The organism is Rhizobium sp. 01L410 (genome assembly GCF_056400165.1).
In genome coordinates this window covers 167,034-277,520 of sequence record NZ_JBFTST010000008.1, presented here as the reverse complement: position 1 = coordinate 277,520, position 110,487 = coordinate 167,034, and the positions used below count along the sequence as shown (strand labels likewise).

Below are 110,487 nucleotides of genomic sequence, written 5' to 3'. Positions count from 1 at the left end.
TCAAGAAGCGCCTGTGGTTCACACTGGCAGCTCTCCTCGTCTATCGCCTGGGTACGCACATTCCGCTTCCGGGTCTGAACCCTGAAGCCTATGCTCAGGCCTTCCGCGGCCAGGCAGGCGGCATTCTCGGCCTCTTCAACATGTTCTCGGGCGGCGCCGTACAGCGTATGGCGATCTTTGCGCTCGGCATCATGCCTTACATTTCCGCTTCGATCATCGTGCAGCTCATGACCTCGGTCGTGCCGGCGCTCGAGAATCTGAAGAAGGAAGGCGAGCAGGGCCGCAAGATCATCAACCAGTACACCCGTTACGGCACGGTGCTGCTCGGCACGCTGCAGGCCTACGGCATTGCGGTCGGCCTCCAGAGCGGCAACGGTCTCGTTGTCGATCCGGGCTGGTTCTTCAAGATCTCGACCGTCATCACGCTGCTCGGCGGCACGATGTTCCTGATGTGGCTCGGTGAGCAGATCACCTCGCGCGGCATCGGCAACGGTATTTCGCTGATCATCTTCGCCGGTATCGCCGCAGGTCTGCCGACCGCACTGGCCGGTACCCTCGAGCTCGGCCGCACCGGCGCTCTGTCGACGACGCTGATTCTCGCCGTCATCCTGATCGCCATTGGCGTCATCGCCGTCATCGTATTCGTGGAACGCGCCCAGCGCCGCCTTCTGATCCAGTATCCGAAGCGCCAGGTGGGCAACCGCATGTTCCAGGGCGACACGTCGCACCTGCCGCTGAAGCTCAACACCTCGGGCGTCATTCCGGCGATCTTCTCGTCGTCGCTGCTGTTGCTGCCGGCAACGCTTGCTGGCTTTGCCAACACCACGGCTCTGCCGTCCTGGGCGACGTCGATCGTAGCCGCGCTCGGCCACGGCCAGCCGCTCTACATGCTGCTCTACGGCGCGCTGATTGCCTTCTTCGCCTTCTTCTATACGGCCATCGTCTTCAATCCGAAGGACACGGCCGACAATCTCAAGAAGCATGGCGGCTTCATCCCCGGCATCCGTCCGGGTGAGCGTACCGCCGAATATATCGATTACGTCCTGACCCGAATCACGGTGATCGGCGCAATCTACCTCGTGTTCGTCTGCATCCTGCCCGAGATCCTGGTGTCGCAAACCGGCATCCCATTATCCCTTGGTGGGACTTCGCTTTTGATCGTGGTTAGCGTAACTCTTGATACGGTTGCGCAGATTCAGGGTCACCTGATTGCACAGCAGTACGAAGGCCTGATCAAGAAATCGAAGTTGCGTGGAGGAAAGAGGGGGCGATGAGACTCATACTTTTGGGGCCGCCGGGCGCGGGTAAGGGGACCCAGGCCCAGCGGATCGTGGAGAAGCAAGGCATTCCGCAGCTCTCCACCGGTGACATGCTCCGTGCAGCCGTTCAGGCCGGCACGGAGGTAGGCAAGCGGGCTAAGGCTGTCATGGACGCCGGCAAGCTTGTTTCCGACGAGATCGTCAATGCCATCGTCTCCGAGCGTCTCGATGCTCCCGATTGTGCCAACGGCTTCATCCTCGATGGCTTCCCGCGCACGCTCGTGCAGGCGGATGCCACCGAGGTGATGCTGAAGGGCAAGGGGATCGAGCTCTCGGCCGTCATTGAGATTGAAGTCGACGACAAGATCCTCGCTGATCGCGTCTCCGGCCGTTACACCTGCGCCAACTGCGGCGCCGGCTATCACGACACCAACGTGAAGCCGAAGGTGGAGGGGGTCTGCGACCGCTGCGGTTCGACTCACTTCAAGCGCCGCCCGGACGATAACCGCGAGACCGTGGTGACCCGCCTGGCAGCCTACTACAAGGAAACGTCGCCGCTGATCGGCTATTACCATGCAAAGGGTAAGCTGAAGGTGGTGGATGGAATGGCGGATATCGATCACGTGACTGCGGAGATCGACGCCATTCTTTCGAAGCTCTAGGTCTTCGAAAATAAACTTGGCGGGAGCGGTTGCCTTTCAGCACTGATTCCGTTAAACACCGCGCCAACTCGCGACATTTGATGCGATCGGCGCGGATTTCCCAAGGAAGTCCGGGTTCGGTCGTTTTGACATGTACGAACCCCAAATATGAACGAGCGGCCCTACGGAGGGCGGCATAACGAAGCCCTCTTGCCGGATGGCAACAGGAATGCAAGGAGAACAGGCGTGGCACGTATCGCTGGCGTCAACATCCCGACTGCGAAGCGCGTGATTATCGCGTTGACCTACATTCACGGGATTGGTCCGAAGTTTGCTAAGGAAATCATGGAGAAGGTCGGTCTTCCGGCCGACAAGCGCGTCCATCAGCTGACGGACTCCGAAGTGCTCCAGATCCGCGAAACCATCGACCGCGATTATCAGGTAGAAGGTGATCTTCGTCGCGACACCGCGATGAACATCAAGCGCCTGATGGACCTCGGCTGCTACCGCGGCCTTCGTCATCGTCGCGGCCTTCCGGTCCGCGGTCAGCGCACGCACACCAATGCTCGCACCCGCAAGGGTCCGGCAAAGGCGATCGCTGGTAAGAAGAAGTAATTTCCGGGAAACCGGGAAGGGGAGGCTGGCGGTCCGCCGGCCTCTTTTGAGTTTGGAGCGGTGCCTGTCGGGTGTCGCTCCGGTGGAGCCGCTGGCATTACGGCGGTGACGATATCCAAGAAAGGGATAAGAATGGCCAAGGAAGCCGTACGCGTTCGCCGTCGCGAACGTAAAAACATCTCGTCGGGCGTGGCGCACGTCAACTCGACCTTCAACAACACGATGATCACCATCACCGACGCACAGGGCAACGCGATTGCCTGGTCGTCTGCTGGTGCCAAGGGCTTCAAGGGTTCGCGCAAGTCGACTCCGTTCGCTGCCCAGATCGCTGCTGAAGACTGCGCCAAGAAGGCTCAGGAACATGGCATGAAGTCGCTGGAAGTCGAAGTTTGCGGCCCGGGTTCCGGCCGTGAATCCGCTCTGCGCGCGCTCCAGGCTGCCGGTTTCATGATCACGTCCATCCGCGACGTGACCCCGATCCCGCACAATGGCTGCCGTCCGCGCAAGAAGCGCCGCGTCTGATCATCGCCACTCACAACGCCGGTGAGCGCAATCGCGCTCCCGGCGCTTCTCAAGCTCGGTTGCCACGATTGGATGGTGGCAACGAACGGAAGGCAAAGATATGATTCAGAAGAACTGGCAGGAATTGATCAAGCCGAACAAGGTCGAGTTCTCTTCGAGCTCGCGCACCAAGGCGACGCTCGTAGCAGAGCCGCTGGAGCGCGGTTTCGGCCTCACCCTCGGCAACGCGCTTCGCCGCGTTCTGCTCTCCTCGCTGCGCGGTGCTGCAGTGACGGCAGTGCAGATCGATGGCGTGCTGCATGAATTCTCCTCGATCCCGGGCGTCCGCGAAGACGTTACGGACATCGTGCTCAACATCAAGGAAATCGCCATCAAGATGGATGGCGACGACGCAAAGCGTATGGTCGTGCGCAAGCAGGGCCCGGGCGTTGTAACGGCTGGGGACATCCAGACGGTCGGCGATATCGAAATCCTCAACCCCGAGCATGTGATCTGCACGCTCGACGAGGGCGCCGAAATCCGTATGGAATTCACCGTCAACAACGGCAAGGGCTACGTTCCGGCCGAACGCAATCGTGCGGAAGATGCTCCGATCGGTCTCATCCCGGTCGATAGCCTGTATTCGCCGGTCAAGAAGGTGTCCTACAAGGTTGAAAATACCCGCGAAGGACAGGTTCTCGACTACGACAAGCTGAACATGACCATCGAAACCGATGGCTCGATCTCCGGTGAAGACGCAGTCGCTTTCGCGGCTCGCATCCTCCAGGATCAGCTTGGCGTGTTCGTCAACTTCGACGAGCCGCAGAAGGAAACCGAGGAAGAAGCCGTCACCGAACTGGCTTTCAACCCGGCGCTCCTGAAGAAGGTAGACGAACTCGAACTGTCCGTTCGCTCGGCAAACTGCCTGAAGAACGACAACATCGTCTACATCGGCGACCTCATTCAGAAGACCGAAGCAGAAATGCTCCGCACCCCGAACTTTGGTCGCAAGTCGCTGAACGAAATCAAGGAAGTTCTCGCTTCCATGGGCCTGCACCTCGGCATGGAAGTGCCGGCATGGCCGCCCGAGAACATCGAAGATCTCGCAAAGCGTTACGAAGACCAGTATTAAGAACCAAAAAGGCAGGCTCTGAGGCTGCCTTTCCCAGTCAAACAGCAGGCAGATCGCCTGTATGTGCCAGGAAACGGCAGGCCCGCTAGAAGCGAAGAGCCCTGCATCAAAGGAGAATAGCAATGCGCCACGCAAAAGCCGGCCGCAAGCTGAATAGAACTGCCAGCCACCGCAAGGCAATGTTTGCCAACATGGCGGCTTCGCTCATCCTGCATGAGCAGATCGTGACCACCCTGCCGAAGGCAAAGGAAATCCGTCCGATCGTTGAGAAGCTCGTCACCCTCGGCAAGCGCGGCGACCTGCACGCTCGCCGTCAGGCGATCTCGCAGATCCGCGACACCGCTGTCGTTTCGAAGCTGTTCGACGCGATTGCTACGCGCTACGCCACCCGCAACGGCGGCTACCTGCGTATCATGAAGGCCGGCTTCCGCCAGGGCGACAATGCCGCTCTCGCCGTCGTCGAATTCGTCGATCGCGACACCTCTGCCAAGGGCGCAGCCGACAAGGCCCGCGTCGAAGCAGAAGCTGCTGCTGCAGAAGCCGCATAAGTCATTCCGGTTTTCCGGAAACAAAACAGCCGGGCTGCAAAGCCCGGCTGTTTTCGTTTGTGGTTGCGGGTTGCATTCAGTCCTGCAGATATTGGTGCAGGAAGGTTTTCACACGCGCAAAGGACTGTTCGGCGGCGGAGGCGTCATATTCCTCCCTATGGCCGAGCATCATCTTCGGCGTTGCAACGTCCGGCGCATCGAATGCGTGATAGGCACCAGGATAGACATCGAGTTCGATGGGAGGGCCTTTGCCGCTGAGATGCGAAATCCTCTGCCGGCAGCGTTCGACCGGGCTCCAATCGTCGACATCGCCGTTCAGGATCAAGGTCGGTACCGTCGCATCGCCGGCATGAGGCGCGCAGTCCGGGTAGTAGCCGACCGCCGCCTTGAATTTCCGGTCCATAAGCTGTTCGTTGCCCTCGGCTTTCGTGGCTTCCAGCGCCGCGATCCCACCAGCGGAAAACCCCAGCAGCGCGACATGCCCGGCATCGACGAACGGCAAAGTGGCCAGATAATCGAGCGCGCCATAGGCATCGAACACGCGATCCGGCAGATAGCGTTGACAGGTGTTGTCGATATTGCGGGTCGTGAAGCTGTCGACGACAAGCACGGCGTAGCCCCATGAGGTCAAGCGCTGCGGCCAATAGGTCCTGGTGTTCGGATGGATGCCGCCGCAGCCATGCATGACGACGACGGCCGGAAATGGACCGTCTCCCGGCGGCAGGCTTAGATAGCCCAGCAAGTGCGTCGCCTGGGATTGCGGGAGGCTGACGCCTTCGTCTTTTATCTTGCGGGCGAGGAACGGGCTTAGCTTAACAATGGCGCTGTCAAATCGCACCAACTCGTCTGCCTGAGTCGTCAGACCAGGCGGTACGGCGGCCAGGAGCAAAAATCCGAAAGCAAGCGCTGCAGTTTTCATGGGTCGGTCCCGCGCGCGATAGCGGCCATTCAAACAATATCCTTCACGGATATTGATTTAGGCGCTGAACTATCGGCGTCCATAGGCTTCGGACCTGCCGAATTGCCACAGCTTTCCATGCAGATTCGGGGCTTGCTTCGCCGCTAGCTCACAGTCGCTGCAGTCCGCCCTCTCTGGCGCCCTTGTGTCGCCCGTTTCCGGCTCCTGGCGATCGGCCGCCAGGAGCGGTAGAGGATCAGCAGGATGATCAGGCCGACATAGATATATTGCTCGAGGTCGAGGATCTTGGTTGACAGCGCGAAGTGCAGGGCACCCGCGGCGGCGATGATGTAGATCAGCTTGTGCAGCCAGATCCACTTCATGCCCATCTTGCGGATCGAAAAATTGTTGGATGTGACGGCGAGGGGAACGAGAAGGGCAAGCCCTGCCATGCCGAACATGATGAAGGGCCGCTTCAAGACGTCGTCCAGGACCGCGGACAGATCCAGCGCCTGGTCGAGCACCATGTAGACGGTGAAATGCATCAGCGCGTAATAGAAGGTCAGCAGCCCCAGTGCCCGGCGGTATCGCAGGTAGTTCCAGCCGAGAAGATCGCGCGCCGGCGAGACGGCCAGCGTCAGGATCAGGAAGCGGATCGTCCAGAGGCCGAGGAAGAGCTCGAATGTCTTGACCGGGTCGGCGCCGAGCTGGTCGCTGGCGCCGAGATAGAAAGTCCAGACGGCAGGCAGCAGCCCGATGGCGTAGAGCGCCCAGACGGAGGCCGGCTGCCAGCGCTTCGGCAGACTGAACGAAAGACCCGCCATCAGAAGTTCGCTCTCAGATCCATGCCGGAATAGAGGCTCGCCACCTCGTCGGCATAGCCGTTGAAGGGCAGCGTCGGGTGACGGCTGGCGCCGAAGAAGCCGCTCTCGCCGATCCGCCGTTCGGTGGCCTGGCTCCAGCGCGGATGATCGACGGCCGGGTTCACATTGGCATAGAAGCCGTATTCCTGCGGATTGGTTACCTGCCAGGTATTTTTCGGCTCCTTGTCGGTCAGCGAGATGCGGACGATCGACTTGATGCCCTTGAATCCATATTTCCAGGGAACGACGAGGCGGATCGGCGCGCCGTTCTGGTTCGGCAGTGTTTCGCCATAGAGGCCGACGGCGAGCAGCGTCAGCGGGTTCATCGCCTCATCGAGGCGAAGGCCCTCGACATAGGGCCATTCGAGTGACTGGAAAATGCCCTTCTGTCCCGGCATCTCTTCAGGACGAACCACGGTTTCGAAGGCCACGTATTTGGCGCTTCCCTGCGGCTCGACCTTGTTCAGCAGAGCAGCTAGCGGAAAACCGTCCCAGGGGATGACCATCGACCATGCCTCGACGCAGCGCATCCTGTAGGTGCGGCTTTCGATCGGGAATTCCTTCATCAGCGCATCGAGATCGAAGGTGCCGGGCTTGTTCACCATGCCATCGACCTTGACGGTCCAGGGCAGGGGCTTGAAGTCGCCTGAAAGGGCAGCCGGATCGCCCTTGTCGAGGCCGAATTCATAGAAATTGTTGTAGGTCGTGACGTCCTTCAGCGGCGTCGTCTTTTCATCGACCGTATATTTGCTGTCGACGGCGTTTAGCGCTGCAGCGCTCGCCTTTCCAGCGCCGTAGAGCGCCATGGCACCAAGCGTTGCAGCACCGAGAAACTCGCGGCGGCGTAGATAGACCTGATGCGGCGTGATCTCCGACGAGCGGATTTTCGGGGGGCGGTAGGTCGGCATTTCAAACCTCCTGGGCTGGGGGCGGCCCAAATATCTCTTTAAACGCATGATGGGCGTTTTCAGATTAGTGTCTAGGCCTTGAACTCACCTGACGGAAAGCCAATTTTTTGTGTTCGGATGTGAAGGAATAGCTTGTAACAAAAGGCTCCTCCGCTCCGTATATGCCCGATGGACGCCACGGTGCGCCGTACCGGATTTGCCCTTGCCGGTAGTGACAGCCCCTGCCGATTGGATTAGGACAATTCCAAAATACGGCGATCGTCGGCCAGCAAATAGCTTTGCCGCCCTATATCGCAGATAAATCCGGCACTTTGAGGAACACACCGATGCCAGCCTATCGTTCGAGAACCACGACCCACGGCCGCAACATGGCGGGCGCGCGCGGCCTTTGGCGCGCCACGGGCATGAAGGACAGCGATTTCGGCAAGCCGATCATTGCGGTGGTGAACTCCTTCACCCAGTTCGTTCCAGGCCACGTTCACCTGAAGGACCTCGGCCAGCTGGTTGCCCGCGAAATCGAGGCGGCCGGTGGCGTCGCCAAGGAATTCAACACCATCGCCGTCGATGACGGCATCGCCATGGGCCATGACGGCATGCTCTATTCGCTGCCGTCGCGCGAACTGATCGCCGACAGCGTCGAATACATGGTCAATGCCCACTGCGCCGACGCCATGGTCTGCATCTCCAATTGCGACAAGATCACCCCCGGCATGCTGATGGCGTCGCTGCGTCTCAACATCCCGACGATCTTCGTCTCCGGCGGTCCGATGGAAGCCGGCAAGGTGGTTCTGAACGGCAAGACTCACGCGCTCGACCTCGTCGATGCCATGGTCGCGGCTGCCGACGACAAGGTTTCCGACGAAGACGTCAAGGTCATCGAGCGCTCGGCCTGTCCGACCTGCGGTTCGTGCTCCGGCATGTTTACCGCCAATTCGATGAACTGCCTGACCGAGGCGCTCGGCCTGTCGCTCCCCGGCAATGGCTCGACGCTCGCCACCCATTCTGACCGCAAGGAACTCTTCCTCGAAGCCGGCCGCCGCGTCGTGGCTCTCGCCAAGCGCTACTACGAGCAGGACGATGCCACGGCACTGCCGCGCACCATCGCCAGCAAGGGCGCGTTCGAAAACGCCATGGCGCTGGATATCGCCATGGGTGGATCGACCAATACCGTTCTGCACATTCTGGCGGCCGCCCATGAGGGCGAAATCGACTTCACCATGGAAGACATCGACCGTTTGTCGCGGCGCGTGCCCTGCCTGTCGAAGGTGGCGCCTGCGAAATCCGACGTCCACATGGAAGATGTCCACCGCGCAGGCGGCATCATGGCGATCCTCGGCGAGCTGAACCGCGCCGGCCTCATCAACGCCGGCCTGCCGACGGTTCATGCGCCGACACTTGGCGATGCGCTGGCCGAGTGGGACATCTCGGTCACCGACAATCCGGCCGCCCTGAAGCTCTTCAGCGCAGCCCCCGGCGGCGTGCCGACGCAGGTTGCCTTCAGCCAGAGCGCCCGCTGGGACGAACTCGATCTCGACCGTGAGAAGGGCGTCATCCGCGACGCCCAGCACCCGTTCTCGAAGGATGGCGGCCTTGCCGTTCTGAAGGGCAATCTGGCGCTCGACGGCTGCATCGTGAAAACCGCAGGCGTCGATGAATCGATCCTGAAATTCTCCGGCCCGGCCAAGGTCTATGAAAGCCAGGATGCCGCGGTAAAGGCCATTCTCGGCAACGAAGTCGTCGCCGGAGATGTCGTCGTCATCCGCTACGAAGGACCGAAGGGCGGACCGGGCATGCAGGAAATGCTCTATCCGACCAGCTATCTGAAGTCGAAGGGCCTCGGCAAGGCCTGCGCGCTGATCACCGACGGCCGCTTCTCGGGCGGTACCTCGGGTCTGTCGATCGGCCACGCCTCGCCGGAAGCCGCCAATGGCGGTACCATCGGCCTCGTACAGCCGGGCGACATGATCGACATCGACATCCCGAACCGCACGATCAGCCTGCGCGTCAGCGACGCGGAGCTGGCAACGCGCCGCGCCGGACAGGAAGCCAAGGGCTGGCGCCCGGCTGAAGTGCGCAAACGCAATGTCACGACAGCGTTGAAGGCCTATGCGGCATTTGCAACCAGCGCCGATCGTGGCGCAGTGCGTATCCTGCCGGAATAACGCGATCCGGTTTTAGTTGAACCTGAGAGCAGCTGATTAAGAGTCAGCTGCTCTTTTCTTTTTCAGAGATGCCGTATTTCGGCAGGCGTGTTCCACCAGCTGTTATTGCGGCCGTCAAAATGCTGCAGCGGCGCCTCGGCAAGTTCCGACGGATCGAGGTCATCGAGGCAGGCGAGATTGATCGAGACGTAGTCGCCGCCGACCTCTGCGACATAGCCGTGGCCATAGGGTGCCACGCCGCAGGTGGTGCAGAAGCGGTGATGACCGGACATGCTGCCGAACTGATAGTCGCCGATGCCTGCCTCCTCACAGGTCAGCCGGAAATCCTCCGGCTTTATGTTGATGCCCCAGTAGCGGCGTTTCCAGCAGATCGTGCAGTTGCATTTGCCGGTACCGGCCTGCAGGTCGATATCGGCTTCGTAGCGGATCCGGCCGCAATGGCAGCTTCCGTGGTACGTCTTCTTCATCGCCTCTCTCCCTTGCTATTCCAAATCCAATATGACAACATATTGTCATTATGGAAAATGGACAACATGTTGTCAATATGAAATCGAGACGAACAACCGAAGGCGATGCATTCGCAGCATTCTCAATCGCGGTATTGCGGCTTGCGGGACATCTGCAGGCAGAAGGCGACACGCTCGCCAAGCCCGCGGGCCAGACCAGCGCCCGCTGGCAAGTCTTGGCCGCAGCTGACCATGCGCCGATGTCGGTGGCCGATGCAGCCCGCGCCTTGGGTCTGGCGAGGCAGGGCGTGCAGCGGGTGGCCGATCTTCTCGAAGGAGAGGGCCTGATCGCCTATCGCGACAACCCGGCGCACCAGCGGGCGAAACTCATGGCGCTGACCGAGGCGGGCAGAGTAGCCCTCAGCGACATACAAGGACGCCAGGCGAAATGGGCGGATCTGCATGGCGGGGAGTTCGGCGAGCAGCGGCTGCGCGAGGCGACTGCGGTAATTGCTGAGGTGCTTGCATCTCTGGGCGGCAAGCAGCAAGCATAGGCTGTTTCGGAAGGCTGCGCATTGCTATCGGTAAGGAACTTCCTTACATTCATCGAGAGGTGAGCAATGATCACAAGCAAGATAACGAGCAAAGCACAGACAACCATTCCGCAGGCTGTGCGTTCTGCACTGCGCCTTCGGGAAGGCGATTCCATTGTCTATACGCTCGAGGATGAAAACCGTGTCGTGATATCGCGCGCAGCTGAGCCGCTTGCCGACGATCCGTTCGCGACCTTCTCCGAGTGGGACAGCGAAGCTGACCGGAAGGCCTATGCCGATCTTTGAGCAGGGCGACATCGTAAGGGTGCCTTTCCCTTACACCGACCGCGACACGCGCCAGCGCCGCCCGGCGCTGGTCGTTTCGGCTGGCGCCCTCGGAGAGAACGAGGCGTTGGTGTGGGCCGTGATGATCACCTCAGCAGAAAACCGCCCGTGGGTTGGAGACGTCGCGATCGACGATCATCATGCCGCCGGCCTGCCAGCGCCGTCTGTCATCCGTCCGGCCAAGATTGCGACTGTCGAGACGGGACAGATCGACAGGATCGGCCGGTTGCCCGATGCGACGCTCTCGGCTGTCATGTCTACAATCCGAGCCCATATTGGCAGCTGATGACTAAAGCGGCCTGTTGATATTCTTGTACGTCTCGCCAAGCTGCTTCAGCCGCTCGTCATAGACCGCCTTGATGCAGGCCGCGTCCGCCTGGCATTCCTGGCGTTTCTTCAGCCAGGCGGTCTGCTCGTCCTGCAGCGTGCCACGCGAGCCCATGGCGAGCAGGCCGGAGAGCAGGTCGAAGGTGGTGGCCATCTTCACGTCGGCATCGTTGAGCGCCCTGTTGTCGCAGATCGCCTTCTCGTCGGGCTTCAGTTCCTTGGCATCGCAGTCGAAGCTTGCGGCATGGGCGAGCGGTGCGAAGATCGGGAGGAAGGTGAAGGCGAGGGCGATAGCGGTGGCTTTCATGCAGTGGATTCCTGTTTGCGGGTACGGCGCTCAGAGGAACGCCCGGATCAGGAAGATGATGCAGCAAGCCCAGACGGCAAGGATGAAGATCAATCCTGTGCGGCTGACTGGGCGTTCCGCACGCTCTGCCGCTTGCGCCCGGAGTTCTGCCATCAGCGGCGGTGGGATGAGCCGGACCGCAAGCAGAATGCCGAGCGGCACGATGATGATGTCGTCGAGATAGCCAAGAACAGGAATGAAATCCGGGATGAGGTCGACCGGCGACAGCGCATAGGCGGCGACCGCGCCGGCAACGGCTTTGGCATGCCAGGGGACGCGCGGATCGCGTGCTGCGAGCCACAGGGCGACAATGTCACGCTTGAGTGACTTGGCCCATATTTTCGCTTGGCTTATCAGGCTCATATGCGCATTTCCTGAATCAATGTGGCAGGCTCCTCAATTGCTTTTTCGCGTGCTCGCTTCTTCCATGCTTCCGCCCTCTTTCCTTTCTAGCGTCCGGCGCTACAACACTGATCCTTGTAGCATTTCAGAAGGAAATACGATGCTAGGCCTGTCGAAACGTTCGTTTGTCCCGCTCTTTGCGCTCGCCGTGCTCCTGCCGCTCGGCGCGCAGGCCGAGGATGCGAAAACCGTGCCGCAGAGCCAGATGCAAATGCAACTGTCCTTCGCGCCGCTGGTGAAGCAGACATCCGGCGCGGTCGTAAACGTCTATGCCGAGAAGACCGTTCAGCGGCAGTCGCCTTTTGCCGGCGATCCCTTCTTCGAGCAGTTCTTCGGCCAGCAGATGCCGAACCGCTCCGAGAAGCAGTCGTCGCTCGGCTCCGGCGTCATCGTCGAGGCGAACGGCACCGTTGTTACCAACAACCACGTCATCGAGGGCGCCGACGATATCAAGGTGGCGCTGTCGGACGGGCGCGAGTTCCCCTGCAAGGTGGTGCTGCGCGATGACCGCCTCGATCTCGCCGTCCTGAAGATCGAGACCAAGGCCAATTTCCCGACGCTGCCGATCGGCAACTCCGATGCGGTCGAAGTCGGCGATCTCGTTCTGGCGATCGGCAACCCGTTCGGCGTCGGCCAGACGGTGACGTCGGGGATCGTGTCGGCGCTCGCCCGCAACCAGGTGGTCAAGAACGAGTTCGGCTTCTTCATCCAGACCGATGCCTCGATCAACCCCGGCAATTCCGGCGGTGCGCTGATGAACATGAAGGGCGAGCTGATCGGCATCAACACTGCGATCTTCTCGCGCGGCGGCGGTTCCAACGGCATCGGCTTTGCTATCCCGGCCAATCTCGTCAAGGTCTTCCTGACCTCGGCCGATGCCGGCGTGAAGTCTTTCGAGCGGCCCTATGTCGGCGCCACCTTCGATGCCGTGACGTCAGAGGTCGCCGAGGCGCTCGGCCTCGACAAGGCCCGTGGCGCGCTGATCGTCAAGGTGACCGATGGCAGCCCGGCGCAGAAGGCCGGCCTCAAAGCCGGTGAGATCGTCACTGCCGTCAACGGTATTCCCGTCGAGCATCCCGATGCGCTTCTCTACCGCCTGACAACGGCCGGCCTCGGCAACACCGTCAAGCTTGGCGTCGTCGAAAACGGCGGCGAGCAGGAAGTGGCTCTGAAGCTCGATCGCGCCCCTGAAACCTCGCCGCGCGACCAGCGCACCATTGGCGGCCGCACGCCCTTTACCGGCACCGTCGTCGAAAACCTGTCGCCGCGCGTCGCCGACGAGCTGCGTATGCCGACGGAATCATCAGGCGTCGTCGTTTCCGAGGTCAAGGAAGACTCTCCAGCCGCCCGTCTCGGTTTCGAGCCGAAGGATATCATCGTTGCCATCAACGGCACGCCGGTGCAGACGACCGAGCAATTGTCGCAGATCGCCGCTGATGATGCCGGTCTCTGGCGTGTCGAGATCGAACGCGACGGCCAGCGGATCAGGCAGTTCTTCCGATGAGCAATGATCTGTTCGCCCCACGCGTTCCAGACGAGGTCGCCAACCGGCGGCCTCTTGCCGATCGTCTGCGGCCGCAGACACTGTCGGAGGTCGCCGGTCAGGAGCATCTGACCGGTGAGGACGGCGTTCTCAGGCGTATGATCGAAAGCGGATCGCTGGGGTCGATGATCTTCTGGGGGCCGCCCGGTACTGGCAAGACGACGGTGGCCCGGCTTCTCTCGGGCGAGGCTGGCCTTGCCTTCGAACAGATTTCGGCGATCTTCTCCGGTGTCGCCGATCTGAAGAAGGTATTCGAAACCGCGCGGCTGCGGCGGATGGATGGACGCCAGACGCTGCTCTTCGTCGACGAGATCCATCGCTTCAACCGGGCGCAGCAGGATAGCTTCCTGCCGGTGATGGAAGACGGCACCGTCATTCTCGTCGGTGCGACCACCGAAAACCCCTCCTTCGAACTCAACGCCGCTCTCCTGTCGCGTGCCCGCGTCCTGACCTTCAAATCGCATGGCGAGGAGAGCCTCAGCGAATTGCTGACGCGCGCCGAAGCCGTCGAGCAGAAGCCGCTTCCGCTGACCGATGACGCGCGGGCAAGTCTGCTGCGCATGGCAGACGGCGATGGCCGGGCGATCCTGACGCTGGCCGAGGAAGTCTGGCGTGCGGCAAGGCTGGGCGAGGTCTTCGATACCGAGGGATTGACGCGCATCGTCCAGCGCCGGGCGCCTGTTTACGACAAGGCGCAGGACGGCCACTACAATCTGATTTCGGCGCTTCACAAATCGGTTCGCGGCTCCGATCCCGATGCCGCTCTTTACTATCTGGCGCGCATGTTCGATGCCGGCGAGGATCCGCTCTATCTCGGCCGCCGCCTTGTGCGGATGGCTGTCGAGGATATCGGCCTCGCCGACCCGCAGGCGCTGGTCATCTGCAATGCCGCAAAGGACGCCTACGATTATCTCGGCTCGCCAGAGGGCGAACTGGCGCTGGCGCAGGCTTGTGTCTATCTGGCCACGGCACCGAAATCCAACGCCGTCTATACCGCCTTCAAGGCCGCGACCATGGCTGCCAAGCAGAACGGCTCGCTGCTGCCGCCGAAGCACATCCTGAATGCGCCAACCAAGCTGATGAAGGACGAAGGCTATAACGACGGCTATCGCTACGACCACGATGAGCCGGACGCCTTTTCAGGTCAGGACTACTTTCCGGAAAAGATGGGCCGCAAGACCTTCTACGATCCGCCTGAGCGCGGCTTCGAACGGGAGATCCGCAAACGGCTGGAATGGTGGTCCAAGCTCCGCAAAGAGCGCAATCCGCGCTGAGCCGATTGGCGGCTTTACGAAGCCTTCTTCTGAGCGCCAGGCGCCGCGATCACCTTGACGGCGGACTCCGCCAACCCGTGATGGCCTTCCATATCGACGATCAGGTGCCAGTGGCCGCTGTCGGGGATCACCATTTTCACCGGCGATTTCTTGGCGACGCCGCCGATATATTTGAAATCGAGAACTTCCGTGAAACGCTGGAATTGCGGCGCCGTCATCAGGCGGACATTGTTGACCGCATTCAGCGCCACCTCGACGATCGTTCCGGCGCGCTGTTCGTGAAGGTCGTAGTGCTTGAAGCGGAAATTCGGCTTGGTCATCGGTCTCAAAAACTGGCTGCTGTCCGACGGCAATCTTAGTCTGTGCCAGTTAAAGAAAAGTTTGGCAGCCTGTGCGGGAAGGCTCCCGTCTTGGCACAACGGGAGCCTGCGCCCTCAATGCAGCCGGGGCTCGATCGCCTCGAAGACGCTGAGTTCCGTCACGATCCCATCTGCAGCGCGGCAGATCTCGGCGGGGTTGTGATTGCACTCAGCGGCAGCGAAGTGAAGGGCGGCGGCCTCGTTGATGAAGAGGCCGCCGACCAGCCCGTCGCGGTCGGCAACGATCCACTGTCCGCGCCCGTTCCTGCCGATGGTGAAGCGGGCCGGCGCGGTGTTGCGTTGAAGCGGATCGGCGGACGCGCCGGAAGAAAGACGTGACATCGATATGTCCTTTCGAGATGTCTGGCTTACCGTCCAAATCTATGGGGAGACGGATTGCCTTTCCATTGGGCGCCGTGGCCGAATGTATAAGATTGTCATAGGGATAGTGCGCGTTTCGGCGTGGTGGCGAAGGGCATCAGCGCCGATGCAACGGCTTCTTTTGCTGCGTCATCGGCGGCAACGAGCGGCAGGCGGACCTCCGCGCCAATGCCTGGATAGGCACTCAGCGCATATTTGATGCAGGCAGGGTCGCCGCCGATGGCATCGATCAGCGCCGTCATGCGATCGGCAAGCGTGAGCGCCGCAGGCAGGTTGCCGCAGGCCGCGGCATGCTGCAGCGAGGTCACGAGTTTCGGAAGCACATTGCCGACAGGCGCAATCACGCCGTCGCCACCACAGGCAAGAAAGGCCGGGGCGCCGAGCGCATTGCCGGTAAAGAGATGAAGGCGATCCCTGTATGAGGCGAGCGTTGCCATATCGCCCTCGATGTCGAGCAGGCCGAAGATCGTGCCATCGGCAGAAAGCATGTCGAGCGTCGATGGCAGAAGCGGCGCGGCCGTCCGCGCGGGATCGTTGACGATGATCAGCGGCAGGTTGGTGGCTGCTGCCAGTTCGCGAAAATGATGCAGGATGCCTTTCTGCCCCGGCTTCGAATAGTAGGGGACGGTGACCAGCGCGGCGCTGGCGCCGAGCGCTTCGGCCCGTCGCGTCGCCTCGATGGTCTGCGCCGTGCAGTTGGTGCCGGTCGCGGCAAGAACGGGAATGCGGTCACCGGCAACGCGCAGCATTGCCGAGAGAACCTTGTCGCGCTCGGCCTGCGAAAGCGCCGGGCCTTCGCCGGTGACGGTTCCAACCGCAAGCGCGCCTATGCCGCTGGCGATCTGCCATTCGGCCAGCATTTCGAGTGCCTTGATATCGAGCGCGCCGTGGCGGAAAGGGGTGACAAGCGGGGTGATGGCGCCGGAAAGGCGCAGCGAAAGATTGCGTCGCATCGAAGGGCTCAGATCCAGCTGACGATCACATAGAGTTCGACGCAGGCAAGAATGACGCCGAACAGCATCAGCACCTGGGCGGTTCGCCGTTCACGCATGGCGCGGGCCTTGACGGCTCGGCGAGGCCGGTCACGAAGCGGATTGGCGGGCACGACGTTGCGCATGGGGATTACCTCTGCATTCTCCACAGAGGTTAAGGCCGCCAGGCGTAGGAAATCCATTCCGGGCAGCCGCGTGTCATATATGAAAAGAATAAATGGCACAGGCCAGAAGCCATGCGGCTAAATCGGAGGTGCGGCTAGCTTGTTCGCCTGTTCTCGATATCCAGCTGCGAGGTCAGCGCAAGCACCACTTCGGACACCGGCGTCGGAACTGCCGCAAGGCGGCCCAGAGCCACGACCATGCCGCTCAGCGGCACGATCTCCAGCGCCTTGCCGGCGAGCAAATCCTGCAGCATCGAGGTTCTGACGGCGCCGATATGGCGCGATTGCTCAAGGCGCTCCTCGATGGTGATCGAGAATGTGGCGCCCAGCGCGGTGCCGACGGCACGAACCTCGTTCATGATCTTGCCGACCATGTCGTAGAGCGCCGGGTCCGCCATGATATCGGTCATCAGGGCGCGCGTCAGCGCGCTCAGCGGATTGAAGGCGGCGTTGCCGGTCAGCTTGTTCCAGATGTCGTCGCGGATGCGTGGGGTGGTGGAGACATTCAGCCCGGCGCCCGTCAGCAGGCTCTTGATACCCTCAAGATCGGCGCTCATTTCGCCGGAGGGTTCGCCGAGGATGTAGCGGCCATTGTTCGACAGCTGGATCTCGCCCGGCCTGACCACCTCGGCGCCCTGCATCGCCACGCAGCCGATGACGCGCTCCGGGCCGATCAGCCGCCACAGCCGCCCGGCCGGGTCGAGTTCCTCGAACTGCAGCTCGGAATGTTGGCTCTGGCTGTCGCGGTGGAAATACCACCAGGGAATGCCGTTGAGGATCATCATCACCCGCGTTCCCTGCTTGAGGAGCGTGGCGATGCCTTCGGCGGCATCGCCGAGCTGATGCCCCTTGAGGCCGGTAATGATCAGGTCCTGCGGGGGCAGGGTGGAGGGATCGTCCGTTGCTGTGATCTGCACCGTGATTGGTGTTTCGCTGCCGGCCTCGAACAGCCGCAGGCCGTTTTCGCGGATGCTTTTGAGATGTGCGCCACGCGCCACCGCAGAAACGGTGACGCCGCTATCTGCAGACGCCAGCTTGGCCGCGATGGCGCCGCCAAGCGCACCGGCGCCGTAAACGCAGATCGATTTGAAGGACATTGGGGAAGGTCTCCGCGAAGATGTAATCGTCGCGTTAGACTTAGGTCATTCGCAGGCGATGGCGAATGACAATTTTTCACGAGCGCCCAAATTAGTGCGCAGTTGCGCCGTCGACGAGTTCGGTGCGGCGCAGCTCATCGATTGCTGCGACCGCATCCTCGGCCGACCAGCCGGCGCGCAACGCAGCAGCGACCATCTTGATCTCGACTTCCTGTTCCAGCGCCAGGAACAGCGGCTCCAGCGCTTCCTGAACAGTCAGCGTATGCTCGTGGGGTGGGGCGACGGTCTGGCGTGCGGCAATGCTAGGCATCTCAGCGGTACTCCTCTCCGTTGGCAATGATGATGATAAAGATGACATGAATCCGTCATAATGCGCAGCGGTGGAAAAGGTTCCGAATTTTCTTTCGGAGAGGCTGCATCTTGTTCTTTCGCCCCGCCTCTGCCTTCTTGCGCCTTTAGCCTTACACTCGATTCGCTGCTCCGCAACGAGGGCGGGGCATGAGTGAGGCATCAAAGGAGAATACGATGAGCGACGCCAAGAGCGGCATTTCGGGACTGCGGCCGCGTATCACTGTCATCGGCGTCGGCGGCGGTGGCGGCAATGCGATCAACAACATGATCGCAGAAAATCTTGAGGGTGTCGATTTCATCGCCGCCAATACCGATGCCCAGGTGCTCGCCACCTCCAAGGCCTCGCGCCGCATCCAGCTCGGCGCCCATGTCACCGAAGGCCTTGGCGCGGGCTCGCTGCCTGAGGTCGGCCATGCGGCTGCCGAGGAATCGATCGACGAGATCATGGATCATCTGGCCGGTTCCCACATGTGCTTCGTCACCGCCGGCATGGGCGGCGGCACCGGTACGGGTGCCGCACCGGTCATCGCCCACGCGGCACGCCAGGCAGGCATCCTGACCGTCGGCGTCGTTACCAAGCCCTTCACCTTCGAAGGCAACCGTCGCATGCGCACGGCCGATGTCGGCATTGAGGCGCTGCGTCAGGCGGCCGATACCGTCATCGTCATCCCGAACCAGAACCTGTTCCGCATTGCCGATGCCAAGACGACTTTTGCCGATGCCTTCATGACCGCCGACCGCGTTCTCTACGCCGGCGTCGGCTGCATCACCGATCTGATTGTCAAGGAAGGCCTGATCAATCTCGACTTCGCTGACGTCAAGTCGGTCATGCGCGGCATGGGCCGGGCGATGATGGGCACCGGCGAAGCGGCAGGCGAAGGCCGTGCCATGAAGGCTGCAGAAGCGGCCATCGCCAACCCGCTGCTTGACGACATCTCGATGAAGGGCGCCAAGGGCGTGCTGATCTCGATCTCCGGCGGTTCCGACATGACGCTGTTCGAAGTCGACGAAGCGGCAAGCCGCATCCGCGACGAAGTGCAGGACGATGCCGACATCGTCGTCGGCGCGATCTTCGACCGCAATCTCGACGGCAAGTTCCGTGTCGCAGTTGTCGCAACCGGCCTCGATGGCAATGGCGCGCCAGCAGCTCCGGGCCACGCCGCGCAGCAGGCTCCGATCCGTACGCTGCAGTAAGTCACCGCTCAGTGATCAGCCGGTTGTCGCCAACCGGCTGATCACCACATCCATGAAGGCCCTCAGCCTCGGCAGTCGCTTCAGATCGCGATGATAGCCGAGGAATGTATCGCGCCCCGGCGGCGCCTCCGGAACGTCGACGCGTTCCAAGCCTTCAAAACAGTCGCCGAGCGGCCGCGGCAGAACGGCCATTCCAGCGCCGCGGGCGCAGAGCGCTGCCTGCACATCGCGATTGTTGCTCCGCATGGTGATCGTCGCCTTCGGGAACATGCGGGTCACCCAATGCACATCGGGCATCTCGGCAAAGGCCTCGTCCATGGTGACAATGGCAAAGCCGCTGCCGTCGCCTGCCGTGGGGTGAGGGGTGCCTTTCGCAACGTAAAGTCCATAGCCGATATGCATCAGCTTGCGTGAGATCACCTCCGGCTCGGTGAATGGCCGGATGCGAAACACCAGATCGGCCTCGCGCCGGGACAGGTTGAGGAGCCGCGCATCCGTGAGCAATTCGACCGAGACCTTCGGATGCGCCAGCGAGAATTCCGCCAAGACAGGCGTCAGCATGTGAAGGCCGAACCAGTCCGAGCATGAAATCCGCAGCATTCCCTCAAGTGATCGCGCGCTGCCCTGCAGTTGCCGCTCCAGCGCAACGGCTTCCTCTTCCATCCGCAACGCATGCTGCAGAACGATGCTGCCCTCGTCTGTCAGCACGAATCCGTCGGCCGTTCGCTGGAACAGCATGTGACCGGTCGCAGCCTCCAGCGCCTTGAGCCGCCGCCCCATGGTCGGCTGTGTCTGGCTGAGCCTGCGGGCGGCCGCACCCAGTGTCCCTTCGCGGGCAATCGCGAGAAAGATCCTGACGTCGCTCCATTCCATGATCGCCTCATTCAATAATGAATGGAGATCATGCGATATCTTTGATTTTCATGCAATCGTGTTGGGAGGATCATCCGCTCATCGAAAACGGAGTGACCGACATGAACACGATGAAAGCCCTGATCCTCGAAAACCACAATGCACCGTTCCGCCTGGCCGAGATCGCTCGCCCGAAACCGGGTGCCGGCGAAGTGCTGGTGCGCATCAAGGCGAGCGGCGTCAATCCGCTCGACACCAAGATCCGCGCAGGTGCCGCAGAGCATGCCCGCCAGCCGTTGCCCGCCATTCTCGGCATCGATCTCGCCGGTATCGTCGAGGAGATCGGCGAGGGCGTTTCCGGCTTCCGCCCCGGCGACGAAGTCTATGGCATGACCGGCGGTGTCGGCGGCGTGCAAGGCTCGCTGGCGGAATTCGCCGCCGTCGATGCCCGCCTGCTGGCGATCAAGCCCGCAAACCTGACGATGCGCGAAGCCGCCGCTTTGCCGCTGATCTTCATCACCGCCTGGGAAGGCCTGGTCGACCGCGCTGCCGTGAAGTCCGACCAGACGGTACTGGTTCTCGGCGGTGCAGGCGGCGTCGGCCATGTCGCGGTGCAGATCGCCAACGCATTCGGCGCTGACGTCTACGCTGCCGATGGTGCTGCCAAGGCGGACTATATCCGCAGCCTCGGTGCGACCCCGATCGATCACACCGCCGAAAGCGTCGAGGACTATATGGCGAGATATACCGGCGGCAAGGGCTTCGATATCGTCTATGACACCGTTGGCGGGGCAGGGCTTGATGCCGCCTTCAAGGCCGTCAAGCGTTTCGGCCATGTGGTGACCAGCCTTGGCTGGGGCACGCATGCGCTGGCTCCGCTTTCCTTCAAGGCGGCCACCTATTCCGGCGTCTTCACGCTGCTGCCGCTCCTGACCGGTGAAGGCCGCGAGCACCACGGCGAGATCATGCAGGAGGCAACCAGGCTGGCCGAAGCCGGACAGCTGGCCCCGCGTCTCGACGCCCGCCACTTCACGCTGGGGGAAACCGCCGAGGCTCACCGCCTGATCGAGGAGCGCGGGGCCAAGGGCAAGCTGGTAATCGATATCGGCTGAGACGAGAAACGCCGCCCGTCATAAACGGGGCGGCGTTTTCGGTTAGGCGATCTGTTTCAGGCGGCGAAGTCGGTGGAGACGGCCAGCGCCCGCCAGGTGGAAAGCTCCTGTTCGACGAAGGCATTCTTCTCGCCGAGCTTGGCCACCGTATCGCTGCCGAAGGGCATGCGCAGCGGCGGGTTTTCGGCATTCACCAGCGTCACGATACCGGCCGCGAATTTCGCGGGATCGCCCGGCTGGGCGTGATTGGCGCTGGCGGCGAAGTCCCGCATGTTGCCGGCAGGTGTTCCCACATAATCCGGGATCGATGCCGGGCTGATCGACAGCGAATTGTCGGCCAGGAAATCGGTGCGGAAGAAGCCGGGCTCGATGATGGTGACCTTGATGCCGAACGGCTCGATCTCCATCGCCAGCGATTCCGAAAGACCTTCGACCGCGAATTTCGTCGAGCCATAGACGCCCCAGCCGGGATAGCCGGCATAGCCGCCGATCGACGAGAAGTTCAGGACATGGCCCGAGCGCTGACGGCGCATATGGGGCAGCACCGCACGGGTGACCTTCAACAGGCCGAAGACATTGGTCGCATAGATCTTCTCGATCTCTTCAGTGGTGGCTTCCTCGACGGCGCCGAGCAATCCGTATCCTGCATTGTTGACCAGAACGTCGATGCGGCCGAAGCGCTGGACGGCCGTTGCCGCCGCCTCCTGCGCCTGTCGCTCATCGGTGACATCGAGTGCGGTCGCCAGCAGATTGGGGTGGTCGCCGATGGCATCGATGACGGTCTTCGGATTGCGGGCAGTGGCGACGACGGCGTCGCCTGCAGCAAGGGCTTCCTTGGTCATCAGCGCGCCAAAACCGCGGGATGCACCAGTGATGAACCAGACTTTCATGACACGTTCCTTTCAGATCTCTCTTCGTTGTGAGTGCCGGTTTCTCTGTGCCGGTGAGGAGAATTTGACCTGAAAGCCGCTCATGCATAAGATTTGTTATTTTCCGAATTATACTGAGTGAAATTCATCAATGCGCGCGACCGACCTCTCCGAAATGGCGGCCTTTGCGGCCGTTGCCCGGCATCTCAGCTTTCGTAAGGCAGGCGAGGAAAGGGGCGTGACGGCTTCGGCGATCAGCCATGCGGTGCTCAATCTCGAAGAGCGGATCGGCATCCGGCTGCTCAACCGCACCACCCGCAGCGTGTCGCTGACCCAGGCGGGCGAACTCCTCAAATCGCATCTCGATCCCGCCTTCGGTGAGATCAGCTCTGCGCTCGACGCGCTGAACCAGTTTCGCGACACGCCCTTCGGCAAGGTGCGCCTCAATGTCGCCAATTCGATCGCCCCATTCGTCATCGGCCATATCATCGGACCGCTCCTGTCCAAGAACCCCAATCTGCAGCTGGAAATCAGCGCCACCGACCGGCTGGTCGATATCGTCGAGGAAGGCTTCGATGCCGGGATCCGCTTCGGCGAGCGCGTCACCGAGGGGATGATCGCGCTCCGCATCCGCCCGCGCCTGCGCCTCGTCGTCGTCGGCTCGCCCGCCTATTTCGAGCATCGGCCGAAGCCGCTGACGCCGCATGATCTCAAGCGCCATCTCTGTATCCAGAACATGTATCCCTCCGGCGTGCGCTATCCCTGGGATTTCGAGCGCGACGGGCAGGCGATCACCTTCCATCCGAACGGACCGCTGTCGCTGGACGATCACGAGCTGATGACGCAAGCGGCCCTCGGCGGCGTTGCTCTCGCCTATGTCTGGGAAAACCGCGTCGCCGAGCATGTCGCCGCCGGTCGCCTGATCAAGGTGCTCGACGACTGGTGCCAGCCGGAGGAGCCGCTCTACCTCTACTATCCCAGCCGCCGCCACATGTCGGCTGGCTTCCGGGCGCTGATCGAGGCGATGAAGGCGGAGTAATCTGGAAATTTAGCCGTTTTGCCCTACATCAATCCTGTTACCTCCAGCCTCCCAGAGGCACTTCCCAAAGATCAGGAATAGACCATGTCCCAAGACAACGCCCCCGTCTGGTTCATCACCGGCTGCTCGACAGGCTTTGGCCGCGAGCTGGCCAAACTCACCATCGCCCGCGGCTGGCCGACCATCGTCACCGCCCGCGAAAAGGCCCGCGTCGCGGATCTCGCCGAAGGCCATGACAATGCGCTCGCCGTCGCGCTCGACGTCACCGACCAGGGACAGATTGCTTCTGCCGTAAAGGCTGCCGAAGAGCGCTTCGGCCGTGTCGACGTTCTCGTCAACAATGCCGGCTACGGCTACCAGTCCTCGATCGAGGAAGGCGACGACCAGGAAATCCGCGATCAGTTCGAGGCCAATGTTTTCGGTCTCTTCGCCATGACCCGCGCCGTGCTTCCCGGCATGCGCGCCCGCCGCCGCGGCCACATCATCAACATCACCTCGGTTGCCGGCTTCATCGGCTTCCCGGCATCGGGCTATTATTCGGCAAGCAAGCATGCCGTCGAAGGCTTCTCGGATTCGCTCGCTGCCGAGACGGCCGCACTCGGCATCCAGGTCACCTGCGTCGAGCCCGGACCGTTCCGCACGGATTGGGCCGGCCGTTCGCTGCGCCAGACCGAGAGCAAGATTGGCGACTATGCCGAGACCGCTGCCGGCCGGATGAAGCAGACGGCGGGCTATAGCGGCCAGCAGCCGGGCGATCCGGTGCGCGCTGCAGAAGCGATGATCAAGATCACGCAAGTCGAGAAGGCGCCGCGCCACCTCGTGCTCGGCGCCTTCGGCTATGAGGCGGTCACCAAGAAGCTTGCCGAGCGTCTGGCGCTCGTCGAAGCCTGGAAGGAAACCAGCATCGGCGCTGATTTTCCGAAAGACTGACCGGAAGACGCAGCAAGCCTTTGACTTCTGCGGCCGTCCTGTCCGATGATCGGGCAGGGCGGCCGTTTGGTTTCGGAGGGATGAATGCGTGACCGGTTATTGTCTGCAGCAGCTGGCGTGAGGGCGGCCGGGTTTGCATTGGCACTGCTGCCGGGCTTGTTGGTTGCGGCGGATGCCGGTGCCGCCGACATCCCGCCGCAGAGCGCGCAATCGAAACAGCAGGTCGAGGAATTGGCCGGGCACTGGAAAGAGCATTTCGCCGATGCTGCCACCCCGGAAAAACGCGCCGCGGCCTTCCGTAGTTTCATGGCTGGTAATCCGGAGCCCGCGCGCGTGCAGATCCGTCACATGGATGCCGATGGCGTCGAGGCTGACCTCATCTGGCCTGCCCGTCTTCACCACCCGCTCGGCCGCCGCGGCATCCTCTATGTGCATGGCGGCGGCTTCCACGGCGGCTCGCCGCGCACCCACCGGCTGCTGGCCGGTTCTCTCGCCAAGGCTGCCTCCTCGGATGTGCTGGTGATCGACTACCGGCTGGTCCCCGAGGGCCGCTATCCCGCGCAGATCGACGATATCAGGACCGCTTATCGCTGGATGCTGGAAAACGGCTACGAGAGCGGCAACATCATCCTCGCCGGTGATGGCACCGGCGCCAATCTGGCGATCGAGGCCGTTTTGCGCCAGAAGAGGGCCGGCCGCCAGCTGCCCGCCGCCGTCATTGCGCTCAGCCCGGTGACCGATCTTTCCGCCAGCGGCGTCTCGATGACGTCGAATGCCGCCACCGATCCCGTCATCACCAAGACTGGGATCGAGGCGCTGGCCAAGCCCTATCTCGGCGCGACGGCGCCTGACAACCCAGATGTTTCACCGCTCTTTGCCGATCTTTCCGGCCTGCCGCCGCTCTTCCTGCAGGTCTCGGACAGCGAAGCGCTGCTCGACGACACCCTGCGGCTTGCCGACAAGGCGAAGGCGGTAGGTGTCGAGGTGACGCTTGAGGTCTGGCCGGGCCTGATCCATGGCTGGCAGCTTTTTCCACATCTGCTTGCCGATGCCGACAGCTCCAACCAGCGCGTCGCCGAATTCGCCATGCGCCACTTCGCCGACACCCCGCAGCAATGATTTTCAAGGAGACCGATGATGGTTAAGGCAGCCTATGTGCTTGGCACGCTCCTGGTGCTGGTCGGCCTCGTTTGGATCGGGCAGGGCAGCGGCTATTTCCCCTATCCCGCCGAGAGCTTCATGATCGACCAGACGCCCTGGATCTATTGGGGCGCGCTGGCGGCCGTCCTAGGCGCCGTAGTGATTGTGCTGGCGAGGCGGCGCGACCGATAAGGCCGGCCAGCCAATGTGACGTCGGGGTTTAGCGTTTCGAACTGCTATCCTGTCCTCGGGCCGAAAACGGCTAGCCATTCACCGCGTGTCCGCGCAGTGAATGGCTTTGGTCCGCCAAGTGTAAGTTCTGCTTCGGCCGCATTTTATCGGGGCGACAAGTGCAGAGTGAATAAGCGTGCCGCTTACACAGGATTGCAGGTCATCCCGCTGCGGCGTGCATTGTCGATGCAATCGCTGCGGTTCGAATAGCCCTGAGATGACGCGGCGACAATCCGGCCATTTGATGCCGTCCGCCGCCAACGCCACCCGTCAGCGCCGTTATAAATCTCCCAGGTATCGCCGTTTGGGTCCTTGCAGCTCGCCATCTGTTCCTCCCGTCAGTGTTGCTTGATCGGGAAAACCTAAGCGAGAAGAGCCGCTCGCTCCACGAATTGGCTACAGCCGCTGGATGGTGAAAAAGAAGGTGGCGATTGCAGCCTCAGACCAGCCCGTCGATCGGCCGTCCGATGGCAAGCGATTTGCGCAGATTGGGATCGAGCCGTTCGGCGTAAACGTGGTCTGGCGCGGCGCCGAGCGCGTCGAGCATCTTTGAGAAGAAGCAGCGCACAGCCGCAGCGGCGGTGATGTCGAAGATCTCCGCGTCCGAAAGCCCGTGCTTCTTCAGGGCATCTACATCCTGCTGGGTGACGGTCGTGGCATCGCGCACCACCTTGACGGCAAACTCCATGATCGCCCGTTCTGCCGCATCGACCGGCGCCTTCTCAGCCCCACCCGCCGTCGCCGCCAGCCCATCATTGGTAAAACCCTCGCGCAGTAGCACGGAACCATGGGCCAGCATGCAATAGGACGATTTGAGCTCCCGCGCGGCAGCCAGCGTCACCAGCTCATAGCGCCTCAGCGTCATATGGCTGCGAATGCTGGACAACAGCCCCCCCCAATGCTCCATCACCTCCGGCCGGTGCCCGAAGGCGCGGTACATGTTCGGCAGATAACCGTAGCTGGCCTCTGCCGAGGCGTACATCGACGCTGTCTTGTCGTTCTCGGATGCATGGGGCGTATGAATGAAGGCCATGGCGCGATCCTCCTTCGCTGAGACAAAGAGGATAGTCCAAAATGCCGGTGCGGCAAGCGGGTCGGAGTTGTCAGTGGTGCGGCGGCGGCCAACCTCGTCCTTCGAGGCTGCGCTCTAGCGAGCTTCGCACCTCAGGATGAGGTTGGAGTGGGTGGTGCGGCAGGTCGTCAGGATCGTCGCGATACAGACGCTGCAGCTCCTCGCGAAAACAGGCTGGCACAAACGATCAGCCGCGCAGGCGAAGCCGGAGCCTCGAAGGACGAGGGCGGGTTGCAACCGAAACGCCCGCTATGGTAGATTTAAGCCGCGGTTGGGGCGCGCGCGATGGAAGTGACTGTCTACATTCTGAGATGCCGCGACGGCGCCTATTATACCGGGCTGACCAAGCAGAATATCGAGGCCCGCTTATGGGAGCACAATGCTGGTGTCTACGACGGCTACACCGCCAAGCGCCTGCCCGTCGAGCTCGTCTTCACCGAGACCTATGACCGCATTATCGATGCCATCGCCCGCGAGCGCCAGATCAAGGGCTGGTCGCGGCGCAAGAAGGAAGCGCTTATAGCACTGGACTATGAGGGGTTGCCGGGATTGTCAAAGCGTGGACCGGTTGCGGTTAAGTCGTGAGGTGGCCAGCCTCGTCCTTCGAGGCTGCGCCCTATCGGGCTTCGCACCTCAGGATGAGGCTGGAGTGGACGCTTGACGATGGAGTCTTCACGCCGAAATTTGGGCGACCTGTCTCGCTGTCGTCAGGTATTATCGGGACGATTGCACGACGATCAGCCCTCATCCTGAGGCGCGCAGGCAAAGCCGGAGCCTCGAAGGACGGGGGCGGGTGTCAATCTGTTTCGGGTTCCTAAGGCCTTGCCCTCTTAAGGCTATCCCGTGGATTCTGCGCACGAGCTACGTTGGGGTGCTGTTCATCCCATTGCGTCTCGCGTTCTCTATACATTGATATCGATCGCTGTAAGCTTGAGGCGAGGCGCCAACAAGTCGTCCATTCGTCGCTGTTCGACGCCATCGCCAGCCATCGGTTCCCGAGTAAATTTCCCATCGGTCACCGTTCAAGTCCCTGCAACTAAGTATCATCTTTGCGCCCCCCAGAAGGTGCAAAGAATAGAGCAAAAAAATCGAAAATTGCAAGCAGTTGCAAATGCTTGCAAAAGTTGCGGCGGGTTGTACTGGTATCAAGAAAACAATAGGGGCGCCGAGGCGCCCCTATCCAAATTCATCTTTCTCGGCTCAGAAATCAGCTGCAACCACTCGTCGCGCCGCAGGTATCGCATTTCTCGCACGTCCCATTCCGCACCATCGTGAAGTTCTGGCACTCGGAGCACATGTTGCCCGTGTAGCCCTGCATGATGGAGCGGGCGCGGCGTTCGGCTTCGACCTTCTTGGCTTCCGTCTTGGCGGTCGCAGCGTCGGCGGCGGCCTTGTCGGAGAAGAGGGCGGTTGCCTGCTGCTGGCTTTCGGTGGCGATCTCCTCGATCACTTCCTCGGCGATCTCTTCGGCCAGTTCCTTGGCGCGCTCCTCGTAATCGCGCTTGAAGGCGACGATTTCGGAGGTGGAGATGGCAACCGTTGGTTCCAGCTTGCGGGCGGCAGCGCCGGCAAAGGAGGTAACGGTCGCGGTCGAGGAGGCACGGGCCGGAGCAGCGGTCGCCGAACCCTTCGGTTCGCCGGCAGCCTGGCGTTCGCCGTTCGAAACCAGCGTCGGCTTGTAGCCGCGGGTCCAGCCGGTCGAGACGAGGTTCGTCTTGCCTTCCTGGATACCCTTGCCGAGAGCCGTGTTCGAGAAGTCGGACGTATCGACATGCGCGAGGTCATGGCGGCCGAGATAGGAGACAGCCAGTTCGCGGAACACGTAGTCGAGGATCGACGTGGCGTTCTTGATCGCATCGTTGCCGATGACCATGCCGGCCGGTTCGAACTTGGTGAAGGTGAAGGCCTCCACATATTCTTCGAGCGGCACGCCATACTGGAGACCCAGCGAGATGGCGATGGCGAAGTTGTTCATCATCGCACGGAAGGCAGCGCCCTCCTTGTGCATGTCGATGAAGATTTCGCCGATGCGCCCGTCGCCGAATTCGCCGGTGCGGAGATACACCTTGTGTCCGCCGACGGCAGCCTTCTGGGTGTAGCCCTGGCGGCGGTTCGGCAGCTTTTCACGTTCGCGGGTGACGCGTTCGACCACACGCTCGATGATCTTTTCAGTGATCGTTACGGCCTGGGCCGCGACCGGCTGCTGCAGCAGATCCTCGAGCGCATCCTCGTCGCTTTCGTCCTCGATCAGCGAGGCGTTCAGCGGCTGCGACAGCTTGGAGCCGTCGCGGTAGAGGGCGTTCGCCTTGAGGCCGAGCTTCCAGGAGAGCATGTAGGCGCTCTTGCAATCGTCGACCGTAGCATCGTTCGGCATGTTGATCGTCTTGGAGATCGCGCCGGAGATGAACGGCTGGGCAGCCGCCATCATGCGGATGTGGCTGTCGACCGAGAGGTAACGCTTGCCGATCTTGCCGCATGGGTTGGCGCAATCGAAGACGGCGAGGTGCTCGTTCTTCAGGAACGGTGCGCCCTCAAGCGTCATCGCACCGCAGACGTGAACGTTTGCCGCCTCGATGTCCTTCTTCGAGAAGCCGAGGTGGTCGAGCAGGTTGAAGCTCATGTCGCCAAGCTGCTCGTCGGAAACCTTCAGGGTGCCCTTGAGGAAATCGGTGCCGAGCGTCCACTGATTGAAGACGAACTTGATGTCGAATGCCTGCTTGAGCGCGCCGTTGACTGCTTCGATCTTCTCGTCGGTGAAGCCCTTGGCCTTCAGCGAGCCAGGGTTGATGGCCGGTGCCTGGTTCAGGTTGCCGTGGCCGACGGCGTAAGCTTCGATCTCGGCGATCTGACTCTCGGAATAGCCGAGCGTGCGCAGCGCTTCCGGAACGGCGCGGTTGATGATCTTGAAGTAGCCGCCACCGGCGAGCTTCTTGAACTTCACCAGTGCGAAATCAGGCTCGATACCGGTCGTGTCGCAATCCATGACCAGGCCGATCGTGCCTGTCGGCGCGATGACGGTTGCCTGAGCGTTGCGGTAGCCATGCTTTTCGCCGAGCTCGAGTGCCTTGTCCCAGGCGCTCTTGGCGTGTGCGGCCAGATCCTGATCCGGGTTTTCGGAGTGGATCAGGGCGACCGGGTTGATCGACAGGCCCTCGTAGCCGGACGTCTCGCCATGGGCGGCGCGGCGATGGTTGCGGATGACGCGCAGCATGGCTTCGCGGTTCGGCTTGAACATCGGGAACGGACCGAGTTCAGCAGAGATTTCGGCCGAAGTGGCATAGGAAATGCCGGTCATGATCGCCGTCAGCGAGCCAGCGATGGCGCGGGCTTCGTCGGAGTCGTAGGGAATGCCCGACGACATCAGCAGGCCGCCGATATTGGCGTAGCCGAGGCCGATCGTGCGGTATTCGTAGGAGCGCTCGGCAATCTGCTTCGACGGGAACTGCGCCATCATCACCGAGACTTCGAGAACGACGGTCCAAAGGCGGACGGCATGCTCGTAGTCGGCAATATCGATGCGCTTGGTTGCCGCGTCCTTGAACTGCAGCAGGTTGAGCGAAGCAAGGTTGCAGGCCGTGTCGTCGAGGAACATGTATTCCGAGCACGGGTTGGAAGCACGGATCGGGCCGGCCGCCGGGCTGGTGTGCCAGTCGTTCATCGTCGTGTTGAAATGCAGGCCCGGATCGGCCGATGCCCATGCGGCGTAGGAGATCGACTCCCAGAGGTCGCGGGCCTTCAGCGTCTTCATGACCTTGCCGTCCTTGCGGGCGGTCAGGTTCCAGTCACCGTCGTTCTCGACAGCGCGCAGGAAGTCGTCCTTGATCGAGACCGAGTTGTTGGAGTTCTGGCCCGAAACCGTCAGATAGGCTTCCGAATCCCAGTCGGTGTCATAGGTCTTGAACTCGAGGTCCTTGTAGCCCTGGCGGGCGAACTGGATGACGCGGCCGATATAGTTTTCCGGAACCTGATCCTTCTTGGCAGCGCGGATTTCGCGCTTCAGGGCGGGGTTCTTGTTGGCGTCGAAGCAATCGCCGTCATCGCCGCCGTCGCAATTGACGCAGGCCTTCATGATCGCCTTCAGATGCTTGGCGACGACCTTGGAACCGGTAACGAGGGCAGCAACTTTCTGCTCTTCCTTGACCTTCCAGTTGATGTATTCCTCGATATCCGGATGGTCGATATCGACGACCACCATCTTGGCCGCACGGCGGGTCGTGCCGCCGGACTTGATGGCGCCGGCAGCGCGGTCGCCGATCTTCAGGAAGCTCATCAGGCCGGAGGAGCGGCCGCCGCCGGAAAGGCGTTCGCCTTCGCCGCGCAGGTAGGAGAAGTTGGAACCGGTGCCGGAACCGTACTTGAAGAGACGGGCTTCGCGGACCCAGAGGTCCATGATGCCGCCTTCGTTGACGAGATCGTCTTCAACCGACTGGATGAAGCAGGCATGCGGCTGCGGATGTTCGTAGGCCGACTTGGACTTGGTCAGCTTGCCGGTGAACGGGTCGACATAATAGTGGCCCTGGCCGGGGCCATCGATGCCATAGGCCCAATGCATGCCGGTGTTGAACCACTGCGGCGAGTTCGGGGCAACGCGCTGTGTGGCAAGCATGTAGGCAAGTTCGTCGCGGAAAGCAGAGGCATCTTCCTCGGACGAGAAATAGCCGCCTTTCCAGCCCCAGTAGGTCCAGGTGCCGGCGAGGCGGTCGAAGACCTGACGGGCGTCGGTCTCGGAGCCGTATTGCTGATCCTTCGGCAGATCTTTCAGCGCCGCTTCATCGGCAACCGAGCGCCACAGGAAGGAAGGAACGTCGTTTTCCTCGACCTTCTTCAGCTTGGCGGGTACGCCGGCCTTGCGAAAATACTTCTGCGCCAGAATGTCGGCGGCAACCTGCGAAAACTGCGCGGGAACATCGATGTTCTCGAGGCGGAAGACGATCGAACCGTCAGGGTTCTTGATCTCGCTGGTCGCCTTGCGGAATTCGATCTCCGTATAGGCGCCCTGATCTGCCTTCGTAAAACGCCGTTCGATGCGCATGTTGCCTAACCTCTAGATTGCGCGCCCCGTCCCCGATGACCAAGGCGCAAGTTTCCTCATCTGGCAGCGCCGTAAGGAGCGCAGCCAGTTCTCGTATCCGTATCGTGACAGGGGTGCCATCCGGAGATGTCATTCCTGTATCTTGTGGTGATGATGGCTGCCAGCACTAAATATAGTATTAACAGCTTATTTTCGCCAGCCCCGGATGTTGTTTTTTGGAGCCAAAAAATCGCGCGAAAAAGCCGTCGAGGTGCACACCCGCAATGGATACAACACCCTGATTCTACGCTCGTTTTTTTGAAGAGAACCGGCCTCGTTACTTCCGGTCCAGCTGCCGCCGCAACATCGAAGCCTATTAAGTTTGAAACAGGCGATTCCGTCAAGGGGTGGTTTTTAACGAAGCGTTCACCACAAGATATTGTGGATGGGGCTGTGGACAGTGGGGAAAAGCCCGGAGGCCTTGTTTTTCAAGGGCTTGCAGCGGCTTGAGCCGCCAATGATACCGGTGTCATCAAAAAAACACGAATTTCCAAATCTTGCGATGGCTATTGCGCCCCAAATCGGCATTGCGATTCGGAATGCGAAGAACGCTCAGATCGCGTCCAGCGCGATCGTTACGGTGGCGATGCCGATCGCCGCACCATTCTCGTCGCGGATCGTGAAACTTGCCTGTGTTTCAAGGATTTGCGTGACATCGTCGCGTTCGGCGCGGTCGATGAAGATCTCATCCGAATCGCTGGCGAAGGTTCTCAGATATTTATTTTCGTCGCCCTGCCAGTAATCCACGGTCGGACGGCTCTCGCCGACATTCAGTCCGTTTTTATCGGTCACAAAGAATTCAATGATGATGCCCTGCGAATTGTCCTGTTCGGCCTTGAGATATCGCGAGACCGGTTTCGCCGAGAGATTGGTCAGCATCTGGTACTGACCGGTCTCGATCTCGGCACGGTAGGTGGAATCGAGCACCTGGATGTCGGTTTTGCTGACATCTCCGAATTTGATGTTCTGATCCTTGATCGCCTTCATGACAACAGGATCCTTGACCATCGGCCGCACGACCTTATCGACATATTCCCGGACCACCGAGATATAGGCAGGTTCTGCAAGGGCAGGGGAAAAGACAGCAGTTGGCAGGATCGAAAGCCCTGAAGCCACGACCGCAATAACCCAACCCCGGTACCGCATTACCCTTCCTTGCTGCGCGCCCAGAGGCACGCCGTTGCCGGTATATATCTGTGGCAGGGGGCAGATTTGCCGGCGCGCCCTTGTGCCGGTAATCTGTGGATGCCCTTGCCGAGCACCCACTATACGTTCGCAATATTACTAAGATAACAATCAATACCCGCGCCAGCTGCGCCGGTCGGAAATATCATCTTTAGGTTTATTTGGGGCCTTTTGCAATCGGTTCCTGATAGGTGAAGCCCATATCCCACGGGAAATAGATCCAGGTATCCTGGCTGACCTCGGTGACGAACGTATCGATCGTCGGCACGCCCTGCGGCTTGGCGTAGACGCAAGCAAAATGCGCCTTCGGCAGCATCCGGCGCACCTGGGCTGCGGTCTTGCCGGTGTCGGTCAGGTCATCGACGACGAGAATGCCTTCGCCGCCATTCTGCTGCAGTTCCGGTGCGATCCCCTTCAACACGACCATTTCGCCCTGGTTGACGTAATCGTGGTAGGAGGCGACGCAGACCGTTTCGATCAGCCGGATGTTCAGCTCGCGGCAGATGATCGCTGCCGGAACCAGCCCGCCGCGGGTGATGCAGACGATGCCGGTGAATTCCTTCTTCAGCCCGGCGATGCGCCAGGCCAGTGCACGGGCGTCGCGGTGGAACTGATCCCAGGAAACGGGAAAGGCTTTATCGGGAAGGGACATGGGGCTGCTCCACGGCATGAAAGAAAGACCGCCGGCGACCTGGGACTGACACAAACGCAAATCGCGCAGCCGGGGCTGCGCGAAAAGTGCCGGAACCCGTCACCGGTCGCCTGAAATAGCGGGATTTGCGGTCAAAACGCAAGTCCCGCCCCGATGTCATCAACGGGAGAGCAGCGTTAGCGCCGTCATCGACTGCAGCAGCGACTTGGTGGTGCCGCCGAAAATCAGCTGCCACAGCCGCGAATGGGTATAGGCGCCCATGACCAGCAGATCGACGCTGTTGTCGGAAAGCCGGTTCTCGATGACCGAGGATGCGCTCTTGTTGGCGCTCTCGGCAGTGGCGAGGCTGACCTTGACGCCATGGCGGGCCAGATTTGCGGCAATGTCGGCTCCCGCCATGCCGGCACTCTGCGTCGCCGTATCGACCGGATCGACCGAGAACACCTCGACTTCGTCTGCGGCTTTGAGGATCGGCAGGGCATCCAGCGTGGCGCGCGCCGCTTCCTTCGAGCCGTTCCAGGCAACGAGCACCCGCTTGATCGGCTTCGGCGTGCGCAGGATATAGGGAATCATCAGCACCGGACGCCCGCTCTCGAACAGGAAGCTGTCGACATCGACATGGCTGTCGGAAGGCTTGGCGGGGTCGGCCTGCGAGGCAATCAGCAGGTCGGCACTGCGGGCGGTTTCGATCAGCGGCGCCGAGCCGTAGCCGGTCGCAGTCGCAAAGCTGCGCCATTCGAAGGGCACGCCGCTCGCCTCCGCCTTCTGCCGGAAGATGCGCTCGACCTCGAGCGTTTCGGAATGCGCCATGTCCTGCAGCGCTTGAACGGCAACCGGATCCGGGATCTCCATCGGCGCAACCAGCGGAACCGCAGACAGCGTCTCGGCATGCAGCCCGATCACATGAGCATTGTTTGCCGCTGCAATCGAAAACGCGAAATCTGCCACGGTTGCGCTGTTATCGGCAGTATCGAGAATGGCCAGTATGGTTTTGTAGGACATATCAATTCTCCTTGGGCGGCTGAAATGAACTTCCGCGTCTAAAGAATGCTTTCGATGGTGCTCCGGTTCCTTGACTGAGATCAAAGGCTTGGCGGCAAAAAGCCGCGTGCCTCAAGCTTCGGCGGAATGGTTTTCGCCAATCGCCTTGGCCTTGCGGATATCCTCGATCATCGCGTCCACCTCCTTGCCGGCGGCGTCGATGACGTCCTGCGAGCGGCCGCGCACGACGATCTCGGTCGAGAATTTCTGGCCGACATAGCGCGGGTAGGAACCGATGCTGGTGTCCGGATGCGCCTTCTGGATCGCTGCCAGCGGCGTACCGATATCACCCTCGCCATAGGGGCAGGCGATCGCCAGCGACAACACCTTGGCGCCTGTTCTCAACGTCGGCAGAACATTGCCGATCATCGCCTGGAAGACCTGCGGCACGCCGGCCATCACATGGACATTACCGATGACGAAGCCCGGTGCCGTCGAGACCGGATTGTCGATATGGGCAGCACCCCGCGGCATCCGCGCCATCCGCTGGCGGGCTTCGGTGAACTCCATCTCGCGGCGCTTGTACATGTCTGCGAGCAGTGACATCGCCTTCGCATCGTGTTCGCAGGGCACGCCGAACGCCTTGGAAATCGCATCCGCCGTGATGTCGTCGTGGGTCGGGCCGATTCCGCCGGAGGTGAAGACGTAGTCGTAGCGGCCGCGCAGCGCATTCAGCGCCTCGACGATCGCGTCCTCCTCGTCGGCGACGATGCGGACCTCCTTGAGATCGATGCCCGACAGCGTCAGCAGATCGGCGAGATAGCCGATATTCTTGTCCTTGGTACGGCCCGAAAGCAGTTCGTCGCCGATGGCGAGCATGGCGGCAGTCACGATGGTCTGATTGGTCATGGAAACAGTCCGGAATGAAAATCGTCCGCTATAGGTAGCGCCGATTGCGCCGCTTGCAAATGCGGCGGAAAAACTGTTCGAAAAATCACAAAAATAAGACAGCAAGCACTTTTGCGTCTTCATACAGTGAACACTGAGTTCTGTTTAGGCGGGCTGTGCCATGGACGCGCGGCTGATAGAACCGCCACCGGTTACAAACCCAATCAACCCAGACGGAGCTTGAAATGGCAAAAGTCCTCGTTCTCTACTACTCGGCTTACGGCCACATCGAAACCATGGCCTATGCCGTAGCTGAAGGTGCGAAGTCGGCTGGCGCCGACGTCACCGTCAAGCGCGTACCGGAACTGGTGTCCGAAGAAGTCGCCAAGGCTTCCTATTACAAGCTCGACCAGAAGGCCGAGATCGCAACCGTCGACGAACTCGTCGAATATGATGCTATCATCGTTGGCGCCGGTACCCGCTTCGGCACCGTTGCTTCGCAGATGCGCAATTTCTGGGACCAGACCGGCGGTCTGTGGTTCGGCGGCAAGCTCGTCGGCAAGGTCGGCTCGATGTTCACCTCGTCGGCTACCCAGCACGGTGGTCAGGAATCGACGATCCTCGGCTTCGTCCCGACCTTCCTGCACCACGGCATGGCTTATGCCGGCCTTCCCTATGCCTTCCCGGGCCAGATGGGCACTGAGGAAGTCAAGGGCGGCTCGCCCTACGGCGCTTCGACGATCACCAACGGCGACGGCTCGCGCCAGCCTTCCGAGATCGAACTCGAAGGTGCACGCTTCCAGGGCGCTCACGTTGCAAAGCTTGCAGCCAAGCTCGCCTAACACCTATTGACGCTGATCAATGAGAACGGTGCGGCCTCGGCTGCGCCGTTTTTGCTGGGCGTATCAACCCAGATTATGAAGCTGTGAAGTCAGGGCAAGAAAAGACACTGCCGCGATCGCCGTTGCGAAAATACAGGCCGCAGTCGCTTTGTAGAATCTCAGACGCTTCGTTCTGACGCCATCCCAATCGTATACCACCGTCTTACTCCCACAAGACAATCTCTACACATACGCCGCATCTTCATTCTTGCATCTTGCGCCAGCCGATCAATCGCCAGCGCCCCGTTCTGCACAATATACAAGCACATTCGAACGCGATGATAAAGCCTTCGGCATTCTGGCGGACTGCGCAAAAATGGTGCAATCGCCGGTGACGCCCTGTCATCGCGTCCTAAATGACGGATTTCAAAGGAGATTCGCCGATGCGCGCCGCTGTTTTTCTGATGCTTCTGCTGCCGCTGGCGGCCTGCAACACCACGATGCCGCCGCCCGAGCCAATGCGCGGCAGCCTGACCTATGGCAACAGGGTGGTCTATTATGGAGCAGCGCCGGGCCACGTGGTCGATCACGAATTCCCCGACAAGTTCGGCTATCGCGTCTTCGAGAAATATGTGGTGCAGCCCGACGGCACGCTGAAATTGATCTCGCGCCGGACCGGTTCCGACTATTGGAAGATCCATCGCTGAGTATAGCCGTCGTTTGACTTCGCCTTGATCCGCGCCAGCTTTTCGCGCTGAGCCTGTTACCGGGAGTTTCGCGCATGGCGACGAGAATTGCCAAATGCACCTGCGGCCAGCTGCAGATCGCGGTCGACGGCGAACCGCTCGGCGTCGGTGTCTGCCACTGCTTCGCCTGCCAAAGCCGGACCGGCAGCGTCTTCGCCGCGCTCGCAGCCTTCGGTCCCGACTATAAGGTGAACGGCCGGGCCACCGACTACATTCGCACCGGCGACAGGGCGCCAGATTTCGCTTCCGCTTCTGCCCGGTCTGCGGCAGCAATCTCTATCACACGGAGGAGGGCGAGGAGCATCGCTCGGTGGCGGTCGCCGTCGGCGCCTTCGCCGATCCGGATTTCCCGCCGCCACAGGATTCGGTCTACGATTGCCGCAGGCACAGCTGGGTAAAGCTGCCCGATGGCGTCACCGTCTATGAAAAGGACCCGGAGTAGAGGCTTGGTGCGGGCGGCGGGGATCGAACCCGCATAGCCTAAGGCCGAGGGATTTTAAGTCCCTTGCGTCTACCAGTTTCGCCACGCCCGCAGCGCGCGCTTCTCAATCAACGACTGGCGCGATTCAGTCAAGGGCGGCGCTGGAGGGAGCGGGGTCCGCTGGCTCTTTGGGAGCCGACTTGCGGGCACGAATTTTCAGAAGGCCGTGGGCGGCCATCGCGCCTATCGCGGCGCCGATGCCCTTGATGATGCCGTCGTGCAGGCGAGCGTGGCGGCTGGGCGAGAAATATTGCAGCGCCTCGATAGCGACGGCGCCGAAGGCGAGCAGCAGGACGATCAGCTTCCATTGCTTGGGATAGCCGAGCACGAAGATGAAGCCGGTAACGGCGTAGGCGAGCGCCCGGTCGGAATCGACCGTGGTCATCGTGTGCGGGCGCAGATTGATCGGCGATATCGTCACGAAGACGATCGCGGCCAGCACCAGCCAGGCCAGCGGTCTCATGATTTTCGGTGTTATCATTCCGTCACATTAGCAGCGCGGCCTCCTGGGTGCACTGCAAAAAACTGTGTCCGCGCCGTGTTGTGGAAAGCGGGCTTAAGAAATGCTTGCCGCAACCGAACCGCCGCGGCTGCTTTCAGGCTTTCTTTCGGCCCGCGCTCTATGTCATAGCGGACCCTCGAAATAAGGAATGGACCGATGACCGTCAATCGTCAGGATGTTGAAAATGCCGGGGAGGCGCTGCGCAGCCTGTTTCCGGCAACGCCGCTGCAGCTCAATGATCATCTTTCGGCGCGCTATGGCGCGGAGATCTGGCTGAAGCGCGAAGACCTTTCGCCGGTTCGCTCCTACAAGATTCGCGGTGCGTTCAACTTCTTCCGCAAAGCTATTGCCGAAGGCGGCGAAGGACGCACCTTCGTTTGCGCTTCGGCCGGCAATCACGCCCAAGGCTTTGCCTTCGTCTGCCGCCATTTCGGCGTGCCTGGCGTCGTCTTCATGCCGGTGACCACGCCGCAGCAGAAGATTGACAAGACGCGCATGTTCGGTGCCGAGTTCATCACCATCAAGCTCTATGGCGACTTCTTCGACCAGTGCTACAAGGCGGCCCGCGATCACGTGGAAGCCATCGGCGGCGTCATGGTGCCGCCCTTCGATCATGAGGACATCATCGAGGGGCAGGCGACGGTGGCCGCCGAAATCATGCAGCAGCTGCCGGATGGCAAGGTCCCTGACATGATCGTCATGCCGGTCGGCGGCGGCGGTCTGGCGGCCGGGATCACCGGTTATCTGGATGGCGTGGTGCCAAAGTCCGGTTTCGTCTTCACCGAGCCGGCGGGCGCTGCGAGCCTCAAGCGCAGTATCGAGGCGGGTGAGGCGGTGACGCTCGCCAAGGTCGACAACTTCGTCGATGGCGCCGCCGTGGCCCGCATCGGCGATCTCAATTTCGCAGCGTTGAAGGATTTTCCGGCCGATCAGGTGATGCTGATGCCCGAGAATGCGATCTGCGTGACGATCTCGGAAATGCTGAATGTCGAAGGCGTGGTGCTCGAGCCCGCCGGCGCTCTGTCGCTAACGGCGATTGCGGCGATGGATCCGGAGCGCATACGCGGCAAGACCATCGTTGCCGTCGTCTCCGGCGGCAATTTCGACTTCGAGCGCCTGCCCGATGTCAAGGAGCGCGCCATGCGCTACGCGGGCCTCAAGAAGTACTACATTCTGCGGCTGGCGCAGCGCCCCGGCGCGCTACGCGATTTCCTCAATATGCTCGGCCCTGACGACGATATCGCCCGCTTCGAATATCTGAAGAAGACGGCGCGCAATTTCGGCTCGATCCTGATCGGCATCGAAACCAAGGCGCCTGAGAATTTCGCGACACTGATCGAGAACTTCGACAAATCGGGCATGGGCTTCGAGGACATCACCGAAAACGAGATCCTGGCAAACCTGATCATTTGACTTTGCGGCATCAAGTCCCTCGTGTTAAAGGCGAAACATGGCTTCGATATTCTCCAGCATTTTTTCGATGTTCTCAGGCGGCGGCGACAAGGCTGCTGCGAGCAGCGGCAGCAGCAAATCCGTTGAGCCGCAGCTCTACGGCGACTGCGCCATCTATGCCGAACCGCAGAAGGAAGGCGGCCAGTACCGCTTGGCAGGCCGGATCGAGAAGGGAGCAGGCGAGGATGTGCTCGTTCGCACCTTCATCCGCGCCGATATGTTCTCCTCGCTCGACGATGCCAACGAGTGCACCGTGCGCAAGGCACAGCAGATTATCGACCAGCACGGCGTGTCGCTTTTCGGCGACGGCGTCAAGCAGCGCCAGGTCTAGGTTCGCCTAGCGCCGGATACGGGCTTCTGTCACTTAATTTTAAGTGATTTCCGCCAAAGGTGCTGCGAAGGGAATCGCAGGATCATTTCGTGGTTGCTCCAACCCGCTCTCCATCCGGACTGGCTCATCGCCCGCATGCGCGCCCTGCGCAGGCGGTGAATGATGCGCGGAATTCGCCTGGGAGCGCGCCGCGATGATCGAAGCCACCAATCTCGGCCTCTTCGTCCTCGAAGCCATCGGCTATTTCGGGCTGATGGTGACGCTGCTGCATTTCAGAAACCGCCTGGGCCTTGGCGTCTTCGTCGCCACGCTCGGCGTCATGCATTTCATGGAAACCTATCTGGCGGCGGTCTTTTACGTCTCGCTGCCCTTCGGCGTGGCATCGCCAGGCTCTTCGGTGTTCTTTGCCGGCAAGCTGATGATGATCCTGATGCTTTACCTGCAGGAGGATGCCGCAACCGTCCGCCAGCCAATCTATGGTCTGTTCATCGGCAATCTGCTGACGGTGGCGATCGCCTGGATCCTGCAGCTGCATCACACCATCCAGCTTTCGCCCGGCAACGAAGCCGATTTCGGTTTCCTCAAGGAAATGGGCTGGCTGATGATCTGGGGCACGGCACTGCTTTACCTGGATTCGATCGGCATCATCCTGCTCTATGAGCGGCTCGGCCGCTACATCAGGCGCAAGGTCATCCTGCGCTTCATGATCTGCGGTTTCGTGCTCCTGACCTTCGACCAGATCGGCTTCTTCGGCGCGCTGCATTATTTCATGGACGTGCCGCTGGCGGCTTTCTGGGATGGCTGGAAGGCGAAGATGTTCGCCGTCCTGATCTACACGGTGCTGTTTGCAGTCTACGAAATCTATGTCAGGCGCGACCGCCTGCCGTCCTCGGCGCGTTCGATCAGCGACGTCTTCGGCGATCTGACCTTCCGCGAGCGCTACAACGATCTGCTCGACCGCAGCGGACGCGATATCCTGACCGGCGTCTATGACCGCGGCCGCATGGAATTGGAAGCGCCGGTGATGATCCGCGAGGCGCTGCGCTAGGGACTGCCGGGAACGGTGATCATCATCGATGCCGACCACTTCAAGGACGTGAACGACAATTTCGGTCACCTGCAGGGAGATGAAGTGCTGAAGGCGATTGCCGCGCGCCTCGGCACAATCCTGCGCTCGGCCGACCGCGTCTTCCGCTTCGGCGGCGAGGAATTCGTCGCCATCTGCCCGGGAACCGATCAGGAGGAAGGCCTGCTGGTCGCCGAACGTCTCCGCTGGACGATCGCCACCAGCGTCAAGACGCCCGACGGCAAGCCGGTGACCGTCAGCATCGGCGTCGCGACGGCCGACGAAGACGGCGTCAGCTTCACGACGGTTCTCTCTGCCGCCGACGACCGGCTCTACCAGGCAAAGAAGAGCGGCCGCAACTGCGTCGTCGGCCGCTCCGGTCTCGTCAAGGTCAGCTGAATTTCCGAAGGCCATAGCCGGACAATGAAAAACGGCCGGTGGTGAACCGGCCGTTTTCTTTGGGGATGCGTCGAGCCGTTAAGCGGCGAGGGCGATTTCTTCTGCGCGGGCCTTGGCGGCGCCGATTGCCTTTTCGGCCGCTTCCGGACCGAAGGCCAGGCCTTCGACATAGATGGTCTCGACGTCAGTGATCCCGAGGAAGCCGAGAACCGACTTCAGGTACGGAACGGCATGGTTCATGCTGACGGCTGGGCCCTGCGAATAGACGCCGCCCGAAGCGAGCACCACATAGACCTTCTTGCCGGTGGCAAGGCCAACAGGGCCGTTTTCGGTGTAGCTGAAAGTGCGGCCGGCACGCGCAACGTTGTCGATCCAGGTCTTCAGCGACGAGTAGATGTTGAAGTTGATGAGGCCGGTGCCGATGACGATGGTGTCGGCGGCCAGCAGCTCGTCAACTAGCGCGTCGGAGGTCTTGACGGCTTCGGCTTCCTGCGCGGTGCGCTGGTCGGCAGGCTTGCGGATGGCGGCAGTGAAGAGGTCATCGATATGCGGCAGCGGGTTGGCGGCGAGGTCGCGGCGAACAACGACGCTGCCGGCATTCTGAGCGGCGATCTTGTTGGCGAGATCGGCAGCGATCGTCGTCGACAGCGATTCAGCGCGCGGGCTGGAGGTCAGAAGAAGGATGGAAGACATGGCAGGCTCCTCATTTCGAATTGGGTTCGCCGCGGCTGTCAGGGAGGTTTGCCGTGGCTTCGAGATGAGAAATAGGTCTGGCCAGCTATCTAAAAAACTGGGATAATATAGATCGAAACTATCGATGGATTAGATATGCTCCCGAACCCCACCCTCGACCAGCTGCAGGTGTTTCTGACCGTTGCCGATACCGGCAGCTTCTCTGCCGCCTCGCGCGTGCTGAACCGTGCGCAATCGGTGATCAGCTACACGATCGCCAATCTTGAGGCGCAGCTGGAGGTCGAGCTTTTCGAGCGCTCCGGCGCCCGCCAGCCGAAGCTGACCAAGGCCGGCCACGCGATGCTCGCCGATGCCCGCCGCCTTGTGGCCGATCTCGAAGTGATGCGCGCCCGCGTGAAGAACCTCAAAGAGGGACTCGAAGCTGAACTGTCGATCGCCATCAGCGTCATGGTGCCGTCGCAGGCCGTGGTGATGGTCCTGCGCGAATTCCGTGTCAAATTCCCGTCGGTCACGGTCAACCTGATGGTCGGCGAGCTCGGTGAAGTCATGAACATGGTGGCAGCCGGCGATGCGACCGTTGGCATCGGCGGTGCGCTGATGAAGCAGGACGATACGCTGGTTGCCGAGCGGATCGGTCATTCCTTCATGATCCCGGTCGCCGCGCCCTTCCATCCGCTTGCCAAGCTTCGCAGGCCGCTGACGCTTTCGGACGTGCGCGAAGAGGTTCAGATGGTGGTGCGCGATACGTCTGGTATCACCAACGGCCGCGATTTCAACGTGCTGTCCTACCGGACGTGGCGCGTCAGCGACATCGCCATCAAGCACCAGCTGATTGCAGGCGGCCTTGGCTGGGGTGGTCTCCCAGCTTCGGTGTCACGCGATGATTTGAATTCCGGCAAGCTCGTGCAGCTCGATCTTCCTGCCTATGAGCAGGGCGAGTACCCGATCTACAGTCTTCACAAGATCGCCAATCCCCCGGGCCCGGCAACCGCCTGGCTGATCGATCGCTTTCGCAATCTCCTATCGATGTGCCCGAGCCACAGCGAATTCCAGGAGCAGCTTGCGGCGCTGACCTCGGTGCAGGAAGCGGCAGAATAGGCCGGCGCTGCCGCCGGCCTCCTTCCTCAGATTGTCAGCGCCTTAGAGAACCAGCCGGAACTTGGCGAAGCCCTCGGTGGCATCGCCAGCTTCCTCGATTTTCGCGCCCTGGACCGCAGCCATATACTGCTTGGCCTTCGGACCGCTCTCGAACGTGGCGGTCGTGCCGGGCAGGGACTTGAAGGTCCAGTTGCCGTCAGCCGACGGATTGATCGTGCCTTGATCGTGGATGAAGCGGACGATCACGTCGCGGTTCGTATCCGGTGCCTGGAACACCACCTTGTCGGAGGCGATCTCGGGGAACTTGCCGCCGCCGCCAGCGCGATAGTTGTTGGTCACCACGACGAACTTCTGCTTCGGATCGATCGGCTTGCCGTCGAATTGCAGGTTCTGGATGCGGTTCGAAGCCGCATTCACGGCCTTGCCGTCGTTGTCGTACTTGCGCGGCTGAGACAGGTCGATCTGATAGGTGACACCGTCGATCACATCGAAATTGTAGGACGGGAAGTCGTTGTTCAGCAGCGGCGCATCCTTGGACCCCACCTTCACCTCGTTGAACATCCCGGCCGACATTTCCAGCCAGTTCTTCACCTGCTCGCCGGTGATGACGACCGCCTGCACGGTGTTCGGATAGAGATAGAGGTCGGCGACATTCTTGATCGCCACGTCGCCCGCCGGAACGTCGGTGTAGTAATCGGCGCCGCCGCGGCCACCGGCCTTGAAGGGCGCTGCTGCCGAGAGAACAGGCAGATCCTTGAACTCGGTATCGGCAAGCATCTGCTTGATGTACCAGGTCTGCGCCTGGCTGACGATCTGCACCGAGGGATCGTCGGCGACCAGCGCGAAATAGGAGTAGAGAGGCGCTGAAGTCTTGCCGACAGGTGTCCGCACATAGGCGAGCGTTGCCTCATGTTCGGCCTTGGCGGCTTCCACCACTTCCTTCTTATCGGCGACGTCGGCCACCACCTTCTTGCTCTCGTCGCGATGATAGATTGGCCGCGCCTCGGCGGTGAAATCGACGATCTTCCAGCTCTTGCCGTCTTTCTCCAGCAGCAGGTCGATCAGCCCGAGATGCGAGCCCCAGAAGCCGGCCATGACCGTTGGCTTGCCATGCAGCGTGCCCTTGACCGGATCGGCATTGGCAATGCCTTCCCAGGTCTTCGGGCCGGGGAAGACCAGATGCTGGTGGCCGGTGAAGATCGCATCGATGCCATCGACGGCAGCCAGATAGAGCGAGGCGTTTTCCATCTTCTCTGAGGGTGCAGTGCCGTCGATACCGGAGTGGGACAACGCGATGACGATATCCGCACCCTCTTCCTTCATGATGGGCACCCAGGCCTTGGCTGCCTCGACGATATCGCGGGTCTGCGCCTTGCCTTCGAGATTCTTGATATCCCAGAGCATGATCTGCGGCGGCACGAAGCCGATAAAGCCGATCTTGACCGGGCTTTCCTTACCGGCGCCGTCCTTGATCTGCTTTTCGACGATCATGTAGGGCTTGAAGAACAGGTCGTCTTTCTTGGGGTCGGAGGCCAGCTGGCCCTTGGTGAGATTGGCGCAGACGAACGGGAAGTTGGCACCGCCGAGCACCTTGAACATGAAGTCCAGGCCATAGTTGAACTCGTGATTCCCGAGCGTGCCGACTGTATAGCCGAGCGTGTTCATCGCCTTGATCACAGGGTGGACATCGCCATCCTTCATGCCGTGCTGATAGGCCATGTAATCGCCCATCGGATTGCCCTGCAGCACGTCGCCATTGTCGATCAACAGCGAGTTGGCGGCCTCCGCACGGATCGAATCGATGATTGTCGCGGTGCGCGAAAGCCCCATCGTGTCGTTCGGCTTGTCGGCGTAGTAATCGTAGGGAAAGACGTTGACGTGAATGTCCGTCGTTTCCATCAATCTCAGATGCGCCTGGTTGGCGGCGGCGCGGGCGGTGAATGGATGGAGCAGGACGAGGGCCGAAGTCGCGGCGATTCCGCTCAGCAGAGACCTGCGGCTGATCGGGTGTAAATCGAGAATGGAAGACATCAAACACTCCTTCAAAAAATCACGCAACGCCCAGCCCGGGGTCGAACGTAGAATGATTTGCACGGGAGTGCATCCGTAAAATGACAGTGGATCGGCACGCGCTCGAAAGCGGGCCGATCCACGGTGATGGCTTCAGGATTGCGTCAGCGCGCCAATACCGGCTTCACGTCGCGGTGGAAGAAGCGGAAGTAGGATGCGACCTTGGCGCGGGCGTTCGAGTTCGGATCGAAGTGGATGCCAAGGCGGCCGTTGTGGCTCCAGCGGATGATTCCGTCCAGCGTTCCGAGGTCTTCGGCTTCGATATAGACGCGGCTGCCCGACGAGGCCGCGACCGGCGTTCGAAGATCGACGGCTATGCCTGTCGTCGACAGATCGACGATGCGGGCGTCGATGATCTGGTTCAGATAGCGCAGCTTGCCGAAGATGCGGCAGCGCTTGCGCTCCGACTTACGGGTGATGATGTTCAGATTGCGTGTCATACAGCTCCCCAAAACGATTTGAGGGAACTGTAGCAACGGAAAATTGAAATCTTTTTAGACAGTTCGATAAAATTGCACGAAATCTAATGCGCTTTGGCGGCCTGCCGCGACACCACATGTTCGCGCCAGATGGTGAAGATGCCGGCGGCGACCACGATCACCGAGCCGATGACGGTGGTCAGGCTGATGCTTTCGCCAAAAATGGTGACGCCGAGGATCGAGGCGTAGACGAGCTGCAGATAGGTGAGCGGCTGCACGGCTGCCGCATCCAGCATGTCATAGGCGCGGATCAGGAAATAATGGCTGGAAATGCTGGTCATGCAGACCAGCGCCATCCAGCCCCAATCGCCCGGCAGCATCCAGGTCCAGTAGAAGGGACCGATCAGCGTCATGGTGATGCCGCCGACGACGCCCGTATAGAAGAAGCTGGTCATCGAGCTGTCGTCGCGCGACACCAGACGCGTGGCGATGACATAGAAGGCGAAGATGAAGCAGGAGACGATGGCGAGCATCAGCTTGACGTCGAAGAACTCGCCCTCCGGCTTCAGGATCAGCAGGACGCCGAAAAGCCCTGCGCCGATAGCCGTCCAGCGCCGCCAGCCGACGCGCTCGCCGAGGATCGGCATGGAGAGCAGGGCGATGATGATCGGCGTCGCCGCAAAGATCGCCTGCGAATGCGCCAGCCCAATGACGGCAAAGCAGGTGATTGCAAGCACGACCTGAACGGCAAGCAGAACGCCGCGCGTCACCTGCAGCAGCGGCCGCTTGGTGCGGGCCGTCTGCCGGATGCCGCCGCGCATCTTGGAGGCCAGCAGGATGGTGAAAAGCGCAAAGGCCCAATAGCGGATCATCGTCACAAAGATCGGCGGGTAGAGGCCGCCGAGATGCTTGGAGATCGCATCCTGTGCCGAGAAGATCGTCAGCGCCAGAAGGACGAAGATGTAGCCTTGCGTCTTGGATTTCATGTCTTGCAGTCAGGCAGTGGGAGTGTCCGCTTGCCACAAGCTTGGTCAGGATTCCCGGCGCTTTGCAAGGTCTCAGAAGCCGACATTCGGCCGGTCGAAGATTTCGCGCAGCGCAAAGCTGGAATTGATCTTCACGACATGGGGAAGCGCCGAGAGCCAATCGCGGTGGATGCGCTCGTAATCTTCGAGATCGCGGGCGGCGACCCGCAGAATGTAGTCGTACTCGCCCGACATCAGGTAGCAGACCAGCACGTTCGGGCAGCGTTTCACCGCCGCCTCGAATTCCGACAGTGTCTTGGCGAATTGGCCCGACAGCGAGATATGGACGATCGCGATCATCTTGTATTCGAGCACCTTGTTGGAAAGGCGCGCGTGATAGCCGGCGATCGCTCCGTTCTTTTCCAGGATGTCGAGACGTCGAGAACAGGCCGAAGCCGAGAGGCCCACCTTGTTGGCAAGTTCGGCGTTGGTAATCCGGGCGTTTGCTTGAAGCGCTCTCAGAATCGCAAGATCGATACTGTCGAGTTCAGACATTCGAAGAACCTTCGGTTTGGGTCGGTGAAACCGCACAATCTTCGAAAAATAGCTTTCAGGCAATGCCTCTTTGCAAGGACATTTCGCAACGGCAGTGGTTGGATTCACCCATTGAAAACGTCCCGCGCCAAGCGGGCATATATGAGAGGAACGCTCCATGCGTGTCGGTTGCCCGAAGGAAATCAAGAACCATGAATATCGTGTCGGTCTGACACCCGCTTCGGTTCGTGAATATGTCGCCCATGGCCATGAAGTCTGGGTCGAGACCAAGGCAGGCGCCGGCATTGGTGCCGACGACGCCGCCTACGCAGCCGCCGGCGCGAAGATCGCTGCCACGGCCAAGGACATCTTCGAAAAGTGCGATATGATCGTCAAGGTCAAGGAGCCGCAGCCCTCCGAATGGGCGCAGCTTCGCGACGGTCAGCTTCTCTATACCTATCTCCATCTCGCGCCGGATCCGGAACAGACCAAGGGTCTGCTCGCCTCCGGCGTGACCGCGATCGCCTATGAGACCGTCACCGACGAGCGCGGCGGCCTGCCGCTCTTGGCACCGATGTCGGAAGTTGCCGGCCGCCTGTCGATCCAGGCTGGCGCGACCGCGCTGCAGAAGGCCAATGGCGGCCTCGGCATTCTCCTTGGTGGTGTCCCCGGCGTTCTGCCTGCCAAGGTCACCGTCATCGGCGGCGGCGTCGTCGGCCTGCATGCCGCCAAGATGGCGGCCGGTCTGGGTGCCGATGTCAGCATTCTCGACCGTTCGCTGCCGCGTCTGCGCCAGCTCGACGATATCTTCAACGGCCGCGTCCACACGCGTTATTCCAGCATCCAGGCGCTCGAGGAAGAAGTGTTTTCGGCCGACCTCGTCATCGGCGCCGTGCTGATCCCGGGTGCTGCCGCACCCAAGCTCGTCACCCGCGAAATGCTCTCGGGCATGAAGAAGGGCTCCGTCATCGTCGACGTCGCCATCGACCAGGGCGGCTGCTTCGAAACCTCACATGCAACGACCCATTCCGAGCCGACCTATGAGGTCGATGGCGTGGTGCATTACTGCGTCGCCAACATGCCTGGCGCCGTGCCCGTCACCTCGGCGCATGCACTGAACAACGCAACGCTGGTCCACGGCCTGGCGCTCGCCGACCGCGGCCTGCGCGCCATTGCTGAGGACAAGCACCTGCGCAACGGCCTGAACGTCCACAAGGGCCGCGTCACCTACAAGCCGGTTGCTGAAGCACTGGGCTACGAAGCCTACGCGCCTGAAAGCGTCCTCAACGTAGCGTAATTCCCATCACGTTACGTTAGATGAAGGCGCCGGCTTCGCGAGAGTCCGGCGCCTTTTCTATGCGGCACTGGAAGCAGTTGTTGCGTGCCGAGCGGACATGCACATAGGCAATATCGGGTCGTTCGAGCAGGCCTCCGGCATAGGCCGGGATATCACGTGTCGGCGTTGCCGCGCCGGTGCCGTAGACGATGCGGTTGTTTTCGGAGTAGCCGCGAACGATGTAGTCGGTACTGCTGAGAACGGGCGGGACGATCTCTTCGGCCTGGTAACGCTCGCAACGGCGCTTGTGCAGGAAGATCGGCCCGGTTTCCGCATAGGGCTGCATCTCGGGAAACGGCCGGTAGGCGAAAACCAGCAATTCTTCTCCGGCATCGATATTGCCAAGGCAGTGACGGCAGGGATGGCCGGGCCCATCGGACACCATCGTTTCCGGCAGGAAGCCATAGGAATCGGTGCCGCCATTCCAGAGCTGTTCGGCGTCGGCAGTCGGCATTGCGGAAAAACGGATATCGGTCATGGCGGTCTCCTCAGGGGTCCGCCATGAAATGCGCCTTTATCAGGAAGCGAACCACCCGATTCCTGTGAGGTTTCGCTAAGCGAGTTTGTCAGCGTCGAGAATTTTCGTGCCGTTGTCGAAGACCGATTTCAGGCCTGCAAACCCCAGGATCTGTGGCAGGGGCGCGAAACTCACTTCTCCGAACCGCAGTGTTGGGAATGTCTCGCTGCTGTGAGCAGCATCCACAGCGACTTCTGACGGCCCGATATCCGTAACCTTCAGCCCCGGTATCTTGCCGACATCCGCGACCGTCACGAAAAGATCGCCGAATATGCTCTTCACATCCGCTGCGAGAGGACTACGGTTTACGTTCATCGTCACGTCCTTGACTGACGGCGCGTCGTTGTCGATGAACTTGACGATCTCATAGTGCATCGGATCGTTGAAAGCTTTGCCCCAGCGAAAGCCGTGGTGCTGGAAAACCGGCGCAAGCGGTGCGGTCGTGCAGCCGAGACATTTGTCGTCCGAGTTGAGGTCGATAGCGATCCCAAATGAGTGGTTGGATGGCTCCTTGCTTAGCGCCCCAGATACCGGCTTCTTCAGCCGCTGATAAAAAGCGCCTGCACAGCTGTCGATATGCTTCAGCAATCCGAGCCGCTCGATGTCCTCAAATGCTGCCAGCAGCTGGTTCTGGCCGCGCTTGTGGAATTTGATGACGCCACCGTTGGTATGCGGGATTCGCCTTAGCTGCGGTACGGTAACGTTGACGACATCGGATGAGCTGAAGCCATCGATGAAGGTGATCGGGTCGCCACGCCGCCAATCGTTATGCTGCGTCTTGAATTTCACGACCCCGAAAAGCGGGTGGTTGTAGATCCCTATCGGCATTGTTTTCCCTCCCTCTGATGAGGAAGAGAATAGCGCTTAGCAGATCGTTAATCCATCTTGAGTTGCACTCCTTTCGGCAACCCAGGGTGTATTCCGGTTGCGGTCAGCCGCGTTTCGCCAGCTCCAGCAATTCCTTGTCGCTCAGCGGCCGGACGATGCCGGTGCCGGTCGAGACGGGCGAGAAGCCGAACATCTGGTAGAGCTGCAGGGCGCGCGGGTGGTCGAGATTGTTGGTGGTGGTCAGCACCCGCTTCGGGTTCAGCGTCCAGATCGCATAGAGTGCCTGCAGCAGGAACCATTTGCCGATGCCGAGGCCGAGCGCGTGTTCGATCAGGCCGAAATGCGACAGCTCGATCGTGTCCTCGTCCTGACAGAAATACTCATAGAAGCCGCCCGGTGCACCGTTGACATAGAGCACGCTGATATTGTTGCGCTTGTCGTGCAGCGTTTCGGTCAGCTGTTCATCGGTCAACCGGAGACGGTCGACCCACTGCCAGCGGGCCCCGACCTGCCGGTAGAGGTGGCGGTAGAAGGGCAGCGGGATCTCGGTCGTCCGCATGATGGCCGTCTGGATATTGACAGGCATCGGCAGGCTCGCCTTCGGCGGCGAGGTCATTTCAAGGCGGGTCATATGGGCGGAGAGCGACGAAGGAGATTTTGCCATGCGCTCAAGCCTTGATCGGATCGGGCGGGCCGGTGACGACAGGCGTGTCGTCGCGGCTGCCCCATTCGCTCCATGAGCCGTCATAGAGCTTGTTGTCGGTGTGGCCGAGTGATTCCAGCGCCAGCGTGATGATTGCCGCGGTGATACCGGAGCCGCAGGACGTGACGACCGGCTTCGACAAGTCGATACCGGCGTCTTCGATTGTCTGCTTCAGTTCGGGCAGCGACTTGAAGCGGCCCTGTGTGGCGAAGACGCCGGAGGGAAGGCTGCGGGCGCCGGGCATATGGCCGGAGCGCATGCCTGCGCGCGGCTCGGGCTCGGCGGCGGCGAAACGGCCGGCGCTGCGGGCATCAGCAATCTGCAGCGCGCCGCTCGAAACGATGTCGCGCATGCGATCGAGCGTGACCACGCGGGCCTCGTCATAGTTGGGTTTGAAGGTCGCAGCCGCATAATCGGGCTTTGCCGTTTCCAGCGGACGTCCCTCGGCCTTCCAGCCATCGAGACCGCCGTCGAGGACGAAGACGTTCTTTGCGCCCATCACCCGGAACAGCCACCAGACACGCGGCGAGGCAAACATGCCGATGCCGTCATAGACGACGATCCGGTCGTTCTCGCTGATGCCGAGCTTGCCCGCCTCAGTGGCAAAATAGCCGGGCGAGGGGATCGTATGGGGCAGGTTGGTGGAGTGGTCGGCGATCTTGTCTTGGTCGAAGCGGATCGCACCCGGGATATGGCCCGCTGCATATTCGGCATCGGCATCGCGCTTCTGCGCCGGCAGATAGAAGGAGGCGTCGAGGACGCGCAGATCCGGCTTTCCAAGCTCGCCCTGCAGCCAATCGGCCGAAACGACGAAGCGGCTCTTGTCTTCACTCATTCTGCTCTCCCTGATCTCCTGATGCAGCCTTTAAACGGCTGCCTTACGCCTCGTCGCCGGGAGCGCCGAAGCGAATGCGGAAGCGGCGGTTTTCCTTGCCCTTCTTTTCGATCTTGGCGATGTGAATCTGCCCGACTTCCTGCGTTTCCGACACATGTGTCCCGCCGCATGGCTGGCTGTCAATCGCGGAATTCTCGCCGATACAGACCAGGCTGACACGCCCGAGGCCCATCGGCGGGCGCACGTTCTTCGACTTGACGATACCAGGGTTGGCGGCGAGCTCTTCGTCGGTGATCCACTGCAGATATACGGGATGGTTCTGGTTCACCAGTTCCATCATCTTCGCCGTCACCTCGTCCTTGTCGATCGTCTCGCTCATATCGAAATCGACACGGCTTTCGTCTTCACCAACGGCCGCACCGGTGATCGGGAAGGAACAGACGACGGAGAGCAGATGGCAGGCGGTGTGCATCCGCATCAGCTTGTAGCGGCGCGGCCAATCGACATGCAGCACCAGCTTTTCGCCGACTGCAGGAACCGGCTGCCCGTCGAGCGGCACATGGATGATGATATCCTTGGCAGCGCCGTGCTTCGTCTGGCCGAGTTCTATCTTCGAGCCGTCGGCGCGTTCTAGAAAGCCGGTGTCACCGGGCTGTCCGCCCGATGTCGCGTAGAAGCAGGTCTGGTCCAGTTCGATGCCCCCATCGTCGTGAATGGCGGTGACGACCGCCTCCGATGTCGAAAGGTAGAAGTCGTCACGATAGAGGGCATTGACTGGCATCGGGTCTCACGCTGCTGGTTCGTAGGGTATGTTGATATCTGCCGCGGACTTGATGAAGCCCGGAACCGGCAGGCCCTTGGACTTGAGGAAGTCGGCGTTGAAAAGCTTTGACTGGTAACGGTTGCCGTAGTCGCAGAGGATTGTCACCACCGTGTGACCCGGGCCCAGATCTCGTGCGAGATGAACGGCACCGGCAATGTTGATCGCAGTCGATCCGCCGAGGCAAAGCCCCTCATGCTCGACAAGATCGAAGACATAGGGAAGCGCTTCTGCATCGGTGATCTGATAGGCAAAATCAGGCGTGAAATCTTCGAGATTGGCGGTGATGCGCCCTTGGCCGATGCCTTCGGTGATCGAGGAGCCCGAGGATTTCAGTTCGCCGTTCTTGTAGAATTCGTAGAGCGCGGCGCCTTCCGGGTCGGCGATACCAATCTTGATGTCCTTGTTGAAGCCCTTCAGACCGGCCGCGACGCCAGCCAGCGTGCCACCGGAGCCGACGGCGCAGATGAAGCCATCCACCTTGCCATCGGTATCCTGCCAGATTTCCCTGGCGGTCGTCTCGATATGTGCCTGGCGATTGGCGACATTGTCGAATTGGTTGGCCCAGATGGCGCCGTTCGGTTCGCTCTTTGCCAGCTGTTCGGCAAGACGTCCCGAAACCTTCACATAGTTGTTCGGGTTCTTGTAGGCGACGGCAGGCACTTCAACGAGTTCAGCGCCGAGCAGCCTGAGCGCATCCTTCTTTTCCTGGCTCTGCGTCTCGGGAATGACGATGACGGTGCGATAGCCGAGCGCCTTGGCGACGACGGTCAGGCCGATGCCGGTATTGCCGGCCGTGCCCTCGACGATCACGCCGCCGGGCTTCAGCAGGCCCTTCTTCTCCGCATCCCGGATGATGTAGAGCGCGGCGCGGTCCTTCACCGACTGGCCCGGATTGAGGAATTCAGCCTTGCCGAGAATAGTGCAGCCGGTCGCTTCTGAAGCGCCCTTCAGCTTGATGAGCGGGGTGTTGCCGATCGCTTCGATCACGGAGGGGTAGAAGGTCATGGAATCTGCCTCTTTGGAGCTCTTACTGTAAGAACGGTCTTTTCCCTTCACAAGGCAGGGTTGGCAAGAAATGCTATTCCTCGCCATTGCCCGCGCCGGTAAAATTAGTCTTCAGTTTCGGGAAGTCTCGAAGTCGGCCCAAAAGTGGCGGGTGATCCGAAGATTGACTTTCCGCGTATGGACGACGACAAGCAATTGCGGAGCGCAGGAACAGGGCGTGACCGAAACCGATATGGTTCATGAGCATATAGACAGTGTCGATGCATTGATGGCGCATTATGTCGCCGGTTCATTGCCAGAACCGGCGCGCGTGCTTGTGGCGTCCCACCTGGAACTGAAGCCGGATAACCGTGGCCTGGTGACGGATCTGGAGCTGCTCGCCGGCGAAGCCCTCGAGCTGACGGACGGCACGCCGATCGCCGATCGCGACCAGCGCCTGCAGGCGATCTTTGCTTCAAAAGACATGCCATCGGCTGCCCGCATGCCGAACTCTGCCAAGCCTGTCTTCCCGCGCCCCATCCGCGAGCTTGTCGGTTTCGATGCCGATACCGTGCCGTGGAAGACCAGACTTCCCGGGTTCAAGGAATATTCGACGGATATAGATGGCTGCGAGGTCAGCCTGATGTGGATCCGTCCCGGCCGTGCGCTTCCCGCCCATACCCATAAGGGCATGGAGCTGATCCTCATCCTCGACGGCGCCTTCATCGATGAACGCGGCCGGTTCGGGCCGGGCGATATTTCCGTTGCCGACGAGACCCTCAACCACCGGCCGGTGGCTGAAAAGGAGCGTCCGTGCATTGCTTTTTCCGTGCTCGACGCACCGATCAAGCTCACAGGGTCGTTCCGTCAGCTGATTGGCGATCTGATCGGCTGAAAGCAGCCACAATAGCGTGATATGAGCTTGAATCCGGGAGCACTCGGGGAACTTCCGGACGCGGTTTGGTGTTGAATCCGGCAGTCCTGGAGGTATTTCATATGCGCGATTTCATTGCCCGCCCCGAACACGGCATCGTCTGGATTTCAGGCGCCAGTTCCGGCATCGGCCGAGCCTTGGCGCTGAAGCTCGCAGGCGAGGGCTACAAGGTTGCCGTCACCGCCCGGGATCACGAAAAGCTCGCCGAACTGCAGTCCGAAGCCAACGGCCTTCCGGGCGGCATCATCGTTCTCGATGGTGACGTGACCGATGCCGAGGACATGGAACATGTGCTCGCCTCAATCGAATACGAACACGGCGCGCTCGCCATGGCGATCTTCAATGCAGGTGTCTATCTGCCCGTTCATGCAGAAGAGCTGAATATTGCCGACTTCGAGAAGACCTTTGCGGTAAACCTTTCAGGTGTGGTCAACTGTCTGGTGCCTGCCGTCAGGCACATGAAGGGCAAGGGGCAGGGACAGATCGCCATCGTCTCGTCGGTGACGGGTTATGGCGGGCTGCCAACGAGCGCTGCCTACGGCGCCAGCAAGGCCGCACTCATCAATATGGCCGAGAGCCTGAAATTCGATCTCGACAAGATGGGAATCCGCATCCAGATCATCTGCCCTGGCTTTGTCGATACGCCGGCAACGCAGAAAAACGAGTTCCCGATGCCGTCGCTGATATCCGTCGAGGAAGCGGCGTCGGAAATTGCCGCCGGCCTCAAATCGCAATCCTTCGAGATCAGCTTCCCGAAGCGCTTCACCTATCAATTGAAGTTGCTGCGCATGCTGCCCTATAGCCTGTATTTCTGGCTGCTCAACCGCTCCACCGGCTGGAGCGAACGGCCGGCCGGAAAGCACAGCCATCACCCCGTCACCCCACATCCGGCCGAGTGATCAGCGGCTTTCGATACGATGGCGCAGCTCGCGATGCTTCGCCTCGTCGAGCGGAAAATTCCACATCAATGCGACGGCGCCGAGCTTCAGCGCGATCGGCACCCATGCGTAGATGGCGCCGAGCGCCGTCAGCGCAGCAGGCGTGTTGTCTGCTCCCTTGGTGGCATCGAAACCGAACAACGCCAGGGCGGGAAACACCAGCCCTGCAGCCACGGCCAGCGAGGCCTTTGTTGCCAGTCCCCAGGCTGCGAAATAGAGGCCGCTGCGCTGTTCGCCCGAATTCGCCGTATCCTCGTCGATCACGTCGGCCTGCATCGCAGGCGGCAGCGACAGATCGAAGCCTAGCATCAGCCCGGCCAGGACACAGATAAGGCCGAACGAATAGACGGCACCCGGCGGCAGCAGAGGTGCCACGGCAAACACCAGACAAGCGGCGATCATCGCCAGACACCAAGCGCGGTGCTTACCTGCTCGTTTGGCGGCAAACGCCGCCAGGGGCACTCCGGCTATTCCGGCAAGGAAATAGATGAAAAGCAGCGGACCGCGTGCCTCGGGCATGCCGAGCCTCGCAGAGACGAAATAAAGAAACAGCGTGGCGGGTATTCCGTTGGCAAGCCCGTTCATGAAATAGGCGGAGAGCAGCCGGACAAACGGACGATTGGCGGCGAGATAGCCGAGCCCCTTGCGCCAGCCGACGATCGCAGCCGTATGCTCCGAAGGTTCCGGGACTTTCGATAGGGTAAACGCGCCGATCACTGGCAGCGAGATGGCGACGGCAATGCCAAGTACGGCCAGTCCCGAAATGCCGCCCGCCGGATCAAGGCCGATTGCAAAGGGCAGGACGATGGCGATCAGGGTTCCCACCAGCGTCGTCGCTTCGCGCTGTGCGGCAAGCGAAGTGCGCCCCGCATAATCGCTGACCAGTTCGGCGCCCCAAGCCGAATAGGGCACCAGCGCCAGCGTAAAGCCGAGGGAAAGCAGGCAGCCCCAGAATCCGAGCCAGACCACTGTCGCACCGGCAGGCGGCGCATAGAGCGCCAGTGCCGCGATCGCCGCCACCGGTAACGACAGCGCGAAGAAGAACCGCCGTCGCCCGAATCTCGGCCGGTAGCGGTCGGCAAGCAAGCCGATAATGGGATCGCAGACCGCATCGAAGACCCGGACCAGCAACAGCGTCAGCCCGACGGCCGCAAGCGGCAGACCGAGCGTCTCGGTATAATAGGTCGGAACGACGGCATAGAGCGGCAGGCCGAGCGCTGCGAGCGGGGCGGCGGGCAGCGCATAGGCGAGGCGGGTCGCGGCTGTCACATTTGCTCCATGCCGCTCGCCGCTCATCCGCTGCCGTCAGCTGCGCGAAAAGACGACCTGGCGGACGTCGATATTCTTGGCGCGGAATCCTGCCTCGCAATAGAAGAGGTAGAATTCCCAGAGGCGCTTGAAACGCTCGTCGAAGCCCATCGGCCGGACGCGCTCCCAGACATTCCAGAAGCGTTCGCGCCATTCGGCCAATGTCCGGGCATAATCGAGACCGAAGCCGAAATCCTTCACCAGCGACAGATCGACCCTGCGGCCGAGTTCCGCCAGATGGTCCTGCGTCGGCAGCATGCCGCCCGGGAAGACGTATTTCTGGATGAAGTCAGGATTGCTGCGATACTGATCGAAAGCCTCTGGCTTGATGGTGATGATCTGCAGCCCCGCCTTGCCGCCCGGCTTCAGGCATTCGCGCAGTTTGGAGAAATAGGCAGGCCAGTATTTTTCGCCGACGGCCTCGAACATCTCGATCGAGACGATCCGGTCGTAGAGCCCTTTCTCGTCGCGGTAATCCTGGAAGCGCAGCTCGACCCGGTCGGCAAGCCCCGCCTTGCGGATGCGCTCTTCGGCAAAGGCCAGCTGCTCGCGGCTGATCGTCAATCCCGTCACCTTGCAGTTCATTTCGCTGGCGGCGAATTCGGCAAAACCACCCCAGCCGCAGCCGATCTCCAGCACATGATCGCCCGGCCTGATGCCTGTCGCTTCGGCAAGCGCCCGGTACTTGGCGTTCTGTGCCGACTGCAGATCGTTGGCGCCGGTGGAATAGAGCGCCGACGAATAGGTCATCGTCGGATCGAGCCACTGTTTGTAGAAGTCGTTGCCGAGATCGTAATGCGCCGAAATGTTGCGCTTCGAGCCCGTCTTGGTGTTGGTGTTCATCCAGTGGCGGATGCGCTCGAACACCCGCATGATGCCTTTCCTGCCGTTCGAATATTTTTCGGCCGCCTCGCCGTTGATCAGGAACAGTTCGAGGAAGGCGGTAATGTCGGGGCTCTGCCAGTCGCCGTCCATATAGGTCTCGGCAACGCCGATCGTGCCGCTGGTCATCGCCCGGCTGGCAAGGTTCCAGTTGTTCAGCTTAACGGCGGCGCGAGGACCTTCGATCCGGCCTTCGATCAGCGCCTTGCGTCCGTCCGGAAGTTCGAGCGCCAGCGCGCCGTGCTGCATCTGCAGGAGGCCGCGCAGCGCGAACTTCGCCTTCAATGGCAGGCCCTTCGAAAAGCGGCCAAGATTATCGGCCGTCAGCGCCAGTGCGCCGCGGGCAAAGGAATTCCAGTCTTCTGCAGTGGTCATGATCGGTTCCTCCAGCCGTTAGCCGGTTAAGGACGGAGATTGCATGAGCCAGCCCCCCGGCATTTCTGCGAACGCTAATGTCATTCAGCAGCTTCTGCAATATGGGATGGGTGGCGCACACTTACCGGTGGCGGCGGGGCAGGGCGCGAAATGTATTTCGCCCCCTTGATCCAGAGCTTGAGCGCCTCCCAATGAATCCCTCCCACGATCTTGAAGGTCAGGAAGGGGATGCGCGCCGTCAACCCGACAAGGGTGGCGCTGGTCAGTGGCTTCATCGCGCCGGAGAAGGTCGCCGCGAGCAGCGGTCCCTGCCGATCTGTCTCCAGGATCCGCCAGCGGATCTCGTCGCCCGGCGGAAGCATGCGGAAGTGATAGTCCATATCCATGCCGATGAAGGGAGAAACATGGAAAAGCTTGCTGCAGCTCTGCCGCAGCCCGCTGTCCGAAAGCTCGCCAAGACCGACGGGGCAAACATAGGTGTGCCGCTCGCCAAAAGTGTTCCTGACCTCGTAGATCATGGCGATGAGGTCGCCGGACGCACCATAGGCATAATAAACGGAAATCGGATTGAAGACGTAGCCAAGGATACGCGGATAGCAGACGAGCAGAACGCGCGCCGCCCGCTCACCAAGCCCGGCGTTGTCGAGCAGCCTGTCGGCGTAGGTGCGCAACGGCATCCCGGCATCACCCGTATGATCTGCCTCGTGAAAAGCGACGAGGTTGCTGCTGTTGACGGAAAAGACCGGCGAAAGGCGATCGGCTTCCGCAAGCCGGTCGAGATCGATGAGCAGCGAGAAGACCTTGTACTGGAAGCGATGTCCGAAAGGCTTCATGCGCTGATGCATGACGCTGCCGCAATAGAGCGCGGCGGCGGCATCCGGCGACGGACCGTTCCGCGCCATGCTCGCGCCATGTCTTTGCGGGCGGGCAGTCACGCCGCCGCGTCCAGAAGAGGTTCGCGGGAAGAAGCCTGGGTGGCCCGCCAGGGGATCACCCCGCCCAGGGCTTCCGCCGCCGCCAGGCCGGATACGAGTCCATCCTCATGGAACCCGTAGCCCGTCCAGGCGCCCGCGAAATAGCAATTGTTGTTTCCCTGGATCGACGCGATCTCCCGCTGGGCCGCCATGCCTTCCGCCGAGAATTGCGGATGCTCGTAGCTGAACTCGGCAAAGACCTTTGCCGGATCCGGCTCGCGCCCGGGATTGAGCGTCACGAACAGCGGCAGGGCGGGATCGATTCCCTGCAGCCGGTTCATCCAGTAGCTGACGGCAACCTCGGCGCGGCCATCGTCCTCGCTGGAGCGCAGGTAGTTCCACGATGCCCATACCTTCTGCCGCTTGGGCATCAGCGACAGGTCGCGGTGCAGCACGACGCGGTTCGGCTGGTAGGGCACGGCCCCGAGCAACCGCTTCTCGCGATCGGTGGCATCGACGAGAATTCTCGCCGTCTGGTCGCTGTGGGAGGCGAAGATCACCTTGTCGAAATGCTGCTCGTTGCCGCTGTCGTCGATCACGGTCACACCATCGGCGTTACGCATCACGCCGCGCACGCCGCAGGAAAGCTTCAACCGGCTGCCGAGCGGCGCCAGGAGCTTATCCAGGTAGTTGCGGCTGCCGCCCGTCACCGTCCGCCACTGATGCTGCTTGGTATAGATCAGCCGGTGATTGTCGAAGAAGTTGACGAAGTGCTCGGCAGGAAACTGCATCATCCGCTGCGACGGCGTCGACCAGATGGCGGCCGCCATCGGCACCAAATAATTGTTGGTGAACCCCGGGGAAAAGCCGCGCCAATCCAGGTAATCGCCGATCGAGCGTGATGCCAGATGGCCGGCGGCGCGGTCTTCCAGGCAGGTCTTGTTGAAGCGCAGGATCTCGCGGATCATCAGCAGGAAGGACGGGCGCAGCAGGTTGCGCTTCTGGGCAAACAGCGAGGAGAGGCCGCAGCCGCTCCACTCAAGACGGCCCTCGTCCAGCGACAGCGAGAAGCTCATGTCGCTGGCATGCGTTGCGACGTCGAGCTCCGCAAACAGCGCGGTCAGATTGGGGTAATTGCATTCGTTATAGACGATGAAGCCGGTATCGACGGAAATGTGCTTCCCGTCATAATCGACGTCGACGGTCGCCGTGTGCCCGCCGGGGCGGCTGTTCTTTTCGAACAGCGTGACGTCGTGCACCGGATTGAGCGCCCAGGCAGCCGAAGCACCCGAAATGCCGGAGCCGATCACGGCGATCCTCAAGCGTTCCTGCTGTGGCCGGGCGATATGAAAATGCGCGTTCATGCAGCGTCCTTTATGGCGTTGTAAGCTTTCAGCGCGCGGTCGCGGGCGGCGGCGTGATCGACGATCGGTTTGGGATAGGTGTCACCAAGAATGATGCCAGCTTTCTCAAGCACCGCAGCCGGTGCATCGAAGGGGCGGTGGATGTATTTGGTGTCGAGCTTTGCGAGCTCGGGGACGAATTCGCGCACATAAGTGCCGTCGGGATCGAACTTTTCGCCCTGCAGCACCGGATTGAAGATGCGGAAGAATGGCGAGGCATCGGCGCCGGAGCCCGCGACCCACTGCCAGTTGGCCGCGTTGCTCGCCGGATCGGCATCGACAAGCGTGTCGCGGAACCACTTTTCACCGCGCCGCCAGTCGATCATCAGGTCCTTGATCAGGAACGAGCCGGTGATCATCCTGACGCGATTGTGCATGATCCCATGCCGCCAGAGCTGACGCATGCCGGCGTCGACGATCGGATATCCCGTCAGGCCGCGCGTCCAAGCGTCGAAATGCGCCTTGTTGTTATGCCATTCGAAGCCGTCGAAACGATCGTTCCAGTTGGCGTAGGGCAGCTTCGGGAAGTGGAAGAGCAGATGATAGCAGAATTCCCGCCAGGCAAGCTCCTTGCGGAAATGCACGAGATCATCCGGCGAAACACGTTTCGACAATCCCCGCGTCGCGTCCCATATGCGGGCAGGCGATATTTCGCCGAGTGCCAGATGCGGGGACAGCATGGAGGTGGCTGTAACCGAGGGGAAGTCGCGATCCTTCTTGTAGCCGCTCAGGCGATCGTCGACGAAATCGGCAAGCTTCTCCAGCGCCGCATCCTCGCCAGGCGTCCAGACCTCGTCGAAGGCCGACGCCCAGTTCGGCTTCACCGGCAATAGCTTCCAGGAGGCGAGGCTGTCGGATTGCGGCCAATGGCTGGGGAAGGCGATCTTCTTCGGCGCTTCCAGCGGATGCGGCGGCTCTCCGGAGCCCTCCAGCGCCCGCCAGAACGGCGTGTAGACCCGGTAGGGCGTGCCGCCGCCGGTTTTCAGCTTCGAAGGCTCGTGTAGCAGCTGCCCGGCAAAGCTCTGCGCCTGTACAGCCTGCCGTTCCAGCTCGTGCTTGATGCGCGTGTCGATGGCGATCCCGGGCGGATCGTAGCGGCGGTTCCAGAGCACCGTTTCGGCACCCGTCGATTTGATCAGCGCGTGCAGCACATCGAGCGCGTTGCCGCTCAAAAGCACGAGCTTGCTGTGATGCTTTTGAAGCGAGCGGTCGAGTGCCTCGAGTGAGTGGTGAAGCCACCAGGCCTGGGCAGCGCCAAGCGGGCCATTGCCCGACGATTCGGGCTCGCGGATATAGATAGGAATGACCGGCTTTCCCAAGGCGCAAGCCTCGTGCAGCGCGTGATTGTCGTCCAGACGCAAATCCTTGCGAAACCAGACAATAACCGGTTTTTCCACTGCCTTCGCCAACGCCGTCATTCCCTGTTCTGTTCTTTTGGTCTGCTACGCACTTACGGCGCCTCTGGATCAAAAGTTTCAGACGGAGAGACAGTTTTATTCACACGTCAGGCGGACATGAAAAAGGCCGGTCGAAACCGGCCCTTTCCGGGGAATGATGTCGGTCAGTTGTCATACTCGCGGCAGCGATCGCTGATCGATGCGCCGCCCTGACCGGCACGGCTATCGACGACGCCCTGCTGCGGCATATTCGGGCAATCGAGCACGCCACGCGGCTCGCCGATGCTCTCGGTCGTCACCGGATCGACCGGCTCGACACGAACAGGATGCGTGCCGTTGTTATCAACGCTCATATCGGACGAATAGCGCGGTGCATCCGGTGCCGTTGTATCGTAGGCCGGTGCCGATTGCGCGAAGGCGGGTGCGGCGAGGCCGATCGCGAGCAGCGATGCTGCGGCAAATGTCTTACGCATGGAGAAACTCCTCCTTATTCTGCTTTTTCACTTTGGGTGACCAAGGCAAAACCCGCGCGGCGAGCCATTGTTCCGAAATTTCCCGCTAGAGTTTCGGCCCGTGATGTCAGGCGTGGTTACGCGTAAACCTTAACAGGCGAAGCCGCTGGCCACGGCTTCTTTCGCGTGATTAGGAAGCGCCATGCCGCATGATGCGGCGCGTGGGGTTCAGGTGGTCATTTCCTTTATCGAAGCAGCGGATATGTCGTTCAAAGCCGCCCTGTCGGTTGCCCTGACGATCGGCGGTATGATGGCCGCCACCGCCATCCTGAAGAGCGAATCCGCCGAGAGCCAGCGTCTTGACCTGTCGAGGCCCGTCCTGTGGACGGCCGAACCGGTCCGCGTACCGCCGCCGCTGAATTTCGCGTCGGGTGATGGCGAAGCTAGCGGGCACTTCTGCGTCAGCGAGATCGGCCTGCGCATCGATTGCGATCTGATCAACACGGCATCGTCGTCGCTCTGATCAGAGCGTGCCGCCATCCTTGTAATAGCTTGGATATTGCACGAATTCCGGATCGCGTCCGCTATCGCCTTCGGTGCGTTCGGCTTTGCCTTCGCGCGTTTCGGCATAACCGTGGCTGATCAGCCAATCCTGCACGATATGGCGCATCGCTTTGTCGCGCTCGGTTATGCCGAACTCCGCCATGAACCGCTGAAGGGCCTGCTCGCACCGTTCTGAAAAATCCTCTGCCATCAGATGGTAAGCGGCGAGGGCGGGGTTTGTTCCACACATCGAAGTGCAGAAAAAAGAAGAGCCGGTTCGCTGACGAACCGGCTCATTCAATCTATCAGCTAGGCTGATGAATCTGGCTCCCCGGGCCGGATTCGAACCGGCGACCTGTCGATTAACAGTCGAATGCTCTACCGCTGAGCTACCAGGGATCACCGCTTGCCGCGGTGTGAGTGGGCTAATACAAATGCTTGTTCGATTTGCCAAGCGGTTTTTTCAAAAAAATGACATCTGCTTGCAATTGCTGCACTTATCCCCATCTCCTGTGGATGACTGACGGGAAAAACAACACTGGAAATTCGCGCGCCAAGCGCTTTGGCATCGATCATGCGACCGGCGAGCTCGTTCTTGGCTCCTGGCGCATCCCGCTGCCGCGCTCGCGCATGGCGCGGATCGGCATCGGACTGCTGCTGATTGTCTGTGGCTTCCTGGGGTTTCTGCCCATCCTCGGCTTCTGGATGCTGCCGCTGGGCTTCATCGTGCTGTCGCACGATCTGCCTTTGGCGCGCCGCTGGCGTCGCAGGCTGTCAGTCTGGTGGCACCGGCGGGGCAGGCCCGCCGGCAGCTAAAGTCTGGAATCAGGCGAAGAAGCCCGCGGCCCAGTAGAACAGCGCCGAGATCAATGCCGCCGCCGGCAGCGTCACCACCCAGGCGATGACGATATTGCCGGCAAGCCCCCACCGCACCGCTGAGACGCGCTTTGCCGCGCCGACGCCGATGATGGCGCCGGTGATCGTATGCGTCGTCGAAACCGGAATGCCGAGCCATGTCGCGCCGAACAGCGTCAGCGCTCCGCCGGTCTCCGCGCAGAAACCCTGCATAGGATTGAGCTTGGTGATCTTCGATCCCATCGTGTGGACGATTCGCCAGCCGCCGAAGAGCGTACCGAGCGCCATCGCCGTCTGGCAGGAAAGCACGACCCACAGCGGAACGTGGAAGCTGCCGCCGAGATAGCCCTGCGAATAGAGAAGCACGGCAATGATGCCCATGGTCTTCTGCGCATCATTGCCGCCATGGCCAAGCGAATAGAGCGAGGCGGAGACGAACTGCAGGATGCGGAAGGTGCTGTCGACGGCAAACGGCGTCTGCCGCACGAAGATCCACGAGACGGCGAGCACCAGGAACAGCGCCAGCAGAAAGCCGATCATCGGCGACAGCACGATGGCTCCTGCCGTTTTCAGCAGGCCGCCCCAGACGATCGAGCTGAAGCCGACCTTGGCGAGGCCGGCGCCGACGAGACCGCCGACCAGTGCATGCGACGAACTCGACGGTATCCCGAAGACCCAGGTGACGATGTTCCAGATGATCGCGCCCATCAAGGCCGCAAAAATCACCAGCGGGCTGACGATCTCGGGATTGATGATACCGGTGCCCAGCGTTTCCGCCACATGCAGACCGAAGAACAGGAAGGCGATGAAATTGAAGAACGCCGCCCACATCACGGCATATTGGGGCTTCAACACACGAGTCGAGACGATTGTCGCGATCGAGTTCGCCGCATCGTGCAGTCCGTTCAGGAAATCGAAGAACAGCGCGACCGCGATCAGTCCGATCAGCAGCGGAAAGGCGAGGGTGGCATCCATCAGACGTTCTCGATCACGATGCCGCTGATTTCGTTGGCAACGTCCTCGAACCGGTCGACCACCTTTTCGAGCTCGGCATAGATCTCGCTGCCGATGATATAGGCCATCGGGTTGGAGGCGCCGTGACGGCGGAACAGGTCTTTCAGACCGAGATCGTAAAGCTCGTCCGACTTGCCTTCGACCCGAGTGACTTCCTCAGCGATCGATGTCAGCCGCTGCGCATTGGCGCCCATCCGGTCGAGAAGCGGAATGGCCTCGGCAATCAGATGTGCCGCCTTGACGATTTCCTTGCCCATCTCCTGCATACCGGGATCGAAGCTCTTCTGTTCGAACAGGCGGATGGTCTTGACCGTCTTGTGCATCATGTCGATCGCGTCATCGAGCGACTGGATCAGATCCTTGATGTCGCCGCGGTCGAATGGCGTGATGAAGCTGCGGCGCACGGCCAGCAAAACTTCGCGGGTAATATCGTCGGCCTCGTTTTCCAGCGTGACGATGCGGTTGCAATGCCGCTCGGTATCGTTTCCGGCCAGCAATTCGTTCAGCGATTCCGCCGCGCCGACGACGGTGCGCGAGTGCTGAGCAAAAAGATCGAAGAATCGATCTTCGCGCGGAAGAAGTTTGCGAAACCAGCTTAACATGGCGACCCCGTGAGTGCTTGAGTTGTCACGCAACTGTCACAAATGGGGTCCTGTTGCAATAAAAGCCGGGCCGAACATACCGCGCCAGCAGGCTTTTCCACGCGTTTGAGGCAGGTTTCACACAGCCTCGGGAATACGATTCTCTTAATGAAGGTCGAGTGTCAGCTGCCGGTTCTTGATCTGAGGCAGGGGCAGGCCGATATCGATCTTGCCGAACACGCGCCGTCTGCGCTCCTCGTCCTTTTCCCGCTCGGCGCGGCTGGCAGCCACGGTCGCAAGCGCATTCGCAATCACCTGTTCGGCATGGGTCATAGGAACCTCCGTCTGATGTTCCTATTTTGTTCTCATTTAAGCGAATAGTCAAGTCTGCTCATTCACCGAAGTAGAACAGCGGCTCGCGGGTCAGTTCGCCGTTGCCGATATGGCCATACAAGTCCTGGCCGAGGATCCAGTAGGTAATTTTTTGCGTCGTCAGGGAGAAAACATAGTCTCCGTCGATCCAGTGCTCGGCCTTGCTGCCGCCGATTGGGAACAAAAACTTGCCTGCTTGAAACAGGACCGCTTTCTCAGACTTATGATCGAAAATGTATCTCGTTTTCGCCATGTGTCATCCCGCTTCTATACGCAGGATGCAACGTCACATGGGATTTTGATCATGTCTATATTATCAGAAGTAGAGTCTGATTATATTCACAGATAAGCTTTAGCTTAAACAGCATTATCCCAAAAATGGATAATACATCACCGGCCGCAGGGGCGGGGATGTATTCCGACAATACAAGCTTGGATTGTTGAATTTGGAGGCCTCGCCCGGAATTGAACCGGGGTACAAGGATTTGCAGTCCTCTGCGTCACCACTCCGCCACGAGGCCATCCGTGAACGACTTGTTCAGTGGTGGCGCGGATTTAGAATGATCCAAAGGAAACCGCAAGAGGTGTTTTTCGAAAAATCTTGACCGGCAACAACTCGTCCACCGTCAATCGGCATCCGGCGCCCTTGATCATTCGGCGAATCCGCTCATTATCCGTATATGAGAAATATCTCAAAACCCTTTGTCACCAAGGACGATCCCGACCGCCACGTCCGGTGCCAGGACGCGCTGCAATTCGCGTTCCGCGATTTGATCGAGGCGGCCGTGGCCGCCGGATGGAGTGAGCAGGAAGCGCTGGATGCCGTCGGCTATCTTGCCGAAGGGCATATGCGGGAGCGGGTGGCGAGGGCGGATGCCGCGGCATTGGCGGCGCTTTTGAAGACAATGCGCTGATCCGCGCGGCTATCCAACGCCTCAATTCGATCTTTGAAGCGCGGCAATCGGCGAGACGCCACCTGTGGTGACGCTGGGTGCGGCAGAGCCGATCAGTGGAATACAGAGAATGATTGCGACGAAACCGCCGATAAAGCAGGCGCCGAGTATCAGGGATCTGTTCATGCCTATTCCGCGTTCGCTTCGATTGCGGCCTTTATCGCAAGCGAAGCTGACAGGTTCCTGAAACGCTGTTCAGGGTTTTGGTGCGGATTTCAGATAAAGATAGGCGCCGATGGCAAAAAAGCTAAGCGTCAAGCCCGGCCAGGCGATGAATACGGTCGTGTAGCCGCATGCGCCAGTGAAGCAATCTCCGAGCGTTCCCGCTAGGGATAGCCGCATGGACAAGACGCCCGCAAGAATGACGCTTGCGGCGGCGATCAGCAGCAGAATGAAAATCGTAAAACCCGTGCTTCGCATTCGAACCTAAAGAGCGGGCCTACTGATTCCTGCCTGCTGCGCTGTGATTGTCCTCAACTCGTCCGGCTGTTGACCAGTCCGCAGCAAAGAATGCCGACGAGCGCCGCACCGATGAACAAGTCGAAGAGTGTGAAATGCACGAACATGGCAGACATGGCCTGCTCCTCCTCATTTCCTCCGGTTGCAAGAATACCACAGGGCCACGCTTTATGCCACTTCGGAGTTTGGAATGCGCTCCGGCGCACGCGACAGCGCCGCGTCCACTCAAGTATTCTTGCCGCAGCCGCGCGCGGAGCCTTGAAAGCATCCGAACCCGGGATTAAGAGACGCATGTAGCCGCCGAAAACGGGCAAGAGGATAAGATGGATTTCGAAGCAGCACGCGTGAAGATGGTCGACAACCAGATCCGTACGACGGACGTGACGTCCCATTCCGTGTTGAGCGCGTTCCTGACGGTCGAGCGCGAAACTTTCGTGCCTGAAAAGTCGAAGGCGCTGGCCTATATCGATAATGACGTCGAGATCTGTCCCGGCCGCTTCCTGATGGAAGCCTCGCCGCTGGCAAAGCTGCTGCAGCTTGCCGCGATCACCAAGGACGACACGGTTCTCGAAGTCGGCTGCGGTACCGGCTATACCTCGGCGCTGCTGTCGCTGATCGCCGGTTCGGTTACCGCTCTCGAATCCGATGAAGCGCTTGCCGCAACGGCAAAGGCCAATCTCGCAGCCTATCCGAATGTCGCCGTTGTCACCGGCGGTCTCGAGAAGGGCCATACGGCCGGTGCGCCTTATGATCTGATCTTCGTCAACGGTTCCGTCGAGCAAGTTCCGGCAGCTCTTCTCGGCCAGCTCGCCGAGGGCGGCCGTCTGGTCACAGTCGAAGGTTACGGCAACGCCGCCCGCGCCAAGGTCTTCGTTTCCGAGCGCGGCGCCGTTTCCGAAAATGTCTTCTTCAACGCGTCGGTCAAGCCGCTGCCGGGCTTCGCAAAGCTGCGCGAATTCGTGTTCTGAGCAGGATTGCATTGCTCCTTGACGATGCGGGCGCCTCGGGCGCCCGTTTGCGTTTGCGGCGCTGAAACCGGGCCGGGCAGACGGTCCGCAGTTCATCCAACAAAACTGTGCATGGACGCATTCATTTGATTCGCGATGATTTTTTTCGCGTCTTGGGTATTCTAGTGTCTAGGTGATTCGGATGCCCACACCACGCAATCCGATCGTTGCTTTTAGCATAACGGGGATAGATATGGCTCAGCCAAGCGTAGCGCGTGAACCGTCCATGGAAGAGATCCTGGCGTCGATCCGCCAGATCATCGAGAGCAATGATCCGGGTGCCGGCAAGGCCATTTCCCAATCTTTGCCGCCGGTTTACGGCGATGACGGCGAAGACGAAGGCAGCGACTCCAACATCCGTCTGACCGTCGACGACGCCTATGCCAATGTCGAGTTTCCCGAGCCGGTGATGCAGGCCGATCCGCGCTTCGTCGCCGCCAATTCGGCAGGTACGCGCGATATCGAGGAGCCCGCGCGCTCCATGTCGCTTGCCGATGTCGCCGCCCGGGTTCGTGCCGCCTCCGAGCGTCTGCCGGCCCAGCCGCCGCGCGAGCTTCCGCCGGTCTTCCGCCAGCCGGAACCCGTGGCCGAGCCCGTCGCTGAACAGGTCCGTGCACCGGTCGAGCATGTATCCGCTCCCGTCGTCGCTCCGCTGCCGGCTCCGAAGCCGGCGCCGCTTGTTGCCGAAGCCGCACCGGTGGACGCTGCCCCTCAGCCGGTAGCAGCCGCTGCCACAGAAGTGTTCCCGGAGCCTCAGGCAACGATCGCTCCGCAGGCCGAAATCGCGCCGGAGGGACCCGTCGCCGAAGCCCCGGCTGCCATGCCCCAGTTTCTGCCGCAGATCATGGAAGAAGCCCAGGCGCTGATCTCGCAGGATGCCAGCCTTCAGGTCGCACGTTCCTTCGAAGAGCTGGCGCTTGCCATCGATGGCGCCGAGCGCCGCTCGCTGGATGAGATCGCCGAAGACATGCTGCGTCCGATGCTGCGTGAATGGCTGGACGACAATCTGCCGACGCTGGTCGAACGCCTCGTGCGTGAAGAAATCGAGCGCGTGGCGCGCGGTCCGCGCCGCTAACCGGAAACGCTTTTTACCGAACAAGCCGCTCCGGTCTCCGGGGCGGCTTTTTTATTGACTTGCCCGCAGCCATCCTATTTACAAACCCCATCCTAAAACCCCGAAGTTTGGTCATAAAATGCTCGACAAGACCTACGATTCCGCCGCAGTCGAACCGAAAATCGCTGCGAAATGGGACGAAGCCGATGCTTTCCGCGCTGGCGCCAACAAGAAGCCCGGTGCCGAAACGTTCACGATCGTCATCCCGCCGCCGAACGTGACGGGCTCCCTGCATATGGGCCACGCGCTCAACAATACGCTGCAGGACATCATGATCCGTTTCGAGCGCATGCGCGGCAAGGATGTGCTGTGGCAGCCGGGCATGGACCATGCGGGTATCGCCACGCAAATGGTCGTCGAGCGCAAGCTGATGGAGCAGCAGCTTCCGGGCCGCCGCGACATGGGCCGCGACGCCTTCATCGACAAGGTCTGGGAATGGAAGGCTGAATCGGGCGGCCTGATCTTCAACCAGCTGAAGCGCCTCGGCGCCTCCTGCGATTGGTCGCGCGAACGCTTCACCATGGACGAGGGCCTGTCGCAGGCCGTTCTCGAAGTGTTTGTAACGCTTTACAAGCAGGGGCTCATCTACAAGGACAAGCGTCTGGTCAATTGGGATCCGAAGCTGCTGACGGCAATTTCCGACATGGAGGTCGAGCAGCTGGAGGTCAAGGGTAACCTCTGGCATCTGCGCTATCCACTGGAAGAGGGCGTCACCTACCAGCATCCGGTTGCCTTCGACGAAGATGGTAAGCCGACCGAATTCGAAACCCGCGACTATCTCGTCGTTGCCACGACCCGCCCGGAAACCATGCTTGGCGACACCGGTGTTGCCGTCAACCCGGACGACGATCGCTATACGTCGATCGTCGGCAAGCACGTCATCCTGCCGATCGTCGGCCGCAAGATCCCTGTTGTCGCCGACAGCTATGCCGATCCGACCGCCGGTACCGGCGCCGTCAAGCTGACGCCGGCGCATGATTTTAACGACTTCGACGTCGCCCGGCGCACCGGTCTGCGCGCCATCAACGTGCTGGACGTCGACGGCTCTGTCATCATCAAGGAGAACGAGGACTTTCTGGAAGGTCTCGACAATCCGGCTGCCCTGCATGGCGCCTGGGATCGTCTCGAGGGCCAGGATCGCTTCGCGGCGCGCAAGATCATCGTCGAGATTTTCGAAGAAGCCGGTCTGCTCGACAAGATCGAGCCGCACAAGCACATGGTTCCGCATGGCGACCGCGGCGGCGTGCCGATCGAGCCGCGCCTGACGGAACAGTGGTGGGTCGACAACAAGACGCTCGCCAAGCCGGCGATCGCCTCGGTTCGCGAAGGCCGCACCAAGTTCGTGCCGAAGAACTGGGAAAACACCTATTTCCAATGGATGGAAAACATCCAGCCCTGGTGCATCTCCCGCCAGCTCTGGTGGGGACACCAGATCCCGGCCTGGTACGGTCCGGATGGCCAAGTCTTCGTCGAGAAGACCGAAGAGGAAGCGCTGCAGGCTGCGATCCAGCACTATCTGTCGCATGAAGGCCCGATGAAGGCCTATGTCGAGGACCTGCTGGAGAACTTCAAGCCGGGCGAAATTCTGACCCGTGACGAAGACGTTCTGGATACGTGGTTCTCATCGGCGCTCTGGCCGTTCTCGACGCTCGGCTGGCCGGAGAAGACCCCGGAACTGGCGCGCTATTACCCGACCAACGTTCTGGTCACCGGCTTCGACATCATCCCGTTCTGGGTGGTTCGCATGATGCAGATGGGTCTGCACTTCATGAAGGACGAGGATGGCAATCCGGTCGAGCCGTTCCATACCGTCTATATCCACGCGCTGGTCCGCGACAAGAACGGCCAGAAGATGTCGAAGTCGAAGGGCAACGTCATCGACCCCCTGGAACTGATCGACGAATACGGCGCCGACGCGCTGCGTTTCACGCTGGCCATCATGGCGGCGCAGGGCCGCGACGTGAAGCTCGACCCGGCGCGTATCGCCGGCTACCGCAACTTCGGCACCAAGCTCTGGAATGCCACGCGCTTTGCCGAGATGAACGGCGCCAAGAGCGACCCGAACTTCGCGCCTGATAGCGTCAAGCTGACCATCAACCGCTGGATCCTGACGGAACTTGCCCGTGCGGAACGTGACGTAACGGAAGCCATCGAGGCCTACCGTTTCAACGATGCGGCCGGCGCGCTTTACCGTTTCGTCTGGAACCAGGTCTGCGACTGGTATCTCGAACTGCTGAAGCCTGTCTTCAGCGGCGAGGACGAGGCTGCCAAGGCGGAAGCGCAGGCCTGCAGCGCCTATATTCTCGAAGAGATCTACAAGCTGCTGCATCCCTTCATGCCGTTCATGACGGAAGAGCTGTGGGCGCATACCGCAGGCGAAGGCATCGAGCGCGATACGCTCGTCTGCCACGCCGACTGGCCGGCGCCGTCCTTCTCGGACGATGCCGCTGCCGACGAGATCAACTGGCTGATCGATCTGGTCTCCGGCATCCGCTCGGTTCGCGCCGAGATGAACGTCCCGCCGTCGGCGACCGCGCCGCTCGTCTTCGTCAACGCCAATGCGCTGACCCAGGAGCGCCTGTCGCGCCACGATGCGGCGATCAAGCGTCTGGCGCGTGTGGAGGCTATCTCGCTGGCTGACGCTGCGCCGAAGGGCGCGGCACAGATCGTCGTCGGCGAAGCCACGGCCTGCCTGCCGCTCGGCAGCCTGATCGACCTTTCGGCCGAGAAGTCGCGTCTCGAAAAGGCGATTGGCAAGACCGAAGGCGAGATGGCCCGCATCAACGGCAAGCTGTCGAACGAGAAGTTCGTCGCCAACGCCAATCCCGAAGTGGTCGAAGCCGAGCGCGAGCGCCTGGCCGAACTGCAGGGGCAAATGGAAAGCCTGACGGTTGCGCTGGCGAGGGTGAACGAAGCTTAATCCACTCTTGGTAGTAAACTATTCCAAAGCGGCGTCCGGCCTTGCACGGGCGCCGTTTTGCGTTCGCAGCAATCCGAATCGGAAGAACTTGCTCATATGCGCCGCCGATCACGCTGAATCGGGCGGTTTTGCAAATTATTCAGTGGGTGGGGCCGAAAAAACTGACTGTTGTCAGATTGATACAGGGGCAGATCGGCTTGGAAGGATAATCCAAAACTAACCCGGAATGATTAGTTTATTGGGATAAAATTTTACCATACGCAAAAATTTGACGTGCTCGTCAATTTCTTACGTCAATTTAACTTCTTGCATGCATTGTGGCGTCATGAAGGCGCGCATTGTCATCCGCGCTATTCCTTTGCAAGGTGCAGCATCTGCATTGCTTGAGTGGGGGAGACACAATGGCATCTCGTATGTTTTCCAAGGGCGTAGCATCGCTCATTATCCTTTCGTCCGTCGCGACGCCGTCCTTTGCGGGCGGTCTGGAACGCGGCGGCTACAATATCGATCAGCTGTTCGATACCGGTCCGTTTTCGTTCAATTCGGGCGTTACCTATGTAATGCCGCAGCGCAAGCTGAAAAATGTGAAGGACGAAGACACATCGATGACCATCAACGGTGGTGGTGACCTGAGCGGACGTCCGAACTACGCTGACGAGACCGAGAATTATGCGGTTCCCTACGCCGGCTTCAGGGGTAACGTCGGAGACATCGACTGCTTGGTCGATTATTCGGAGCCCTTCGGTGCGCATACCAATCCTGGCGTGAACTGGGCAGGGGCGAACGACAACATCGAGACCAAGGTCACGAGCCACAATTACGCCGGAACCTGTTCATACAAGTTCGATGTCGGCCAGGGCCAGTTTCGCCTGATCGGCGGCGCCTTCTACCAGGAGATCGACGCGTTCAAGGAACGCCAGGTTATCACCATCCCGCCGGTATTGGGAACGGGTATCGGCCGGCTTGATTTGACGGGTGAAGGCTGGGGCTGGCGCGCTGGTGTCGCCTACGAAATTCCCGAATATGCTTTGCGGGCAAGCCTCGTTTACAACAGCCGGGTGAAATACGACAATCTCGACGGTACGGTTGACCTCACGCAGGTTCCGGCATTCCTCGACCCGACCAATCCGGCGCTGGGCAAGCGGACGGACGTTTTCGGTTCTGCCGATGCACCAGACTCGCTTGAGCTCAAGCTGCAAAGCGGTATCGCGCCTGATTGGCTCGCTTTCGGCTCGGTAAAGTGGACAAACTGGAGCGTATTGCAGTCGATCGCCTTCTGCCCGACAGCAACCAAGGGCGTTAAATGCACCTCGGGCGGGGCGACCGAGCTCACATCGCTTGACCTTCTTTACCGCGACGGCTGGACGATCACCGGAGGTGTCGGACACAAGTTCAACGATCAGTGGGCTGGCGCAATTAGCCTCACTTGGGATCGCGGGACCAGTCAGGGATACGGCGCGCAGACTGACTCGTGGACCATCGGCGCGGGCGCGTCGTACACTCCGACGGAGAATGTCGAACTGCGGTTGGCCGGAGCAATTGGATTGCTGACCAGCGGTTCTTCACACGCCGTAACCTATGACGGCATCACATACGGCGAGGGAGTTTCATACGATTTCGGCAACGATCTTGTAACGGCACTCTCCGCCAGCCTCAAAGTCAAGTTCTAATCAAGACCCGCCAAACACAAAGCCCGGCCCAGCGCCGGGCTTTTCTTTGCTTGCTGCCATATTAATCATGCCTTTTGGCCATCCCATTTTGTGACGAATCCGCAACAGTTTTTTACGACAGTTGGCGTAAGCTCTCTCCAGGGACAATTTGTCCATTTCCCGCCACAAACAGAGCGCAGCGGTATCTTCGGGCAAGGGAATGGCAGGCGTAGGGTGCGTTTGAAAAGTAAGATGGGTCGAGTTTTTTCAGGGACAGGCAAGGGCCGATCGGGGGCTGGATTTCATTCCGCTCCATTGGCGATTCAGCTTTCCCCGCAAGGCGATTCCGACGAAAAACTTCGCTCTCAGGTCGTGTCTTCCATCTGTCCATTCTCCGATGTTTCCGCGTCCATGATGGGCGCCGAAGAACGCCGCGATCACGCCGATACCGGTTTGGTCACATTTGGTGTTTACGACTATTGGCGAGGCGGAGAGAGAGACATTTCCTCCGCAAAAATGACGCCGCAGGCATTGCAGGCGGGCCGGGCCGGAAACCGGGCGGTCTATCGCGATGCGCAGGAAATTCACGCCCTCGAAGAAGGGCGAAAGGCTGGATGCGACGCGGGCAAAGGAGCCAGAGAGCTCGCCGCGGGATCGCTCGCCTGGAGGGAATACGCCGGGCCGCGTGGCAGCGGAGTTTTTGCTGCCGGGCTGGTCTGCGATGGAAGCGAAAGAAACCGAGTGAAATGCTGACATCCGAGTTCAGACTTTTCAGATCATCTATCATGGGGCTGTCCATCGCTCTTTCAGCGGCGATTGCATCCCCAGCCGGCGCGTTTGATATCAATGCCGGCGTGACCAAGGAATCCGGTCCTTTCGATCTCTTCAAGTTCGGTTTCAAGGCTTACAAGAGCGGCCAGAAGGAAGAGGCTGTCGAGGCCTATAAATACGCCGCCGAGAAGGGGCACACCGGCTCGCGCTGGGCGCTGGCAAATATGTATGCCGATGGCGATGGCGTTACCCAGGACGATTTCGAAGCCTTCAAGATCTATAGCGAGATCGCCCAGCAGGGTGTCGAGCCCGGTTCCGAAGACACCGGCTTCTTCATCAATGCGCTTCTTTCGCTTGCCAGCTATTACAAGCACGGCATTCCGGGCAGCCCCGTCAAGACCGACCTCAATCAGGCCCGCCAGCTCTATTTCCAGGTCGCCTCCACCTTCGGCGTGCCGGAGGCGCAGTTCCAGCTGGCGCAGATGATGCTGTCCGGCGATGGCGGCAGCGCCAATCCGCTGCAGGCCAAGAAGTGGCTGAACCAGGCCCGCAAGAGCGGCCATCCCGGTGCCATGTCGGTCTTCGGCAATATTCTGTTCCAGGAGGGCCAGTCGGCTCGCGGTCTGGCAATGATGACGGCGGCGCTCGACCGCTGCAAGCCGAAGGACTGTGGCTGGATGGAATCGCTGCAGGAGCAGGCCTTCTCGGTCGCCACCGAAGGCGACCGCCGCGCGGCGGTATCGCTCTCCCACAATATCGCCACCAGCGGCGACTAATTTCCTTTAGGCGGCGAAGTCGAAATAGGCGACGACGGGCACGTGGTCCGACGGCTTTTCCCAGGCGCGCACATGCTTTTCGATCGCCGTCGAAGTCATGCGGTCGGCAGCCTCGGGCGACAGCATCAGGTGGTCGATGCGGATGCCGTTGTTCTTCGGCCACGCGCCGGCCTGATAATCCCAGAATGAATAGAGCTGTGTCGCATCGGTGGTCGCGCGCACCGCGTCGGTAAAGCCGAGGGCTTCGAGCCTGCGGAAAGCCTCGCGCGTCTGCGGCAGGAACAGCGCGTCATTCTCCCAGACCTTCGGATCGAAGCAATCATGCGGCTCGGGAATGACGTTGTAGTCACCGGCCAGGATGAAGGCTTCCTCATATTCGAGACGCTGGATCGCGAATTGCCGCAGGCGCTCCATCCAGGCGAGCTTGTAGGTGTATTTCTCGGTATCAACAGGGTTGCCGTTCGGCAGGTACAGGCAGCCGATGCGAAGCGCCTTGTTGCCGGGTAACGAAAAGACGGCCTCGAGGAAGCGCGCCTGCTCATCCAGTGGATCACCGGGTAGGCCGCGGTTCACTTCGTCAGGCTTGCTCTTGGAAAGGATCGCGACGCCATTGAAACCCTTCTGGCCGTGGGTTTCGACGTGATAGCCGAGCGCCTCGATCTCGAGGCGAGGAAACCCTTCGTCGACGGTCTTGATTTCCTGCAGGCAGGCGATGTCAGGGCTGGAATCCGTCAGCCATTGCGTGAGGTTGTCGATACGCGCCTTGACGCCGTTGATGTTCCAGGTCGCGATCTTCATCCATCACCTCTTGCTTCGTGCCGATCTTGTATCGTGATGGGCAGCGTCCGGACAAGACGATAAACCGGCCGGAAGAGATTTCTTCGGCCGGTCTGATTTGGGTGCTCTGATGTTGTTCAGATCGAAAAGCTGGTGCCGCAGCCGCAGCTGGCGACCGCGTTCGGATTGTTGATCTGGAAGGATTGGCCGAGCAGGTTGTCGACGAAGTCGATCTCGGAGCCCGCCATATAGATCAGCGACATGCTGTCGATCAGCACCTTCGCATCGTTCTTCTCGACAATCACGTCGTCGTCCTGAACGCCGTCGGCGAGATCGAACTTGTAGGAAAAGCCCGAACATCCGCCGCCTTCGACGGAAACGCGAAGGGCGCTCTTGCCGGCTTCGGCGCCGACGATTGCGGCGATTCGCTTTGCCGCAGCATCGGAGAGGGTTACTGTGGTCTCTGTCATGCTTCCTCCTGCCGGGGTCAAGATCCGGAGAGAATTGATAGAAGCCGATGATCTTTCAAACGGCTGATATCAAAAGAATTTATCACATGCGTCGTTGAAACGCATTATTGCGGAAAGCGGTTAAGAAAGCGCCGCTTTGCCGTATATACTGACTATAGGTATGAAGAGCTTGAAGCGGCGTCAATGGGCGATCCGGCCGCGAGCTCGAATGACGGTGAAGAATGACGATCGACAGGCATGCATTGGGTTTTGGAAACAGCGAACGGGCAGTCTACGCGGCAGACCCCTGGACGACCCGCGGGCGGCTCTATGACGAAAGCTCCAGCCCGACACGTTCCGATTTCCAGCGCGACCGCGACCGCATCGTCCACACCACGGCCTTCCGCCGCCTGAAGCACAAGACGCAGGTCTTCATCGCCCAGGACGGCGATCACTACCGCACGCGCCTGACGCACACGATCGAGGTGGCGCAGATCGCCCGCGCGCTGGCCCGCGCACTCAAGCTGGATGAAGATCTGGCCGAGGGCGTGGCATTGGTCCACGATTTCGGCCACACGCCCTTCGGCCATACCGGCGAAGATGCGCTGCATGAGGTGCTGCTGCCCTATGGCGGCTTCGATCACAATGCCCAGTCACTGCGTATCGTCACCAAGCTGGAGCGCCGCTATGCGGAATTCGACGGTATCAACCTGACCTGGGAGAGCCTCGAAGGCCTCGTCAAGCACAATGGCCCGCTGCTGACCAAGGACGGGCAGGGCACGCGCGGCCCGGTCCCGCAGCCGATCCTCGACTATTGCGAGATCCATGACCTGCAGCTCGACACCTATGCAAGCCTGGAGGCGCAGGTTGCGGCGATTGCCGACGACATCGCCTACAATACCCATGATATCGACGACGGCCTGCGCTCCGGGTACCTGACCTTCGAGATGCTGGAGGAAATTCCCTTCCTCGCCGGGCTGATGGCGGAAGTGCGCGAGCGCTATCCGAACCTCGAGGCGAGCCGCTTCACCCATGAAATCATGCGCCGTCAGATCACCCGCATGGTAGAGGATGTCATTTCCGTCGCGCAGGAGCGCCTGTCGCAGATCAAGCCGGAGAGCGCTGACGATATCCGTCACGCCGACCGCGTCATCGCCACCTTCTCGCCGGCGATGGCCGAAACCGACAGGCTGATCAAGCAGATGCTCTTCAAGCGCATCTACCGCCATCCCGAGATCATGCGCATCCGGGCAGGGGCCGCGCAGATCGTCACCGACCTCTTCGGCGCCTATATGGCGAACCCGAAGGAGATGCAGAGCCACTACTGGGTCGATCATATCGCAGGCCTTGCAGACGCCCCGAAAGCCCGCCATGTCGGCGACTATCTGGCCGGCATGACCGACACCTATGCCATCAGCGCCCACAGGCGATTGTTTGACCACACTCCCGATTTGCGATAGGCAGCACGCGCCCGGCAAAAGGCCGGTCGATGCCTTGTGGCACAGCCTATGCATGGAAGAGTGCGATGAACCTTTTTACCGATTTCGAAGCCAGGATTAAAACCGCCCTTGAACAGATCGATCTGGTCAAGGAAAAGCGATCCGAGCTCGATTTCGGCCGCATTGCCGTGGAGCCGCCGCGTGACGCGACCCATGGCGATGTTGCGACCAATGCAGCGATGGTGCTGGCGAAGCCGCTCGGCACCAATCCGCGGGCCTTCGCCGAAATCATCATCGGCAAGTTGAAAGAAGATCCGGATGTGGCCGACGTCTCCGTCGCCGGTCCCGGATTCATCAACATCAAGCTGTCCGTCGGCTACTGGCAGCGGCTGCTCGCGTCGATGATCGGCGCCGGCACCGATTACGGCCGCTCGACGCTCGGCACCGGCCGCAAGGTCAATGTCGAATACGTCTCGGCAAACCCGACCGGCCCGATGCATGTCGGCCATTGCCGCGGCGCCGTTGTCGGCGACGCACTGGCAAATCTTCTGTCTTTCGCCGGCTATGCCGTCGAGAAGGAATATTACATCAACGATGCCGGCTCGCAGATCGACGTGCTGGCACGCTCGGTCTTCCTGCGTTACCGCGAGGCGCTTGGCGAGAAGATCGGCGAGATCCCGGCAGGCCTCTATCCGGGCGATTACCTCGTGCCGGTCGGCCAGTCACTGGCCAGTGAATACGGCGTGCGGTTGCACAATATGCCGGAAGAGCAGTGGATGCCGATCGTCAAGGACAAGGCGATCGACGCGATGATGGTGATGATCCGCGAGGATCTGGCAGCACTGAACGTCCACCATGACGTCTTCTTCTCCGAGCGCACGCTGCATGATGGTGGCGCCGCCGCCATCCGCACGGCAATCAACGACCTGACCTTCAAGGGCTTTGTCTACAAGGGCTCTCTGCCGCCGCCGAAGGGCCAGCTGCCCGAGGATTGGGAAGACCGCGAGCAGACGCTGTTCCGCTCGACCGAGGTCGGCGACGATGTCGATCGTCCGCTGATCAAGTCGGATGGTTCCTATACTTACTTTGCCGCCGACGTTGCTTACTTCAAGAACAAGTTCGACCGTGGCTTCAACGAGATGATCTATGTGCTCGGCGCCGACCATGGCGGCTACGTCAAGCGTCTGGAAGCCGTTGCGCGTGCCGTTTCTGAAGGCAATTCGAAGCTGACGGTGCTGCTCTGCCAGCTCGTGAAGCTCTATCGAAATGGCGAGCCGGTGAAGATGTCGAAGCGCTCCGGCGACTTCGTGACGCTACGCGACGTGGTCGAGGAAGTCGGCCGCGATTCGGTGCGTTTCATGATGCTGTACCGGAAGAGTTCCGAGCCGCTCGACTTCGATTTCGCCAAAGTAACGGAACAGTCGAAGGATAATCCGGTCTTTTACGTGCAGTATGCGCATGCCCGTTGCATGTCGGTTTTCCGGCAGGCGAGGGAGGCGTTTCCGGACCTCGACGTGACCCCCGCAGAGCTTGCAAAAGCCGTCTCCGGAATCTCGGATCCCGCGGAATTGCAGCTGATTGCGAAGGCTGCGGAGTTCCCGCGCGTCGTCGAATCCGCGGCCCAGGCACAGGAGCCTCACAGGGTCGCTTTCTATCTCTACGACCTCGCCAGTTCGTTCCATGCGCACTGGAACAAAGGTAAAGATCAGACTGAATTACGATTTGTTAACGATAAGAGCCGAGAATCGAGTATTGCCAGACTAGGGCTGGTGTACGCTGTCGCTTCGGTTTTGAAGTCGGGTCTTGCCATTACTGGTACCGCCGCACCGGATGAAATGCGATAAACGTCACCAAATCCCCACATTGCGCTGGCATTGACCGCGTTGGCTTTTGAGTGGGATGGGTATGGCAGACAAACAACTTGCGTATGACGCGCGACAGAAGACGGAGCTGTTCGATGAAAACGATCCGCTTGCGGAACTCGCGCGCATCGTTGGCTTCGAGCCGCGGGTAGCCGCCAATACTGTTTCAGAGCCGGTCCGGCAGGAGCCCGCCTTCGATCTCGAAGACGAGCTGCTGCGGGAATTCGAAAGCTACGACGAACCGCGCGCGCCGGATGTTATCGACCATCCGGCCGAGCCGGTCGCGGCCTACGAGCCTGTCGCTTACGAGCAGACTGTGCAGGTCGAGCATGAGCCGGCCTATTACGAGACACAGGCCGTCGAGCCTGAACCTGTCGTTCATACTGAGCCGGAAGCCGCTTCCGCCTGGAATGCTGCGGGAGCCTTTGCTTCGGCGGATTGGACTGCGCAGCAGTCCGAGCCGGTGTCGAACGGCGCCCGTGATCTGATCGAAGAGCTTGAAATGTCGATCGGTGCGGCTGCAGCTGTTCAGCCGGTGGCACCGGCTCCGAAGGCGCCGCAGTGGTCGGCTGCCAGCATCAAGCTGCCGCTTGCCAATTTCCACACGGCTCGCCGTGAAGAACCGGCGGCTCCTGTCGCCATGGTGCCCAAGCCGGTCGCCGCTGCGCCCGTTGCCGCCGCGCCTCAGGTGGTCGAGACCATTCCATCCGAAGCTGCAATTCACGAACTTGCAGCTCTCGATGTCGCTGACGAGTTTCCGCCAGTTTCCGGGGGCTTCCCGGCCGAGATCGATCGTCACGAAGTCGCCGAATTGCCACAGCACGAGCCGGTCGCCGAAGCGGCAGCCGTCGAAGCCTACGCCGAACCCGTTTCGCACGATGCCGGTTTCGATCTTGCCGCCGCCGCCAAGGATGGCCTCGTGGCATCGGATGCCGCGCTGACCGAAGCTTTGCCGCAGGATGCGGCGACGGCGTTCGATATCGATAATCTGCTGGCTGACGTCTCGCGCTACCCCGTCCCGCAGCGCGCTTCCGAGCCGGTTCATCATGAGGCGCCCGTCGAAGCTGCTCCCGTTCGCCATGCCGAGCCGGTTCAGGCCTTTGCTCCCGTTGCTGCCAAGCTGGCTGCTCCGGAAGAGGAAGACCCGTTTGCCGGTCATGACTTCGAGCTCGATCTCGAGGGCATCGAACTGGAACTCGCTGATCTTGATTTCGCCGAACCCGTGAAGCCGCTGCCCGAGCCGGTCGCTGCTGCACCGGCACCGGCACCGGTGGCCGCGCCTGCTGCCGCATTCGTTCCGGCACCTGTTGCCGCCGCGCGTCCTATTGCACCCGCGCCTGTGCTTGATGAGGCGCCGCGTCCGGTTGTGCAGCCTGCCTATACGCCTGCGCCTGTCTCCTATGTGCCTGCTGCCTCGGTCTTTACCCCGGCGCCGCAGCGGACCGCTCCCGTGCAGGCAGCGGCACCTGAGCCCGTTGAAGAACTGCCTTTCGACCCTTCGATGATTGCCGATGCCGACGGGCATCCGGAGGCTGTCGAAGAGATGCATGTTCCGGCGCTGCCGCCTGTCGAACAGCACAAGCCTGTGGCGCAGACTTCCGATTTCGATTTCGACGTCGACGCCGAGATTGCCAGCCTCTTTGAGCCTATGAAGTCTGCCGAGCGCGCACCTGCCGCTGCTCCAGCCTGGGCGCCGCCGGCCGCTACTCCTGCCGCCGCGAAGCCTGTCGCAGCACCTGCCGTTGCCGGTCTTGACGATCTGGAGCGCGCGCTTGAGGAAGACCTTCGCCGCAGCATGCGCGAACCGGTGCAGCGCACCGAGCAGCTCGCGGAAGTCCACATTCAGTCCGCAGGCGCAGCCGAAGACATGCACCGCGCCCGCTCGATGAAGCGTATGCTTGCCGCCGCTGCCATGGTGGTGGTTTTCGCAGGCGGTGCCTACGGTCTCTACACGGTCGTCGCCGACTCAGGCATTACCGGTGGCTCGGGCGAGCCGCGCATCATCTCCGCCGACAAGGAACCTGTTAAGGTCGTTCCTGACAACCCGGGCGGCAAGACCGTTCCGAACCAGGACAAGGCCGTTTACGACCGTGTCGCTGGCGCCACCGAGACGCCGAAGCAGACGGCCTTGGTGTCTTCGGATGAGGAACCTGTCGACGTCGTTCAGCGCACGCTGACGCCTGAGATTGCCCCTGAAGATAATGACGGCGATGTCACCGATCAGGCGATGAGCACGCCGGTCAGCGATACGCAGGATCCGCGCCTTCTTCCGGACCAGAACCAGCCGGAGCAAGCCGCAAATGACGGCGACGCAGACCGCGTCCCGGCCGTTTCGCCACGCAAGGTCCGCACGATGATCGTCAAGCCTGACGGGACTCTGGTAGCCCGTGAGGACGAAGCACCGGTCGATGCGCCTGTTATCAAGCAGGTCAAGACGACCACGATCACGCCGAACGGCTCGGCTGCCAGCTTCCCGGCCAGCACCGAAGTCGCATCTGCCGACATCCGCTCCACCCCGGTCGAGAACACGGCAACGCCGCCTGCCCAGGCTGGCGCGTCCGAATCGGTCCTTGCCAAGGTTGCCGCGAGCAACCCTGCTAATGTCGAGCCGCCGGTCCGTCAGGTTCAGTCGACGCAGGTTGAGCCCCAGGCTGCGGCAAAGCCTGCTGATGCTGCTCCGGTCCCGGCAGTCCGCCCGGCTGCCAAGCCTGCAGCCGCTGCTGCTCCTCAGCCGCCGAAGCCGGCCGAGGTTGCCTCTGTGGCGCCCGCAGCCACCCAGCCGCAGGCTGCAGCGCCTTCCGGCGGCTACGGTGTCCAGATCGCATCGCTGCCCTCTGAGGCCGAGGCCAACAAGTCTTATGCAAGCCTCTCGAAGAAGTTTGGCAGCGTTCTGGCCGGCCGCAGCTTCGAAATCCGCAAGGCTGATATCGCTGGCAAGGGCACCTTCTACCGCGTCCGTATCCCGGCCGGCTCAAAGGATGAAGCCGCAGCGCTTTGCGAAAAGTATCGTGCCGCCGGCGGCACATGCCTGATCTCGAAGTAAGCACGATCACACGCATTCAAGGCGGCGGGCATGGTCCCGCCGCTTTCGTTTTGCCCAGCCTTTCCTGTGAATGCCTGTTGACCTCTATCGCAATTCGCCTCAGCACCTCTATGATTCGGGTATGACCGAATCAAAAGCGATGATCCTGGGCTGTAGCGGCCTGTCACTGACCCCGGAAGAAAAGGCCTTCTACAGGGCCGAGCGCCCCTGGGGCTTCATTCTTTTTGGACGCAACATCTCCGAGCCGCAGCAGATCGCCGATCTCGTCGCCGAGATGCGCGAAAGCGTCGGCTGGCATGCGCCTGTGCTGATCGACCAGGAGGGCGGCCGCGTCCAGCGCATCCGTCCGCCGATCCTGCAGCACTATCCATCCGGTCAGGCGCTCGGCGACATCTATCGCCAGGATCGGGAGCAGGGGCTTCGCGCCGCCTGGCTGATGTCGCGCCTGCACGCCTTCGATCTTCTGAAGTTCGGCATCAATGTCGATTGCCTGCCGGTGCTCGACGTGCCGGTCGAAGGCAGCAGCAATGTCATCGGCAACCGCGCCTATGGCGGCGATCCGCAGACGGTGACCGCGATGGGCCGTGCTGCCAGCGATGGTTTGAAGGCCGGCGGCGTATTGCCAGTGATGAAGCATATGCCGGGCCATGGCCGGGGCTTTGCCGATTCTCACCACGAACTCCCTGTCGTTACCGTTTCGCGTGACGAGCTCGAAGCCCACGACTTCCCGCCGTTCATCGCCATGAAGGACGAACTCGCGGCGATGACCTGCCATGTCGTCTTCACGGCGATCGACGATGCCAATCCGGCAACCACGTCCCGCAAGGTGATCGACGGCGTCATCCGCAGCCACATCGGCTTCAACGGCCTGTTGCTTTCCGATGATACATCGATGAACGCGCTGGCTGGCACGATCGGTGAGCGCGCCGCGAATATCATTGCAGGCGGATGCGATATCGTGCTGCATTGCAACGGCCACATGGACGAGATGCTGCAGGTGGTCGCCAATGTTCCGGTCCTGTCGGACGCTTCGCTGAAGCGCGCCGACGCGGTCCTGGCCGGCATGCCGAAGCCCGATCAATCCGAGGAAGCTGCAATCCGCAGTGAATTCGATGCGATGTTCGCCACCGTCTGAAAACTGGAAGCGAGGCAGAGTTGAACGTAGTCAAGGGTCCCGAGCGGTCGCCGTCGTCAGCAACGCCGATGGACAAGCTATGGCAGGATAACGGGGCCGAACGCGCCACCCACGAGCCGGCGCTGGTGATCGACGTCGCGGGCTTCGAGGGCCCGTTGGACCTGCTACTTTATCTCGCCCGTAATCAGAAGGTCGATCTGTCGCGAATCTCGGTTCTGGCGCTTGCCGAGCAGTATCTGCTGTTTGTCGACAGCGCCCGCCGCATCCGCATCGAACTGGCCGCCGATTACCTCGTCATGGCGGCTTGGCTTGCCTATCTGAAATCGCGCCTCCTGATCCCGCAGCAGATCAAGGACGACGGCCCGTCGGGCGAGGAGATGGCGGCAACGCTCGCCTTCCGCCTGAAACGCCTGGAAGCGATGCGTGAGGCCGCCAGCGGTCTCGTCAACCGCAACCGTCTCGGCCGGGATATCTTCGCTCGCGGTGCGCCCGAACATATCCCGGATCGCCACCGGTCCGCCTACGATGCCAGCCTCTATGATCTCCTGACCGCCTATGCGTCGCTGCGCCAGCGTCAGGCCGTCACACAGGTCACGATCGCGCGGCGCACTGTCTGGTCGCTGACCGAAGCGCGCGAGCTCTTGACCCGGATGATCGGCGATGTCTCCGACTGGACGGCGCTGGAGCACTATCTGCTGCGCTACATGACCTCGCCGGAAGAACGCGTCACGGCGATCGCCAGCGCCTTTGCAGCCTCGTTGGAACTGGTGCGGGAGGGCAAGCTCGAAATCCGCCAGGAGGGCGCCTTTGAGCCGCTCTACATGCGCCGAGGACCGAAGCACGCCACATTGCAAGTTATCGAGCAGGAGACGCCGCTGTGATCGATCCTGAGGGCGATATCGGGGGAGAGGAAGGCGAGGGCATCGAAAGCCGGGATTTCCAGGCGGAGCTCGAGGCCGAGCGTATCGCCGAGGCGCTGGTCTTCGCTTCGTCGCAGCCCGTTTCCGAAGCCTTCATTACCGATCGCATTGCCAAGCACTTCAATGTCCGCGCCATCATGCTCCGGTTGAAGGAGCAGTACGCGCCCCGCGGCGTCAATCTTGTGCAGGTCGACGACGCCTGGGCCTTCCGCACGGCAGCCGATCTCTCATTTGTGATCCGCCGTGATGAGAACGAGGCGAAGAAGCTGTCGCGGGCCGCGCTCGAGGTCCTGGCGATCATCGCCTATCATCAGCCGGTGACGCGCGCCGAGATCGAGGACATCCGAGGCGTCCAGACGTCGCGCGGCACGCTCGACGTGCTGATGGAGGCCGGATGGGTTCGTTTCCGCGGCCGTCGCCGCACCCCCGGCCGCCCCGTCACACTCGGCACCACACGGGACTTTCTCGACCATTTCGGCCTTGAGGAACTGCGCGATCTGCCGGGTATCGAGGAACTCAAGGGGGCAGGACTGCTGTCAGGTCGCATCCCGGCGAATTTCAATATTCCGTCGCCGCTGATGAGCGACGAACTGACGGAGGATGAGGACCCGATCACCCAGATGGATCTGGAGGAATTGGGGCTTCTTGCCCCCGGCGGCGCCTCCGAAGATTAGCGGTTGCTGGTCTTTGTTTTGACACCGAGGGCGAAAACAATAGTGATCACCATAATTCGATGGCGCAATGACTTGTCACAATGGCCGAAGCCGTGACATTAAGCGTCAATCCAAGGGGAATTTTGGTGTTGGAAACGATGGCGGAAACTCTTACATCGAAGAGACATCGCAACAGGGAGTATGCGTAATGGGTTCTTTTAGCATGTGGCACTGGTTGATCGTTCTGGTCATCGTGCTGTTGTTGTTCGGTCGCGGCAAGATCCCGGAATTGATGGGCGACGTCGCCAAGGGCATCAAGAGCTTCAAGAAGGGCATGAACGACGAGGACGCGCCGGTCGACGGCAAGACCGTCGATCACAAGGCCGACGAAACGAAGTAACCAGTCCGGAAACGGGTGGCTTGCCCCGCTTCCCATCCAGGAGCCTTGAATGTTCGATATTGGCTGGACCGAGCTGCTCGTCATCGCGGTCGTGTTGATTGTTGTGGTCGGTCCGAAGGACCTGCCGCCGATGCTGCGTGCGTTTGGAAAGATGACCCAGCGCGCCAAGAAGGTTGCCGGTGAATTCCGCGCGCAATTCGACGAGGCGCTGCGTGAGGCGGATCTCGACGAGGTGCGTCAGACACTCGCCGACGCCCAGCGTCTGAACCCGGCCAATACGCTGCGCGAGGCGATGAACCCGCTGCGCCAGATGGGCAACGACATCAAGGCAGATCTGCAGAGCGCTACCAAGGTCGAGAACAAGACCGACGTGCCGCCTGTCAGCGTCCCGGAACCGTCGATGAGCCTGCCGGAAACGCCGCCGATCGTGGCGCCGCTGCCCGAGCCGGCTGTTGCCGCGGCCGTTGAAAAGCCGAAGGCTGTGCGCAAACCGCGTGCCGTGGCTGCTGCAAAGGTTGAGCCCGTGGCTGCCGCTCCCGCGGCCAAGGCAAAGCCTGCACCGGCTGCCAAGGCCTCTGCCGCTCCGGCAAAGACTGCGGCCGCCAAGGCGGCCCCTGCAAAGGCGCCTGCCAAGACCGTGGCCGCAAAGGCCACACCAGCAAAGAAGACCGCAGCTGCTCCGAAGAAGGCAGCGGCAACGAAAAAGGATGAGGCATGAGCGGCGATATCGAAGACAAGCCGCAGCCCTTGATCGAGCACCTCATGGAGCTGCGCAGGCGGCTGATGTGGTCGATCGGCGCGTTTTTCATCGCCTTCATCGTCTGCTTCTTCTTTGCCAAGCATCTCTTCAACTACCTTGTCTATCCCTACAAGCTCGCCGTCATCTGGGCGGGCATGGATGTCGACAAGGCACAGCTGATCTACACGGCGCCGCAGGAATTCTTCTTCACGCAGGTGAAGGTCGCCATGTTCGGCGGCGTGGTGATCGCATTCCCGATCATCGCCGCGCAGATCTACAAGTTCGTGGCGCCCGGCCTCTACAAAAACGAGCGCGCGGCCTTCCTGCCGTTCCTGATCGCCTCGCCGATCCTGTTCCTGCTCGGCGCTGCGCTCGTCTATTTCTTCTTCACGCCGATGGTCATGTGGTTCTTCCTGGCCATGCAGCAGACACCGGGCCATGGCGACGTCGCCATCTCGCTGCTGCCGAAGGTCTCGGAATATCTGAGCCTGATCATGACGCTGGTGCTGTCCTTCGGCCTGGTCTTCCAGCTCCCCGTCATCACCACGCTGCTTGCGCGCGTTGGCCTGCTCACCTCGCAGTGGCTTGCCGAAAAGCGCAAGTTCGCGATCGTCATGGCCTTCATCGTCGCTGCGGTTCTGACGCCGCCCGATCCGATGTCCCAGATCGGTCTTGCACTGCCGACGATCCTTCTCTACGAGATTGCAATCCACGCGGCTCGACTCGTCGAGCGCCAGCGTGCGCGGCAGTCGGTCGAAGAGGCGGAACGATCCGCGGATGTTGCCAACACGGACAGCGTCTGAGCGGCTTCGCAATCTCTTCCCGTACGCTTCCGTATCTTCCGGCCGCAGCCAGGTCAGGCTCCGGCCGGTTCCTGTTTTGTAACGACCCGGAACGACAATGCTCGATATCAAATGGATCCGTGAGAACCCCGAGGCTCTGGACGCCGCGCTTGCAAAGCGTGGTGCGGACGCTTTGGCCCAGTCCCTCGTAGCCCTCGATGAGAAGCGCCGCTCCGCCGTGCAGAAGGCGCAGGACCTGCTGTCACGCCGCAACACCGCCTCGAAGGAGATCGGCGCGGCGATGGCGCAGAAGAACACCGAGCTTGCCGAGAAGCTGAAGGCCGAAGTCGCCGACATCAAGGTGACACTGCCGGCCGCCGAAGACGATGAGCGCCAGTTCACCGCCGAGCTCAACGACGCGCTGTCGCGCATCCCGAACATCCCGTTCGATGACGTTCCCGTCGGCGCCGACGAGAGCGGCAATGTCGTCACGCGCACGATCGGTGAAAAGCCGCGCTGGAACCATACGCCGAAAGAGCATTTCGAAATCGGCGAAGCCCTCGGCTACATGGATTTCGACCGTGCCACCAAGCTGTCCGGCTCGCGTTTCACGGTCCTGACCGGTCCGCTGGCGCGCCTCGAACGCGCCCTCGGCCAGTTCATGATCGACCTGCATACCGGCGAGCACGGCTATACCGAAGTGTCGTCGCCGCTGATGGTGCGCGACGAGGCGATGTTCGGCACCGGCCAGCTGCCGAAATTCGCCGACGACCTCTTTAAGACGACGGATGGGCGCTGGCTGATCCCAACCGCCGAAGTGACGCTCACCAATCTCGTCTCGGCCGAAATCCTCGAACAGGAAAAGCTGCCGCTGCGCTTCACGGCGCTCACCCCGTCCTTCCGCTCGGAAGCCGGTTCTGCTGGTCGCGACACCCGCGGCATGCTGCGCCAGCACCAGTTCTGGAAGTGCGAGCTGGTCTCGATCACCGACGCCGAAAGCGCGGTCGCCGAGCATGAGCGGATGACCGCCTGTGCCGAAGAGGTGCTGAAGCGCCTCGGCCTGCATTTCCGCACCATGACGCTCTGCACTGGCGACATGGGTTTCGGCGCCCGCAAGACCTACGATCTGGAAGTCTGGCTGCCGGGACAGGACACCTTCCGCGAAATCTCGTCTTGCTCGGTCTGCGGCGATTTCCAGGGACGGCGCATGGATGCGCGCTACCGCGTCAAGGGCGAGAAGGGCACCAGGTTCGTTCACACGCTGAACGGCTCGGGTACCGCCGTCGGACGCTGCCTGATCGCCGTTCTGGAAAACTACCTGAACGAAGACGGCTCGGTGACTATCCCCGATGTGCTGCTGCCATATATGGGCGGCTTGAAGAAGATCGAACGGGCGGCCTGAGACCATGCGCATTCTGCTCACCAATGACGACGGCATTCACGCCGAAGGCCTCGCAGCCCTTGAGCGGATTGCGCGCACTCTCTCCGACGACGTCTGGATCGTCGCACCCGAGACAGATCAGAGCGGTCTTGCCCATTCGCTGAGCCTGTCGGAGCCGCTGCGCCTGCGCAAGGTTTCCGACAAGCACTTCGCGCTGCGCGGCACACCGACCGATTGCGTGATCATGGGCGTCAAGCAGGTCATGGACATCAAGCCGGATCTCATCCTGTCCGGCGTCAATTCCGGTTCCAACGTCGCCGATGACGTGACCTATTCCGGCACGATCGCTGGCGCCATCGAAGGCACGATGCAGGGCGTACGCTCCTTCGCGCTCAGCCAGGCCTATGTCTATGCGGACGGTGCCCGTATCGTGCCGTGGGAGGTCTGCGAGGCGCATGCACCAGCGCTGCTGCAGAAGCTGATGAATGTCGATCTGCCCGAGGGCACCTTCCTCAACCTGAACTTTCCGAACTGCCGTCCTGAGGACGTCAATGGGGTCGAGGTTACCGCACAGGGCAAGCTCGCCTTCAACCTGCAGGTCGACGCCCGCTCGGATGGCCGGGGCTTTCCCTACTACTGGCTGAAGTTCGGCGAGCGCGCCGGCGCCTTCGCCGAAGGCACCGATATCCACGCTTTGAAGCATAATAAGATTTCGGTAACACCTTTGAAACTGGATCTGACTGATTATTCCGTGAAGGACCGCGTCGAGCGGGCGCTTTCGGTTACGGAGTAAGCAGGCATTGACGTCACAGCTGGTCGAGAAGGAAGGTTTTGCGGCTCTCGTCCTGAGACTGCGGGCCCAGGGTATTTCCGATATCGACCTTCTGACGGCGGTCGAGCAGACGCCGCGCTCGCGCTTTGTTCCGGCGCAGTTTGCCGATGAGGCCTATTCAACACGGACGATCCCGATCGAGTGCGGCTCGTTTCTTGAAGGCGTCGATCTTGCCGTCCGCATTCTCCATCATCTGAAGGTCAAGCCCGGCCAGCGCGTTCTCGAGGTCGGCACCGGCAGCGGCTTCATGGCCGCCGTCATGGGCCGGATTGCCGAGCGGGTGCTGACCATCGACCGCTACAAGACGCTGGTGGTCAATGCGCAGAAGCGCATGGATCAGCTCAGCCTGCGCAACATCATCGTCCGCCAGGCCGACGGCAGCAACGGCCTGCAGGGCGAGGGCACCTTCGACCGCATTCTCGTGACCGCCGCGTTCGCCTCGATGCCGCGCGTCTATACCGATCAGTTGGTCTCCGGCGGATCGATGATCGCGCCGCTGATGATATCGGACGACGAATGCCGGATGGTGCGGCTGACGAAAACCGGCAGCCGCTTCGAGCGCGAGGAACTCTTCACCGTTCCCTATCTGCCGATCGTTCCGCGGGTCGCTTCGCAGCTCTGATCTGCGCACATTTCGTGCCGCTTTCGCGGGGTGCGATTTTTCACCCGCAAGACTATGGTTATCAATTCCTCTAAAAAACTGCTCCAATTCCAGCGCTTTAACCGCGTGGTAATACTAACGCGCTTTAATACTCCCACAAATGGTTGCGTTGTGAGTGGGTCGTATCATGAGTTTTTGTGTATCGCCAAAGTTCGGAAAATCGGCCTTCAATCTTCTGGCCGTCGCCTTGTTGGCGAGTGCGGCGACAGGCTGCAGTTCAGATGTTTCGCGCTTCAGCGGTGGTCTTTTTGGCTCCGGTCAGGATCAGATGGCAACGGGTTCGGTCCCGCGCCGCAGCATGAGCGGACTGCAGGGCGATCCCGTACCGCAGGGCGACATGCAGGGCGGTGGCGCCATGCAGCCGGCCTACGGCAACAACAATCAGTCCTACGGCAATCAGTCGTACAATCAGCCTTACCCGGCTTCCACTGGCGCGATCCGCTCCAATGCCCGCATCGCATCGGCACCGGTCACGGTTCAGCGCTCCGAGCTCTCGGCGCCGGGCACAGCTGCTCCCGTCGCATCCCGCGAACGCCAGGAAGCCCTGGCTCAGCCGTTCCCCGCATCGCAGTCGGCTTCCGCACCGCGCAAGCTGCAGACTGCTCCGAAGCTTGCAGCACCTGACACGCTGACAACGGGTTCGACGCCAAAGGCAACCGGCTGGTCTGCAGCTAACGCTCCGTCCGTCACGGTTCGTCCGGGCGAAAGCCTCGCTGTGCTGGCACGCCGCTACGGTGTTCCTGAAAACGAAATCCTCCGTGCGAATGGCATGAAGTCCGCTTCGGCCGTCAAGCCTGGCCAGTCGATCCTGATCCCGACCTTCAACGGCGGCAGCAACGCGGCCAAGGCCGCCTCGCAGACGGCTGACCTCTCCAAGCCGGGCAAGGCTCCGGAGCCCTACAAGACGCCGGAGCAGAACGTCGCCGTTCTGCCGGGTGCCAATACGGCACGCGACAAGTCGCAGGTCAGCGCTGACGGTGCCATGGGCAAGGTTGCAGCGGCCGGCGGCAAGGCTCCCGGCGGCGCCGGAAGCTATACCGTCAAGCAGGGTGACTCGCTCGCCAAGATCGCCAAGGCCACCGGCGCCAGCGTCGACTCGATCAAGCAGGCCAACAATCTGCAGGCAAGCTCGATCCGCATCGGCCAGACGCTGACCATTCCGGGCGGCTCTGCCGGAACCGACCAGATGAAGACGGCTTCGATCCCGGCCAAGGCCTCCGAGCCGAAGGCCGCCGCCCCGGCCGCAACCGAGACCGCGTCGAACCAGCCTGCCGGCTACAAGGCGCCTGCGGCGACGCAGACCGTCGATGAAGTCGAGAAGAAGTCCGATGTCGCTTCCGCAGCGCCTGAGGCAACCGGCATCGGCAAGTATCGCTGGCCGGTCCGCGGTGCGGTCATCGCTGCCTACGGCACCAACGTCAACGGCAGCCGCAACGACGGTATCGATATCTCGGTTCCGCAGGGCACGCCTATCAAGGCCGCCGAAAACGGTGTCGTCATCTATGCAGGCAATGGCCTGAAGGAACTCGGCAACACCGTTCTCGTCCGTCACGACGACGGCACGGTCACCGTTTACGGCAATGCCGATACGCTGAGCGTCACCCGCGGCCAGAAGATCCAGCGCGGCCAGACCGTCGCCGTCTCCGGCATGAGCGGCAACGTCAAGCAGCCGCAGGTCCACTTCGAAGTCCGCAAGGATGCCTCGCCGGTCAACCCGATCACCTTCCTCGAATAGTTAGCGCGTACGGGGAAATGCGAAAGCCCGGCCTTGAGCCGGGCTTTTTGCGTTTTGGGGCGAGGGCCAGCGGCATCAGTCGCGGGAAAGATTGATGCGCATGCGGCCGGCAAGATCCTGGATATACTGCCATGCGACACGGCCGGAGCGCGCGCCGCGCGTCGTTGCCCATTCCAGCGCCTCGGCCCGCATCTTGTCGCGATCGAGCGTCAGCTTGAAATGATCGGCATAGCCGTCAATCATCGTCAGATAGTCTTCCTGACTGCACTTGTGGAAGCCGAGCCACAGGCCGAAGCGATCCGACAGCGATACCTTCTCTTCCACCGCTTCCGATGGATTGATCGCCGTCGACTGCTCGTTTTCCATCATGTGACGCGGCAGCAGGTGGCGGCGGTTGGACGTGGCATAGAACAGCACATTGTCAGGCCGCCCTTCGACGCCGCCATCCAATGCCGCCTTCAGCGACTTGTAGGCCGTGTCGTCATGATCGAAGGAGAGGTCGTCGCAGAAAACGATGATCCGGTGCGGCACATCCTTCATCAGGTCGAGAAGGGCAGGCAGGCTGGCGATGTCTTCGCGATGAACTTCGACCAGCTTCAGCGAAACGCCGCTTTCGCGCCTGACATCCTCGTGCACTGCCTTGACCAGCGACGACTTGCCCATGCCGCGCGCGCCCCACAGGAGCACGTTGTTGGCCGGAAAGCCGTCGGCGAAACGCACGGTGTTTTCATGCAGGATATCGCGCACGTGATCGACGCCGCGGATGAGCTTCAGCGCCACGCGGTTCGGCCGTGCCACGGGCTGCAGATGCTGCCGTGCGGGCGACCAGACGAAACAGTCCGCGGCGTTCCAGTCGTTCACGGCAGGGGCGGGACCGGCAAGCCGCTCGACGGCTGCCGTTAGCCGCTTCAGTTCCTGCAGGATGACGCTGTTGATCTCTTCAGCCATGCTATGTCCTCCTGAAAATAGACTGCGGCGAACCGCCTCTTGTCCTTCGTGGCGGCGTAACATGGCCTTTCCACAGCCGAAAGGTTATCAGGCGGCGGATTCGGTACGCCTCACGGCTGTTTTTGTTGCATTCGTTCTTACCGCAACTATAGTCCGGCCACTGAAAAGAGAGGCGGAATTTCGCCGCCCGCAGCTGAGGAGTTTATCAATGTTCATCACCCCGGCATTTGCCCAGGCCGCAACGGATACTGCCGCGTCGCCATTCGGCTCCGGCTTCGAAATGATCATCCTGTTCGTGCCTCTGATGGTCGTCTGGTATTTCCTGCTGATCCGTCCGCAGCGCGCCCAGGCCAAGAAGCGCGCCGAGACGCTTTCCGCCATTCGCCGCGGCGACCAGGTCGTCACCGCCGGCGGTCTCGTCGGCAAGGTCACGAAGGTCGTTGACGACAAGGAAGTGGAAGTGGAAATTGCTGATGGCGTTCGCGTTCGCGTCGTCCGCAGCGGCATTGCAGACGTCCGCGTCAAGGGCGAGCCCGTCAAGGCAGACGCCGCATAAAGACCGGCTTCAGACGAGCCGGATCGGAAAGGCAGCATGCACCACTTTTCCCGTTGGAAAACATTTCTGATCTGGCTTGTCGTCGCCGCGGCGGCATTGGCCGCCGCGCCAAATCTCTTCTCCGCCAATACGCTTTCTTCACTGCCGCAATGGCTGCCGCATAAGGCGCTGACGCCGGGCCTCGATATCGAGGGCGGGGCGCATCTGGTGGTGAAGATCGAGCGGGCCGATATCGTCAAGAACCGGCTCGAAAACACGGTTGCCAGTGTCCGTTCGCGGCTTCGCGACGCGAATATCCGCTATACCGGTCTGGCAGGCAACGATCAGACCATCCAGGTCCGCATCACCGATCCCGCGCAGACCGACCAGGCCGCATCATTGCTTTCGCCGCTGGCAGTCGCCTCGGGCGGGTCGACAGATCCGGATTTCACGATCACGAAGAGCGCCGACGGGCAGCTGAACCTTGCTATTTCAGGCAAGTCGATCGATCGCGACCTTTCATCGGCCCTGCAGCGCTCGATCGCCATCGTCGCGCACCGCGCCGTCGAAGCCGGTGGAGCCGATCCTGTGATCACCACCGAGGGCCGCGACCGGCTGACGGTGCAGATCCCCGGTCTCGGCGATCCGCAGCGTTTCAAGGATCTGCTTAGCCAGCCGGGCAAGATCACCTTCCGTCTGGTCGATGCGAGCGTGACGCCGCAGGATGCCATGGCGGGCACCGTTCCCGCCGGTTCCGAGATCGTCTACTCGCAGGACGATCCGCCGATCGCCTATCTCGTCGAACGCGCCGAGGTCATGCACCAGTCGGATCTCGGCGACTTTGCCGTCGAGCCGGGCAATTCGCCCAACGACTCGTTCCTGAGTTTCAACTTCAATCTCGACGGGTCCAGGCGCTTTGCCGATCTCGTCCAGAAGAATGCCGGACGCACGCTTGCCGTGCTCCTCGACGACCAGGTGCTGACAACCCCTGAACTCGGCAAGCTTCTGGTCGGCGACAGCAGCCGTATTCCACTCGCCTATGCACCCGATGAGACCGAGGATCTGGCAGCGATGCTCCGCTCCGGTCCTCTCCCGGCCGGCCTGACCATCGTCGAGGAACGCACGATCGATCCGGGGCTCAGCGGTGGCGCGATCCGCGCCGGTCTGCTGGCGGGCATCATCGGCGCCGTCCTGGTTGCCGGGCTGATGATCGGCCTCTACGGCATGCTCGGTGTCATCGCCAGCCTCGCGCTGCTCGTCAACGTCTTGATGATCATCGCCGTTCTCAGCGTACTCGGCGCGCCGCTGACGCTGCCGGGCGTCGCAGGCATCGTGCTGATGATCGGCATTGCCGTCGATGCCAGCGTGCTGATCTACGAGCGCATCCGCGAAGAACTGAAGGCCGGACTGCATCTCGATCAGGCGATCTCGGCGGGATATTCGCGCGCCTTCATGACCGTCGTCGACGCCAATATCACGACGCTGATCGCGTCGGCGATCCTCTTCTATCTCGGCAGCGATGCGATCCGCGGCTTTGCCGTAACGCTGGCGGCCGGCATCGTCACGACGGCATTCACCGCATTCCTGTTCACGCGCCCGCTGGTCGAGGCCTGGGTGCGCCGCCGCCGTTTGAAGCATCTGCCGAAAAGCGTGCACACCGACGTGTTCGACGGCACCTCTATCCGCTTCATGGGCATCCGCCGCTACAGCTTCACGGCGCTTGCCGCGCTGTCGCTGGTCTGCATGCTGGGCGTTGCCGCATCCGGCTTGCATCTCGGTGTCGATTTCACCGGTGGCTCGCTGATCGAGGCACGCTCGAAACAGGGACCTGCTGATCTCGAAGATATCCGCTCGCGGCTCAGTGAGCTCAATCTCGGCGACGTCGAGGTCAAGCGCCTGCGTGATCCGAACAGTGCTGCGATCCGCCTCCAGTCCCAGGGCGGCGGTGACAACGCCGAACAATCGGCGATCTCGCTGGTCCGCAGCGAATTGCAGGACGAATATGATTTCCGCCGCGTCGATGTCGTCGGCCCGGCCGTCTCCGGAGAACTGGCGCGAACGGCAACGCTCGGCGTTCTGGCATCGCTGGCGGCGATCCTGATCTATATCTGGATCCGTTTCGAATGGCAGTTCGCGATCGGCGCCATCATTGCAACGCTGCACGACGTCATCCTGACGCTCGGCTTCTTCGTCGTCACGGGCATCGAGTTCAATCTGACGAGCATTGCCGCGCTGCTTGTCATCGTCGGCTACTCGCTGAACGATACCGTGGTGGTCTACGACCGCATGCGCGAGAACCTGAAGCGCTACACGCGGATGCCGCTGCCGATCCTCATCGATGCATCGATCAACCAGACGCTGTCGCGCACCATCCTGACGGCGGCCACGACGCTGCTCGCGCTTCTGGCGCTGACATTGTTCGGCGGCGAAGTGATCCGTCCCTTCGCGCTCATCATGCTCTTCGGTGTTGCCGTCGGCACGTTTTCCTCCATCTATATTGCTGCGCCGGTCCTGATCCTTTTCAGGCTTCGCCCGAAATCCTATGACGACGAGGACGAAAACGAGACCGCGGGCGGCGCACCCGGAAAGGCTACAGTCTAAGTCATGGCAAGAGGCATCGAAATCCGCGCGGCACATTTTCCCGGCCGGGCGCCCATCGACAGCTATGGAAACGGCGGCTTCCGCTTCGCCGACATGTCGCATCGCGGCTCTATCCTCTGCCTGCCGTCGGGCATCTATGGCTGGGAGATGGACGTGACGAAGCCGCTCTCGCCCGAAAATTTCATCCGCGTGCTCGAAGAGGCTGGCGACATCGAAGTGCTGCTGGTCGGCACCGGCCCGGAACTGAAACGCCTGCCGCCCGAGCTGAAGCAGGCGCTGAAGGCCCGCGGCATCTCGTCCGATCCGATGAGCACCGGCGCTGCCGTGCGCACCTACAATATCATGCTGGCCGAATCGCGGGCCGTCGCCGCAGCGTTGATCGCGGTCTGACCATGGCCGAGAAGACGATGACCAACCAGGAGATCTGCCTGGCGATGCTGCGCGACAGCGACCGGGACCGTTATCTCGCAAGCCTGCTGTCGCCGCCGGACAAGCGTGCCGCACTTGTCGCTCTCTATGCCTTCAATGCCGAGCTCGCCAAGATCCGCGATCTCGTACACGAGCCCCTGCCGGGTGAAGTGCGTATGCAATATTGGCGCGACCTGCTTGAGGGCAGCGCCCACGGCTCGACGGAAGCAAATCCCGCCGCCGCCGAGCTTCTGAGCGCGATCGAAACCCACCGCCTGCCGCGGCAGACGCTGGTCGACATGATCGAAGCCCGCATCTTCGATCTCTATGACGATCCGATGGAGAGCCGCTCTTCGCTGGAAGGCTATGCGGGCGAAACAGCCTCGGCGCTGATCCAGCTGGCAAGCCTGGTATTGTCGCCGGAGGACGCCACGAAATCGGCCGATGCCGCCGGACATGCGGGTGTCGCGCAGGCGATTTCAGGTATGCTGCTGCTGATGCCGCTGCACCGCCACCGCGGCCAGGTCTATATTCCGCTGGAGATTCTGAGCGCGACCGGCCTTGACCGCGACAGTTTCATCGCAGGCGCCGATAAGACCCGGATTTCCGCAGCGATCGAAGCCTTTGCCGGGCTCGGCCGCGATCATCTTGCCAAGGCGCAAAAGGCGGCAATCCCGCCCTCCGTCTTTCCGGCTTTCCTGCCGGCAACGCTTGCCAGGCCGGTGCTGGCAAGGGCGCAACGGGCAGGGGCAGGGTTGTTCGACCGGCCGTTGCAGCAGCCGCAATGGCGCCGTCAGCTGGGAATGACCTTTTCCTTGATGCGCAAGAAAATCTGAGGCGAGTTCAAACTCGCGCAAGCCTCAGGCACTATAAGGCGGCAACCGCAATTCCGGATTGGAGACCGCGTTGAGCATTATCATCTGGTCGATCATTTTCGCTGGCCTGTTTCTCCTGGCTTTCGTCGCGACACGCATGGCGTCGCAGAACAAGGAAGAAGAGGGGCTGCGCGACATGGGTCTCGCGATCCTTGAGTTCAATCGCGCCTTTCCGCACGAAGCGATCCGCCAGCTGCAGGCGACGGCCGATGGCCAGGTGGTGTTCGTCAGATTGCACGACAACAAGGCCGGCTTCATGCGCAGCATGCACCGGCACTTCTCCTGCCACGTGCTGCAGCCGGGCAGGGTGCGGGTTGCAAGCTCGGAGACCGGCAAGGGACTGGTGATCGAGTTCCTCGACCATCCGCACCAGAACAGCACCTTCGAATTCGTTTCCGCCAAGGAAGCGTCCGAGGTCTCGCTGTGGCTGCTCGGCAATTATGTCGCCGATGCCGATCTGGTGCTGCCGCCGGCAGATGCGTCGGCAGCCAGCAACCAATAAGCCGTCAGGCGCTTTCGGCCAGCGGCACGCTCTGGCCGAGCCATTCTGCGCAATCGGCAAGCGCCCGCTTGGCGATCAGCTGCCGCTTCATGATCGTCTTGTCCTTGCCGCGGAAGCGCTTGACGCCCTCAGGCTTGACGATCGAGCCCGGCTGCAATTCGGGAAACAGCCCGAAATTGATGTTCATCGGCTGGAACGACCGCTTGCCCGGCTCTTCGTCGGTGACGAGATGACCGCCGGTGATGTGGCCGAGCAGCGCGCCAAGGGCCGTCGTGGACGGCGGCAGCGAGACCTCCTCGCCCTTCCGCTCGGCAGCGGCGAAACGGCCGGCCAGAAGACCGACGCTGGCGCTTTCGACATAGCCTTCGCAGCCGGTGATTTGCCCGGCGAAGCGCAGGCCCGGCCGCGACTTCAGCGTCAGGGAGCTGTCCAGAAGCGTCGGCGAATTGATATAGGTGTTGCGGTGCAAGCCGCCGAGGCGGGCAAATTCGGCATTTTCGAGGCCCGGGATCATCCGGAAGATATCCGCCTGGGCGCCGTATTTCAGCTTCGTCTGGAAGCCGACCATATTGTAAAGCGTGCCGAGCGCATTGTCCTGGCGCAGCTGAACCACGGCATAGGCCTTGACAGTCGGATTGTGTGCGTTGGTGAGCCCCATCGGCTTCATCGGCCCGTGGCGCAGCGTTTCGCGGCCACGCTCGGCCATCACCTCGATCGGCAGGCAGCCATCGAAATAGGGCGTGCCTTCCCATTCCTTGAAGCCGACGGTGTCGCCCGCGATCAGCGCGTCGATGAAGGCGTTGTACTGCGCCTCGTCCATCGGGCAGTTGATATAGTCCTTGCCTGTACCGCCGGGGCCGACCTTGTCGTAGCGCGACTGATACCAGCAGATATCCATGTCGATGCTTTCGCGGTAGACGATCGGCGCGATGGCATCGAAGAAGGCCAGCGCATCGGCGCCGGTTTCAGCCTGGATGGCCTCCGCGAGCGACGGCGCCGTCAGCGGTCCGGTGGCGACGATCGCCAGATCCCATTCCTTCGGCGGCAGGCCGGTGACTTCCTCGCGCACCACGGTGACGAGCGGATGCTCGTGGATCGCCTTGGTTACTGCATCAGAAAAGCCGTCGCGGTCGACGGCCAGCGCGCCGCCTGCCGGTACCTGATGCTTGTCGGCGCAGGCCATGATCAGCGAACCGGCCAGGCGCATTTCCGCATGGATGACGCCGACGGCATTGCTGGTGGCATCGTCGGAGCGGAAGGAATTGGAACAGACGAGCTCGGCAAGGCCGTCCGTCTTGTGTGCGTCGGTGCCGCGGACGCCGCGCATCTCGTGGAGGATGACGGGTACGCCGGCCTGGGCGATCTGCCAGGCTGCTTCGGAGCCTGCAAGGCCGCCGCCGACGACGTGGATGGGGGAATGGGAAGAGGTCTTGTTCATGCGCGGCTGATTATCACGGCTTGCCGACGCAGGAAACTCCCGCGTTCAAAAAGCGATCGCTTGCGGGAAGTCAGCTGAAGGCCGGTTCCCTTTCCAACTGGAGATGGACGGGACGCTGCATCGGCCGCTTCGCGACTTTCTTCGGCTTGGCTGCCCTGACCTTCTGAGTGGGCCTCTGTTCGCTGACGATGCGCCGAAGGGCATCGCGTGACTTTTCGACATAGGTCTGTTGCATCGCGTCGTCGAAATCGTAACGTTCGATCATCGAGAACACGCGCGCCGCTTCCTCCTTGCGTCCAGCGCCGGCGAGTGCCACACCCTGCTTGTAATGCGCCTGCGCGTCGAAGGGGGCATTCTGGATGATCTTGCCGAAGGTGAGCGCCGCCGCGTCATAGCTGCCGAGCGCCAGTTGTGTTTCTCCGAGCTTCAGATAGACGGGTGCCACGTCCTTGACGCGTCCGATAAGCGCCGTGAAACCTGCCTCGGCCTCGTGCAGCTCACCCTTGTCGAACGCCAGGCTGGCGAGACCGAATTCGGCGCCGATATGGCCGGGGACCGTAACCGCAAGCTGCTTGAATGCCACTTCGGCATAGGCCTTCTCGCCGCGCCGGTACATTTCCAGCGCCCGCTCATAGACGAAGTCGATGCTCCGCCGGTTGATGATACCACCGAGATTCTGGCCAGTTCGCGTGCGGAAGACGGTGCAGGAAAGCTGCCGCTCCTCTGGACCGAACATGTATTTGTATGGCTCTGTGCCACGCAGGAAATCGTAGGTCGCAAAACCGTCGGCGATGGCGCGGCGAATGCAGTAGCCATGAAGGATAAGACCGGGCGAGGGCGTCTTCCATTCCTCGTCGCGGCCGGTGATGTAGAACAGGATGGCTTTCTTCTGCCGGTCGACGATGTTGGCAAGCACGCCGAGTGGCCGGTCGCCATGCCAGAGCACGGGCACGTCGAGATTGCCGGTCGCAAAGCTGTCCATCAGCAAAGTGCGTGTCGCGCTGATCAGCTTGTCGATCCGTTCCACCCCCTTCTTCGCCAGCCATTTCGTCCGCCAGAACTGGAAGAGGATGTCGAGATCGCGATCGATCGTCTCCGGGGTCGCCATGGTGATGCGGAACTCTTCGCCGCCATCCAGTTTGCGTAGGAAGCGCCGCAACTTCTGCCGCGACTGGCTGCTCATGCTGCTGTCGAGATAGCCATCGAAGCTGTCAGGCAACCGGACGACGGGGCAGACGCAGTTGTCGATATTGTCGGCGTTGCGGATCGCGCTGTCGCGAAACATCACGTCCGGACCTTCTAGTTCACGCAGGAAGGCTTTGCGCCGCTCCGGCGATCCATAGAAATACTCGACCTTCAGATGCGTCCAGTTCTGCTGCTTGAGATAACGCGCGAAGCCTTCGATGGCGAACCGCTCATAGGCGGGATCAGCGAGAAACCCGGCATAATCAGCCGAATAATTGCCGGCCATGACGATCTCGTCGAAGAACAGGCCGGTCTTTTCGTCATGCTGGGTAAGAACCCGTAACGGAAAGAAGGCGACGTAAGGTGAACCTTCCGGCTTTTCCCGCAAGGCCAGAACGAACCAGCGGTTCCGCCGTGCAAGATAGGATCTGAGCCAGATCCAGGAGAGAAAATGCTGTGCGTAAGGGTCCCGAAGATAGACCCGGTCCCACTGCTCGCGGAGCTGGTCGAATCCAGCGTCCGTGTCGATCACTTCAATGCGCATTGCCCCCTCCCAACACCCCTTACACAGTTCGGGAGCTTGCATTCTATGGGGAAACGGCGGCCATCAAATATGCCGTTCGGATAAAACACCGGCATCAAATCGGGCTAGCATTTGCGGGTTATGGGGACCCGAGCGGGTAATCCCGGCGCTTGCCGATGTGTTGGGCAAGCCTGCTGTTCTACAGGATCAGATGTTCGCCGACGCATGCTCGCTGGCGTGGATGAATTCCCAGAGCGATTTGCTGATAGCGACGATCTCGGCGATCGAGTGTTCCAGCGCCTGGATCTCCTTCTCGTCGAGCTGCTCGACCTTGCCGTAGCGGATTTCCTTGTCGTCCTCGACGAGGCGCATCAGCTGGGTGGAGGAGATCTGGCCGTTGTCGTCGAAGGAATAGATGCAGTGATTGTATTTGTTGCGCATCCGCGATTCCCGCTTCAGCCGGCCCATCGTCTGAAGCACCGCCTTGCGGTCCGCCGGCGGCGTGGAGTGGAGCTTGGCGAGCCGCTCGACGAGGTCGATACGGGCGCGGGTGGTATTCAGCGTCAGGAAGACGACGATCGCCGCATCCTTCTCCACTTTCAGAAGGTGGGCAATGACATAGATCAGCAGGCTTTCGGTATTGGTCCAGACATAGTTCAGGCGCCCAACCCGCAAAAGCACGTCAGACATGGCCGCCATAGAAGCCTCCAACAACCGATCCTGTGAAGGACAATACTGCAGATCGGAACGGGAGGCTTCTAATCTCTTCGTATTAGGGCGGTCAGCGCTCCTTGAAGGCCCGCGACATACTGTCGGTGATCGGCTTGGTGATGTATTCGAAGAATGTCCGCTCCGATGTCTGGATCAGCACATCGGCCGGCATCCCGGGTACCGGATGGAACCCATGCACCTTGGCAATCTCCGAATCCGGTATTTCGACGCGGACGATATAGACATCCTTGGTCTGCAGACCGGCATTCTCCTCGATAGAGTCCGCCGAAACATAGAACACCTTGCCGTTCAGAACAGGTGTCGTGCGCCGGTTCAGCGCCGAGAGGCGGATGGCGGCCGTCTGGCCTTCATGCAGCTGGTCGATCGACGTGCGCAGAACCTGCGCCTCGATGATCAACGGCACATGCGCTGGCAGGATTTCCATGATCGGCTTGCCCGTGGTGATGACACCGCCCGCCGTATGGTAATAGGCGCGGATCACGGTACCGTTGACGGGCGAACGGATCACCGTCCGCTCGAGCACGCCCTGCGCTTCGCGGGCCTGTTCGCGCACGCTATCGAGATCGGAATCAGCGCTTTCGAGCGCATCGAGCGCTGCCTGCTTGTTGGAGTTGACGGCGATGACGGCTTCCTGGCGGAACTTGGCGATCTCGGCTTCGCTCTCGTTGAGCTCGCCTTGCAGGCGCGAAATATCGCCCATCGCGTCAGCCATTGCGCGTTCGATAGCCAGCAGGTCGGTCTTGCGCATGTAGCCGACCTTGACGAGGCGGGCCTTGGAATCGCGCTCTTCGGTGAGCAGTGAAAGCTGCCGTTCGAAGGAGTCCTTCTGGCCGCTATAACCCTTGAAGCGAAAGTCGAGCGAGGCGATGTTCTTGTCGATCAGGTTCAGCTGTTCTTCAAGTTTGACCTGCTTGCTGCGGAACACGATATTCTGGCTCTGGATGATCGAACCGACATCCGGATCGCTGGCCTCGGCCATGACGACCGCGGGGATCTTCAGATCCTTGTCGCCGGCAGCTTCGGCCCGCAACCGGGCGACTACCGCCTCCAGGCGCAGCCGCCGGAGCTTGAGCATGCGGTCATTCGACAGCGCCGCTGTCGGGTCGAGGGTCAGGAGGACGTCACCTTCCTTGACGACGTCGCCTTCACTCACCCGCATGTCCTTGATGATGCCGCCCTCGAGATGCTGGACGACCTTGTTGTTGCCCGTGGCAACGAAGCTGCCCTGCGCGATGATCGCCGAGGCCAGCGGCGCCGTGCCGGCCCAGATGCCGAAACTGCCGAAGGAAGCAGCAAGGACGCTGAGGCCGATGATGCTGTGATAGCGGATCGAGCGCGGAACCTCGCTATACCATTCGATGGGATTGTTGCTCGTCTGCAGAGTGGTACTCGCCATTTCGATTTAACCTTCGATACGCGGCTGGGGACGATTGTTATTGTTGTTGCCCTGGATGGCTTGCAGCACTTCCATACGCTCGCCGAACATCCCGACCGAGCCATCCTTGAGCAGAAGGATCTTGTCTACGCACTGCAGCAGGGCAGGGCGTTGCGTAATGGTGACGGTGGTAATGCCCTGCTTCTTGGCATGGATCAGCGCGCGCGCAAGAGCTGCCTCACCCTGCGTGTCGAGGTTCGAGTTCGGCTCGTCGAGCACCACGAATTTCGGGCTGCCGAAGAAGGCGCGGGCTAGCGCGATACGCTGTTTCTGGCCGCCGGAGAGCGGCGCGCCATCGGCGGCAACCACCGTTTCATAGCCCTGCGGGAAGCTGGCGATCAGCTCATGAACGTCGGCAAGCACGGCTGCTTCGTAGATCTGATGGTCCTCGACGTCATCGCGCATGCGGCAGATGTTGGCCTTGATCGTTCCCGGAAACAGCTGCACGTCCTGCGGCAGATAGCCGATGCTTTCGCCGAACTGCCGCTGATCCCAATTGCGCAGGTCCATGAGGTCGAGGCGTACGTTGCCGGAGGTCGGCAGGATCGAACCAACCAGCATCTTGCCGAGCGTCGTCTTGCCGGAACCCGAATTGCCGATGACGGCAAGGGATTCGCCCTTCTTCAGCGAGAATGAGATGCCGTTAAGGATGACCTTCTTCTGCGGCGGCGGAACGAAGAGGATGCGCTCGACATCGAGGCGGCCTTCCGGATTGGGCAGGCGCAGGCGCGGGAAGTTCAGCGGCGAATTGATCAGCAGCTGCTTGATGCGGCCATAGGCGGCGGCAGAACGGTTGAACTGATGCCAGCCTTCGATCGCGCCTTCGATCGGCGCCAGCGCGCGTCCGGAGACGATCGAAGCCGCGATCACCATGCCGCCCGTCAGCTCGCCCGATAGCGACAAATGCGCGCCCCAGCCAAGCAGTGCCACCTGCGTGATCATCCGGCAGGCCTTGGAGATGCCCGAGAAGATGATGTTGCGGTCCTGGGCGGCGACATGGCTTTTCAGCGATCCCGCCGTTTCCCGGCCCCACATCTTCACGGCTTCCGGGATCATCGCCAGTGCGTTGATGATCTGCGAATTGCGGGCCATCGAATCGAGATGGAAATTTGCGCGGCTGAGATAGCCATTGGCTTCGGCGAACGGGCGGGCCGTGAAGCGCTGGTTCAGATAGGCGATGAAGAACAGCACCGCGCAGCAGACCATGATGATGATGCCGAGATGCGGGTGGACGAGATAGACCACGACGATGAACAGCGGCATCAGCGGTGCGTCGAGGAAGGCGATCAGCGTGCCCGACGTGATGAAGCCGCGCAGCTGCTGCAGATCCTGCAGGATCTGGTAGTCCTTGCCCGTTCCGTGCAGCGAGGCGCGTGCTGCAGCGCTGAGGATCGGCGCGCCGAGCTGAACTTCGAGCTCGACAGCCGTGCGCATCAGGATGAAACGGCGGATCGAATCGAGAAATGCCTGGATCAGCACAGCGCCGAGCACGGCAATCGTCAACATGACGAGCGTGTCGATCGACCGGCTGGTCAGCACGCGGTCGGAGATCTGGAACAGATAGAGCGGGATCGCCAGGAGCAGCACGTTGATCGCAATGGTGAAGGCCATGACGATCACCATGTTGCGGCGGATCGCGGCGATGCCCTTGGCAAGGCTGGCTGCGAAATTCACCGGTTCGCTGCGCTTGTGGAAGTTGGCGCCGTTTCCGCCGCCTCCACCGCCGCCGCCACCTGAATCGGTATCCTTGCCATTGCCGCCACCACCAGTCTTCAGCCGGCGTTCGTTGTCCTGCAGCGGACCGGTATTGCCTTCGATGGTCTTGCCGAAGGGAATGGCGGCAGGGCTCTGCTTCAGTTCAGGCGCGGCCTCGGGTATAGCAATTGGAATTTCCGGGCTTTCAGGCGTCCGGCGCGCGACAGTCTCTTCCTCAACCGGTGCCGCTTTCTCCATCACGGGCGCAACGGGTTCTGCAGCAGCGGCGATTGGTTCTGCGGTCGCGATGATTTCAGACTCAGGAGGGGGCGCTTCGGCGACAAGCTCGATCACGGGCTCCGCGGTCTTGGCCTCAACCTCGGACGTTGCTTCGACGACGGTGTCCGCTTCTGCATCGATGGCCACGGAGGGTTCGGCCTCAGCGGCCGCTGCCGGAACCTCGGCAATATCTTCGGACGCAGCGGCACGGAACACCGCATCGGCGCGCGCTGCGGATTCTGCCTGTGCCGCAGCCCTTGCGGCAGCACGCTTTGCCGTCAGCTGGCGAAGGTTCGCCACGGCATCGTCGATCGCCGACATGCACTCGTCGGTCATGTCCTCATCGAAGGCACTGCCGCGGCGGCCAAGTCCCAAAGTCCGGCTTCCGGTGAAGGTGTTCTTTGGAATGTGATTCATGGGAGCGTTTCCCTCTACTCAAAACTATGCAGTGACGCCTTGCATCACGTCCGGGTGGGTCAGCGTCCATGAAAGATCGTGGCCGCCGTTGATTGTGGCGTCCTCGGAGCCTGCGTGATGCGTTGCGTCATCGCCGAGAAATGCGATGACCTCATTTGCAAGTGGCGCGGATTGCGGCTGGGAGGTGTCGTGTTCGACGAGGCCGCTCTGGATCAGGATGGCATCCGAATAGAGCTGTCCGCCGAGATAGGTCGTGTGGCCGAACGTGTCGTAATCCAGGATCTGCGCGATATTGACGACAGCGTTGCTGCCGGTATCGACATGGATCGTGGCATTCTGGTTGTTCTGGGCGATCGCTGAGATCGCGTGGGTGACGTCGTCTGAATCGCCGAGCAGGCTGACCTGCTTGATGACGTTGACATCGTAGAGATTGCCGGTGATGTAGAGGACGTTGAGCCCGGCCTGGCCTGCGAAATTGGCGTCATGCGCCAGCCCCGACGGCATCGATGCGTCACGCTCTTCGATCGCTTTCTGCGTCTGCACCATATAGTCTGGCATCGCTTGGAAACGGTCGTTGGCGCCGACATTGTGGATTTCGGCCAGGTTCCAGATCAGGTTGTTGCCCGACTGGATGGTCGCACCCGGAGCGCCGGGTTCGCCGCGTGCCCAATCGTTGTCATAGAGGACTGCGATCTGCGAAATGACGTTCATGTCGAGGACGTTGCCGCCAACGATCACCAGATCATATTGCATGCCGATGCCGAACATCGACGCGAAATTCACGGATGCGTTGCCGCCCGTCAGCACGGTTGCTTCCGTGCCGGTGGCGGTAATCGTCATCGTGTCGTTGTCGTTGATGAAGTGATACTGCTCGATCCAGTTGACGAAGGACACGTCGCCATCGACGACGCTGACGCGCCAGGCGGTCGGGAAGATCGGGTCGTGACCTGTATCGCCTGAAGTCGCGTGTTGAGAGCCGCCATCGTCATAGACGCTGCGCTGGAAGCTCGCGATGTTCTTGGCAACAGTCGCAGCGCTTCCCGAGGTGTCGAACATGCTGTCGATATGGTCATGGTCGCTGTAGACGTAACTCTGCGAGATCGCGTCGATCTGATGGTAGTTGCCCATTACTGCGGTCACCGAGGATATGACGGCGGTATCGGTGATGGCGACGATATTGGCGAGCACATTGGCGCCGGCGGCCACGTCGAGGCTGTTGAGTGGTCCGCTATGCTGCTCGATCGGCAGGTCGGTCTTGCCGGTCTCGGGATCTTCCGGCGGTTTCGCGATGCCTCTGTCCGGCATGTAGTCGTCGAGAACGGGCGCTGCATCGGCGAGCTTGCCGTTGATGTAGACTGCACCTGTCAGCTCGGTGCCGCCGATGTCGCGGCCTGCATCGACATAGCTATAAGTCTGCCCGCTCGTATCGGTGTCGTCGCTGCCATAAGTCTGCAGCTCGCCGTCAGGGCCGGGTGTTCCCGAGTCGAGGACCGAGTTGACATAGGTATGAATGTTGTCGGCAATCGTCTTCAGCGCATCGGCGCTGTCAGTGCGGTCGAGACTGATGAACGGTGACGCAGCTTCGGCCTTTTCCTGGAGATAGAGCAGTTGCGCAGTGACGAAGCTCGTATCCCGGAATTCGGCATCGCGGTCCGTCATGTTCAGATAGTCGTCGTCGTAGAGGATGTTCACCTGCGCGACATGCGCGACCATCGACCCAGGTCCTTGAAAGACCTGCAGCTCCGGATCTTCACCGGGCATGCTGAAGCTCGGGATATAATGGAGGCCGCTGAAGTCGCGATGCGCGAGATCGGAAAGCTTCGCCAGACTCTCTTCGAAGGCGTGCCCATAAAAGCGCGGATGGGCGAAATTGATGTCGTAGGCCAACGAGCGGTACGGTGCGCTCGGGTCAAAGTCCTTGAGTTGCAGATCCGATGAAAACGCCGCCGCCCGGATTTCGTCCTCGGGCTGGATGGCGACGTCCTCATTCGGGCGCGCCCCTTCCGCATATACATTGCGTGCTCTCGCCTCTTCGACCGCCGTATCGAATAGACCGATGAAGTGCGCAATGATTTCGGAAATCTTCTCGCTATGCATGATGGCCCCTCCCGTTTGACACGGTGTCCGGCCTGATCTGCAGCATATCCGCCCTTGGATACTCTCGTGTGCTGCGTTTCAAGCCGCCAAACTGCACCGGCGCGAACGCCGGTGCAGCAGGTCTTGGACTTTGCTTGAGGTTACGCGGCACCGCCGTCGTGCGAGTCCTGGCCCGTGGTATGCGAGTCATGTCCGATCGCATCGAACGTGTTGCTGAGCATGTTCGCGCCCTGCACGAGCTCCATGTGGATGCCCGAATTCGCAAGGATCGCAGATGCGTCCGCAACGCTCGAACCGTTCACGTCGTCGCCTGCGCCGCCGGTCCAGCCGCCATGATGGCTGAGGTCCATGCCGTCAGCGCCATGTGCGTTACCGCCATCCACCGACAGTTTGTTGTCGGCGTTGGAAGCATCCATCTTCATGCCCCAGGAGGTGTCCTGGTCCGCCAGGTGGTTTGCCTGGACGGCACTGAAGGCGTTGCCGTTGTTGAAGGCACCGTTCAGGATGTTGTCGATGTCAAGCGTGAAGGAGAAGTTGTCGCCGAGGTTGAAGTTGACGTCGTTGCCGGCCACTCCAAGATTATCGAAGTCCTTGACGTCGTGAATGGTCGCGAAGTCGGTATCGGTCTTGTTGAAGCTGTCGGCAGTGTTCGTCGTGTCGTTGTCGGTCTTGTTGAAGCTGTCAGCCGTGTTGAAGCTGTCCGATGTCGTGGTTGTCTTGACGTCGGTATCGGTGACAGTCTTGATGTCGGTGTCGGTCTTCGTGTTGATATCGTTGTCGCTGTACGACTTGCTGTCGTAGCTCCAGTCATAGTCGGACTTCACATTGGTATCAGCATCGTTGATGTTGGTGTTGGTCGTCGTATTCGTGGTCTTGCTGTCGTAGTCCCAATCGTAGCTGTTGTCGCGATTGTTGCCGTTCAGCAGGTCGAGCGTCGCATCGACGGTGATATCCGAGCTGTTGTCGCTGTGATCACTGTTGTCGCTGTTATCGCTATTATCACTGTTGTCGGTATTGGTCGTGTTGTCACGATTGTCGCCATTGGCGAGGCCGCCAATATAAGCGGTGGAATTATCCGAAGTGTCCGGATCATTGATTGCGGTATTGCCCAGGAAGCCGTCTGCAAGCGCACCGATGTTATTGGTCTCGGTGTCGCCGCCCGGCTGATAATTCTGGCTCATTTCGCTTCCTCCAAAGGAATTCGGAGCAGTGTGCGAAATCCCTCTCATCTCAAATGGGATTTTACTCGCGCTTACTCCGATACTGATTACTCATATGCAGATGTATGCATTACCTGGTCATCTGCGGTTCAATTCCGGTTTGTTGGCCAAACCTGATGTATTGGATTGCGCGTAACTCAGTACAAGGACGCACAGATCTAGCTCCGCAATCATGTGATTGAAGACTTCATGCTTTCAGTTGTTTGAGTTGCCCCAATGGAAAAGCAGAGATATCGCAGTCGCGAGGGGATATTCCGCGTTTCCGGTGCCGCAATTGAGCGACAATACGACTTTGACCGAGAAGAACCGAGCTTCCTAGATACCAATTCGGGCTAGCGCGTTGGAACTCACTGTGGCTCGCCCGGACTGATCAAGGCGTTTCAAGATGACCTCTGTTCGCTGGCAATGAAACCGCATGCAGCCACCCCCATTTGCGGGCAATTGGGCCGCTTCGTTTCGCTCCACCTCTAAGTCAAAAGTCTTGCATAAGTAACATTCCGGTTAATTGGCGCTGTCCAAAAGAGTGAAAAAGACGACGCACCTACTATTGGTTCGAAAATACCATAAAGGACCAAAAATAACCGACTATATACCCCATAAGTTATCTAGGATGGGGTGGATACAACCAGAACAATAGGAAATGTCATTGTATATTTACAAAAACTAACCCGTTTGGGCCATTTCCTTCAATGGAACTTCGTATTACCATAATTAAGAAATGGCTAACTAATGAAGACGGGAATTACGAGGGGTGCCCGTCCGGGCCGCCCGGAAGTATCACTCAAAGCATTTGTAACGTGTAACGCTATGGGGAGGCGTAAATGTTCATGACTGCGTCGAAGACTGGTGATGCCGATCAGAGCCGAAAGTTCGGTCCCGCCGGGGACACAATACTTGTCATTGCGAATGCCGACTTGTTCTCCGAATGCCTCGTCGAGGCGCTGGCGAAGAAGTTTCCGAGTTGCGAAGTCATCAGCAGGGGCTATTCCAAGGCCATGCTGCAGAATGATGCCAACGATGCCACGCTGGTTCTCTTCTACCACATTACCGGAACGGAGCTCAGCGATGCTCTGGCGACTGTCAGGGAAAATCATCCAGCGACATCGATCGGTCTCGTCGTCGAAGCGATCGACATGATGGAGCCCTATATCAACCGGCTCGTCGAGGCCCGCGTCATCGATGGCGTCCTGCCGCTCAATCTAAGGCTCGACGTGTTCATGGCAGCTGTCGATCTTCTGATGAAGGGTGGCGAGCATTTCCCGTCGGCACTGCTGAACCGCCTGACCAACCAGGCACCTGAGCGCTCGCTTTACGAGGCACGCTCCGTTGCGGTGGCCGGGGCAGGGGCGATGCGGCTGAGACAGGGCGATATGTCGTCCCTGACGACGCGCGAGGTGCAGATCCTTGATCTGATCTGTAAGGGCACGCAGAACAAGATCATTGCCGATGAACTCCATCTGTCGGAGAACACGGTCAAGGTTCACGTCCGCAACATCTACAAGAAGATGAATGTGCGCAATCGCACCGAAGCAGCCTCGCGGTTCTTCAGCAGCGAAGCGAACAATCCGACGGGAAGATGGCGGAACTGATTACCGGTCAATATGATCAATGAGCAGGCCGCGCGAAACAGCGCGGCTTCTCCAGCCGGTAGCGTTGCAGACGTCGATGCGCTGATGCGCGTGTCCGCAGCCAGGCGAAGCGCAAATCGCGAATAATTTTCAATCACAAAGAATCTGATGAATCCGCGTTCGTTTGAACGGGCGGCTGTTCAACGGTGAGCACCGGCGACTTGCCGGCTTGGGAACAGGCCTGAAAACGAAAACGGCGCCTAACGGCGCCGTTTTGGGTGTATCGCATTCGCCGCTGATTAGCGGAACGAACGGGATGCAATGTTACGGATCTCGTAGCGGCTGATGCCGATATCGGAGAGGGTCTGGTTGGACAGGTTGCCGAGTTCGTTGAGCGTACGGCGGTAGCTAATCCAGCTCTTTGCAATGCGGATCGGGTTCATTGTCTTCATCCTTAGAAGTGTCTCGCGGCCGGCGTCATCGCCGTCTCTGCGCTTGGACATTCATATAGTGGATCTCTGTCATATTGTGCAGTGCAAAGAAAAGGCATCTGCTATGCGTTTGTGCAATGATCTGCCCGCGAAATGCGCAGGTGTGATTTTTTGAGCGGCTAAATTGAGCCTTTTTATCTGCAACTCTTACGAAAGTGTAAATTTCAGACAAAAGAAAACGCCCGTTGCGTGAGCACCGGGCGTTTT

Annotated in this window: 112 protein-coding genes, 3 tRNA genes and 3 pseudogenes (1 of these 118 cut by a window edge); 59 read left to right on the top strand and 59 right to left on the bottom strand. The window is 60.9% G+C overall.

The genetic code is table 11. The features are described from left to right. The 6 genes from secY to rplQ all read left to right on the top strand — a co-directional run. A protein-coding gene (gene secY / locus AC1DV9_RS19425) for a preprotein translocase subunit SecY (protein WP_112387890.1) crosses the window boundary here: on the top strand, positions 1–1,274 show its 3' portion. 67 nt of this gene lie to the left of the window's left edge; the window shows 1,274 of its 1,341 coding nt (coding positions 68–1,341); its start codon lies off the left edge, out of view; its stop codon occupies positions 1,272–1,274. Next, positions 1,271–1,921 (top strand): adenylate kinase, encoded by a 651-nt coding sequence (locus AC1DV9_RS19420; RefSeq protein WP_477949733.1) that lies wholly within the window; start codon positions 1,271–1,273, stop codon positions 1,919–1,921. Before secY ends, AC1DV9_RS19420 begins: the two co-directional genes overlap by 4 nt. Positions 1,922–2,146: 225 nt before the next feature. Then, entirely contained in the window at positions 2,147–2,515 is a 369-nt protein-coding gene (gene rpsM / locus AC1DV9_RS19415) for a 30S ribosomal protein S13 (RefSeq protein WP_112387892.1), read from the top strand. A 132-nt stretch (positions 2,516–2,647) separates the two neighbouring features. Beyond that, complete coding sequence (gene rpsK / locus AC1DV9_RS19410) at positions 2,648–3,037, top strand: 30S ribosomal protein S11 (RefSeq protein WP_003547577.1); 390 nt, start codon at positions 2,648–2,650, stop codon at positions 3,035–3,037. A gap of 100 nt (positions 3,038–3,137) precedes the next feature. After that, a complete protein-coding gene (locus AC1DV9_RS19405) occupies positions 3,138–4,148 on the top strand; it encodes a DNA-directed RNA polymerase subunit alpha (protein ID WP_112387893.1) in 1,011 nt (336 codons plus the stop codon). A 122-nt stretch (positions 4,149–4,270) separates the two neighbouring features. Then, entirely contained in the window at positions 4,271–4,696 is a 426-nt protein-coding gene (gene rplQ / locus AC1DV9_RS19400) for a 50S ribosomal protein L17 (protein ID WP_112387894.1), read from the top strand. Between the two features lie 76 nt (positions 4,697–4,772). Here the strand turns inward: rplQ and AC1DV9_RS19395 are convergent, their stop codons facing one another. The 3 genes from AC1DV9_RS19395 to msrP form a co-directional block, all read right to left on the bottom strand. Further along, positions 4,773–5,615 carry a dienelactone hydrolase family protein gene (locus AC1DV9_RS19395; RefSeq protein WP_477949739.1) on the bottom strand — a complete coding sequence of 281 codons (843 nt, stop codon included), beginning with the start codon at positions 5,613–5,615 and terminating at the stop codon, positions 4,773–4,775. A gap of 143 nt (positions 5,616–5,758) precedes the next feature. Then, positions 5,759–6,418 (bottom strand): protein-methionine-sulfoxide reductase heme-binding subunit MsrQ, encoded by a 660-nt coding sequence (gene msrQ, locus AC1DV9_RS19390; RefSeq protein ID WP_477949732.1) that lies wholly within the window; start codon positions 6,416–6,418, stop codon positions 5,759–5,761. After that, a complete protein-coding gene (msrP, locus tag AC1DV9_RS19385; protein WP_477949731.1) occupies positions 6,418–7,365 on the bottom strand; it encodes a protein-methionine-sulfoxide reductase catalytic subunit MsrP in 948 nt (315 codons plus the stop codon). The genes msrQ and msrP overlap by 1 nt, the downstream gene beginning before the upstream one ends. A gap of 326 nt (positions 7,366–7,691) precedes the next feature. On the opposite strand from msrP, the gene ilvD reads away from it, so the two are divergent. Further along, a complete protein-coding gene (ilvD, locus tag AC1DV9_RS19380; protein WP_477949730.1) occupies positions 7,692–9,527 on the top strand; it encodes a dihydroxy-acid dehydratase in 1,836 nt (611 codons plus the stop codon). A gap of 62 nt (positions 9,528–9,589) precedes the next feature. On the opposite strand, the gene AC1DV9_RS19375 is transcribed toward ilvD, so the two are convergent. Further along, positions 9,590–9,994: a GFA family protein gene (locus tag AC1DV9_RS19375; RefSeq protein WP_477949729.1), complete on the bottom strand. Its 405-nt coding sequence runs from the start codon at positions 9,992–9,994 to the stop codon at positions 9,590–9,592. 50 nt (positions 9,995–10,044) lie between these two features. Between AC1DV9_RS19375 and AC1DV9_RS19370 the strand changes: the two genes are divergently transcribed. The 3 genes from AC1DV9_RS19370 (at position 10,045) to AC1DV9_RS19360 (ending at position 11,137) form a co-directional block, all read left to right on the top strand. Next, entirely contained in the window at positions 10,045–10,527 is a 483-nt protein-coding gene (locus AC1DV9_RS19370; RefSeq protein ID WP_477949728.1) for a MarR family winged helix-turn-helix transcriptional regulator, read from the top strand. 66 nt (positions 10,528–10,593) lie between these two features. Continuing rightward, positions 10,594–10,812 (top strand): type II toxin-antitoxin system PrlF family antitoxin, encoded by a 219-nt coding sequence (locus AC1DV9_RS19365; protein WP_112387900.1) that lies wholly within the window; start codon positions 10,594–10,596, stop codon positions 10,810–10,812. After that, entirely contained in the window at positions 10,799–11,137 is a 339-nt protein-coding gene (locus AC1DV9_RS19360) for a type II toxin-antitoxin system PemK/MazF family toxin (RefSeq protein WP_477949727.1), read from the top strand. The genes AC1DV9_RS19365 and AC1DV9_RS19360 overlap by 14 nt, the downstream gene beginning before the upstream one ends. Positions 11,138–11,140: 3 nt before the next feature. On the opposite strand, the gene AC1DV9_RS19355 is transcribed toward AC1DV9_RS19360, so the two are convergent. Beyond that, entirely contained in the window at positions 11,141–11,485 is a 345-nt protein-coding gene (locus AC1DV9_RS19355) for a lysozyme inhibitor LprI family protein (protein WP_477949726.1), read from the bottom strand. Between the two features lie 30 nt (positions 11,486–11,515). After that, the gene (locus tag AC1DV9_RS19350; RefSeq protein ID WP_112513870.1) at positions 11,516–11,887 is read right to left on the bottom strand and encodes a YkvA family protein; all 372 of its coding nucleotides are present in this window, start codon (positions 11,885–11,887) and stop codon (positions 11,516–11,518) included. Between the two features lie 139 nt (positions 11,888–12,026). Between AC1DV9_RS19350 and AC1DV9_RS19345 the strand changes: the two genes are divergently transcribed. Both AC1DV9_RS19345 and AC1DV9_RS19340 read left to right on the top strand, forming a co-directional pair. After that, positions 12,027–13,430 (top strand): DegQ family serine endoprotease, encoded by a 1,404-nt coding sequence (locus AC1DV9_RS19345; RefSeq protein WP_477949725.1) that lies wholly within the window; start codon positions 12,027–12,029, stop codon positions 13,428–13,430. Continuing rightward, on the top strand, positions 13,427–14,743 hold the full coding sequence (locus AC1DV9_RS19340; protein WP_477949724.1) for a replication-associated recombination protein A: 1,317 nt from the start codon (positions 13,427–13,429) through the stop codon (positions 14,741–14,743). Before AC1DV9_RS19345 ends, AC1DV9_RS19340 begins: the two co-directional genes overlap by 4 nt. A gap of 14 nt (positions 14,744–14,757) precedes the next feature. Here the strand turns inward: AC1DV9_RS19340 and AC1DV9_RS19335 are convergent, their stop codons facing one another. The 6 genes from AC1DV9_RS19335 to AC1DV9_RS19310 form a co-directional block, all read right to left on the bottom strand. After that, complete coding sequence (locus tag AC1DV9_RS19335; RefSeq protein WP_112387906.1) at positions 14,758–15,063, bottom strand: DUF1883 domain-containing protein; 306 nt, start codon at positions 15,061–15,063, stop codon at positions 14,758–14,760. A 114-nt stretch (positions 15,064–15,177) separates the two neighbouring features. Next, the gene (locus tag AC1DV9_RS19330) at positions 15,178–15,444 is read right to left on the bottom strand and encodes a hypothetical protein (protein WP_477949723.1); all 267 of its coding nucleotides are present in this window, start codon (positions 15,442–15,444) and stop codon (positions 15,178–15,180) included. 95 nt (positions 15,445–15,539) lie between these two features. Next, entirely contained in the window at positions 15,540–16,436 is an 897-nt protein-coding gene (locus AC1DV9_RS19325) for a dihydrodipicolinate synthase family protein (RefSeq protein ID WP_477949722.1), read from the bottom strand. Between the two features lie 8 nt (positions 16,437–16,444). Next, complete coding sequence (locus AC1DV9_RS19320) at positions 16,445–16,600, bottom strand: hypothetical protein (RefSeq protein WP_477949721.1); 156 nt, start codon at positions 16,598–16,600, stop codon at positions 16,445–16,447. A gap of 134 nt (positions 16,601–16,734) precedes the next feature. Further along, positions 16,735–17,736: a ketopantoate reductase family protein gene (locus AC1DV9_RS19315; RefSeq protein WP_477949720.1), complete on the bottom strand. Its 1,002-nt coding sequence runs from the start codon at positions 17,734–17,736 to the stop codon at positions 16,735–16,737. Between the two features lie 91 nt (positions 17,737–17,827). Further along, positions 17,828–18,046: a hypothetical protein gene (locus AC1DV9_RS19310; protein WP_112387910.1), complete on the bottom strand. Its 219-nt coding sequence runs from the start codon at positions 18,044–18,046 to the stop codon at positions 17,828–17,830. Positions 18,047–18,261: 215 nt separating this feature from the next. On the opposite strand from AC1DV9_RS19310, the gene ftsZ reads away from it, so the two are divergent. Next, entirely contained in the window at positions 18,262–19,281 is a 1,020-nt protein-coding gene (gene ftsZ, locus AC1DV9_RS19305) for a cell division protein FtsZ (protein ID WP_477949719.1), read from the top strand. Positions 19,282–19,296: 15 nt separating this feature from the next. On the opposite strand, the gene AC1DV9_RS19300 is transcribed toward ftsZ, so the two are convergent. Then, positions 19,297–20,154: a LysR family transcriptional regulator gene (locus tag AC1DV9_RS19300; RefSeq protein ID WP_477949718.1), complete on the bottom strand. Its 858-nt coding sequence runs from the start codon at positions 20,152–20,154 to the stop codon at positions 19,297–19,299. 101 nt (positions 20,155–20,255) lie between these two features. Here AC1DV9_RS19300 and AC1DV9_RS19295 point away from each other — a divergent pair, with 101 nt between their 5' ends. Further along, positions 20,256–21,245: a zinc-dependent alcohol dehydrogenase family protein gene (locus tag AC1DV9_RS19295; protein WP_477949717.1), complete on the top strand. Its 990-nt coding sequence runs from the start codon at positions 20,256–20,258 to the stop codon at positions 21,243–21,245. A 56-nt stretch (positions 21,246–21,301) separates the two neighbouring features. Here the strand turns inward: AC1DV9_RS19295 and AC1DV9_RS19290 are convergent, their stop codons facing one another. Beyond that, a complete protein-coding gene (locus AC1DV9_RS19290) occupies positions 21,302–22,135 on the bottom strand; it encodes an oxidoreductase (protein WP_477949716.1) in 834 nt (277 codons plus the stop codon). 130 nt (positions 22,136–22,265) lie between these two features. On the opposite strand from AC1DV9_RS19290, the gene AC1DV9_RS19285 reads away from it, so the two are divergent. The 4 genes from AC1DV9_RS19285 to AC1DV9_RS19270 all read left to right on the top strand — a co-directional run bounded on the left by AC1DV9_RS19285 (position 22,266) and on the right by AC1DV9_RS19270 (position 25,415). After that, the gene (locus AC1DV9_RS19285; RefSeq protein WP_477949715.1) at positions 22,266–23,153 is read left to right on the top strand and encodes a LysR family transcriptional regulator; all 888 of its coding nucleotides are present in this window, start codon (positions 22,266–22,268) and stop codon (positions 23,151–23,153) included. Between the two features lie 84 nt (positions 23,154–23,237). Continuing rightward, positions 23,238–24,083, top strand: coding sequence for an oxidoreductase (locus tag AC1DV9_RS19280; RefSeq protein WP_477949714.1), 846 nt, complete (start codon positions 23,238–23,240; stop codon positions 24,081–24,083). Between the two features lie 84 nt (positions 24,084–24,167). Beyond that, on the top strand, positions 24,168–25,202 hold the full coding sequence (locus AC1DV9_RS19275; RefSeq protein ID WP_477949713.1) for an alpha/beta hydrolase: 1,035 nt from the start codon (positions 24,168–24,170) through the stop codon (positions 25,200–25,202). Between the two features lie 18 nt (positions 25,203–25,220). Further along, entirely contained in the window at positions 25,221–25,415 is a 195-nt protein-coding gene (locus AC1DV9_RS19270) for a hypothetical protein (RefSeq protein WP_477949738.1), read from the top strand. A gap of 182 nt (positions 25,416–25,597) precedes the next feature. Here the strand turns inward: AC1DV9_RS19270 and AC1DV9_RS19265 are convergent, their stop codons facing one another. Both AC1DV9_RS19265 and AC1DV9_RS19260 read right to left on the bottom strand, forming a co-directional pair. After that, entirely contained in the window at positions 25,598–25,780 is a 183-nt protein-coding gene (locus AC1DV9_RS19265) for a DUF1508 domain-containing protein (protein ID WP_112387917.1), read from the bottom strand. 113 nt (positions 25,781–25,893) lie between these two features. Continuing rightward, positions 25,894–26,487, bottom strand: coding sequence for a carboxymuconolactone decarboxylase family protein (locus AC1DV9_RS19260; protein WP_477949712.1), 594 nt, complete (start codon positions 26,485–26,487; stop codon positions 25,894–25,896). A gap of 324 nt (positions 26,488–26,811) precedes the next feature. On the opposite strand from AC1DV9_RS19260, the gene AC1DV9_RS19255 reads away from it, so the two are divergent. Further along, positions 26,812–27,111 carry a GIY-YIG nuclease family protein gene (locus AC1DV9_RS19255; RefSeq protein ID WP_477949711.1) on the top strand — a complete coding sequence of 100 codons (300 nt, stop codon included), beginning with the start codon at positions 26,812–26,814 and terminating at the stop codon, positions 27,109–27,111. A gap of 622 nt (positions 27,112–27,733) precedes the next feature. Here the strand turns inward: AC1DV9_RS19255 and AC1DV9_RS19250 are convergent. Continuing rightward, positions 27,734–31,558: a vitamin B12-dependent ribonucleotide reductase gene (locus AC1DV9_RS19250; protein ID WP_112387920.1), complete on the bottom strand. Its 3,825-nt coding sequence runs from the start codon at positions 31,556–31,558 to the stop codon at positions 27,734–27,736. A 126-nt stretch (positions 31,559–31,684) separates the two neighbouring features. On the opposite strand from AC1DV9_RS19250, the gene AC1DV9_RS19245 reads away from it, so the two are divergent. After that, positions 31,685–32,047: a hypothetical protein gene (locus AC1DV9_RS19245; protein ID WP_477949710.1), complete on the top strand. Its 363-nt coding sequence runs from the start codon at positions 31,685–31,687 to the stop codon at positions 32,045–32,047. 102 nt (positions 32,048–32,149) lie between these two features. On the opposite strand, the gene AC1DV9_RS19240 is transcribed toward AC1DV9_RS19245, so the two are convergent. The 4 genes from AC1DV9_RS19240 to AC1DV9_RS19225 form a co-directional block, all read right to left on the bottom strand. After that, the gene (locus tag AC1DV9_RS19240; RefSeq protein ID WP_112387921.1) at positions 32,150–32,743 is read right to left on the bottom strand and encodes a PDC sensor domain-containing protein; all 594 of its coding nucleotides are present in this window, start codon (positions 32,741–32,743) and stop codon (positions 32,150–32,152) included. A 196-nt stretch (positions 32,744–32,939) separates the two neighbouring features. Continuing rightward, positions 32,940–33,434 carry a xanthine phosphoribosyltransferase gene (gene gpt, locus AC1DV9_RS19235; RefSeq protein WP_112387922.1) on the bottom strand — a complete coding sequence of 165 codons (495 nt, stop codon included), beginning with the start codon at positions 33,432–33,434 and terminating at the stop codon, positions 32,940–32,942. A 159-nt stretch (positions 33,435–33,593) separates the two neighbouring features. Then, positions 33,594–34,436, bottom strand: a complete 843-nt coding sequence (locus AC1DV9_RS19230; protein WP_112387923.1) for a universal stress protein — start codon at positions 34,434–34,436, stop codon at positions 33,594–33,596. A 111-nt stretch (positions 34,437–34,547) separates the two neighbouring features. Further along, the gene (locus AC1DV9_RS19225) at positions 34,548–35,324 is read right to left on the bottom strand and encodes a competence/damage-inducible protein A (RefSeq protein ID WP_477949709.1); all 777 of its coding nucleotides are present in this window, start codon (positions 35,322–35,324) and stop codon (positions 34,548–34,550) included. Positions 35,325–35,548: 224 nt separating this feature from the next. Here AC1DV9_RS19225 and wrbA point away from each other — a divergent pair, with 224 nt between their 5' ends. The 4 genes and pseudogenes from wrbA to AC1DV9_RS19205 all read left to right on the top strand — a co-directional run. Then, positions 35,549–36,145 (top strand): NAD(P)H:quinone oxidoreductase type IV, encoded by a 597-nt coding sequence (gene wrbA / locus AC1DV9_RS19220; protein ID WP_477949708.1) that lies wholly within the window; start codon positions 35,549–35,551, stop codon positions 36,143–36,145. 422 nt (positions 36,146–36,567) lie between these two features. Next, the gene (locus AC1DV9_RS19215) at positions 36,568–36,831 is read left to right on the top strand and encodes a hypothetical protein (RefSeq protein ID WP_112387926.1); all 264 of its coding nucleotides are present in this window, start codon (positions 36,568–36,570) and stop codon (positions 36,829–36,831) included. A gap of 74 nt (positions 36,832–36,905) precedes the next feature. Continuing rightward, a pseudogene (locus tag AC1DV9_RS19210) lies at positions 36,906–36,986 on the top strand (GFA family protein); the annotation flags it as partial. Positions 36,987–37,141: 155 nt separating this feature from the next. Continuing rightward, positions 37,142–37,312 (top strand): annotated as a pseudogene (locus tag AC1DV9_RS19205) (GFA family protein); the annotation flags it as partial. A 5-nt stretch (positions 37,313–37,317) separates the two neighbouring features. Here the strand turns inward: AC1DV9_RS19205 and AC1DV9_RS19200 are convergent. Together AC1DV9_RS19200 and AC1DV9_RS19195 are read right to left on the bottom strand one after the other, a co-directional pair. After that, positions 37,318–37,403: transfer RNA gene (locus AC1DV9_RS19200), tRNA-Leu, on the bottom strand. A 33-nt stretch (positions 37,404–37,436) separates the two neighbouring features. Further along, a complete protein-coding gene (locus tag AC1DV9_RS19195; RefSeq protein WP_477942806.1) occupies positions 37,437–37,814 on the bottom strand; it encodes a VanZ family protein in 378 nt (125 codons plus the stop codon). Positions 37,815–38,009: 195 nt separating this feature from the next. Here AC1DV9_RS19195 and ilvA point away from each other — a divergent pair, with 195 nt between their 5' ends. From ilvA to AC1DV9_RS19180, 3 genes and pseudogenes are all read left to right on the top strand, one after another. Then, the gene (gene ilvA / locus AC1DV9_RS19190; RefSeq protein ID WP_477949707.1) at positions 38,010–39,266 is read left to right on the top strand and encodes a threonine ammonia-lyase; all 1,257 of its coding nucleotides are present in this window, start codon (positions 38,010–38,012) and stop codon (positions 39,264–39,266) included. Between the two features lie 37 nt (positions 39,267–39,303). Beyond that, entirely contained in the window at positions 39,304–39,636 is a 333-nt protein-coding gene (locus tag AC1DV9_RS19185) for an HlyU family transcriptional regulator (RefSeq protein ID WP_112539726.1), read from the top strand. A gap of 193 nt (positions 39,637–39,829) precedes the next feature. Beyond that, positions 39,830–41,101: pseudogene (locus tag AC1DV9_RS19180) on the top strand (GGDEF domain-containing protein). A 78-nt stretch (positions 41,102–41,179) separates the two neighbouring features. Here AC1DV9_RS19180 and AC1DV9_RS19175 read toward each other — a convergent pair. Then, a complete protein-coding gene (locus AC1DV9_RS19175; protein WP_112387931.1) occupies positions 41,180–41,794 on the bottom strand; it encodes an FMN-dependent NADH-azoreductase in 615 nt (204 codons plus the stop codon). A gap of 135 nt (positions 41,795–41,929) precedes the next feature. Between AC1DV9_RS19175 and AC1DV9_RS19170 the strand changes: the two genes are divergently transcribed. Further along, positions 41,930–42,892, top strand: coding sequence for a LysR family transcriptional regulator (locus tag AC1DV9_RS19170; protein WP_477949706.1), 963 nt, complete (start codon positions 41,930–41,932; stop codon positions 42,890–42,892). 42 nt (positions 42,893–42,934) lie between these two features. Here AC1DV9_RS19170 and AC1DV9_RS19165 read toward each other — a convergent pair whose 3' ends face one another. The 4 genes from AC1DV9_RS19165 to AC1DV9_RS19150 form a co-directional block, all read right to left on the bottom strand. Continuing rightward, positions 42,935–44,923, bottom strand: a complete 1,989-nt coding sequence (locus AC1DV9_RS19165; protein ID WP_477949705.1) for a bifunctional 2',3'-cyclic-nucleotide 2'-phosphodiesterase/3'-nucleotidase — start codon at positions 44,921–44,923, stop codon at positions 42,935–42,937. 143 nt (positions 44,924–45,066) lie between these two features. Beyond that, positions 45,067–45,402 (bottom strand): PilZ domain-containing protein, encoded by a 336-nt coding sequence (locus AC1DV9_RS19160; protein WP_112513846.1) that lies wholly within the window; start codon positions 45,400–45,402, stop codon positions 45,067–45,069. Positions 45,403–45,485: 83 nt separating this feature from the next. Beyond that, positions 45,486–46,367 (bottom strand): DMT family transporter, encoded by an 882-nt coding sequence (locus AC1DV9_RS19155; protein ID WP_310298869.1) that lies wholly within the window; start codon positions 46,365–46,367, stop codon positions 45,486–45,488. A gap of 72 nt (positions 46,368–46,439) precedes the next feature. Continuing rightward, positions 46,440–46,901 carry an Lrp/AsnC family transcriptional regulator gene (locus tag AC1DV9_RS19150; RefSeq protein WP_112711921.1) on the bottom strand — a complete coding sequence of 154 codons (462 nt, stop codon included), beginning with the start codon at positions 46,899–46,901 and terminating at the stop codon, positions 46,440–46,442. Positions 46,902–47,058: 157 nt separating this feature from the next. Here AC1DV9_RS19150 and ald point away from each other — a divergent pair, with 157 nt between their 5' ends. After that, positions 47,059–48,177, top strand: coding sequence for an alanine dehydrogenase (gene ald / locus AC1DV9_RS19145; protein ID WP_310298873.1), 1,119 nt, complete (start codon positions 47,059–47,061; stop codon positions 48,175–48,177). 16 nt (positions 48,178–48,193) lie between these two features. Here the strand turns inward: ald and AC1DV9_RS19140 are convergent, their stop codons facing one another. From AC1DV9_RS19140 to AC1DV9_RS19115, 6 genes are all read right to left on the bottom strand, one after another. Beyond that, positions 48,194–48,694, bottom strand: a complete 501-nt coding sequence (locus AC1DV9_RS19140) for a DUF1203 domain-containing protein (RefSeq protein WP_477949704.1) — start codon at positions 48,692–48,694, stop codon at positions 48,194–48,196. A gap of 75 nt (positions 48,695–48,769) precedes the next feature. Beyond that, on the bottom strand, positions 48,770–49,561 hold the full coding sequence (locus AC1DV9_RS19135) for a M15 family metallopeptidase (protein WP_477949703.1): 792 nt from the start codon (positions 49,559–49,561) through the stop codon (positions 48,770–48,772). 103 nt (positions 49,562–49,664) lie between these two features. Further along, entirely contained in the window at positions 49,665–50,225 is a 561-nt protein-coding gene (locus tag AC1DV9_RS19130) for a GNAT family N-acetyltransferase (protein ID WP_477949702.1), read from the bottom strand. Between the two features lie 4 nt (positions 50,226–50,229). Further along, the gene (gene sseA, locus AC1DV9_RS19125) at positions 50,230–51,099 is read right to left on the bottom strand and encodes a 3-mercaptopyruvate sulfurtransferase (protein ID WP_477949701.1); all 870 of its coding nucleotides are present in this window, start codon (positions 51,097–51,099) and stop codon (positions 50,230–50,232) included. Between the two features lie 43 nt (positions 51,100–51,142). Continuing rightward, on the bottom strand, positions 51,143–51,880 hold the full coding sequence (locus AC1DV9_RS19120; protein ID WP_477949700.1) for an alanyl-tRNA editing protein: 738 nt from the start codon (positions 51,878–51,880) through the stop codon (positions 51,143–51,145). 6 nt (positions 51,881–51,886) lie between these two features. Continuing rightward, positions 51,887–52,927, bottom strand: a complete 1,041-nt coding sequence (locus AC1DV9_RS19115; RefSeq protein ID WP_112387943.1) for a cysteine synthase A — start codon at positions 52,925–52,927, stop codon at positions 51,887–51,889. Positions 52,928–53,144: 217 nt separating this feature from the next. On the opposite strand from AC1DV9_RS19115, the gene AC1DV9_RS19110 reads away from it, so the two are divergent. Continuing rightward, entirely contained in the window at positions 53,145–53,801 is a 657-nt protein-coding gene (locus tag AC1DV9_RS19110) for a ChrR family anti-sigma-E factor (protein ID WP_477949699.1), read from the top strand. Between the two features lie 101 nt (positions 53,802–53,902). Continuing rightward, entirely contained in the window at positions 53,903–54,739 is an 837-nt protein-coding gene (locus AC1DV9_RS19105) for an SDR family NAD(P)-dependent oxidoreductase (RefSeq protein WP_477949698.1), read from the top strand. On the opposite strand, the gene AC1DV9_RS19100 is transcribed toward AC1DV9_RS19105, so the two are convergent. The 6 genes from AC1DV9_RS19100 to AC1DV9_RS19075 form a co-directional block, all read right to left on the bottom strand. Then, positions 54,740–56,047, bottom strand: coding sequence for an MFS transporter (locus tag AC1DV9_RS19100; protein ID WP_477949697.1), 1,308 nt, complete (start codon positions 56,045–56,047; stop codon positions 54,740–54,742). Positions 56,048–56,083: 36 nt separating this feature from the next. Further along, entirely contained in the window at positions 56,084–57,343 is a 1,260-nt protein-coding gene (locus AC1DV9_RS19095; RefSeq protein WP_112539701.1) for a class I SAM-dependent methyltransferase, read from the bottom strand. Positions 57,344–57,423: 80 nt separating this feature from the next. Continuing rightward, entirely contained in the window at positions 57,424–58,278 is an 855-nt protein-coding gene (locus AC1DV9_RS19090; protein ID WP_477949696.1) for a DUF1365 domain-containing protein, read from the bottom strand. After that, the gene (locus tag AC1DV9_RS19085) at positions 58,275–59,621 is read right to left on the bottom strand and encodes an NAD(P)/FAD-dependent oxidoreductase (protein WP_477949695.1); all 1,347 of its coding nucleotides are present in this window, start codon (positions 59,619–59,621) and stop codon (positions 58,275–58,277) included. The genes AC1DV9_RS19090 and AC1DV9_RS19085 overlap by 4 nt, the downstream gene beginning before the upstream one ends. Then, positions 59,618–61,069, bottom strand: coding sequence for a cryptochrome/photolyase family protein (locus AC1DV9_RS19080; protein ID WP_477949694.1), 1,452 nt, complete (start codon positions 61,067–61,069; stop codon positions 59,618–59,620). Before AC1DV9_RS19080 ends, AC1DV9_RS19085 begins: the two co-directional genes overlap by 4 nt. A 152-nt stretch (positions 61,070–61,221) precedes the next feature. After that, on the bottom strand, positions 61,222–61,530 hold the full coding sequence (locus AC1DV9_RS19075) for a hypothetical protein (protein WP_112387949.1): 309 nt from the start codon (positions 61,528–61,530) through the stop codon (positions 61,222–61,224). 181 nt (positions 61,531–61,711) lie between these two features. Between AC1DV9_RS19075 and AC1DV9_RS19070 the strand changes: the two genes are divergently transcribed. Further along, a complete protein-coding gene (locus AC1DV9_RS19070; protein ID WP_477949693.1) occupies positions 61,712–62,032 on the top strand; it encodes a hypothetical protein in 321 nt (106 codons plus the stop codon). Here the strand turns inward: AC1DV9_RS19070 and AC1DV9_RS19065 are convergent, their stop codons facing one another. Together AC1DV9_RS19065 and AC1DV9_RS19060 are read right to left on the bottom strand one after the other, a co-directional pair. Continuing rightward, complete coding sequence (locus AC1DV9_RS19065; protein WP_477949692.1) at positions 62,033–62,353, bottom strand: hypothetical protein; 321 nt, start codon at positions 62,351–62,353, stop codon at positions 62,033–62,035. Between the two features lie 23 nt (positions 62,354–62,376). After that, positions 62,377–62,451, bottom strand: a tRNA-Asn gene (locus AC1DV9_RS19060). Positions 62,452–62,568: 117 nt separating this feature from the next. Here AC1DV9_RS19060 and AC1DV9_RS19055 point away from each other — a divergent pair. Continuing rightward, complete coding sequence (locus AC1DV9_RS19055; RefSeq protein WP_112513818.1) at positions 62,569–62,868, top strand: hypothetical protein; 300 nt, start codon at positions 62,569–62,571, stop codon at positions 62,866–62,868. A 9-nt stretch (positions 62,869–62,877) separates the two neighbouring features. On the opposite strand, the gene AC1DV9_RS19050 is transcribed toward AC1DV9_RS19055, so the two are convergent. From AC1DV9_RS19050 to AC1DV9_RS19030, 5 genes are all read right to left on the bottom strand, one after another. Beyond that, a complete protein-coding gene (locus tag AC1DV9_RS19050; RefSeq protein ID WP_112387953.1) occupies positions 62,878–63,882 on the bottom strand; it encodes an inorganic phosphate transporter in 1,005 nt (334 codons plus the stop codon). Further along, complete coding sequence (locus tag AC1DV9_RS19045; RefSeq protein WP_112387954.1) at positions 63,882–64,523, bottom strand: DUF47 domain-containing protein; 642 nt, start codon at positions 64,521–64,523, stop codon at positions 63,882–63,884. The genes AC1DV9_RS19050 and AC1DV9_RS19045 overlap by 1 nt, the downstream gene beginning before the upstream one ends. Positions 64,524–64,667: 144 nt before the next feature. Next, positions 64,668–64,835, bottom strand: coding sequence for a hypothetical protein (locus tag AC1DV9_RS19040; RefSeq protein WP_310298919.1), 168 nt, complete (start codon positions 64,833–64,835; stop codon positions 64,668–64,670). 58 nt (positions 64,836–64,893) lie between these two features. Further along, positions 64,894–65,127: a hypothetical protein gene (locus AC1DV9_RS19035; protein WP_112539689.1), complete on the bottom strand. Its 234-nt coding sequence runs from the start codon at positions 65,125–65,127 to the stop codon at positions 64,894–64,896. Positions 65,128–65,321: 194 nt separating this feature from the next. Further along, positions 65,322–65,395 (bottom strand) — tRNA-Cys (locus AC1DV9_RS19030). 159 nt (positions 65,396–65,554) lie between these two features. Here AC1DV9_RS19030 and AC1DV9_RS19025 point away from each other — a divergent pair. Continuing rightward, positions 65,555–65,788: a hypothetical protein gene (locus AC1DV9_RS19025; RefSeq protein WP_477949691.1), complete on the top strand. Its 234-nt coding sequence runs from the start codon at positions 65,555–65,557 to the stop codon at positions 65,786–65,788. Between the two features lie 21 nt (positions 65,789–65,809). Here AC1DV9_RS19025 and AC1DV9_RS19020 read toward each other — a convergent pair whose 3' ends face one another. Next, positions 65,810–65,953 (bottom strand): hypothetical protein, encoded by a 144-nt coding sequence (locus AC1DV9_RS19020; RefSeq protein WP_162705969.1) that lies wholly within the window; start codon positions 65,951–65,953, stop codon positions 65,810–65,812. Between the two features lie 656 nt (positions 65,954–66,609). On the opposite strand from AC1DV9_RS19020, the gene AC1DV9_RS19015 reads away from it, so the two are divergent. The 6 genes from AC1DV9_RS19015 (at position 66,610) to exoR (ending at position 74,523) form a co-directional block, all read left to right on the top strand. Then, the gene (locus AC1DV9_RS19015) at positions 66,610–67,254 is read left to right on the top strand and encodes a protein-L-isoaspartate O-methyltransferase family protein (RefSeq protein ID WP_112387958.1); all 645 of its coding nucleotides are present in this window, start codon (positions 66,610–66,612) and stop codon (positions 67,252–67,254) included. A 232-nt stretch (positions 67,255–67,486) separates the two neighbouring features. Further along, positions 67,487–68,368 (top strand): PopZ family protein, encoded by an 882-nt coding sequence (locus tag AC1DV9_RS19010; RefSeq protein ID WP_477949690.1) that lies wholly within the window; start codon positions 67,487–67,489, stop codon positions 68,366–68,368. A 118-nt stretch (positions 68,369–68,486) separates the two neighbouring features. Then, positions 68,487–71,327: a valine--tRNA ligase gene (locus AC1DV9_RS19005; protein WP_477949689.1), complete on the top strand. Its 2,841-nt coding sequence runs from the start codon at positions 68,487–68,489 to the stop codon at positions 71,325–71,327. 401 nt (positions 71,328–71,728) lie between these two features. After that, positions 71,729–72,997 (top strand): OmpP1/FadL family transporter, encoded by a 1,269-nt coding sequence (locus AC1DV9_RS19000; RefSeq protein WP_112539679.1) that lies wholly within the window; start codon positions 71,729–71,731, stop codon positions 72,995–72,997. Positions 72,998–73,291: 294 nt separating this feature from the next. Next, positions 73,292–73,729, top strand: a complete 438-nt coding sequence (locus AC1DV9_RS18995) for a hypothetical protein (protein ID WP_477949688.1) — start codon at positions 73,292–73,294, stop codon at positions 73,727–73,729. Then, on the top strand, positions 73,723–74,523 hold the full coding sequence (gene exoR / locus AC1DV9_RS18990) for an exopolysaccharide production regulator ExoR (RefSeq protein ID WP_112387962.1): 801 nt from the start codon (positions 73,723–73,725) through the stop codon (positions 74,521–74,523). Before AC1DV9_RS18995 ends, exoR begins: the two co-directional genes overlap by 7 nt. 6 nt (positions 74,524–74,529) lie before the next feature. On the opposite strand, the gene xth is transcribed toward exoR, so the two are convergent. Both xth and erpA read right to left on the bottom strand, forming a co-directional pair. Further along, positions 74,530–75,321, bottom strand: a complete 792-nt coding sequence (gene xth, locus AC1DV9_RS18985; protein ID WP_477949687.1) for an exodeoxyribonuclease III — start codon at positions 75,319–75,321, stop codon at positions 74,530–74,532. A gap of 116 nt (positions 75,322–75,437) precedes the next feature. Continuing rightward, entirely contained in the window at positions 75,438–75,770 is a 333-nt protein-coding gene (erpA, locus tag AC1DV9_RS18980; protein WP_112387964.1) for an iron-sulfur cluster insertion protein ErpA, read from the bottom strand. Positions 75,771–75,991: 221 nt separating this feature from the next. Between erpA and AC1DV9_RS18975 the strand changes: the two genes are divergently transcribed. The 13 genes from AC1DV9_RS18975 to AC1DV9_RS18915 all read left to right on the top strand — a co-directional run bounded on the left by AC1DV9_RS18975 (position 75,992) and on the right by AC1DV9_RS18915 (position 91,331). Then, positions 75,992–77,209 (top strand): deoxyguanosinetriphosphate triphosphohydrolase, encoded by a 1,218-nt coding sequence (locus tag AC1DV9_RS18975; protein ID WP_310298944.1) that lies wholly within the window; start codon positions 75,992–75,994, stop codon positions 77,207–77,209. A 65-nt stretch (positions 77,210–77,274) separates the two neighbouring features. Then, the gene (gene argS, locus AC1DV9_RS18970; protein ID WP_477949686.1) at positions 77,275–79,032 is read left to right on the top strand and encodes an arginine--tRNA ligase; all 1,758 of its coding nucleotides are present in this window, start codon (positions 77,275–77,277) and stop codon (positions 79,030–79,032) included. Positions 79,033–79,093: 61 nt separating this feature from the next. Then, positions 79,094–82,093 (top strand): SPOR domain-containing protein, encoded by a 3,000-nt coding sequence (locus tag AC1DV9_RS18965; RefSeq protein ID WP_477949685.1) that lies wholly within the window; start codon positions 79,094–79,096, stop codon positions 82,091–82,093. A gap of 121 nt (positions 82,094–82,214) precedes the next feature. Next, positions 82,215–83,228: a beta-N-acetylhexosaminidase gene (nagZ, locus tag AC1DV9_RS18960; RefSeq protein ID WP_477949684.1), complete on the top strand. Its 1,014-nt coding sequence runs from the start codon at positions 82,215–82,217 to the stop codon at positions 83,226–83,228. Positions 83,229–83,248: 20 nt separating this feature from the next. Next, complete coding sequence (locus AC1DV9_RS18955) at positions 83,249–84,109, top strand: segregation and condensation protein A (RefSeq protein WP_112387968.1); 861 nt, start codon at positions 83,249–83,251, stop codon at positions 84,107–84,109. Beyond that, positions 84,106–84,822: an SMC-Scp complex subunit ScpB gene (scpB, locus tag AC1DV9_RS18950; RefSeq protein ID WP_477949683.1), complete on the top strand. Its 717-nt coding sequence runs from the start codon at positions 84,106–84,108 to the stop codon at positions 84,820–84,822. Before AC1DV9_RS18955 ends, scpB begins: the two co-directional genes overlap by 4 nt. 187 nt (positions 84,823–85,009) lie before the next feature. After that, positions 85,010–85,201, top strand: coding sequence for a twin-arginine translocase TatA/TatE family subunit (locus AC1DV9_RS18945; protein WP_112387970.1), 192 nt, complete (start codon positions 85,010–85,012; stop codon positions 85,199–85,201). 49 nt (positions 85,202–85,250) lie between these two features. Continuing rightward, positions 85,251–85,919, top strand: a complete 669-nt coding sequence (gene tatB / locus AC1DV9_RS18940) for a Sec-independent protein translocase protein TatB (protein WP_310298962.1) — start codon at positions 85,251–85,253, stop codon at positions 85,917–85,919. Further along, a complete protein-coding gene (gene tatC, locus AC1DV9_RS18935; protein WP_112387972.1) occupies positions 85,916–86,743 on the top strand; it encodes a twin-arginine translocase subunit TatC in 828 nt (275 codons plus the stop codon). The genes tatB and tatC overlap by 4 nt, the downstream gene beginning before the upstream one ends. Before the next feature lie 97 nt (positions 86,744–86,840). Continuing rightward, entirely contained in the window at positions 86,841–88,124 is a 1,284-nt protein-coding gene (gene serS / locus AC1DV9_RS18930) for a serine--tRNA ligase (RefSeq protein WP_477949682.1), read from the top strand. 4 nt (positions 88,125–88,128) lie between these two features. After that, positions 88,129–88,896 (top strand): 5'/3'-nucleotidase SurE, encoded by a 768-nt coding sequence (gene surE / locus AC1DV9_RS18925; RefSeq protein WP_477949681.1) that lies wholly within the window; start codon positions 88,129–88,131, stop codon positions 88,894–88,896. Between the two features lie 7 nt (positions 88,897–88,903). Further along, positions 88,904–89,557, top strand: a complete 654-nt coding sequence (locus tag AC1DV9_RS18920) for a protein-L-isoaspartate(D-aspartate) O-methyltransferase (RefSeq protein WP_112518660.1) — start codon at positions 88,904–88,906, stop codon at positions 89,555–89,557. 166 nt (positions 89,558–89,723) lie between these two features. Beyond that, positions 89,724–91,331 (top strand): peptidoglycan DD-metalloendopeptidase family protein, encoded by a 1,608-nt coding sequence (locus tag AC1DV9_RS18915; RefSeq protein ID WP_477949680.1) that lies wholly within the window; start codon positions 89,724–89,726, stop codon positions 91,329–91,331. A 75-nt stretch (positions 91,332–91,406) separates the two neighbouring features. Here the strand turns inward: AC1DV9_RS18915 and AC1DV9_RS18910 are convergent, their stop codons facing one another. Beyond that, positions 91,407–92,279 carry an ATP-binding protein gene (locus tag AC1DV9_RS18910; RefSeq protein ID WP_112518658.1) on the bottom strand — a complete coding sequence of 291 codons (873 nt, stop codon included), beginning with the start codon at positions 92,277–92,279 and terminating at the stop codon, positions 91,407–91,409. A gap of 208 nt (positions 92,280–92,487) precedes the next feature. Between AC1DV9_RS18910 and yajC the strand changes: the two genes are divergently transcribed. The 5 genes from yajC to AC1DV9_RS18885 all read left to right on the top strand — a co-directional run bounded on the left by yajC (position 92,488) and on the right by AC1DV9_RS18885 (position 97,200). Then, positions 92,488–92,835, top strand: a complete 348-nt coding sequence (gene yajC / locus AC1DV9_RS18905) for a preprotein translocase subunit YajC (protein WP_112387978.1) — start codon at positions 92,488–92,490, stop codon at positions 92,833–92,835. Positions 92,836–92,871: 36 nt separating this feature from the next. Beyond that, complete coding sequence (secDF, locus tag AC1DV9_RS18900; RefSeq protein WP_477949679.1) at positions 92,872–95,415, top strand: protein translocase subunit SecDF; 2,544 nt, start codon at positions 92,872–92,874, stop codon at positions 95,413–95,415. Positions 95,416–95,418: 3 nt separating this feature from the next. Then, a complete protein-coding gene (locus tag AC1DV9_RS18895; protein ID WP_112518656.1) occupies positions 95,419–95,805 on the top strand; it encodes an Mth938-like domain-containing protein in 387 nt (128 codons plus the stop codon). A gap of 2 nt (positions 95,806–95,807) precedes the next feature. Further along, positions 95,808–96,659: a phytoene/squalene synthase family protein gene (locus AC1DV9_RS18890; RefSeq protein WP_477949678.1), complete on the top strand. Its 852-nt coding sequence runs from the start codon at positions 95,808–95,810 to the stop codon at positions 96,657–96,659. A 70-nt stretch (positions 96,660–96,729) separates the two neighbouring features. Beyond that, positions 96,730–97,200, top strand: coding sequence for a hypothetical protein (locus tag AC1DV9_RS18885; RefSeq protein ID WP_477949677.1), 471 nt, complete (start codon positions 96,730–96,732; stop codon positions 97,198–97,200). A gap of 4 nt (positions 97,201–97,204) precedes the next feature. Here the strand turns inward: AC1DV9_RS18885 and trmFO are convergent, their stop codons facing one another. The 7 genes from trmFO to AC1DV9_RS18850 form a co-directional block, all read right to left on the bottom strand. After that, positions 97,205–98,638 (bottom strand): methylenetetrahydrofolate--tRNA-(uracil(54)-C(5))-methyltransferase (FADH(2)-oxidizing) TrmFO, encoded by a 1,434-nt coding sequence (trmFO, locus tag AC1DV9_RS18880; RefSeq protein ID WP_477949676.1) that lies wholly within the window; start codon positions 98,636–98,638, stop codon positions 97,205–97,207. Positions 98,639–98,708: 70 nt separating this feature from the next. Continuing rightward, positions 98,709–100,367 carry a GNAT family N-acetyltransferase gene (locus AC1DV9_RS18875; protein ID WP_477949675.1) on the bottom strand — a complete coding sequence of 553 codons (1,659 nt, stop codon included), beginning with the start codon at positions 100,365–100,367 and terminating at the stop codon, positions 98,709–98,711. A gap of 186 nt (positions 100,368–100,553) precedes the next feature. Further along, positions 100,554–101,045 (bottom strand): hypothetical protein, encoded by a 492-nt coding sequence (locus tag AC1DV9_RS18870; protein WP_112387985.1) that lies wholly within the window; start codon positions 101,043–101,045, stop codon positions 100,554–100,556. An 82-nt stretch (positions 101,046–101,127) separates the two neighbouring features. After that, positions 101,128–102,474 carry an HlyD family type I secretion periplasmic adaptor subunit gene (locus AC1DV9_RS18865; protein ID WP_477949674.1) on the bottom strand — a complete coding sequence of 449 codons (1,347 nt, stop codon included), beginning with the start codon at positions 102,472–102,474 and terminating at the stop codon, positions 101,128–101,130. 6 nt (positions 102,475–102,480) lie between these two features. Continuing rightward, on the bottom strand, positions 102,481–104,904 hold the full coding sequence (locus AC1DV9_RS18860) for a type I secretion system permease/ATPase (protein ID WP_477949673.1): 2,424 nt from the start codon (positions 104,902–104,904) through the stop codon (positions 102,481–102,483). A gap of 24 nt (positions 104,905–104,928) precedes the next feature. Beyond that, positions 104,929–107,001, bottom strand: a complete 2,073-nt coding sequence (locus tag AC1DV9_RS18855; protein WP_477949672.1) for a hypothetical protein — start codon at positions 106,999–107,001, stop codon at positions 104,929–104,931. A 140-nt stretch (positions 107,002–107,141) separates the two neighbouring features. Further along, a complete protein-coding gene (locus AC1DV9_RS18850) occupies positions 107,142–108,182 on the bottom strand; it encodes a fibrinogen-binding protein (protein WP_477949671.1) in 1,041 nt (346 codons plus the stop codon). Positions 108,183–109,042: 860 nt separating this feature from the next. On the opposite strand from AC1DV9_RS18850, the gene AC1DV9_RS18845 reads away from it, so the two are divergent. Further along, complete coding sequence (locus AC1DV9_RS18845; protein ID WP_112387990.1) at positions 109,043–109,810, top strand: helix-turn-helix transcriptional regulator; 768 nt, start codon at positions 109,043–109,045, stop codon at positions 109,808–109,810. A 278-nt stretch (positions 109,811–110,088) separates the two neighbouring features. Here AC1DV9_RS18845 and AC1DV9_RS18840 read toward each other — a convergent pair whose 3' ends face one another. Continuing rightward, on the bottom strand, positions 110,089–110,232 hold the full coding sequence (locus AC1DV9_RS18840; protein ID WP_074061123.1) for a DUF1127 domain-containing protein: 144 nt from the start codon (positions 110,230–110,232) through the stop codon (positions 110,089–110,091). Positions 110,233–110,487: the final 255 nt, after the last annotated feature.

Coding starts and splice junctions, on each gene's coding strand:
- tatC (WP_112387972.1), top strand. CDS start 85,916: ATGAGCGGCGATATCGAAGACAAGCCGCAGCCCTTGATCGAGCACCTC.
- AC1DV9_RS18850 (WP_477949671.1), bottom strand. CDS start 108,182: ATGAGCCAGAATTATCAGCCGGGCGGCGACACCGAGACCAATAACATC.
- AC1DV9_RS19120 (WP_477949700.1), bottom strand. CDS start 51,880: ATGCCAGTCAATGCCCTCTATCGTGACGACTTCTACCTTTCGACATCG.
- gpt (WP_112387922.1), bottom strand. CDS start 33,434: ATGTCCCTTCCCGATAAAGCCTTTCCCGTTTCCTGGGATCAGTTCCAC.
- AC1DV9_RS19375 (WP_477949729.1), bottom strand. CDS start 9,994: ATGAAGAAGACGTACCACGGAAGCTGCCATTGCGGCCGGATCCGCTAC.
- ald (WP_310298873.1), top strand. CDS start 47,059: ATGCGTGTCGGTTGCCCGAAGGAAATCAAGAACCATGAATATCGTGTC.
- AC1DV9_RS19160 (WP_112513846.1), bottom strand. CDS start 45,402: ATGACACGCAATCTGAACATCATCACCCGTAAGTCGGAGCGCAAGCGC.
- tatB (WP_310298962.1), top strand. CDS start 85,251: ATGTTCGATATTGGCTGGACCGAGCTGCTCGTCATCGCGGTCGTGTTG.
- AC1DV9_RS19290 (WP_477949716.1), bottom strand. CDS start 22,135: ATGAAAGTCTGGTTCATCACTGGTGCATCCCGCGGTTTTGGCGCGCTG.
- AC1DV9_RS19155 (WP_310298869.1), bottom strand. CDS start 46,367: ATGAAATCCAAGACGCAAGGCTACATCTTCGTCCTTCTGGCGCTGACG.
- AC1DV9_RS19240 (WP_112387921.1), bottom strand. CDS start 32,743: ATGCGGTACCGGGGTTGGGTTATTGCGGTCGTGGCTTCAGGGCTTTCG.
- AC1DV9_RS19350 (WP_112513870.1), bottom strand. CDS start 11,887: ATGAGCCTGATAAGCCAAGCGAAAATATGGGCCAAGTCACTCAAGCGT.
- AC1DV9_RS18845 (WP_112387990.1), top strand. CDS start 109,043: ATGTTCATGACTGCGTCGAAGACTGGTGATGCCGATCAGAGCCGAAAG.
- AC1DV9_RS19260 (WP_477949712.1), bottom strand. CDS start 26,487: ATGGCCTTCATTCATACGCCCCATGCATCCGAGAACGACAAGACAGCG.
- AC1DV9_RS19040 (WP_310298919.1), bottom strand. CDS start 64,835: ATGACCCATGCCGAACAGGTGATTGCGAATGCGCTTGCGACCGTGGCT.
- AC1DV9_RS19010 (WP_477949690.1), top strand. CDS start 67,487: ATGGCTCAGCCAAGCGTAGCGCGTGAACCGTCCATGGAAGAGATCCTG.
- exoR (WP_112387962.1), top strand. CDS start 73,723: ATGCTGACATCCGAGTTCAGACTTTTCAGATCATCTATCATGGGGCTG.
- AC1DV9_RS19395 (WP_477949739.1), bottom strand. CDS start 5,615: ATGAAAACTGCAGCGCTTGCTTTCGGATTTTTGCTCCTGGCCGCCGTA.
- secDF (WP_477949679.1), top strand. CDS start 92,872: ATGCACCACTTTTCCCGTTGGAAAACATTTCTGATCTGGCTTGTCGTC.
- msrQ (WP_477949732.1), bottom strand. CDS start 6,418: ATGGCGGGTCTTTCGTTCAGTCTGCCGAAGCGCTGGCAGCCGGCCTCC.
- AC1DV9_RS18870 (WP_112387985.1), bottom strand. CDS start 101,045: ATGGCGGCCATGTCTGACGTGCTTTTGCGGGTTGGGCGCCTGAACTAT.
- AC1DV9_RS19000 (WP_112539679.1), top strand. CDS start 71,729: ATGGCATCTCGTATGTTTTCCAAGGGCGTAGCATCGCTCATTATCCTT.
- msrP (WP_477949731.1), bottom strand. CDS start 7,365: ATGCCGACCTACCGCCCCCCGAAAATCCGCTCGTCGGAGATCACGCCG.
- ilvA (WP_477949707.1), top strand. CDS start 38,010: ATGACCGTCAATCGTCAGGATGTTGAAAATGCCGGGGAGGCGCTGCGC.
- AC1DV9_RS19225 (WP_477949709.1), bottom strand. CDS start 35,324: ATGACCAATCAGACCATCGTGACTGCCGCCATGCTCGCCATCGGCGAC.
- yajC (WP_112387978.1), top strand. CDS start 92,488: ATGTTCATCACCCCGGCATTTGCCCAGGCCGCAACGGATACTGCCGCG.
- AC1DV9_RS19165 (WP_477949705.1), bottom strand. CDS start 44,923: ATGTCTTCCATTCTCGATTTACACCCGATCAGCCGCAGGTCTCTGCTG.
- wrbA (WP_477949708.1), top strand. CDS start 35,549: ATGGCAAAAGTCCTCGTTCTCTACTACTCGGCTTACGGCCACATCGAA.
- AC1DV9_RS18895 (WP_112518656.1), top strand. CDS start 95,419: ATGGCAAGAGGCATCGAAATCCGCGCGGCACATTTTCCCGGCCGGGCG.
- AC1DV9_RS18855 (WP_477949672.1), bottom strand. CDS start 107,001: ATGCATAGCGAGAAGATTTCCGAAATCATTGCGCACTTCATCGGTCTA.
- AC1DV9_RS19345 (WP_477949725.1), top strand. CDS start 12,027: ATGCTAGGCCTGTCGAAACGTTCGTTTGTCCCGCTCTTTGCGCTCGCC.
- AC1DV9_RS19420 (WP_477949733.1), top strand. CDS start 1,271: ATGAGACTCATACTTTTGGGGCCGCCGGGCGCGGGTAAGGGGACCCAG.
- AC1DV9_RS18915 (WP_477949680.1), top strand. CDS start 89,724: ATGAGTTTTTGTGTATCGCCAAAGTTCGGAAAATCGGCCTTCAATCTT.
- AC1DV9_RS18840 (WP_074061123.1), bottom strand. CDS start 110,232: ATGAACCCGATCCGCATTGCAAAGAGCTGGATTAGCTACCGCCGTACG.
- AC1DV9_RS19405 (WP_112387893.1), top strand. CDS start 3,138: ATGATTCAGAAGAACTGGCAGGAATTGATCAAGCCGAACAAGGTCGAG.
- AC1DV9_RS19020 (WP_162705969.1), bottom strand. CDS start 65,953: ATGAACAGATCCCTGATACTCGGCGCCTGCTTTATCGGCGGTTTCGTC.
- AC1DV9_RS19320 (WP_477949721.1), bottom strand. CDS start 16,600: ATGCGCAACGTCGTGCCCGCCAATCCGCTTCGTGACCGGCCTCGCCGA.
- AC1DV9_RS19135 (WP_477949703.1), bottom strand. CDS start 49,561: ATGCCGATAGGGATCTACAACCACCCGCTTTTCGGGGTCGTGAAATTC.
- surE (WP_477949681.1), top strand. CDS start 88,129: ATGCGCATTCTGCTCACCAATGACGACGGCATTCACGCCGAAGGCCTC.
- AC1DV9_RS18965 (WP_477949685.1), top strand. CDS start 79,094: ATGGCAGACAAACAACTTGCGTATGACGCGCGACAGAAGACGGAGCTG.
- AC1DV9_RS19370 (WP_477949728.1), top strand. CDS start 10,045: ATGGAAAATGGACAACATGTTGTCAATATGAAATCGAGACGAACAACC.
- AC1DV9_RS19330 (WP_477949723.1), bottom strand. CDS start 15,444: ATGTCACGTCTTTCTTCCGGCGCGTCCGCCGATCCGCTTCAACGCAAC.
- AC1DV9_RS19035 (WP_112539689.1), bottom strand. CDS start 65,127: ATGGCGAAAACGAGATACATTTTCGATCATAAGTCTGAGAAAGCGGTC.
- AC1DV9_RS18860 (WP_477949673.1), bottom strand. CDS start 104,904: ATGAATCACATTCCAAAGAACACCTTCACCGGAAGCCGGACTTTGGGA.
- AC1DV9_RS19185 (WP_112539726.1), top strand. CDS start 39,304: ATGGCTTCGATATTCTCCAGCATTTTTTCGATGTTCTCAGGCGGCGGC.
- AC1DV9_RS19340 (WP_477949724.1), top strand. CDS start 13,427: ATGAGCAATGATCTGTTCGCCCCACGCGTTCCAGACGAGGTCGCCAAC.
- AC1DV9_RS19105 (WP_477949698.1), top strand. CDS start 53,903: ATGCGCGATTTCATTGCCCGCCCCGAACACGGCATCGTCTGGATTTCA.
- AC1DV9_RS19360 (WP_477949727.1), top strand. CDS start 10,799: ATGCCGATCTTTGAGCAGGGCGACATCGTAAGGGTGCCTTTCCCTTAC.
- AC1DV9_RS19095 (WP_112539701.1), bottom strand. CDS start 57,343: ATGACCACTGCAGAAGACTGGAATTCCTTTGCCCGCGGCGCACTGGCG.
- AC1DV9_RS19280 (WP_477949714.1), top strand. CDS start 23,238: ATGTCCCAAGACAACGCCCCCGTCTGGTTCATCACCGGCTGCTCGACA.
- AC1DV9_RS18945 (WP_112387970.1), top strand. CDS start 85,010: ATGGGTTCTTTTAGCATGTGGCACTGGTTGATCGTTCTGGTCATCGTG.
- AC1DV9_RS19195 (WP_477942806.1), bottom strand. CDS start 37,814: ATGAGACCGCTGGCCTGGCTGGTGCTGGCCGCGATCGTCTTCGTGACG.
- argS (WP_477949686.1), top strand. CDS start 77,275: ATGAACCTTTTTACCGATTTCGAAGCCAGGATTAAAACCGCCCTTGAA.
- rplQ (WP_112387894.1), top strand. CDS start 4,271: ATGCGCCACGCAAAAGCCGGCCGCAAGCTGAATAGAACTGCCAGCCAC.
- AC1DV9_RS19365 (WP_112387900.1), top strand. CDS start 10,594: ATGATCACAAGCAAGATAACGAGCAAAGCACAGACAACCATTCCGCAG.
- AC1DV9_RS19055 (WP_112513818.1), top strand. CDS start 62,569: ATGACTGACGGGAAAAACAACACTGGAAATTCGCGCGCCAAGCGCTTT.
- AC1DV9_RS19230 (WP_112387923.1), bottom strand. CDS start 34,436: ATGTCCTACAAAACCATACTGGCCATTCTCGATACTGCCGATAACAGC.
- AC1DV9_RS19300 (WP_477949718.1), bottom strand. CDS start 20,154: ATGGAATGGAGCGACGTCAGGATCTTTCTCGCGATTGCCCGCGAAGGG.
- rpsK (WP_003547577.1), top strand. CDS start 2,648: ATGGCCAAGGAAGCCGTACGCGTTCGCCGTCGCGAACGTAAAAACATC.
- AC1DV9_RS19140 (WP_477949704.1), bottom strand. CDS start 48,694: ATGACCGATATCCGTTTTTCCGCAATGCCGACTGCCGACGCCGAACAG.
- AC1DV9_RS19005 (WP_477949689.1), top strand. CDS start 68,487: ATGCTCGACAAGACCTACGATTCCGCCGCAGTCGAACCGAAAATCGCT.
- nagZ (WP_477949684.1), top strand. CDS start 82,215: ATGACCGAATCAAAAGCGATGATCCTGGGCTGTAGCGGCCTGTCACTG.
- AC1DV9_RS19115 (WP_112387943.1), bottom strand. CDS start 52,927: ATGACCTTCTACCCCTCCGTGATCGAAGCGATCGGCAACACCCCGCTC.
- AC1DV9_RS19025 (WP_477949691.1), top strand. CDS start 65,555: ATGAGAAATATCTCAAAACCCTTTGTCACCAAGGACGATCCCGACCGC.
- AC1DV9_RS19215 (WP_112387926.1), top strand. CDS start 36,568: ATGCGCGCCGCTGTTTTTCTGATGCTTCTGCTGCCGCTGGCGGCCTGC.
- AC1DV9_RS19075 (WP_112387949.1), bottom strand. CDS start 61,530: ATGCGTAAGACATTTGCCGCAGCATCGCTGCTCGCGATCGGCCTCGCC.
- serS (WP_477949682.1), top strand. CDS start 86,841: ATGCTCGATATCAAATGGATCCGTGAGAACCCCGAGGCTCTGGACGCC.
- xth (WP_477949687.1), bottom strand. CDS start 75,321: ATGAAGATCGCGACCTGGAACATCAACGGCGTCAAGGCGCGTATCGAC.
- AC1DV9_RS19070 (WP_477949693.1), top strand. CDS start 61,712: ATGCCGCATGATGCGGCGCGTGGGGTTCAGGTGGTCATTTCCTTTATC.
- AC1DV9_RS19170 (WP_477949706.1), top strand. CDS start 41,930: ATGCTCCCGAACCCCACCCTCGACCAGCTGCAGGTGTTTCTGACCGTT.
- AC1DV9_RS19275 (WP_477949713.1), top strand. CDS start 24,168: ATGCGTGACCGGTTATTGTCTGCAGCAGCTGGCGTGAGGGCGGCCGGG.
- AC1DV9_RS19295 (WP_477949717.1), top strand. CDS start 20,256: ATGAACACGATGAAAGCCCTGATCCTCGAAAACCACAATGCACCGTTC.
- AC1DV9_RS19250 (WP_112387920.1), bottom strand. CDS start 31,558: ATGCGCATCGAACGGCGTTTTACGAAGGCAGATCAGGGCGCCTATACG.
- erpA (WP_112387964.1), bottom strand. CDS start 75,770: ATGACAGAGACCACAGTAACCCTCTCCGATGCTGCGGCAAAGCGAATC.
- ilvD (WP_477949730.1), top strand. CDS start 7,692: ATGCCAGCCTATCGTTCGAGAACCACGACCCACGGCCGCAACATGGCG.
- sseA (WP_477949701.1), bottom strand. CDS start 51,099: ATGAGTGAAGACAAGAGCCGCTTCGTCGTTTCGGCCGATTGGCTGCAG.
- ftsZ (WP_477949719.1), top strand. CDS start 18,262: ATGAGCGACGCCAAGAGCGGCATTTCGGGACTGCGGCCGCGTATCACT.
- AC1DV9_RS19150 (WP_112711921.1), bottom strand. CDS start 46,901: ATGTCTGAACTCGACAGTATCGATCTTGCGATTCTGAGAGCGCTTCAA.
- AC1DV9_RS18910 (WP_112518658.1), bottom strand. CDS start 92,279: ATGGCTGAAGAGATCAACAGCGTCATCCTGCAGGAACTGAAGCGGCTA.
- AC1DV9_RS18975 (WP_310298944.1), top strand. CDS start 75,992: ATGACGATCGACAGGCATGCATTGGGTTTTGGAAACAGCGAACGGGCA.
- AC1DV9_RS19175 (WP_112387931.1), bottom strand. CDS start 41,794: ATGTCTTCCATCCTTCTTCTGACCTCCAGCCCGCGCGCTGAATCGCTG.
- AC1DV9_RS18875 (WP_477949675.1), bottom strand. CDS start 100,367: ATGCGCATTGAAGTGATCGACACGGACGCTGGATTCGACCAGCTCCGC.
- AC1DV9_RS19355 (WP_477949726.1), bottom strand. CDS start 11,485: ATGAAAGCCACCGCTATCGCCCTCGCCTTCACCTTCCTCCCGATCTTC.
- AC1DV9_RS19285 (WP_477949715.1), top strand. CDS start 22,266: ATGCGCGCGACCGACCTCTCCGAAATGGCGGCCTTTGCGGCCGTTGCC.
- trmFO (WP_477949676.1), bottom strand. CDS start 98,638: ATGAACAAGACCTCTTCCCATTCCCCCATCCACGTCGTCGGCGGCGGC.
- AC1DV9_RS19245 (WP_477949710.1), top strand. CDS start 31,685: ATGTCATTCCTGTATCTTGTGGTGATGATGGCTGCCAGCACTAAATAT.
- AC1DV9_RS19085 (WP_477949695.1), bottom strand. CDS start 59,621: ATGAACGCGCATTTTCATATCGCCCGGCCACAGCAGGAACGCTTGAGG.
- AC1DV9_RS19270 (WP_477949738.1), top strand. CDS start 25,221: ATGGTTAAGGCAGCCTATGTGCTTGGCACGCTCCTGGTGCTGGTCGGC.
- AC1DV9_RS19315 (WP_477949720.1), bottom strand. CDS start 17,736: ATGTCCTTCAAATCGATCTGCGTTTACGGCGCCGGTGCGCTTGGCGGC.
- AC1DV9_RS19130 (WP_477949702.1), bottom strand. CDS start 50,225: ATGGCAAAATCTCCTTCGTCGCTCTCCGCCCATATGACCCGCCTTGAA.
- AC1DV9_RS19325 (WP_477949722.1), bottom strand. CDS start 16,436: ATGCGACGCAATCTTTCGCTGCGCCTTTCCGGCGCCATCACCCCGCTT.
- AC1DV9_RS18890 (WP_477949678.1), top strand. CDS start 95,808: ATGGCCGAGAAGACGATGACCAACCAGGAGATCTGCCTGGCGATGCTG.
- AC1DV9_RS19265 (WP_112387917.1), bottom strand. CDS start 25,780: ATGGCGAGCTGCAAGGACCCAAACGGCGATACCTGGGAGATTTATAAC.
- AC1DV9_RS19255 (WP_477949711.1), top strand. CDS start 26,812: ATGGAAGTGACTGTCTACATTCTGAGATGCCGCGACGGCGCCTATTAT.
- AC1DV9_RS19045 (WP_112387954.1), bottom strand. CDS start 64,523: ATGTTAAGCTGGTTTCGCAAACTTCTTCCGCGCGAAGATCGATTCTTC.
- AC1DV9_RS19015 (WP_112387958.1), top strand. CDS start 66,610: ATGGATTTCGAAGCAGCACGCGTGAAGATGGTCGACAACCAGATCCGT.
- AC1DV9_RS19050 (WP_112387953.1), bottom strand. CDS start 63,882: ATGGATGCCACCCTCGCCTTTCCGCTGCTGATCGGACTGATCGCGGTC.
- AC1DV9_RS19335 (WP_112387906.1), bottom strand. CDS start 15,063: ATGACCAAGCCGAATTTCCGCTTCAAGCACTACGACCTTCACGAACAG.
- AC1DV9_RS18865 (WP_477949674.1), bottom strand. CDS start 102,474: ATGGCGAGTACCACTCTGCAGACGAGCAACAATCCCATCGAATGGTAT.
- AC1DV9_RS19310 (WP_112387910.1), bottom strand. CDS start 18,046: ATGCCTAGCATTGCCGCACGCCAGACCGTCGCCCCACCCCACGAGCAT.